The sequence below is a fragment of the Corynebacterium pseudopelargi genome, from assembly GCF_003814005.1.
Lineage (GTDB): Bacteria > Actinomycetota > Actinomycetes > Mycobacteriales > Mycobacteriaceae > Corynebacterium > Corynebacterium pseudopelargi.
The window spans coordinates 1,544,281-1,656,312 of the sequence record NZ_CP033898.1 but is presented as its reverse complement, the minus strand read 5'-3'; the positions used below and the strand labels follow the sequence as shown (position 1 = coordinate 1,656,312).

The following is a 112,032-nucleotide window of genomic DNA, read 5'->3' as shown; positions in this document are numbered from 1 at the left end:
TGGAATCAGGATTTAGCAGCAACGGTGGCGCAGTATGAGCCGCAGCTTGTGGTTTCCGCTGGGTTTATGAAGATCCTCGGCTCGGCCTTCCTAGCTCAATTTGGGGGCAAGACCATCAATACGCACCCCGCGCTCCTGCCCGCCTTTCCCGGTGCCCACGCCGTGCGCGATGCCCTTCGCTATGGAGTGAAAATTACTGGCACCACCGTGCACTTTGTGGATGCCGGTGTTGATACCGGCCCCATCGTTGCCCAGGAGGCTGTGCGGGTAATTCCGGGGGCAACCGAAGCTGAAGTTCATGAGGTGATTAAGCAGGCGGAGCGTACACTCATTGTGTCCGTGCTCAACGCCTGTCGGGTGGATCAAGAAACGAAAGAGGTTAGCTTCGACCTATGAGCGAAGACCGCAAAGCCATCAAACGCGCACTGATCAGCGTCTACGACAAAACCGGGTTGGAGCACCTCGCTCGCGCCCTCAACGATGCCGGTGTAGAGATCGTCTCCACCGGTTCCACCGCCGCCAAGATTGCAGATCTCGGCATTGCGGTCACCCCCGTGGAAGAACTCACCGGCTTCCCCGAATGCCTCGAAGGGCGTGTGAAAACACTCCACCCGAAGGTTCACGCAGGCATCTTGGCCGATACCCGCAAAGAAGATCACTTAAGCCAGCTTGAACAGCTCGGCGTTGATGCCTTCCAACTGGTGGTAGTTAACCTCTATCCCTTCACCCAAACCGTGGCCTCGGGCGCAGACTTCGATGCCTGCGTGGAACAAATCGATATCGGCGGGCCTTCCATGGTGCGTGCGGCGGCCAAGAACCACCCATCCGTTGCCGTGGTGGTCAACCCGGATCACTATCAGGAAGTAGTCGAGGCCATCGGCCGCGGCGGTTTCACCCGCGCAGAGCGCACCGAATTGGCTTGCGAAGCATTCCGCCACACCGCCAGCTATGACGTGGCTGTAGCAAGCTGGATGGGCGAGCAGCTTTCCGACGAACTCTTCCCCGCATGGCAAGGCCACACCTATGAGCGAGCCAATGTGCTTCGCTATGGCGAAAACCCCCACCAGAGTGCGGCACTGTATATCGACCCTGCAGAACATGGTGGATTGGCTCAGGCCGAGCAGTTGCACGGCAAGGAAATGAGCTTTAATAACTACACCGATGCCGATGCCGCTTGGCGTGCCGCCTGGGACCACGAGCAGCCTTGCGTGGCCATTATTAAGCACGCAAACCCCTGCGGTATCGCGGTATCGGAAACCTCCATCGCCGCAGCGCACCGCAATGCGCATGCCTGCGACCCGGTATCAGCCTTCGGTGGTGTGATCGCCTGTAACCGCGAAGTAAGCGTGGAGATGGCCAAGCAGGTAGCCGAAATCTTTACCGAAGTAATCATCGCGCCCGGCTATGAAGACGGTGCAGTAGAGGTGCTTGCTCAAAAGAAGAACATTCGCATCCTCGTGGCACCCAAGCCTGAACGCGATGTGCTCGAGCAGCGCCAGATCTCAGGCGGGCTGCTGGTGCAACAACGCGACCTTGTCAATGCCGAAGGCGATGACCCAGCCAACTGGACCTTGGCCGCAGGCGATCCGGCAGACGAGGCCTTGCTTGCAGAGCTCGTCTTTGCCTGGCGCAGCGTGCGTGCAGTGAAGTCGAATGCCATCTTGCTTACCAAAGACGGCGCCACCGTTGGTGTGGGCATGGGCCAGGTCAACCGCGTGGACGCAGCCAAATTGGCCGTAGAACGCGCCAATACCCTAGGTCAGGGTGCCAAGCGTGCCGAAGGTGCCGTGGCCGCCTCTGATGCTTTCTTCCCCTTTGCCGATGGCTTCGAGGTACTCGCCCAAGCCGGTGTGCGTGCTGTCGTGCAGCCTGGCGGATCCATCCGCGATGCCGAGGTGATCGAGGCTGCCAATAACGCAGGCGTGACCATGTACCTCACCGGTGCACGCCACTTCGCTCACTAAAGGCTAAAATCAGCAATCCTGCTCGTGCCCCAGGCAATCGCCTGGGGCACTAGGCTTATGGCCATGAGCTTCGCAATTCCTGGACCTGCACTCCTGTTTGCCCCCGCAAATCGCGCAGAGGTGATACCAAAAGCTGCTGCTCAGGCAGACATGGTGATCCTCGATTTAGAAGACGGTGCAGGCAACCTTGATCGGCAACAGGCCTATCAAAATATCCGCGAGGCGGGACTCGACCCCGCCACCACCATCGTGCGCACCGTAGGCCCAAGCGATGAGCACTTTGAAGAAGACATCGAATTTGTGCGCAGCACCGAATACCGCACCGTTATGCTGCCGAAGGTCTATGAGCAAATTCCTGAAGGCCTGGATGAATTCCACGTCATCGCCATGATCGAAACCCCGCTGGCGGTTGTACACCTTCAAGACATTGCAACGCACCCCAATGTTGTTGGCTTGTTCTGGGGTGCAGAAGATCTCACCACCATGCTTGGTGGCACCCACTCACGCTATCTTGACGACGAACCCCACCGCCTGGCGTATCGAGACACCATGCGCACCACCCGCGCACTGATGCATATTCATGCCGCTGCCGCAGGCAAGATCAGCATCGATGCGGTGCACGCAGATTTCCACGACGAGGCAGGCCAATTTGAAGAGGCCGTGGATGCAGCCCGCAGCGGTTTCGCTGCAACTGCCTGCATCCACCCAAAGCAGATTGCGGTGGTGCGCCGCGCCTATGCGCCTGAGCCGCAGCAAGTGCAGTGGGCTCAAAGGGTAGTAGAGAAGGCCTCGCAGTATCCGGGTGCTTTTAAGCTCGACGGGGAAATGGTGGATGCACCACTGATTGCCCAGGCCGAGCGCGTACTCGAGCGGGCAAACCTGAATAGCTAATTAGCTTTCCTTGGCTACCTCGGCAAGCAGGGCAAGGGTGCGTTGTTCGCGCTGCTCGGGCAAGGGGGCGCCGAGGACTGCAAGCGCGGCGTCGGCAAGCATAATGGCAAGCGCCGGCAGGTGGTCTTGGCTTAGTTCCTCGGGAATCACGCCATCATTTGCGCGCATTTCAATCACGCTCAAGGCGATGTGGAAGGGAAGATCCACCCGAGGATCATCCTCGCCAACGATCGCTGCAGCCAAGTCGCGGAAGACTCCCGCCAAGGCCGCACGCTGCTCGTGATAAGCGGCGAACTCCTCAGAGGAGGCCACCGGCAGTTGATACAGCCTGCCAATATTCCACCTGGTAGAAAGCAGCAGACGGCTCTCGGCGGCCGTGAGCGCCCACAAACGCAAGGTGGGTTCAGCATCCACATCGTGCAGGCTTGCTGCCAAACGAGTCGAAGGCTCCACCGTGGAATTGAGCAGAGTTAAAAAGATTTCCGTCTTAGAAGGAAAGTGGTAGTACAGCGATGCCTGGCGGATACCCACCGAATCGGCGATCTGGTGGGTAGAGGTGGTGGCAAAACCGCGGGTAGTGAACAGTTCCGCGGAGGCGTCTAAGATCTCCTCGCGAGCAGTATTACCGCGACGGCGCGGGCTATGCTTGCGCGGGCGTCCGACGGCTCCTGCCATGGTGTCACCACTTTCATCTCACAACGACCAAGCTGGAACATGCCAGCTTATGAATCCAACACTTGCCTTAGGGTGAAGCGAGATAATCAGGCTTTACCACTTTGGCTTAGAAAATATCAGTCTATTCTACGCTAGCGCCGGAACCGGGCACATCAACGCCATGATTGCGTTGCTGCACCGCGCGCATCACATCGGCAACAAGGCGGGCACTCGCACCAAACACACTGCGCTGAATGGCCGTCAGGCTAGCCGGTGTGGTGTGGGCTGCCTGCACGCGCTGGCGCCAACGCTGCAATTCCAGATCCTGGGCGGCGTCGAAAGCCTGCAGCAACGAGGTCACTTCCGTCTCGCTTAAGATCTGAGCGTGCTGGGCATACTGCAAGCGATCTGGGGTGGCAGCGCTTGGGCATTCGGCAGCGACACCAGCCCAACGCGCAAGCCCCACGATGGGAGCAAGGAGCTGATCGCGTACAGAAACCACAGCGGCCGTACTTGGCAAACCTTGCTGGCTGTGCACCAAAGGCGGCTGCAGTGCTAGTGCTTGCTGCAATAGATCCTCGGTGGGGGAAAGATCGTTGACCCGACGAAGCGACCAGGTGCCGGCATCTGCATAGAAGGCCAAGGTTTGACCGGTGGCTGCCTCGATGCGTTCAAGCCATTGCTGCCTGCTAGCCGGAGCCGAGCGAAGCGAGGCCTGTGCAACATTGAGCCCAAGATCGCGCAACATTCCCGCCACCACATCGGTAGTATCTGCAACCTCGTCGTGGCCGCCGGTGGGGGAGAGTGCCAGCCAGGTGATGGTAGAGGAAGGCAGCGCATCGCCGCGCCCCACAGCCCCGGATAACACGAGCCTGAGCCCGCCGGTGGCTTCTAGTACGCCTTCGCTGTGCAAAGCATCGCTAATGAGGCGTGAATACCAGGCCACAAGTTCTTGGGGCTTGGCGGCGTGATCCACAGCATTGCGCATGAGGTCTTGGCTTTCTGCGATCACGCCGCGAACGGTAGCGAGATCATCGCAGTGCTGGGCCACCTCAGAGAGATCTTCGAGCGACTCATGCAACAAGGTGAGGCTCCTTTTATCAAGGTTGGGGTTTAGATGGCATGTGCCGGGTTGGCATGTACCGCGCCTTTAAAATGTAGCAGTTGGCACCAAAGGCCATGGCCGTAGATACGACAACGCGCCCGCCAGAGTGAAAACTCTGGGGGCGCTTCAGTGCTGTCGTTGCCCGCGTGTGCGGGCGTAAATTGCCCTAGCCGAAATTTAGCGGCTGGTGAACGGCAGGAGAGCCATTTCGCGGGCGTTCTTCACGGCGGTGGCAACCTGACGCTGCTGCTGCGGGGTCAGGCCGGTCACGCGACGGGAACGGATCTTGTGGCGATCGGAGATGAACAGACGCAAGGTTTCGATGTCCTTGTAGTCCACCTTCTCAACGCCTTTAGCCTTGAGCGGATTCTTCTTGGGGCGGCGGGACTGCTCCATCCGCGCCTTCTTCATGTTATTGCGCTTCATTTGAAAACTCCCTGATTACCAGCTGGACTTACGAACACCAGGCAGCTCACCGCGGTGAGCCATCTCGCGCATACGGACACGGGAAACACCGAACTTGCGCAGGTAGCCACGGGGGCGACCATCGCGGGAGTCGCGGTTGCGTACGCGTACCGGGGAGGCGTCGCGGGGCTGACGGTTCAGCTCGAACTGTGCGTCCAGGCGCTCTTCGTCGGTGGAATTCGGGTTCTTGATGATTGCCTTGAGCTCGTTACGGCGCTCCGCGTAGCGGGCGACGATTTCCTTGCGCTGCTCGTTCTTGGCGATCTTGGACTTCTTAGCCATAGATTATCGCTCCTCGCGGAATTCGACGTGCTTGCGGGCTACCGGATCGTACTTCTTCAGCGTGATGCGGTCGGGGTTATTGCGCTTGTTCTTACGGGTGACGTAGGTGTAACCGGTGCCAGCCGTAGACTTCAGCTTGATGATCGGACGAATGTCATTACGTGCCATCTTTTAGATCTTCTCCCCACGTGCTCGAAGCTTTGCCACAACGGACTCGATGCCGTCGCGGTCGATAATCTTCAGACCCTTGGTGGAAACATTCAGGGTGATGGTACGGCCCTCGGAGGGCAGGTAGAACTTACGACGCTGCACGTTGGGGTTCCAACGGCGAGACGTGCGTCGGTGCGAGTGCGAGACGGACTTGCCGAACGACGGCTTGCGTCCCGTGACCTGGCAAATAGCCGACATGGGTTTCTTTCTCCTAGCCGCCCACGTTCAATACCTGCAAAATTCCGCGCCATTTCACTGCGTTTAAGCAGGTCAATAGTGCGGAGAGGAAGTTGACGAGGGCGATATACGAACAATTTCGACAACAGCAAGAGACAACCATACTCCAAAGGCGCGTCAAGACCTAATCGCCTAAGAAACTGTGGCCACTGTGACGCATGGGCTTCCAAGCCGCCCAGTATGCAAGCTGTGCTGGCGGTGGGGTAGTGGAGAAGACCTTATATATAAGTATCCCCGCGCGGGCGTTGGATATGGCGGGCGTGGGGCGTCGATTAGCTAGAAGCGGCGGCGGGGTGTAAGATACGCAAAGTTGTCTCCGTGCTGATCGCGGAGCTTCGAGTAAGCGAACCCAACTCAGGCACGATCTGCGCATGTGGCGTAGAAGCGACCTGAAGTATCAATCCTGAGGGAATCGACATATGAAGAAAGACATCCACCCGGACTACCACCCGGTAGTCTTCCAGGATGCGGGCACCGGAACCAAGTTCCTCACCCGCTCCACCGCAACCAGCCAGCGCACCGTTGAATGGGAAGATGGCAATGAGTACCCGCTGATCGTCGTTGACGTGACCAGCGAATCTCACCCCTTCTGGACCGGTGCTCAGCGTGTTATGGACACCGCTGGCCGTGTTGAGAAGTTCCAGCGTCGTTTCGGTGGCATGGCCCGCCGCAAGAAGAAGGCTTAAGAGGAGGGAAATACCATGGCAGTACCGAAGCGTCGCATGTCGCGTGCTAACACGCGCTCCCGTCGTTCCCAGTGGAAGGCCGACAACGTCGCCCTCCAGGAAGTCAAGATTGACGGCCAGACCGTGCGCATTCCGCGCCGTTTGGTCAAGGCCGCTCAGCTTGGTCTTGTAGAGGTTGAGCAGTTCTAAGCTCCCCTAGAAAACAACCGCCACCTGCTTGAAGGTGGCGGTTTTTCTTTTGCAGGTATCCGACTGCCTGGTGGTGCTGCTGGGTGGGTAGCTCCAGGGTGGGTTGCTCCGGTTGCGGGTTGTTTTGCGGGGTGGTGTTGCCCCAGCGCGGTGTGGGTTGCAGCGCGGGCGGTGTTCCAAGCAAGCTCACAGGAACTGGCAATGAATTGCTAAGTGTGATTCCAGTACCGGGGCAGTCTGTGGTTGCATAGTATCCACCATGACTGATCCCAATGAGCCCACCCGCGGGTCTAATAACGAGCCAATGAACCATCCCACCAGCGATCCTTTTGCGCAGCGTTCCACGGAGGAAACCTCCAAGCTAGAGCGAGTGCAAAGCCCTTATGGTCAGCACAACCAACACTCCCACGCAGCCCAGCAGGCACAGCCGCAGCACGCCCAGCAGGCCCAGCCGCAGCACACCCAACCGGCCCAGCCGCAGGCCTCCCAGCACGGCGATGCGGCATCGGGCTGGCGCCAAGCAGAACACCCCACGCAGCACTACGCTGCCGGAAATGCTCAGGGTCACAAGGACGCCGGCACGTATCCTTCTGCCAATGGTCAAGGCGAGCATGGCGCTGATAACGGGCAGCAGTGGGCCGCTACGCCTGTGGCGGTGCAGCCGCGTGAACGCAAGCGTGTGTCTTTAGCTACGGCGATTGCCATGACGCTGGTTGGTGCGATTGCGGCCGGTTCGGTCACTGGTGTGTATGCCTATCGCTCGCAGCAGCCCGAGACTGCTTCTTCGGCTATCGAGGCCTTCAATCAGCCGGTGAGCGATACCACCGGTGAGCCGCCCGCGGAGGGTTCGGTGGAAGCGGTAGCTGCGAAGGTGTTGCCTTCGGTGGTGTCTATCCAGGTGGTAGGCCGCAGTGGTGGTGATGAGGGCTCGGGTTCGATTATTTCCTCTGATGGTTACATCTTGACCAATAATCACGTGGTTTCTGCTGCCGCCAATGGCGCGGCTCGCATGGCGGTGGTGTTAAACGATGGGCGCCAGTTTGAGGCTGATTTTGTGGCAGGCGATCCCAATACTGACGTTGCAGTGATTAAGCTGCGCGGCGCTGAGGGCTTGCCCACCATTAGCTTTGGCGATTCTTCCCAGTTGGCCGTCGGTCAGCAGGTGGTGGCCATTGGTTCACCTTTGGGTCTTTCCGCCACGGTGACTACCGGCATCGTTTCTGCCGTGAATCGTCCGGTTCGTGCTTCTGGTGCTACCACTGGGCAGTCTTCTTTGATTGATGCAATCCAAACCGATGCTGCCATTAACCCCGGTAACTCTGGTGGCCCTTTGGTGGATATGCAGGGCAATTTGATTGGTATGAACTCCATGATTGCCTCGTTGAGCAATACTCAGGAAACGACCGCTGGTTCTATTGGTTTGGGCTTTGCTATTCCTTCTAATTTCGCCCGCCGCGTGGCACAGCAGCTCATTGATAATGGTGAAGCTACCCAGCCCATGATTGGTGTGGAGGTTGCCGCTAATGCGAATGTCCGTGGTGCCTTGGTGGCCGAGGTGCAGCCTGATGGACCTGGCGATCGTGCAGGTATCAAGCGCGGTGATGTGATTATTCGCGTTGGTGATCGTTCCATTGATAGCGCCGATGCTTTGGTGGCTGCGGTGCGTTCGAATGATTTTGGCCAGACGGTCAAGGTGCAGTTGGTGGATCAAGATGGTTCGAATCCGCGAGAGGTAGAGGTCACGCTCACGAACGAGTAGGTTTAAGTGCAACATACGTCTTCATCCCTTAATGCCAGGGTGTTTGCGCCTCAAGTGCTGGCCCCTAGGCTCAACGCGGAAGGGCCTATTCCTTGTGAATGCTTCTGAGATCTTCCCCAATAGCCAACGCGATGTAGATTCGCGCTTCGATATCGAAGAGCCCTCCGAGGAATTCTTCAAAGCCCAGGAGCAGGAGCTTTTCGACGCCCCACGCTGCGCATTAATCGTGTTAGTCACCGATCACACCATGCGCTCAGGTGTAGATACCGATCGTTTGACTGCGGAGTTGCTCAGCGAGGCCGACTTCAAGGTCGATGGAGTTGTAGAGGTAACCAAGCGCCGTTCGGAAATCCGCAAAGCCATTGAAACGGGCGTGGCCGGTGGTGTGGACTTGGTGCTCACCGTCGGCGGCACCGGCGTTGGGCCTCGCGATCACACCCCGGAAGTCACTCGCGATCTGCTTGATAAGAACGTCCCCGGCATCGCCCAGGCCTTACGCGCTTCTGGCCTGGCCTGCGGGGCAGTGGATGCCTGCACATCTCGTGGCATCGCTGGTGTGTCTGGATCCACGGTGATTGTGAATCTTGCTGCATCGCGTGCTGCTATTCGTGATGGCATGGCCACGTTGCCGCCCCTGGTGCACCACCTGATCGATCAATTGCGACGCGCCTCCATGGATGTCTAGTGCCTAGAAAACAACGCAGAAGAACCACCCGCACCTGCCCTGAGGCTTATGATCGCAACGCCGATGAGGTGCAGTTCCCAAGCAGCGCCGATGCCCAAAGGGTGGTTGAACTCGATGCCGAGGCACCGGAGTTGAGCGAATCGCAATTCTGGAAAGAACAAATGCCACCGCATTATGGTGGCGAAAGCTAAAAAACACCCCCGCTCATAGGCTGTGAGCGGGGGTGTAGTGCCCTGCTAGTGAGACTCAGGGGCATCGCTATTGCGCGGGGCAAGGCCTTGCTCTTTGCGCAGCAGATCGCGGATTTCCGTCAGCAGTTCTGCTTCGATTGAAACAGGTGCGTCATCTTCGCTTTGTTCATCTACGCCACGGCGAAGCAGCTGCAATTGGCTGAGTTTGTTCATCGGCACGATCAGCACGAAGTACACCACTGCTGCCACGATGAGGAAGTTAATAAAGGCAGTCAGCACCGCACCGAAGTCCATGAAGGTGGCCTCATTGCCCTGGCGGATATAGAAGCCCAGGCCAGAAACATCGGCGCCGCCGAGTGAGGCGATCATGGGGTTGATCAGGTGATCGGAAAACGAGGTCACGATCGCGGTGAAGGCAGAACCAATCACCACGGCCACGGCCAGTTCTACAACATTGCCGCGCAAAATAAAGTCTCTAAAGCCCTTGAGCATGGGGTACTCCAATTCTTTTTTAAGGTTCAAGCTAGTGCAGGCGCCATCCATTATGGTTTGGCACAATCCAGCTAAGAGTAGTTGGCATGGCAACTATTGGGCGAATCTGTCAGCGCTACGGTGCGGGCAGCAGTGGCACTATTGCGAGCGCGCACCAGTAATCACCACGGCCAAAGGCTGCGAAAGCGAAGCCGCGGCCACCGCCTGAGCAGACTGGGCATCTAAACGCAATAACACCCCTTGAAGCTCACGTTGCGAGCCCACATTGCCGCCTTTATCCTTTTGGCCTGCGAAAATAACCTGCGCACCTTCTGCAATGATCTGCGCCGGGGCATCATCAGTACCGGCGCTGAGCACCGTGACGGTATCCCCGGGCACCAACATGGTGGCCGCGGTGGCGTCGACAAGCGTTAAAGGCACAATGTGAGCCTGCTGGCCGTCATGGTGTGGAGAGATTTCGCCCACAGCGGCGCTGGTGAGCTCCGGATCAAGCACATCACCTGCCGCCGCAAGACTTCCCGCGCGGCGATCAAGCAGGGCGATCCTGCCCACCACATCCGATGCTTGGAGGCCTTGAGCCAAGTGCTGGGCAACGCCGATCTGCTCAATATCGCCTTCTTGGAGCACCTCGCCTGCGGCAACGTCGCGGGTATATCGCAGGGCCGTTGCCTGATCGGAAGCGCGTGAACTCAACGCAATGCTGATCGCTGCGAGCAATAAACAGATGGCCAATATGCGACGAATCAGCAGCGTGCGGGCAAAACCGGGGTGTTTGAGGCGAGTAAGAAAACTATTCACACCATACTTAGACGAAAAACTCGCGCTGCGGTTCCCTCAGGGTAGGAAAATTCGGCATTCGTTCGGCCAAAGTTTATCCGGGGTAATGGTCCAATCGCAGCCGGCGTCATGGGCCTCGGTGGCAATATCCTGCGGGTATTCGTGTTGGAAAAGCAACAATGCCGTGGCAGTGGTGATCCCTTCTAGGGCGCGATCATAGAAACCGGCTCCCTTGCCAAGGCGGATGCCTTTGGCAGAGGCGGCAAGGGCTGGAACAAAAATCAGATCCAGCTCCTCCAAGATCGAGCTGGGGTAATAGGGGGCAGGTGGCTCGGGGATGTTGTAGCGCCCAGGACGCAGGGTGGCAGGAGATGCATACTGGCCCCACTGCAGCACCCCTTTGGGCAAACAGCACGGCAACCAAAGCTCTGCGCAACGCTGGTGTAGAAACTCCACAAGTTCCGGTCCACCCGGTTCTAAGGCACCTGGGACATAGGCTGCCACGCGCTGGGCTTGGGTGGAGTGTAAAAGCTGCTCCACATAGGCGAGGATGGCGCGATTGGCTGTGTCGCGATCGGCAGGCGACATGGCCTTGCGGCGAGCGGAAAAATCGGCACGTTGTTGGGATTTTTGGGCTGCTGGATTCGCGCTATCTGGCTGCATAACCATTCATGCTAATGGCGCGTGAAGCCAAGCCGGTAGCGTGAGTAAAGGTGGGGGAGAAGGGGGCAGAAGATCGTGTGTTGATGTGGTGAAAATAATGCGCACTAGCTACAGTGGCGCAGCCCTAAATCACCCCCATCGCGTTGTACACTTCCCCCTATGACCACACCCAGCGAACACAATAGGTGCGCGGTAAAAACCGTCGTGGTGCCAGCAGCAGGCATGGGAACCCGATTCCTGCCCGCCACGAAAACCGTGCCAAAAGAGTTGCTCCCGGTAGTAGATACGCCGGGAATCGAGCTGATCGCTGAAGAGGCCGCGCAATTAGGGGCCAGCCGCCTTGCAGTCATTACTGCACCCAATAAACAAGAGGTACTTGAGCACTTCAAGCGTTTCCCGCATCTGGAAAAAACGCTGGAATCACGCGGCAAAGATGAACAGCTTGCCAAGGTTCGACGAGCCGCAGAACTGATCCAAGCCGTGGCCGTCGAACAGCCTGAACCCCTGGGGCTTGGCCACGCCGTGGGCCTGGCGGAGTCGGTCTTAGACGAAGAAGAAGACGTCGTGGCCGTCATGCTTCCCGACGACCTGGTGTTGCCCACCGGCGCGGTAGAAAAGATGCTTGAGGTCCGCAACGAGCTCGGCGGCAGCGTGCTGTGCGCCTTCGATGTTGATGAAGACGAAGTAGTCAACTACGGCGTATTTGAAATCGAAGAAGTGGAATACGATGGCCCGCACACCGTCAAGCGCGTGCGCGGCATGGTGGAAAAGCCCAGTAAAGAAGCAGCACCTTCCACCTTCGTTGCCACCGGACGATACCTACTAGATCGCGCCATCTTTGATGCCTTGCGCCGCATCACCCCAGGTGCCGGCGGAGAACTGCAATTAACCGATGCCATCGATCTGCTGATCCAAGAAGGCCACCCCGTGCACATCGTGGTGCACGAAGGAAAGCGCCATGATCTGGGCAATCCCGGCGGCTATATCCCGGCAGTGGTGGACTTTGGCCTCGCACACCCCGTCTATGGCCCGCATTTGCGCCAGGTGCTACGCGAGATCCTCGACGAGCACGGCGTGTAGGCTGCTACAACATCTGTGATGCCCACCCCGTGTGCAAGGGCGACTGCATTACAGTAAAAAGGGCAGTTGAATAAGGGTGGATAGGCAGCATGACTGCGCCTTTGATCTGGTGCAGATGTGCAGGTGCTGTGCACCGATCCCCGGAAGGAGTACTCAGTGCGCTCAGTTGAGCAGCAACTCGCCATCGTGGAAGAAGCAGCGGTGGTTCCTGAGCCTGTCCGCATTGCTATTGCGGAATCACTCGGGCTGATGTGCGCCGAGGAAGTGCAGGCCACTCGCCCCTTGCCGGGCTTTGATCAGGCAGTGATCGATGGCTACGCCATCCGTGCCGTGGATGTTGGTGGCGAACGCGGCCTTGGCCGCGGATCGGGGCCAGTCCCCATGGAGGCCTCCTTGCCCGTGGTAGGTGAGGTAGCGGCGGGTTCTCAAAAACCGCTGCGCCTGCAACCCAAACAAGCGGTGCGCGTGCACACCGGCGCCCCAATTCCGGCCTTGGCTGATGCGGTGTTGCCACTGGAATGGTCTGATCGAGGCAAAAAGCGCGTGAGCGCTACCAGGCCGGTGCGTTCGGGGGAATTCGTGCGCAAAGCCGGCGACGATATCACCCCAGGTGATGTAGCCATCAGCAGCGGTGCGATCATTGGCCCGGCACACATTGGACTGCTTGCAGCAGTAGGCCGCTCGAAGGTGCTGGTGTATCCGCGCCCGCGGCTTTCCATCATCTCTATTGGCCATGAGCTGGTAGATATTGACCGCGACCCCGGCCTAGGCCAGGTCTTTGATGTGAATTCTTATGCCCTTGCCGCCGCCGGGCGTGATGCGGGGGCTGATGTGCACCGCGTTGGCATTGCCGCCGGCGAGCCGCGCAGGATTCGCGAAATCATTGAGGCTCAAGCCGTGCGCAGTGAGATCATCGTGATTTCTGGTGCAGTTGGCGGCTCAGGGTCGGAGCATGTGCGCGAAGTGCTCCAGCAAATCGGCGAGATTGATACCACCCGAGTAGCCATGCACCCCGGCTCTGTGCAGGGTTTTGGCATGATCGCAGAAGACACCCCGGTGTTCCTGCTGCCTAGCAACCCGGTGAGCTCATTGGTGATCTTTGAAACCTTCGTGCGCCCGATGATCAGGCTCAGCCTAGGCAAGCGAAATCCGAAGCGGCGCACCGTGAGGGCCAGGGCGCTGAATCACGTTGGATCTAAAGCCGGCCGCCGAGGTTTTGTGCGAGCCCGGTTGATGCGCGATGCAGAAACCCAAGATTACCTGGTAGAAGGCTTAGGTGCAGCCAATGGTGCGCCTGCGCACTTGCTTGCCGGTATGTCTGAGGCCAATGCGATGATTCAGATTCCTGAGGAAGTCACAGAGATCCGCCCCGGCGATATCGTGGAAGTCATCTTCCTATCCCAAGGTCGCTAGCAGCATGCAGCGCCTTTTGAGCTGGCTTGAGCCCGCGGCGCAGCCTGGCACAGGGCCACGGCACCCGCGCCACCCTGGGTGGAAGGAATTTACCCCAACGCTTCGTGTGGGAACCTCGTCCCGATTCCATCGCGTGTGCCTGCATCCCCTGGAATTTCGCCACGCCCAACAGTGGCGTGAGCAAAGAATGCGCAACCAAGCAGTGCTTGAAGCTGTAGAGCCCACCATCCACGGCACCTGGGAACAAGCGCATTCCATGCAGGGTTGGAAGCAGTATTTTTATCCGCTGAATCAGTCGGCGTTTCAAGGCCGCGCCGTGCCCTTTGCCATCGTGGTCGATGGGCAGTTTGCAGGCCAGATCACCTTGGATGAACTTCGGGGGATGCCCTGGCAAGACTGCATGGTGGGCTATTGGGTCGATGCGCCTTTATGGGGCAAAGGCATTGCTACTGCTGCGTGTGCCTTGGCGGTAGATCATGCTTTTCGACGCATCGGTGTGCACCGAGTACAGGCCACCTACATGCCAGATAACCCCGCCTCGGGTGCGGTGTTGGAAGCCGTTGGCTTTGAACAAGAAGGCCTCATGCGCGGCAATATGCATATCAATGGCCGCTGGCAGGATCACTTCCTTGTGGGCTTAAACCGCGATCGCTATACCTCGACTGCCGTGGAGCGGCTCAAGCGCGCTGGCCGCGTGTTTTAGGTTTTCTTCCTTCGCGGCGTGCCTCCCAGAGCCGCATGATATGGCGGGTTACATTAAAACTTCGAGAAAACTCGCCCGCAGTCTGTGGGTCGTAGATTCGGAAAGGCAAGTGGCTCGTGTCTGGAACCATCGCAATCATCCTCATCGCCTCGGTGTGGCTCTTCGTGCTCGCTCCGTGGTTGCTGCGTGGCCATCGCCCCATTTCTAAAGCCGGCGGCGCTTTCGAGGAAACCCGCGTGGTGCACCAAGGTGGGGAAGAAGACCTCCCACAGCAGCGTCGCCCCCGCGTGCGCAAAGAGGATATTCACGTCCACGATGAGCACGACGATTATGAGGTCGTGCTCGCCGAAGACACCGAAGATGTGCTCGAAGATGCCCCAGGTGCAACCCTGGGCGATCTGCTGCGCGATGCAAAAGATAAGTTCAAAAAGAAGCGCGGCGCAGACGAAGCAGCAGAGCCCATCCCTGCAGTGGTTGAAGGCGAAGTAGTACACGAGCTGCCTGCCGGCTACCAGAGCGAAGAAGCTGAGCAAGAGCCCGAGGCTCAGCCGGTAGCCGATGAGTACGACTTTGAAGATGAAGCACCCGAGTACTCCTACGGCGATGCCTATGAAGGCCCGGCCGATTGGATGCACCCCGATGCAGAAGATCCCGAGCCCGTTGCCGAAGCAGAGCGCGTTGAAGATCTAGAAGATGAAGACGCAGAACTGGATCAAACCGATCTGGAATTCGCTGCACGCCGAATCGGCCGCGGTGGCTGGGACCCTGAGGCTGCGCGAGCCTATCGCCAACAGCGCCTGCGCCGACGCCAGCAGTGCGTGGCAGGCTTTAGCGCCGCAGCACTGATCACCTTTATTGCCGCGATCTTTGCCGGCGGTTGGGTCTGGGCACTGTGTGCGCTTGCCGTTGCACTGCTAGCAACCTATCTGGTGGCCCTGCGCCGTCAGGTGCTGGCAGAAGAAGCCCTGCGCCGTCGCAGGATCCGCCAATTGCGCCGCGCGCGCATGGGTGTGAGGAATGCCAATGATGGCGCCCTCGGTGTGCCGGATCGTCTGCGCCACCCCGGTGCAGTGGTGTTAGAGATTGATGATGACAGCCCCGACTTCGACCATCTCGATACCGTTGAGGTTGAAACGGTCGAGGTTGATGATCTGCACGCCCGCCGGGCGGGCTAAGGATTGCCCATGGATCGTCCGGCGATACGCGACGCGGCGCTTTTGATCCTTCGTCTGGTCTTAGGCGTGGTGTTTGTTGCCCACGGCTACCAAAAATTCTTTATCCAAGGGATCACCGAAGTCACCGGCCAATTTAGCGCCCTAGGTATTCCTCAACCAAAGCTCAGCGCGGTGCTTGCCGCTAGCAGCGAACTCATCGGTGGCTCCTTGCTTATCGTCGGCCTGCTTACCACCTTCGTGGCAGGCGCACTCGCCCTGCTAATGGTGGCCGCGTTGTACTTTGTGCACTTTAGTTCGGGGTTCTTTCTCGAAGACGGTGGAGTGGAATACCCACTCGTACTGATCGCAGCCTTGCTGATTGTTGTGATCTTTGGCAGTGGTCGCGCCAGCGTAGATGGGGTACTCAGCCGTGCTGAGCTGTGAACAAGTCAAGGCGGCGCTTTCTGCACGCCTTGATGGGGAAGACCCCGGCATTAGCGAAGACGTCCTCGATGCCCACGTCGATGCCTGCGAGCAATGCCGCGCCTTCTATGAACAAGCTGCCGTGCTCAACCGCCAGCTCGCATTCCACCAAGCCCAGCCCCAAGCCCCAGACCTTTCCGCGGCGATTCTCGACGGGGTGGAATCCACCTTCCAACAAGAAGCAGCCCGGCGTGCAGCCGGATCGGCACTGGCACGAGTGGCCATGGTGCTGGTGGCCTGTGCCTGGATTATTTGGGCAGTGGTGGTCCTTTTGCGCCCAAGTTCCAATCTGATCGCTGCAGACCCTTATGAGCAGCAGCTTGTAATCGAGGCAGTCTCACTGCGCTGCGCTTTGGCCTTTGGGCTGGTGTTTACCGCTTGGCAGCCGAGGTTTATCCCAGGGCTGCTGCCCGTGGTGGGTGGATTGTGGATGTTTACCTTTGGCATGTCCATGCGCGATCTGCTCACCGGTGCCATTGGCGGCAGCATGGTCATGCAGCTTGTGCTGCTGTTTGCCAGCTTGCTCAGCATGGCTGTGGCGTGGCTGAGCGAAAAAGGATGGGTGTTGATCAAAGAAACCTTGGCATCGTTAAGCGCCACCCCGCGTTCAGAGCGCTAGTACCAGCTCGGTATCCAAATAAGCTGATCAAACCAACTACTAGGAATAATAAACCCGTACAAGATGGGTAAGAAGTAGAAGAACATCGCTACCACCAGTGCCAGGTAGCACAACACGATGCGCCTGCCATTGCTGAGGCGATTCCACCATGACGGCGCGAAGCGATAGCGCTTGGCTCTTCCAAGCCAACCTTGATGTGGTTGGGCTAATTCATCGCAGCAGATGGCCAGCATGCAGATACTAAAGGGCACCAGCGCGGTGGCATAAAAGAAGTACATCTGGCGGTCGTAATTTAGCAGCCACGGCAGGAAGCCGGCAAGAAAGGCAACCAGCGGAATGCCGTAGCTATAGCGCTTGCGAATCAGCACCGAGTAGCAAGCCCAGATCACGATCGGGATCGTCATCCACCAGATCGCCGGGGTGCCGAATAAGAAGAGCATCTGCTGGCAGGTCGTACCGGCGCAGCGTTGATCGGTGGAAGAAAAATACAGCAGTGGTCGAGCTGCTACCAGCCAATCGAGAGGCTTGGACTCCCAGGGGTGGTGGTGGCCTTCAGAGTTGGTCAAGGTGGAGTGAAATTGCAGCACCGAGACGTGATAGTGCACAAAGCCGGCGATGGCCTCTGGTAGCCAGTGCAGGGGGCTTTCCTCGGCAATGGTGCCATCGCTGAGCGCGTGGCGATAGACCGAAGTTTCGCTGCTAAACCATGCACGCCAACTGGCCAGATACAGTGCTACCGGCACGATCACCAGCGAGGCAAAAGCAGGGAAGGCATCGAGGCCAAGGGCTCCCAGGATTGGGCGTTTGGCTCCTACGCGGTGGCGTCGAAAAGCATCGAGGCCTACGGCCAACACGCCAAAAAAGGCCATGTAATACAGCCCCGACCACTTTACGCTCACAGCCAGCCCAAGGCTGATGCCGCAGGCAAAGCGCCACCAACGAAAACCAATCCGATAGCCGTACTGCGACATCGGCCGATGCGTGCTCCAGGCATGAGCAAAGGCACGATTTTGCTGTTGGTGATCGAGAACTAGGAAGTAGGCGGCAGCAACGATGCACGCCACCTGCACAATATCGAGCATGCCAAAGCGCGAAGTAACCAATAACACGCCATCGAATACAGCCAGCAGGCCTGCAACGGTAGCGGCGAAGGTGGAATGGGTCAGGCGCCTACACAGCGCCATAATCAGCAGCACTACGGCCACGCCGATGAGCGCATTCATTACTCGCCAACCCAGCGGGGTGTAGCCGAAGATCGCCTCGCCAATGGCCGTTACTTGTTTTGCCAGCGGGGGATGGACCACCAGGCCAAAACCGGGATTGAGCTCAATGCCGCCAATGAGCAGGTTTTGGGTTGATTCATAAATGTCATAGGCCTGGGGCACATAGTGCTTTTCATCAAAAATCGGGGTGCCGTGGTCGGTGATGGCTCCGAGCTTGATAAAGCGAGTAATTAGCGCCAGAACAGCAATGATGGCGGTGCTGACCGTATCGCCGCGAGTCCAGCGATAGGGGGACGTGGCAAGCAAGGCGGCGTTTCCAGCAAAGGCGCCACGATAGGAGGGTGCCTGAGGCCTGCGAGCGCGCCTTCGTTGCTTGATTGCCATGGGTAGCAGTCTACGACACGACCCCCGAGCGAAGCCTTGGCCTGTTTTGGCGGGCCAAAGGTGGGGTTTCTTCTTGGCCGGAGGGTGGGGATTTTGGCGGCTTGGATCGGCCCGGAGGAGAGGAAAAATGCCCCGTATTCTGCAATTGTTATAGTTTTGTTACGTTCCTGCGGTGCTTTTATGGATCGTACTGCGCTTATACATCGCCAGAAAATGTGCTTTTGCATGAAAGAAACTGGCAATTTTAGGCAGAACCTTGGAGTTCAATTTGAATTAACAAGCTATATACGGATCATGGAAACCATGAACGAATCTGCCGAAAATAACCCTGCGCAGGGTGAAATGAATGAGACAGGAGGCGGCGTCCCTCACGCCGAGACCTCCGCCTCTGGTGCAGCTTCATCCACTCCCAACGAGCAGCTAGAGCAGCAGCGCGAAGGCTCATCTGCCACCGCACAATTGGCTGCGTTGCTCAGCGAGGCGGATGAAGTAGACCAGACTGTGAGCACCTACAAAGAAGAAGATCGCTCCTATAAGGGCGAGGGCGCAGCCAAAGTGAACTGGCACGTCACCGCACCTGCAGTGATCGTCTCGCTCATCGTGGTGATCTGGGGCATTTTCGGCCGAGATAGCTTCTCTAGCTTCTCTTCTACAGCCTTGGCCTTTGTAGTGGATAACTTCGGTTGGGCATTCGTGCTGTTTAGCACGGTATTCCTCGTATTCGGCTTCGGTGTGGCCTTGAGTAAATTCGGCCGCATCAAACTTGGCCGCAACGACGAAGCACCAGAGTTTTCCACCGTCTCTTGGATTGCCATGATGTTCGCAGCCGGTATGGGCATCGGTCTGATGTTCTACGGCGTTGCCGAACCGCTCACCGATTACCTCAATGGCGTACCAGGCCACGAACCCCGCGATGTTTCCCAAGCAATGTCCACCACCTTGCTGCACTGGACACTGCACCCATGGGCAATCTACGGCATCTTCGGTCTGGCCATTGCCTACTCCACCTTCCGCCTTGGGCGCCGTCAGCTTCTGAGCTCGGCGTTTATCCCGCTGATTGGCGAGCGTCGCGCAAAGGGCGCACTGGGTAACTTCATCGACTTCGTTGCCATCGTGGCCACCATCTTCGGTACCGCCTGCTCCTTGGGCATTGGTGCCACACAGATCTCCGCTGGCCTCGATGCCTCCGGCCTGATCGATAACCCCGGCACCAAGACCATCATCTTGATTGTCTCCGTGCTCACCCTGGCATACCTGATCTCTGCGATGTCCGGTGTTGGCAAGGGCATCCAGTACGTCTCGAATATGAACATGGTGCTGGCAGCACTGATCGCCATCTTCGTGTTCGTGGTCGGCCCCACCGTGACCATCCTGAACTTCATCCCAGGATCCATCGGCGCATACCTCTCCAACTTCTTTGAGATGATCGGCCGCACCGCCGAGTCCTCCGATGGCACCGCCGGCGAATGGCTCAGCAGCTGGACCATCTTCTACTGGGCATGGTGGATCTCCTGGAGCCCCTTCGTGGGCATGTTCCTGGCACGCATCTCCCGTGGCCGAACCATCCGTGAGTTCCTCTTCGGCGTCATGCTCGTGCCCTCTGGTGTGTCCGTGGTGTGGTTCGCCATCTTCGGTGGCACCGCTATTCACCTCGAGCAGATCGGCGAGTCGATCTTCGGTGACGGCAATGCCGAATACCAGCTCTTCGACTTGCTCCAGCACTTCCCGGGCGGCCACGTCATCGCCATGATCGCCGTGATCTTGCTGGCCACCTTCTTCATCACCTCCGCGGACTCCGCTTCCACGGTGATGGGCTCGATGAGCCAGTCCGGCCAGGTTGATGCCAACCGCTACGTCTCTGCAATCTGGGGCCTTCTGGTTGGTCTGATCGGCATGACCATGCTGCTGACCGGCGGCAGCGATGTGCTGGGCAACCTCCAAAACCTCACCATCATCGCGGCCAGCCCCTTCCTCGTGGTGATCATCGCCTTGATGTTTGCCATCTTGAAGGATCTGCGCAACGACGAGATCTACCTGGACTACCGCGAGCAGCAGCGCTTTGCTGCCCGCCTGGCACGCGAACGCCGTATTCACGTCGATCGCGAAAAGCGCGCCCAGGCGCGCCAACGCCGCAGCAACATGCGTGAGCAGCGCAAAGCCGCTCATGCTGAGCGCAAGGCCAATAAGAAGTAACATAAGCTTCGAGTTTTTCTTCCACGACCCGGACATCGACACACGCTGTGATGGCTCGGGTCGCGGTTGTGAGCACGACGCTGAGAAACTCTTCGTTTTCCCGCACGCTGCCTAGGCGAAGTACCTCCGGCACTGCTGCCAAAGCAGCGCGCAAAGCTAATAGCAATTTCATTGATTTCCCAGCTTTTGCTGGCACCCCGACGGCGATGTCACCCATGCCGTTCGGAAGACCTTCACCTTGAGAAAGGATGAGCTAACCCATGCTCAAAAGAACGCTAAGCACCGCGATGGCTTTCGTAGGCATCGTGATCGGTGCTGGTTTCGCTACCGGCCAGGAGGTGTTGCAGTACTTCGTCTCCCACGGCTCAATGGGCATCTGGGGCGCACTAGTCTCCGGATTGGTCATGGTGGCCGCCGGCACGGCCGCGTTGCAGCTCGGCAGCTACTTCCTGGCCAATGACCACTCGGTGGTGCTGCGCCGCATCGCCCACCCAGTGGTGGCCCGCATCCTCGATATTGGTGTGCTTATCACGCTGTTTTGTACCGGCTTTGTCATGTTCGCCGGTGCAGGTTCCAACATGGAACAGCAATTCGGTTGGCCAGTTTGGGCCGGCTCCTTCATGATGCTGGTGCTGGTGCTCCTGGCAGGCCTGCTGAATGTAGACAAGGTAACCAACGTGATCGGCTCGATCACCCCGTTGATCATCATCTTCGTGGCAGTAGCCGTGGTCTACGCGATCATCAACAGCAACGGCGATACCGCGGTACTCAACGCGGCCGCTAGCGAAATCAACTCCGCAACCCCCAACTGGTTGGTTTCTGCCCTGAACTACGTTGGCCTGGCTCTGATGATGGGCTGCTCGATGTCCATCATCATTGGCGGCAATAACTTCAACCCCCGCGCCGCCGGCCTCGGCGGCATGCTGGGCGGTCTGATCTACGGCATCATGATGATCATCTCCACCTGGGGCCTGTACTCCGTGGTGGATAGCGTTGGCCAAGATGACGTTCCGATGCTCACCATCGTGAACATGATCCACCCAACCTTGGGTCTAATCATGTCCATCGTGATCATCGGCATGATCTTCAACACCGCGATCTCGATGTTCTACGCCTTTGGTAAGCGCGCTACCTCCAGCCGCGCCAAGTTGTTCTACCCCGTGTTCGCAGCAAGCTGCGTGGTGGGCTGGGGCTGCTCCTTCCTCGGCTTTAGAACCCTGGTTGGTTTGGTCTATCCGATCCTCGGCTACATGGGCATCTTCTTGGCTGCCGTGGTGGGCATTGCCTGGATGCGCAGCCTGGCCAAGATCCGCGAGGAGCGTAACCGCCGCGAGAAGATCCACGAGCTGGTACGCCGCAAGCTGGATCCGAACCTGCGCTTTAGCTCCAAGCAGGCACGCCAACTGCAGCGCTACACCGAAGAATCGGTGCTTGAAACCGAACAAATTGCAGAGTCGGTGCGTGAAGAGGTCAAACACGACATTGCCTCCGATCATGACCAAGAAACTGCAGAAGAAGCCGTGCCAGACGAAGGCGAGCTGAGCTTGCCCGAGCACGCAGGCCACCACCACCTTGGTGAGGATGCAAAAGAAAAGAAGGACAAAGACGCTTAAGTAGTCCTTGTCCACATCAGCGAAAGGGCATCGCCACATGGCGGTGCCCTTTTTGCATGCGGTCTGCACGCCTCGGGCCTAGGAACCCCTGGGCTTCGGCGCGGTGTGAACCCCTGGGCCTTTGCAGGCCGGGTGAACCCCTTTGGCATTGGCGCGGGGTGAAAACGCATTCTTCTGGCCGTGGGTGCTCTTGGTCTTTTGGGTATGCCACACTAAAAGGCATGCAACAAGAAGGTCATCTACCCACAGGTGTGGTGTTGGCAGCAACGCCGCTTGGCAACCACCTAGACGCAAGCGATCGCCTGCGCTTCGCCTTAGAACACGCCGCGGTGATTGCTTCAGAAGACACCCGCCGCACCAGAGCGCTGGCCCAGGCTCTTGGGGTAGAGATCCGGGGCAAGATTATTAGCAACTTCGATCACAACGAAGCCGAGCGCGTCCAGCAACTCCTCGACGCTGCAAAAACGCAGACGGTGCTGGTAGTCACCGATGCCGGCATGCCCATTGTTTCTGACCCCGGCCTGCCGTTAGTTGCCGCAGCCCACGATGCAGGCATCCCTGTTTCTTGTATCCCGGGGCCTTCGGCGGTCACCACGGCCCTTGCGCTGTCAGGTTTGGGCGTGGGCAAGTTCATCTTCGATGGTTTTGCCCCAAGAAAGCAGGGGCAGCGTCGTTCCTGGTTGGAGTCTTTGCAAAGCGAATCCCGTGCGGTGTGCTTTTTTGAGTCCCCTCACCGTCTTGCAGAAACACTCGCGACTGCAAGGGAAGTGCTAGGCCCTGAGCGTCGCGCGGCGGTGGCCAGGGAATTGACTAAGACGTATGAGGAAGTCCGCCGGGGCACGCTTGACGAGCTCGCCACTTGGGCCGAATCTGGGGTCCGCGGTGAGATCACCGTGGTGATCGAGGGTTCGAGCCACACCCAGGGCAATCCGGAGCTTTTGGTAGATGAGGTCGCCCGCCTGGTCGATGCAGGCATGCGCTTAAAGGCCGCGGCAGCAGAGGTGGCCAAGGTGCATAAGGTGAGCAAGAAGCAGCTTTACGACGCCTACCTTGCCCATCAGCAACCAGAATAATTGCCAACCCCCGAATCGCATTTGGGGTGCACAGTAAATTAAGCTCAGAACTTATGAATTCTCCTGTGCTCGTCGCTGTTGCATGGCCTTATGCCAATGGACCTCGCCACATCGGACACGTGGCCGGCTTTGGTGTTCCCTCCGATGTATTCGCTCGCTACCAGCGAATGCGTGGGGCAGATGTGCTGATGATCTCCGGCACCGATGAGCACGGCACCCCGCTTTTGGTGCAGGCTGATAAAGAAGGCGTGACCGTCCGGGAGCTCGCCGATCGCTACAACCGCCAGATCGTGGAGGATCTGGCAGGTCTGGGCTTAAGCTATGACCTATTCACCCGCACCACCACCCGCAACCACTACGCGGTGGTTCAAGAGCTCTTCCGCGGTTTGTATGAAAACGGCTACATGCTCAAAGAGACCACCCAGGGTGCTATCTCGCCTTCTACCGGGCGCACCTTGCCCGACCGTTATATCGAGGGCACCTGCCCGATCTGTGGGGCAGATGGAGCACGCGGCGATCAATGCGATACCTGCGGCAACCAGCTCGATCCGGCTGATCTGATTAACCCCGTTTCTAAGATCAACGGCGAGACCCCGGAGTTTGTAGAAACGGAGCACTTCCTGCTCGATCTGCCTTCCTTGGCAGAAGCGCTTGGGGCATGGCTGCGCGGGCGTGAGCAGTGGCGTCCGAATGTATTGAAGTTCTCTTTGAATCTTCTTGATGATCTGCGCCCACGCGCGATGACCCGCGATATCGACTGGGGTGTGCCCATTCCGATCGATGGGTGGCAAGACAATAACGCCAAGAAGCTCTACGTTTGGTTCGATGCGGTGGTTGGCTACCTTTCTGCCTCCATTGAGTGGGCGTACCGCGAAGGACGCCCCGAGGCATGGCGTGAGTGGTGGACCAACCCTGAGGCCGTGAGCTACTACTTCATGGGTAAAGACAACATCACCTTCCACTCGCAGATCTGGCCTGCAGAGCTGCTTGGTTATCAAGGCAAAGGTGCACACGGCGGCAACGAACATGAGCTTGGCGCCCTGCAGCTTCCCACAGAGGTGGTTTCTTCTGAGTACCTCACCATGAGTGGCTCGAAATTCTCCTCCTCTAAGGGCGTGGTGATCTACGTTAAGGACTTCTTAAAAGAGTTCGGTCCTGATCCTTTGCGTTATTTCATTGCGGTGGCTGGCCCTGAAAATACCGACACCGATTTCACCTGGGATGAGTTTGTCCGCCGCAACAACAATGAGCTGGCCAATGGTTGGGGCAACCTGGTCAACCGCACGGTGAGCATGGCGTATAAGAACTTCGGTGCAGTACCAGAGCCTGGCCAGTTGCGGGAAGAAGATGAGGCGCTGCTCGATTTGGCCTCCCAGGCTTTTGAGGTGGTAGGCGATGCCCTATCTAAGAACCGCTTTAAGGCCGGTATTACCCACGCGATGCATGTGGTGGGCGAAACCAATGCCTATATCGCAGCTCAAGAACCTTGGAAGCTGGCAAAGGACCCGGAGCAGCGCGAGCGTCTGGCCACCGTGCTGTGGACGGCCTTGCAGGCAGTAAGCGACTGCAACACCTTGCTTACCCCATACCTGCCGCATACCGCGCAGCGGGTACATGAGGCACTTGGCCGTGAGGGCGTGTGGTCTGGGATGCCGGAGATTCAAGAAGTATCCGATGATATGGATGTCCACCCCGTTGGTGCCGGCTTACCGGAGGCAGGGGCGAGCTATCCCATTATCACCGGCGACTATGAATCAGCCCAGGCTCGTTGGCAGCGCATCCCGGTCCAGGCAGGCGCCCCCTTGCAAAAGCCCAAGCCGCTGATTGCCAAGCTTGATCCCGAATTGGCAGAAACTGGCCCCGAGTGGGCTCCAGTGGTGAGCTAGCGCGATGGGGAAGAAGAAGCCACGTCCAGCGCCAGTACCCGCTGATCATCCGGGCGGGATGGTGGATGCGCACACGCATTTATCCAGTGCGAAAGATAGCGTGGAGCGCCTTGTCCAGCGCGCCAAATTGGCTGGTGTAGAGCGTATTTGCACCGTTGGCGACGGGGTAGAAGAGGCAGCCCAGGCACTCTCGATTGCCCAAACGCAACCCGATGTGGTGGCCGCCTGCGCTATTCACCCCACCAAGGCGCAGCAGCTTGATCAGCAAGCACGCGCCCGCTTAGAGGCCATGGCTGCCGATCCTGCTTGTGTGGCGATTGGCGAAACGGGTCTGGATACCTACTGGATCCAGCACGATCCAGAACGTACGGCTGATCTTGCAACGCAGATCTCCGCGCTGGAGTGGCACATTGATCTAGCCATCAAGCACAACAAGGCGCTGATGATTCACAACCGAGAGGCAGATCAGCCCTTGCTTGATGTGCTGGCTGCATCGCCCAAGCCAGTCCAGACGATCCTGCATTGTTTTTCCTCTCCGGTAGATGTGGCAGAAGAGGCCTTGGCGCGCGGCTATGTGCTGAGCTTTGCAGGTAATGCCACGTTTAAGCGCAATGATTTTTTGCGTGAGGCAGCAAGGATCGCGCCAGTAGAGCAGATTCTTGTAGAAACGGATGCGCCATATATGACGCCCGAGCCTTATCGCGGTTCGCCCAATGAGCCTTCGTTGATCGGGCATACCTACTTGGCACTTGCTGCGGCGCGTGGGGAAGATCCAGCCGAGTTCGCTGCGGCGGTGTCGAAGAACTTTGCTCGCGTCTACGGCCTATAGGCCCCGCTTTTACTGATACTGCTGAGGGGTATGCGCCTTGATGGTGTTGTTGTGACTCATGTGGGTTTACCTGGGAGAATGTTTCCTACCGAAACTCCTGTGAATTTTGCGTGGGTGGTTGGCTTTAGCGCTTCGTTACCGTATTGTTACTTGCGTTCTCAACTCCTACACCCGGCGGGAAGCTAAGAATCTTGGGTACCAACCAGAAATCACGTTTGAACAACAACACTCGATCCATGCCAATGCGCCTTGTTACAGGTGGCGTGGTTGCCTCGCTGGCAGTTGGTGGCGTGGCCATTGCGCAGCAGAAAAAGGACGTTGTTGTTGATCTCAACGGCGAAGAGCTCAACATGGTCACCTTGCGTGGCGATGTCCAAGGCGTGCTCGACCAAGCCAAGGTTGAACTCGGTGATGAAGACCTCGTAGCCCCCGGCTTGGATCAGCCAATTGGTGATGGCGACGTGGTGAAGGTTCGCACCATGAAGCAGGTTGCCGTGGTGGTTGATGGGCAAGAACGCTCCATTAACACCACCGCCGCCACCGTTGGCGAGATGCTCGAGCAGATGGGCACCGTGGGTGCACCGCTCGAAGCACTGGAAGTATCCGAATCTGCAGATGCCAAGCTTTCGAGCGATGGCGAAACAGTCGATGTTGTTACCCCAAAGCTGGTCAAGCTCAACGACGGCGCCAAGACCACCTATGTGCGTATTGCTGCAGCCACCGTTGGTGATGTGCTCTCGCAGCGCGGCATCAAGCTTGGCAAGAATGATCGCCTTTCTCCTTCCAAAGACACCAAGGTCACTGAAGATACCGAGATCACCATTGATCGGGTAGATATTCAGCGCCACACCGTCGAAGAATCCTTCAATGTGCAGCCCGTGATCGTTGAAGATCCAGACAGCTTTGAAGGCGAGGAGCGCGAGGTAGAAGCTGCCGTGCCAGGTAAGCGCAAGGTCACCTACAAGGTGGTGAGCGTGAATGGCAAAGAGCAGGAAAAGACCCCAGAAAAGCAAGAAGAGCTCGTTCCTGCACGCCCTGCCACGATCGCTCGCGGCACCAAGCAGCAGGCCTCGGCGCCTGCTGTGGCCAATGGTGGCGTGTGGGATCAGATCGCCCAATGTGAATCCGGCGGCAACTGGGCCATCGATACCGGCAACGGCTACTCCGGTGGCCTGCAATTTGCCGATTCCACATGGGCAGCACACGGCGGCACCGAGTACGCTCCGCGAGCATCGCAGGCCACCCGTGAACAGCAGATCGCCGTGGCAGAGCGCGTCCAGGCCTCCCAGGGCTGGGGTGCTTGGCCAGCTTGTACCGCACAACTTGGTATTCGCTAGCCAGGTTGTGGGATAAACCGGGAGCAGTATTTCCCGCACTGCTCATCCGGCGGTAGATTTGATCTTCATGGATCCCTCCCACGCACATCTGTTAGGCCCGGCCGAGATTCGTGAGCTGGCGTCACGCATCCACGTCACGCCTACTAAGAAGCTCGGCCAGAACTTCGTGCACGACCCCAATACCGTGCGCATGATTCTTGCTGCCGCAGAACTTCGCCCAGAAGATCATGTGGTGGAGGTAGGTCCTGGACTCGGTTCGCTTACCCTCGGGCTGCTCGAAACCGTCCAGCAAGTTACTGCCGTAGAGATTGATCCGCGCCTGGCAGAACTCCTGCCCGATACCGTGGCAAAGCGTGCGCCTGGTTTGCAGGAGCGCCTGAGCTTGATCCACAAAGACGCGCTCACGATCCGCGCCGAAGATATCCAGGCACCAACAGCACTGGTAGCTAACTTGCCCTATAACGTCTCCGTGCCAGTTCTGCTGCACATGCTCAAGCTTTTCCCCAGCATCCGCCGGGTATTGGTGATGGTGCAATCGGAGGTTGCTGATCGCCTCGCGGCCGAACCCGGCAGCAAGATTTACGGCGTGCCAAGTGTGAAGGCCGGTTTCTATGGCGAGGTACGCCGCGCCGGGTCGATTGGCAAAAACGTGTTTTGGCCCGCACCGAAAATTGAATCAGGGCTCGTGCGCATCGATTGCTTTGATCAGCCCGATGCTCCCTGGCCACGCGATGCCCAGCTTAGAAGCACACTTTTTTCGCTCGTCGATGCCGCTTTTGCCCAAAGGCGCAAAACCCTTCGCTCGGCACTCAAAGGGCACTTTGGCTCCGCTGCCCTGGCAGAAGAAGCCCTGCGCAGCGCAGGGATCGACCCTGCAGCCAGGGGTGAAACACTGGCAACGGCCGACTATGTGCGGCTTGCCCAGGAGGTAAGCGATGAGCAATAGCATCCGCGCTCGAGCGCATGCCAAAGTCAATCTGCACCTGGGAGTAGGCCCGCTGAGAAACGACGGCTATCACGACCTTGTGAGCGTCTTTCAGTCCCTTTCGCTTTCGAGCATCGTAGAGATCACTCCCGCCGGCACCCCTTCTGCATCTTTGGTGGCAGGGCTTCGCGCCGATGCGCCGGGCGTGCCTGAAGATGCCTCCAATTTGGCCTGGAAGGCAGCAGAAGCCCTGGCACAGCGCTCAGGTGAAACCCTCGAGCCGATCACCATTGCACTGCACAAGGGTATTCCCGTTGCAGGTGGCATGGCAGGTGGTTCTGCCGATGCCGCAGCCACGCTCAAAGCACTCAATGCCACTTTGCAGCGTCCGCTAAGCCAAAACGTGCTGCTTGACATTGCAGCAGAACTTGGTTCCGATGTGCCCTTTACGCTCCTAGGAGAAACAAGGGTTGGCACCGGTAGGGGAGAAGCGCTCGCGCCGTTGCTCTCGCGGGGCGAATATCACTGGGCTTTGGCCTTTGCCAAGCAGGGGCTTTCAACACCGGAGGTCTTTGCCAAGCTCGACACCATGGATCGCGAACCCCACTTGAGCTATGAAGCCGTGGCGCAGGCGCTGCTCAAAGCAGACGCCAACGCCCTTGCTGCCGCGCTGCATAATGATCTCCAAGCTGCGGCGCTTTCGCTTCGCCCCGAGCTGCGCAAGGTCATTGCCATGGGTGAGCGCGCCGGGGCGCTTCGAGGCATCGTCTCTGGTTCTGGGCCTACCTGCGCATTCTTGTGTGCCGATGCTGATGCTGCCCAAGAGGTTGCCGCCGAACTCGGCGTGTATTATCGCACCGCTACCGCCACAGGCCCCGCACCAGGGGCAACCGTACTTGAAGGGTCTACATGGTCAATCTGATCAACTTAGAAAACGTATCGAAGTCTTTTGGGCTAAAAACGCTTTTAGATCATGTAAGCCTCGGTGTGCAATCAGGCGACCGCATTGGCGTAGTGGGCTTAAATGGTGGCGGCAAAACCACCCTGCTGGAGGTGCTCGCCGGCATTGAGCCCCCAGATAGTGGCAGGGTGAGCCACAATTCTTCTTTGCGCATGGCGGTGGTAACCCAACGCGCAGAACTCAACCCCGAGCACACGGTGGGTGAAGTGGTGCTAGCTCCCCTTGGGCTTGCCACCTATGAGTGGGCTTCGAATGCCAAGGTCCGCGAGGTGCTCAGCGGCATCGGGGTGGATGCACTTGGCCTTGATACCAAGGTGGGAGCGCTTTCTGGTGGTGAGCGCCGCAGGGTCAATCTTGCCGCGGCTTTGGTGCAAGAACTGGACTTGGTCATCCTCGACGAGCCCACAAACCACCTGGATGTCGAAGGCGTGGAGTGGCTCGCCCAGCACCTCCTCCAGCGCAATATCGCCGTGGTGGTGGTCACGCACGATCGTTGGTTCTTAGATACCGTGGCCACGCTGACCTGGGAGGTCCACGACGGTGCGGTGGATATTTATGAAGGCGGCTATAACGATTGGACCTTCGCGCGTGCTGAGCGAGCCCGCCAGGCCGATGCGGCAGAACAGCGCCGCCAAAATCTAGCCAGAAAAGAACTCGCCTGGTTACGCCGTGGTGCACCGGCGCGTACCTCCAAGCCGCGCTATCGCATCGAAGCCGCCGAGGCATTGATCAAGGATGTCCCCGCACCACGCAATAGCGTGGAACTGATGGCCTTTGCCAAGCAGCGCCAAGGCAAGGTGGTGGTTGAATTAGAAGACGCCACCATCACCACCCCAGATGGAAGGGTGCTGGTAGAAGACCTCACCTGGAGGCTTGCGCCGGGGGAAAGAATTGGTCTGGTTGGTGTCAATGGTTCGGGTAAAACCACACTCCTGCGTGCGCTCGCCGGTGCCCACCCCCTAGCCAAGGGGAAAAGGATTGAGGGCAAAACGGTGCGCCTTGGCTGGCTGCGCCAGGAGCTCGATGATCTAGATCCGAACCAGCGCCTTCTCGATGCCGTAGAAGATGTGGCTCGCTATGTCCAGCTTGGTAAAAAAGAGCTCAGCGCTAGCCAATTGGCCGAGCGCCTTGGTTTTTCCGCCAAGCGCCAGCGCACCCCGGTTGGGGATCTTTCCGGTGGTGAGCGGCGTCGTTTGCAGTTGACTCGCGTGCTGATGAGCGAGCCCAATCTTTTGCTTCTCGACGAACCAACGAACGACCTCGATATCGACACCCTCCAGGAATTGGAATCGCTGCTTGATTCCTGGGCGGGCACCTTGGTGGTGATCTCACACGATCGCTATCTGATTGAGCGCATCGCCGATTCCACCTGGGCGCTATTTGGCGATGGCAAGCTCAGCAATCTGCCCGGTGGAATTGAGTCGTATTTGCAACGTCGAAAAGCTCTTGCCCAAACCCCCTCCAAACAGCCTAGCGAGGCTAGCGCCAGCGAACCTGAAAGCCAGGCGCCTGCCATATCCAATAAGCAATACCGTGAGCTGAACAAAAAACTCAGCGCCGCGATGCGCAAAGTGGAGCGTTTAGAAGCAGAAATCGACGCCGTGGAGGCGAAGATGGCAGCGCTTGCACAAGACGTATCAGCCCTCGATACCGAGCAGCTTGCAGCATTGGCTGAACAAAAACAGGCGCTAGAGGCCGAAAGGGAAGAGCACACGATGATCTGGCTGGAGGCAGCAGAAGCACTGGAGCAGGCGTGAGCGAATCCACCACGCCAACGCCTAAGGCAAAACAGGCAGGGAAGTCAGGCCAACACCCGGCGCGAAGAGCCAGCAACCGCGCACAGGTATTTTGGGATCGCCTGCACCCCGATACCGTGGGGCTGCTCGTTGGCACCATGTTCTTCGCCCTTGCGCTTACACCTTCACTTTTGCCGCGCGATGCGCTCTACCAGGGTGTGGTGTGTGGGCTTTGTGCCGCAACCGGCTACCTCATCGGCGTGTTTGCCCGCTGGAATTGGAATGCCTGGATCCAAGAATTTCTCCTGCCGGTGTGGAAGAAGCGCCGGCTACGTCTTGGTAGTACCTGGCGGCGTCGCATCGAGGGTGCGCTGTTGATTGCTGCGCTGGCGTGGCTTGCTGGCATGGTGCTGTTTTCGGTGCGGTGGCAACGCCAAGTAGCCCAGTACACCGATGCCCGTGAGCTTTCTACTGCAGAATACTTCCTGGTGTTTCCCATCGGCATTGGCTTGTGGCTGCTGCTTGGCCTGGTTGGCAGGGGCATCAACATCGCCACCGATTTCCTTATCGAGCACGGCCCGAAGCGCCTGGATGTTGGTGTGCGCACGGTGAGTGCTTGGATCGGTGTGGGCATTGTGGGGCTGGTGATTTTTAACCAGGTGGTGCCCGGCACGATCGTGAGCATGGGTGAGGCGGTATTTGCTCCCCGTAATAGCCAGATCCGAGAAGATCTTGTGCAGCCGAATAATCCGGAACGCTCCGGCAGCCCGGATTCGATCAATGATTGGGAAGGCCTTGGCGCCTTCGGCACCCGCTTTGTAGGCCTTGGCCTGCACAAGGAGGAGCTTTCGGCTCTCAGCGGGCGGCCCTCGAAGGAGCCGATTCGTGTGTATTCGGGTTTGGAGCACGGCCAAGATGATGCTGAGCGTGCCCAGCGGGTAGTAGAGGAACTCAAAAGAACCCACGCTGAGGACCGGAAGGTGGTGATGGTTGCCACCACCACGGGCACTGGCTGGGTAAATCCCACCGCCGCTCAGGCACTGGAATTGCTTTACGACGGCGACACTGCCATCGCCGCGGCACAGTATTCATACCTGCCATCTGGCGTGCAATTTATTGCCAATACCGACGTGGTACGCGAGGCTGGCCAAACGCTGATCTCTGCGGTGCAGGAGTGGTGGAATGAACTGGATCCAGAATCCCGACCAAAACTGCTCATCTACGGTGAATCCCTCGGCGTGGTTGCTGGCGAAGGTGCTTTCTCCGGGCTGCAAGGCCTCGCCCAAGCAGCCGACGGGGTGTTATGGGTAGGTCCGCCACATTCGAGTACTTTGTGGCGCAATTTTGTCAGCCGCCGCGATCCTGGCACCTATGAGGCCGATCCCGAATATGCCGCGGGCATGGTGGTACGTTTTGCAGGCACCAGGCAAGAGGTACAAGAAAACCTAGGTCCGCAGCCTTTATGGCAATCCACCCGTGTGCTGTATTTCCAGCACGCTACCGATCCTGTGGTGTGGTGGTCGCCTTCAACGCTGTTGAAGGAACCCGACTGGCTCAAAGAGCCAGCGCAATTCGATCGCTCCCCGGCGATGCGCTGGTATCCCTTTATTACCTTCTTCCAATTAAGCCTCGATCTTCCGGTGGCTGCCAATGTGCCCAATGGGCATGGCCACAATTACGGCACCGCGGTGATGGATGGGCTCGCGGCGATTTCCAACGAGGATCGTTTTGATCGTGACTTTGTGGAGCAGCAGCGCCCCTTGCTTGAACAAGCCATGCAAGACCAAGGCCCGGAAAAAGAAATTGGTGTGGATAACACCAAGAATTAAATACGAATGTCATTTCCTCGGGAACTTTCCTTTAAGGCATAACGACTACTTCTCCGAACGCGTTCTTCACCCTCATCCCTTCTCGGCGTGAGCTACACCAAGGCATCGATAGCGAGCTTGTGCTTTTGGCTATTGCCGCGTGGCCCACGCCGAGCCGAATTTGTTGGAGAACTTCCCACCATGACTCTCTCGCTCAACAACGAGCCGTGTGAGCAGCGAAAAAACACCAATCTGCGTGCCATTGTGCTCAGAATGCACACCGTGGCCGGCATCCTTATTGCACCACTGATCTTCGTGGCTGCTGTGAGCGGGCTGGGCTACGCACTATGCCCAACGATCGAGCAATGGGTCTACCACGATCAGATCAACACCACGGTGCCGCAGCAGGCACAGCGCCTTGATGTGCAGCAACAAGTCCAGGCCGCGGTGGCCGCCGCTGAAGATGGCAGCCTTGCCGGATTGCAATCAGATCAAGCGCAATTAGCTGGGGTGCAGTTATATGAAGAGCCAGACAAAAACACCCGCGTTCTTTTTTCCGACCCGAACTTAAAAGAAGGTGTGTACCACGCGGTGTTTGTAGATCCCTACACCGCAGAGATCAAAGGGCAATTAGAGCAATACGGTAAATCCTCGGCCCTACCACTTACCCAGTGGATGTCCTTTGGGCACAAAGACCTCTGGTTGGGAACCCCTGGGCGGATCTACTCAGAACTCGCGGCGAGCTGGCTCGGCTTCTTTGCCTTCAGCGGCGTGGCGCTGTGGTGGCAGCTCCAGGCAAAAGGAAGCTCAAGGCTTCAAGGCATGTTCAGGTGGCCAAAAGCCAAAAGGTCGGGCACCAGGCTGCAGTATCTGCGCCAGCACGGCGTGGTGGGCACGGCCTTAGTGGCAGGTTTGCTCTTTCTTTGCGTAACCGGGCTTACCTGGTCGCTGGTGGCAGGGGCCAATATTGCCAAGGTGCGCAATGAATTTGGCTGGGCTCCGCCGCGCACCGACGCCTCGATGGCACAGAGCATCACGATTGATGATCCTGTGGCAGATATCGACACCGTTGCCAGCACTGCCACTGAGAACTTGAGACTCCCGCTCAGGCTCATGCTGCCAGCACAAGCAGGGCAGGGGTGGGTGGCCACCGAATCGCGCCAGCCCTATCGCATGAGCACTGATGCTTTAAGCATCGATAGCGAGGGCGAGGTGCTTTCCTGGAATCGCTTCGATTCTTGGCCTTTAGAGGCCAAGGCCACGGTGTGGCTGATCCAGTTGCACATGGGCACGCTATTCGGCCTGCCAAACCAATTGGCACTTGTAGCCTTGGCGCTCGGCATCATCTTCCTTGTTGTTCGCGGCTATCAAATCTGGGCGCGGCGAGGCTTTGGCAATGCTCCTCGGGTGCGTTCGCTTCGCCCCCTGGCCAGTAAGCAAGGTGCGGCCTTCTTGCTGGCACTGGGCATCTATAGCCTTGTTGCGCCGCTATTTGGCATTTCTCTAGTGGTGCTTTTTGCCTTGGATTGGGGGTTATCAAAGGTGGGAGAAGCTATAAAACTTGAAGAGGAAAACTAAAAATCTGGGTATCCTCGGTGGTGTCAGCTCGCGCTCCGAGTTCGTCTTGAGGGCGGGAGGAAGATCGTGAGTAGAAAAGAGCACTCGAGATGGCCGGAGTATTCAAAAAGACAGCCGGGACAGTCGCCGGAGCCTTCGGGGCTATTGCTGCCTGGGATCTAAGCCAGCGTAAACACGCCATTAAGCGAAATTTCCCCATCATTGGTAACGCCCGCTACCTGCTGGAGTCGATTCGCCCAGAAATCCAGCAGTACTTCGTGGAGTCGAATACCGATGGCCGCCCCTTCGATCGTGTGACGCGCTCGATGATCTACGAGCGCGCCAAGGGCATCCACTCCGTTACCGCCTTTGGTACGGAACTCGATATCCAAGCCCTTGGATATGATCACCTGCTGCACACCGTCTCTCCGGTGCCGGTGATGAAAGAAGCACCGAAAATCCATATCGGTGGCCCTGATTGCACCCAGCCCTTTGATACTTCCTTGCTCAATATCTCCTCGATGAGCTTCGGTGCGCTTTCTTCACGCGCCGTGCTCGCCATGAATAAGGGCGCAGCCAAAGGCGGCTTTATTCAAGAAACCGGTGAGGGTGGGCTGACAAAGTACCACCTGGAATACGGTGCACCTTTGATCTGGGAACTCGGCTCAGGCTTTTTCGGTGCCCGCACCAAAGATGGCCGCTTTGACCCAGAGCAGTTTCAAAAGAAGGCCGCCAATGAAAACGTCAAAGGCATCTTGATCAAGCTTTCCCAGGGTGCCAAGCCTGGCATGGGTGGGCAGTTGCCAGGAGAAAAGGTCACCGAGGAAATCGCAGAGGCTCGTGGCGTTGAGCCCGGAAAGACTGTTATTTCACCGGCAGCCAACCCTGAATTCTCCACTCCGCGCGAGCTCATGGAATTTATTGCCAAGGTGCGAGATCTCGCCGGCGGCAAGCCAGTGGGCTTCAAGCTGTGCGTGGGTTCGCGCGTGGAATTTCTTGCCATGTGCAAGGCAATGCTGGAAACGGGCATTACCCCGGACTTCATCCACGTCGATGGATCAGAAGGCGGCACCGGTGCTGCACCCGGAGAATACGCCGATCACATGGGCACACCACTTTCTGAAGGCCTGATCGTGGTGCAAAACGCCCTGGTTGGCTGCGGTTTGCGCGATAAGATCGCCATCGGTGCTGCCGGCAAGGTGGCCGCTGGTAATGACATTATTAAGCGCCTGGCACTTGGTGCCGATTATTGCAATGCTGCTCGCCCCATGATGATGGCCGTGGGTTGTATCCAGGCGCAGAAGTGCCAGACCAATCGTTGCCCCACCGGTGTGGCTACCCAAAACAAGTGGCTCGCGCACGGTATCGATATCGACGATAAGGGCGAGCGCGTCTACCAGTACCAAAAGGCAACGGTGGAATCTGCCATGCACCTTCTGGCCAGCATGGGTCTGGACGATTTCGATGCCCTTGGCCCACGCCATGTTGTGCGACGCGTTGATGAATACCACCTGGTTACCTACGCCGATATTGCCGAGTGGCTCGAGCCCAATGCGCTGCTTGAGGGCACAGCCTCGGACTCCTGGGCGAAGGATTTTGAAACGGCCAACGCTGATCGTTTCCAGGAGCCTGCCGCAGCCCATATCCGCTCAGGCGCATCGCGCAAGGCCGCGAAGGAATTTAGTGCTCAGGTGCGTGAGAGTAAGAATCAAAACGACGGCGAGTAAGAAGTAAGCGGCCCACAAGGGCAAAGGCCAGGATCATGAGCAGGGCCACAATGCGATAGATTGTGGCCACCTGTTCGCTAATGCCTGCATGCCACACATAGGCGCTTACGGCGGCACCTGGTCGTTGCATCAATCCTGCAGAACCTAATGCCAGCAGCCCAAGGCTGATCCATTGCTGGCCCACAGCACCGATGGCCTCGCAACGAGCCAGCACCAAGCGACGTTCGCTGCGGGGAATGGTCTGATCCTCTCTGAGCCCTTTGAGCACTGTTAGGCGAAGCATCTGCGCGCCTAAAGAGGTGAGCAATACCCCAGGCAGCATCCACCAACCGGGCATACCAAGGGCAAGCAGGAAAAGCCCTACAAAGGTGATGGAAGTTCGCACTCGCACAGCCGGACTGCGTGCAAGCCGTGGTGCCAGCACCATGCCAAGGATGTAGCAGCTAATGGCGGCGATAAAAAGACGGGCATTGTTCATGGCAATGCACGCCAGTGCCGGATAAAACCAGGCAAAGTTGCGAATCCCAGCAGCCATGATCGCCTGGCGCAGTGCTAGGGGCATGCTTCTGGGTTTGAGCTTTCTTTCAAGCACAACGAGCAGCAACAAGGCTAAAAGCGAGCCGATGAGCACCCACACCATCGATGTTTGGCGGCTGAAGCGAACGCCTAAGGCAAACAGCACCATGGCTGCCGTGCTCAAGGCATATAGCGCGCTGCTATCTCGGTGCTGCCAATCAATACCTGGTGTGAGTTCAATACGTGCCACTGCCAGCAGAGCACAGCCCATCACGGCGGCCAATAACGCCCATGCGATAGCAGGGTGGGTGGCACGAAGGAGCAATAACACCACTGCCAGGGCGAGCAATATCAGATAGTGCCACTGTTGCTGTGGGGCAGACTCCTCGCTGATCGTGGCCATCAGCGGGCTAAACAGCCCTAACGCGGCGCCGATGATGATCGCGCATAGATCCCAGCTCAGCCCTGCTGAAGGTTGGGCAATAGTGGCAATCACCATGCCGAGCGTGCCCAAAAGCCCTAGGCATAAAGCAATCCTGGCCCCGGCCACAGGGTTGTGGATGAGTTGGAAGGCTCGTTGGGCAAAAGGGGCGGTGTAACTGGCGGTGCCGAATAACACCAGCGGCAAGAGGTAGTGCACGCTGCCTGGGTGGGCAAAGGCATAGGGGGCAAAGATCAGGCCCGGCAGAATAAAAGCGCCATTGCCAAGCGCCCGGGCAATCAGCATCAGGAGCTGGGGGCGCGCAGGTGCAACTTCGGTGCTCATATTCTGGCATTATTCCAGGATCTGCCTGGTTCTTTGTGTTCATTGTGGGCAAGTCGCGCACTTCTGATCTAGCATGGCGGGCATGATTTTGATCAACGCACGCCATACCGTTAAACCCGAGTACGTCGATAGCTTTATGGAGAAGGTGGCTGAGTTCACCGAGGCCACCCGCGCAGAAGAGGGCAACCTCTTTTTCGTTTGGCACCAATCTGTTGAACAGCCAAATGTGTTCATGCTCGTGGAGGCATTCAAAGACGATGCCGCCGAGGCTCACGTGAATTCGGATCACTTTAAAAAGATGCAAGAAGAGATGCCCCAGTATCTCGTAGAAACCCCCGATGTGATCAACACCTTGATCGAGGGCAAGACCGAGTGGGACAAGCTCAATGAGTTCGCAGTGAAGTAACTGCCATACCTAGCAGCAGACCCTCGCCCCCGCATTGGGGTGGGGGTCTGCTGTTGCTTCGCATTCTTTTTATCGCCTTGAGGGATGCCCGCAATGTATCGCTGTGGTGCGCGGTACATTGGGTATATGGCAAAAAAGGATTCCAAGAAGTCGAATAGCACGACGGAAGATCAGCACGTCAAACCCAAAAAGCTGAATAAGAAGGCCTATGAGAAAGAGCTCAAGCGCCTCCAGGCCGAATTGGTTGATATGCAGCAATGGGTGGTAGAAACTGGCGCCCGCGTGGTGATCATCATGGAAGGCCGCGATGCTGCCGGTAAGGGATCTGCCATTAAGCGCATCACCCAGTACCTCAACCCTCGTACCTGCCGCATTGAGGCCTTGCCTGCGCCGAACTCCCGCGAACAGGGGCAGTGGTATTTCCAGCGCTATGTGGAAAAGCTGCCTACTGCCGGTGAGATCGTGATCTTCGACCGCTCCTGGTACAACCGCGCTGGTGTTGAGCGCGTGATGGGCTTTTGCACCTCCAAGGAATATCGCCGCTTCTTGCACCAGGCGCCGATCTTTGAGCGCCTCTTGGTAGAAGACGGCATCATGTTGCGCAAGTACTGGTTCTCTGTGTCCGATGAGGAGCAGATTGCCCGCTTCGAGTCGCGCAGGAATGATCCGCTGCGTCGCTGGAAGCTCTCGCCGATGGATCTGCAGTCGATTACTCGCTGGGAGGATTACTCGCGAGCAAAAGACGAGATGTTCGTGCACACCGATATTCCCACTGCGCCCTGGTACACCGTGGAAAGTGAAGATAAGAAGCGTTCGAGGATCAATGTGATTTCTCATCTGCTTTCCACCATTCCTTATGAGAAGATCGACCGTCCTCTTCCGGAAATTCCTGAGCGCCCCGAGGGCAATAACTATGAGCGCCCGCCGCGTGAGGATTTCCGCTACGTTCCCGATGTGGCGGCAAAGCTCGAACGCGAAGATTAATCGTGATCTGCTGCACAAATCTGCGTGTTGTGCGACACTATTGGCATGAGTGAAGCACTAGTCCTAAGCAATATTCGCAACAACACCGGCCATCTCCAGCTCAATCGCCCCAAGGCATTGAACTCCTTGAACCAAGCGATGGTCGATATCGTCAGCGATGCACTGCAGCAGTGGGAACACGATGATGCCGTGCAGCAGGTACTGATCACCTCCACCTCCCAAAAGGGTTTTTGTGCTGGAGGTGATGTGCGCGCCATCCATGATCTGGATGCGGCAGGCAAGTACGAACAAGGCGATGAGTATTTCGCCCACGAGTACCGGATGAATAACCACCTGGCTACGTACTCCAAGCCGATTATTTCTCTAATCGATGGCGTGTGCATGGGTGGCGGCATTGGCATTAGTGCCCACGGCTCGCACCGCGTGGTAAGCGAGCGCGCCTTTGCCTCGATGCCGGAGATGCTCATCGGTTTTGTGCCAGATGTTGGCAGCACGAAGATGTTAAGCTCCATGATCGGCCAAAAGGGCTATGCATCTGCTGCTTTGGCAAAGTTCTTGTGCATCACCGCGTGGAGGATGAGCCCCGCCGATATGTTCTGGGCTGGTTTTGCCACCCACTTCGTGCCTTCGGCTGAGCTCGAAGCTTTTAGCGATATGCTCCAGGCCGAGGGCATTGATGCAGCTCTTGAGCAATACGCAAGCCAACCGGAGCAGGAATCCGAGCTCGCCCGGTACGAGGATTCCATCCAGGCGGTCTTTGATCAGCCGCATTGGAGCGATATTGAGGCCGCGCTGCAGCAGCACGAGGATGAAGCCTTCGTGCGGATGGTGCGCAAGCACCTTCAAGGCACCTGCCCCACGTCGGTGGTAGCGGCCATTGAGCTCATCGATGCATCGGCGCGCGCGAAGGATGTGCGCGAGGCTCTAGACAATGAGCTGATCATGGGCAATGCGCTGCGCCGCACCCCGAACTTCCAGGAAGGCGTTCGTGCGGTGTTGATTGATAAAACCAAAGACGCCCACTTTGTGCCCGATAGCTATGAGCAGGTCGATGCCGCTGAGTATCGGGCGCTGCTAGGCTCCTAGCTTTTCGACGACCCCACGAAGCACCTCCACCACGCCCTCATCGGCATTGCTGGGCGCCAGGGCATCGGCAATCGCTTTGATCTGGGGGTGCGCATTCTCCATGGCAAAGGCCATGCCTGCGCTTTGGAGCAATTCGGTGTCGTTGAGGTAATCGCCAAAAGCGATGGTGTCTTCCATGGCTACCCCCAGCGCTTGGGCCAAGGCCTCAAGCGCTTTTCCTTTATTGGCAGCAGGGTTCATGATGTCTACCCAGTGGGCACCAGAGACCACCACGTTCAGTTCTGGGGCTGCGGCTTCAAGGGCAGGGGCTGCGATGCTTTCAGCATCCCCGAAGCTGTACACGGCGAGCTTGACCACCTGATCATCTACATAGGCATGAAGATCATCAACGATATCCATCCTGGCGTAGTAGGGCTGGCACTGCGCCAAGAATGGCTCATCGCGGCGGGTGACGAAGGCACCGTCAGCTCGGCATAGCACCAAGCCCCAGTCGATGTGATCTGCCTGCGACTCCACGGCCTCGATCACCGCGTGGGCCTGGGAGGCTTCGATGGTGCACAAGGAGACGATCTCGCCTTCGTGGTAGACCACGGTGCCATTTTCTGCGATCACGCTCATGGGAAAACCAGCGGGTTCGAACTGCTCAAGCAGGGTATATAACTGCCTGCCGCTCGCCGGGGCAAACACCGCGCCTAAAGAGTGCAGTTGTTTGAGCACAGGCCAAAAACCCTGGGGGATTTGGCGCTGGTTGTTTAGCAGCGTGCCGTCCATGTCGCTGGCGATCACCAAAGAAGTCATAGCACCAGCTTGAACCACGGCAGGCCGTGGCAGCAACTTTGTTTTGCTAGGCGCCCATCTTAAAGGCGTCGTGTACTGCGACGATGCGATCTGCCTCAAAGGAAATCAGCACGCGGCCATCCTCGCATTCCAGCTCGGCGGTGTGCTGATCGGTGGCAAGCAGGCGCGCGCCACGCTTGGAGGCATAAAACTCCAAGGACCTTCTGGCATCTAGGGCATCGGGGATCGGTGCTTGCAAGGTGGCCATCGCTGCTGCCTTGCTCAGTGGAGGCAGCGGTGATGCGGGTTGGTTGAAAAACAATAGCCCCATGGTGTCGGCGTCGAGCTGGCAAAATGCATGCGTCCAGCTATTGAGCACCGGCTTTGCTGCATTTTCCAAAAAGAGCTGCTCTGCCTCGTGCACATCCCAGCTCGGCTTGAGCAAGGCCGAGAGGTGTTGATCGATGGCAAATTGCTGCAGCGCTTTTCCGGGTGCGTGGTCGAAACTCCAGCGGAACTTCCCGGCGCGGATGGTGGCAATGAGCATGGCGTTGCCATAGGGCGTTTCCCCACGGGCTGCGTTGTATTCCACGACGGCAGGAAGGCCTTGGCCTTCGTAGAACAATTGGTGCTCGGTGGAGTAGTAGAAGGCGTCGGAGAGGACGTCGACAAGCTGCATGCTCGAAGCGATCTGGCCGGTGCCAAGATCAACCTGTACCCGCTGCTGCTCATCTTCTACAACGATGGCGCCGTCTCGTTGCTCAAAGCCTAAGGAATGCTCGGCGGCAAAGGCCATCATCGCCCGCGGCAGATCCCGGGGGTTTTCCACGGCACCGAGGCCTAGCGTTAATGCGGTATCCAAGGGCAGCTCGGGCAGCGCATCGCTGATGATCACCAGATCAAAGGAGCCATCTTCTAAGGGCACGAAATACCCTGGCCCATTGCCATTGAGGGTGCGCGCGGCGCGAAGGAGTGCATCGCTGCCTTCTTGAGTTCCGCGAAGCTCTGGAATATCAAAGGCATACTCCTGGCGCCATTGCCACTGCTTGCCATGGATATGGGCTGCGCTCACGCCGAAGAGCACGGTTTGGGATCGCTCCGAGCGAAACTTCACCTGGTAGCCGCCTGGCACGGGGTTGAAACTGATATCGAGCAGGGGATCGCAGGCCTGTGCTAGGGCATAGCTGCTCGCGGCTTGGGCGATTGATCCATCCACCAAAATCTCATCCAACGAGGTAGGCGCAGGCAGTTCCACTGAAGGCTCCTTTTTTATCAACAGTTAAGGCAACACCATGCCCAATGCATGCGCGTTCTAGCGTAGTCGTGGCAACAATGCGTGGGTATGCACTATTGTTTCGACGGTGCCATACACCCTTGCTCATCCCATCGCAGTCGCAGCCTTGAAGCGGCCTTGCTTGCAACAAAGCAAGCTACGGCTGGTGACCTCGGCGATGGTCATAGGTGCACTGGTGCCAGACGCGGTGATGTTTATTAATCCCTTCTACCGCATGCCCTGGAATTATGGCGATGCCCACAGCTTTCTCGGGGTCTGGTTGATCAATATCCCCCTTGGCATGGTGTTGTGGCTGTGCTGGGAATTCGTCATAGCCCCCGGTTATCGCACCTGCGCGCCGAAGTGGTTGGCGCTGCGCTTACCTGATCATAGGCCCACCACACTGAAGAAAGTGGCCTGGGCTATCCCCTCGGTACTGGTGGGTATTTGCACCCACTTGCTTTGGGATTCTTTTACCCATGCAGGCTATCCACTCACCAGCCCCGGCGGGCCGCTCGATCACACCATTGGCAAGCTCTCGCTGTTTCGCGTGCTGCAGCATGGATCCTCGGTGCTTGGGCTGGGCGGTGTGCTGCTGTGGATACTCCTGCTGCTGCGTTATCCGAAGCGCCGCAGCGCCTCGTCCCACTGGCGCCTCTGGCCCTGGCTGCTGCCTGTGATCACAGGCGTGATGGCACCGGTGTATCTAATCATGCAGCAAAATTTTGCACACCCGAAAGTGTTAAAACTCGCCCTGCTTAATATCGTCACCGGGTCGGTCAGTGGGGTGCTGGTGTGCGCTTTCTTCTGTGCACTGCTGCTCCTTGGCATCAAAGGTGCTCGCCGGGTGCTGCGTCGCTGATAGGCTTGTATGCAGTGCCAAAGCGATCGGGAATGTCGGTGAAAATCCGACAGCGGACCCCGCCACTGTAACTACAACAACACACCGGTTTTGCAGTCACTGTCCCTTAATAGCCCTCTGGGCGTTAAAAAAAGGGGTGGGAAGGCTGTGAGAACACAAAGCAATCAAGGTGCGTAGAAGCCAGGAGACCGGCTTTGGTGCTAGTAACTTTTATTCGTTCGCGCCTGCGGGGATTCGGGTGCACAAGCAAAAGGAAGCGTCACGCTTTATGCATATCGCAGAAGGCTTTTTGCCTGTGAGCCATTGTGTGGCCTGGGGTGCAGCTTCGGCACCCTTTGTGCTCTATGGCGCTAAGGCAGTAAAAACCCAACTCAAAGAACAACCCGGCACCGGCATGTTGCTTGGTGCCGCAGGTGCATTCACCTTCGTGCTCAGCGCACTCAAAATGCCCTCCTTTACCGGTTCCTCCTCGCACCCCACCGGCACAGGCCTTGGTGCGGTGCTCTTTAAACCGCCGGTCATGGCCTTGCTTGGATCCATTGTCTTGTTATTCCAAGCCCTCCTTCTAGCCCACGGCGGTATCACCACCTTGGGGGCGAATATCTTCTCTATGGCCATCGTGGGACCGTGGATCGGCTACGGTGCCTGGAAGCTATGCCGTGGCTGGGGAGTTTCGGCAGAAGTAGGCGTATTCTTCGCAGCGCTGTTTGCTGATCTTTCCACCTACGTTGTCACCGCCACCCAGCTTGCTGCAGCTCACCACGATGCTGGCTTTTTCAACGCCTGGATCACCTTCTTAAGCCTCTACGCCCCAACGCAATTGCCCATCGCCGGTGCAGAGGCCATTGTCACGGTGCTGATCTTCCGTGCACTGAGCACCATTGCCCGAAACGACATGCTGCGTTTGGGTGTGCTGGACAATGATCAAGCAAGCAAGAACAATGCAACGCCCCAGGAGGTGGCATAAATGAAAAAGATCCCAACCTGGGCCTTGCTCATTCTGGCGTTTATGCTGGTCTCTGCCCCCATGCTGATTAATACCGGCGCCGATGTTGAAGAACCCTTCGCCGGCACGGACTCCACCGCCGAGACCCTGGTGGAAGAAACCAACCCCGGCTACGAAGCCTGGTTTAGCCCCCTGGTAGGCGAGCTGCCTGGTGAAGTGGAATCAGGCCTTTTTGCCTTCCAAGCCGCCATGGGTGCTGGCCTGCTGGGCTATGTATTTGGCTCGTATCGCGAACGCAGTCGTCGCGAAGCTAAGCTGCGCCACCCTGGTAGTAGCAACTCGAGCCAAAGCGCCTAGGTGAATCCGCTCGAACGCGCCGCCGCTTCAAGCCCATGGGCTACACGCCACGTTGGTGAAAAGGCGGCGCTGCTGCTTGGCCTGGTTTTGGTGTGCGTGATCCTCACACCCGGCTGGGTATCGATCCTCATCGCAGCCACCCTGGTGTGGGTGATCTGGGTGGCCAAGGTTCCGCTGAAGATCCTCGGCGGACTCATGGCACCGCCGCTGGTGTTCATTTTTGTCAGCGTGATCCCCATGATCGTGGCTATCTCACCCCAGGGACTGATTTGGGTGCCAGATGGGCCGCACACGGCAGCGATGCTGATCATCCGATCGGCCCTCGCAACGTGTGCCACCATCGTGTTTTCTTTAACCACACCCATGCCGGAGATTTTTCAGTGGCTGCGCCAGATCAAAGTACCTGCCTATTTGGTGCATGTGATCGCCTTGACCTACACCATGACCGCCACGTTGTTAATGACTGCCAAAACGATGTGGGACGCCCAGGCCATGCGACTTGGCCACAGTAATAGGCGGCGCTGGATGCGCTCGCTCGGTGCCCAAGCAGCCAGCCTTTTTGTGCACGCCTTTGAAAGGGGCAGGCGCCTTGAAGCCGGGCTGGAACTTCGCGCCGACCCAAGTGCCATGGACGTATTGGTAGAAACCAGGCCGCTAAATAGGGTGTTTTTGGCCCTGAGCTTTATCTGGCTTGCGCTGTTATGCGTCCTCGGAGTGATTGGAGCAAGATGAACCCAATGCTAAGTGCTTCATCGGTGTCGTTTCACCGTGAGCAACGCCAAATCCTTCAAGAGGTAAGCCTCGAGATCCACCCAGGGGAGCGCGTGGGGCTGCTTGGTGCCAATGGCGTGGGCAAATCAACGCTCATGCGCATCCTCGCAGGGGCGTGGAAGCCGAGTGCCGGCACGGTGCTTGTCGACGCCTCCGAGGTCACTTACGACCGTAAAGGAAGGGATCGAGTCCGTAGCCGAGTACAAATGGTGCTCCAAGAACCCGACGATCAAATCTTTGCCACCTCGGTGGCAGCAGACGTCTCCTATGGCCCGATCAACCTCGGCTTATCCGAAGCCGTGGTGCGCGAGCGTGTGGATGAAGCGCTCGAGGCCACCGGGATTAGCCATTTGCGTGAGCAGGTCCCGCATCAGCTTTCTTTTGGCCAGCGCAAACGCGTGGCCTTGGCTGGTGCCTTGGCCATGCACCCAGGGGTGTTGCTCTTAGATGAGCCCACCGCTGGCCTTGATCCTTCCGGCACCCGCCAGCTTCTTGAGGTGCTTGAACGTCGATCGGCCTCTGGCACAGCACTGCTATTTTCAACCCACGACGTCAATGTTGCAGCTCTGTTGGCACAAAGGTTGATTGTGCTGGTCAAAGGCAAGGCCTATCAGGGGGATATCAGCATGCTCAAAGATGAAGCCTTTGTGCAGGCTGCCGGTTTGGAGTTGCCCTGGGCGCCGCTGGTTAGCGATGTACTAGGCCGCAACATCGAAACACCCCGGGATCTTTTGCACTAGCAGGCGATCCCGGGGTGTAACTCCGGCTGATTTATAGCTCAGAGGAAGGAATACGTGCAGGCAGCACCGTTGGGCGGGCGCCTGCTACTTCCTCGACAATGCGAATAACCTGGTTGGAGTAGCCAAACTCATTGTCGTACCAGACATAGAGCACCAGGTGCTTGCCCTCGGCAATGGTGGCCAGGCCATCAACGATGCCGGCGTGGGTGGTGCCAATGAAATCGGAGGACACCACCTCGGGGGAGTGGATGTAGGTGATCTGCTGGCGCAGATCAGAATGCAGCGCCACGCGATCCATCAGGGCATTGACCTCGTCGCGAGTAACCTCCTGCTCAAGGCTGAGGTTGAGCACCGCCATGGATACATCCGGGGTGGGAACGCGGATGGCATTGCCGGTGAGCTTGCCGTGCAGCTCCGGAAGCGCCTTCGATACAGCCTTGGCCGCACCCGTTTCGGTGAGCACCATATTCAGTCCTGCTGCGCGACCACGACGCTCGCCCTTGTGGAAGTTATCAATGAGGTTTTGGTCATTGGTAAAGGAGTGCACCGTCTCCACATGGCCATGCTCGATGCCGTAGTGATCATTGATCACCTTCAGGGTGGGCGTGATGCCATTGGTGGTACAGGAAGCAGCGGTGATGATCTGATCTTCATCAGTGATATCGCCGTGGTTGATGCCGTAGACGATATTCTTCAGATCACCCTTGCCAGGGGCCGTGAGCACCACGCGCTTGACACCCTTGGATTCAAGGTGCTGGGAAAGTCCCTCGCGGTCACGCCAGCGGCCAGTGTTATCCACCACCACCGCATCGTTAATGCCATAGGCGGTGTAATCCACGGTGGCGGGATCATTGGAGTAGATCACCTGGATCTTGGTGCCATTGGCCCAGATCACGTCGTTTTCTTCATCAACGGTGATGGTGCCATTAAAGGCGCCGTGCACCGAGTCGCGGCGCAGCAGCGAGGCGCGCTTGACCAGGTCCTTCTCGCCATTCTTTCGCACCACAACGGCACGCAAACGCACGCCACCGTAGGCAGCTTCGCGCTGGATGAGGATGCGAGCGAGCAAACGGCCAATGCGGCCGAAGCCATAGAGCACCACATCGGTGGATTCCATCTGCTGCTCCGTGCCAATGACATCGCTGAGCTCTTCTTTGAGGAACTCCAGCAGATCTCCGCCACGCTCACGGTGAGCCACAGTCAAACGGCCGAGATCGATGGAGGCTGTTCCCAAATCCAGGGTGCTCAGTGCCTCAAGCACCGGGAGGGTGTCGGCGGGGGAGAGCTCCTCTTCTGTTGCAAGGCGTGAATAGCGATGCGCCTTGATTACATCGATGTCGGTGACGTCGATAAGCAAGCGGCCGAACACCGAAACCACCACATTGTTCTTGCGGTGGAGTTGGTGGATCAGTGGAAGCATGCGGCCTGCGGATTCGATCTTGTCGTTCCAGTCCTGTGCCATGTGTGAAGCGCCTGTCCTTTACAGCGATCTATTACTTGCGGGAGGGGTAGCCCGCTGATACCCCCATCTATCGTAGTTCGCTCGCCCCACGCGGGGGCAGAATTCAAGAATTGGGGGCAAGTCCAGATACCCCCAAAAGACGCACCAAGACAAGCGGGTAGTCTGTCTCTATTGTTCCCCCGGCGGAAAGTGAAGGTACGCCTGCATGTTTCAAGCAGTGAGCTACGCATTGCTCGACTCGATTAATGTGCTGCTCATCGGCGTAATCGTCGCAATCGGCGTGGTGCTTCCACCCGGCGGAAAATACCGCCGCATCGTAGCCTTGCTCGTCGGCGGTGATTGGCTAGGGGTATTCCTAAGCTCCATCCCGGTGCTGCTGCTGTTTGATTCCATTGGAGAACCCATCAGGCGCGCCATTGAATCCCCATGGTTTGGTGTGGTGCTGATTGTGGTGGGTGCGCTCAGCGCGGTGCTGACCTGGCGCGGCGGCGGCGATTCGAGCCAGGTCGTGGCCAAAGTGATGCGCTGGTTGCGCGAACCAAGCGCGAATACGCTGCTTACCGGCATGGTCCTTGGTGCGGTGCAGTCGCTGACCTCTGCGCCCTTTTATATCGGCTTGGGCTTTTTAAGCGTTGGCGGATTCTCGGCCTTGATCCGATACACCGCCCTAGTGCTCTACGCATCGCTTGCGCTGAGCCTGCCGTTTATTGCAGCCATTGTGGTGGGCATGGTGCGCAGGCGCCCGCGCAGCTTGGCTGGCAGGGGCTTTGCCTGGGCACGCGAGCACAGCGAGCAAATGGCCGCCGGTGCCGGCTACTTTGTTGCAGTGGTCTTAATCTTGATCGGTATCAGCCACATCTAGCTACCGAGGCGAAGAAAGCGCGCTTGAGGCTTGTTGGCGCTGAACCTTCAGCCAGGTAAAAAATCCCCAGAGCACGAAGGCTGCGTAGAACACATACAGTGCCGCCGAAGGGTAGTAGCCGGCGCTGAGCAATAAGGGCACGCCCACGATATCCACAGCGATCCAGATCAACCAGAACTCCGTCCAGCCTTTGGCCATGCCAAAGGTAGCCAGCATTGAGCCAACAAAGATCCACGCATCAGCCCACGGCCCCCAGGAACCTAAGGCCTGGAACACGCCTGCGAACACCACCGTGGCAATGATGGCAAATACGACCATGCCAAGGCGTTGCTGTTTGCTTGCCCAGTGCGGTTGCACGGCCGCAGGTTCGCTCACGATAGAGCGCGATGGATCCACGTCCTGGCATTCGCGCAAGCCCTTACGCTTGGCCGCAGACCACTGCCACCAGCCATAGAGGCTCACGCACAAAAACATCACCTGGCGGCCTGCCTGGCCGTAGAGGTCGAGGTTTTGTGGGGTGTGAAATACCCCGCCTAAAAAGACGGTAAATAGCAACAAGTTGCCAATGATGCCCACAGGCCACGCCCACACCACGCGCTTCATGCCGCCATAGGCGCTGGCCAAGCCGAAGAGGTTGCCAATGATCTCGCGCCACAAAATTGGCACCCCGCCAATGATCAGCGTGGATTCTAATAGCGAGTTCAACACGCCCATTTAGTCGGCCACCAAAGGATAGAGCTCGAAGGAGGGGTGTTCTTTTTCGATGAACTGCAGGCGCCATTTATCGCTAAACAGCGCAATGAGTTCGCCATCGGTACGAGTGAAGATCTCTACGCCGCGCTGCTTGGCCAGTTCCGGGGCAGTCTCGGCGGTGGTGCGACGGGCAACGGAATAGGGAATCGGATCCGCGGTGGTTTCCACGTTGTATTCGTTTTCCATGCGCGCCTGCATCACCTCGAACTGCATGGGGCCTACGGCCGCCATCACCGGTGCGGCATCGCCGCGGGCATCGTTGCGCAGAATCTGCACCACGCCTTCGCTGGCAAGCTGATCCAAGGCCTTGCGGAACTGCTTGTACTTGCCCAAGCTTTTCGCCCTGAGGGTGCGGAAGTGCTCCGGTGCGAACTGCGGCATGGGCGGGAATTGCACCTTGCGCCCGGCATAGATCGTATCGCCCGGTGCAAGGGAACCGGCGTTGACCAAACCAACAATATCGCCGGGGAAGGCGGTTTCTACCGTGGAGCGGGTGCGGCCAAATACCGTAAGCGCGTATTTGGTGGAAAAGCTCCTATTGGATTGGGCGTGGGTCACTTGCATGCCGCGGTCGAATTCACCAGAGACCACGCGCATGAATGCCAGCGAGTCGCGGTGGTTTTTATCCATGCCGGCCTGCACCTTGAACACCACACCAGAAAAGGGATCGGTGACCTCACGTTCGGCATCGATAGCCGAGGTGGCTTCTTCAACCACGCGCGGATCAGAGGCGCGGCCTGCCGGTGCCGGGGCAAGCTGGCAGAGGGTATCGAGGATCTGGTGCACACCAAAGTTCAGCATGGCTGAAGCAAAGATCAGCGGGGAGGTCACGCACTGCAAGAACAAGTCTTGATCATGCACTGCGCCATCGGCTACCAGCAGCTCGGCTTCTTCGGCCGCGGCCTCCCAGGCCTCGCCTTCTTTTTCTGCAGCGGCTTGGGCATCAAAGTGTTCTTCGGGTGCGATGGTGGAGCCACCTGCGGTGCGTAGGAAGTGGATATATTCCTCTACCTCGCCATCAACGTCGAGGCGGGTCAGGCCTCGGAAATCTCCCGCCTCGCCAACCGGCCAGTACAAGGGGGTGGGCTGCAGCCCAATTTCTTCCACGATTTCGTCGACAAGCTCTAAGGGCGTGCGGCCTGGGCGGTCCCACTTATTTACCACCGTGATGATGGGCAAACCACGCGCCTTGCACACCTTAAACAGCTTGAGGGTTTGAGGCTCAAGGCCTTTGGCTGCATCGATGAGCATCACGGCAGCATCCACGGCGGTGAGCACGCGGTAGGTATCCTCGGAGAAATCCGCGTGACCTGGGGTATCAACGAGGTTGATCATATAGGGCTCGCCCTCGTGGCCCTCGGGGGCATACTCAAATTGCAACGCGGAGGAGGCAATGGAGATGCCGCGATCTTTTTCCATCTCCATCCAGTCGGAGACGGTTGCCTTACGCCCCGCCTTGCCGTGCACCGCGCCGGCCTCGGCAATGACGTGGGCATGCAGCGCGAGTGCCTCGGTGAGCGTGGACTTACCAGCGTCCGGGTGTGCGATCACGGCGAAGGTACGGCGCCTGGATGCTTCCTGGGCGGTAGTGGCAGAAGAACTCATAGCTTACAACGATACTGCCAGTGTCCAATTGAGCTTTAAGCAGGCCACTCAATCCCAAGCAGCGTGGAGCAAATATCGAAATGCGCGGCCGCATTCTTCTTGCGCGCAAAGGGATGCACCTTGCCCTTTTTGCGCCGCGAGTTGTAGTACTGGCCGGATTTCCAGGTGATTCCCGGTGTGCCGTCGATAAAGTACGCCAAGTTGCTACCGCCATCGGCAGCGCTGATCCCTACCGCCTTTACCAGCGGCGACTTATAAAACTTCTGCATCCAGGAATCGGCATCGCGGGCAAAGCTCGTGGCCACCACACCGGGGTGGAAGCTACAGGTAGCAATCCTTGGGTGATAGCGACGATGCAGCTCTTGGGTCAACAACACATTGGCCAGCTTCGCATTGCCATAGGCGCGGTGCTGATCAAAGCGCTTGAGGCCTTGAATATCCTCCAAGGAGGGGCGGGCATAAAGATTGGCCATGCTTGCTGTGGCAATCACGCGCGCCTGGCGCTGCATGAGCGTATCGAGCAATTCATGCACCAATAGCATGGGCGCTAGGTGATTGACCTGAAAGCTCAGCTCATAGCCATCATCGGTAATTTTTGGCCCATCAAATAGGCCGCCGGCGTTATTGGCCAGCACATCAATGGGCTGATCGCGAAGCTTGTGTGCAAGCTCGCGTACCTGCTCAAGCTGGGAAAAATCCGCCACCAGCGCTTGTGCCCCAAGCTCATTGGCAAGGGCGTTGGTTTTGGCCTCGTCCCGGCCAACGAGGATGAGGTTATCTTCGCTTTTCTCGTGTAGCAGGCGTGCGGCCTCGCGGCCAATGCCGGAGCTTGCCCCGGTAATCACAATGGTGCGCATGGTGTTTATTTCCCGTGGAATGTTTGTTGAGCCTGGGCCAAGCCATCGGCTACCACCGCGCGGGCGGCCTGCGCGGCGCGCTCGATGCTGGTGTGGGTGGTGTCATCCGAGGGCAGTGCGCCAAGCACATAGTCGGAAACGGTGGTGCCTTCTTCTGGCCTGCCAATACCAATGCGAACCCGGATGTACTCGCGGGTGCCCAGGTGCTGGGAGATAGACAAAAGACCCTTGTGGCCGTTTTCATTACCGCCCTGCTTGATGCGCACGGTGCCGCGGGGCAGGTCGAGCTCATCATGCAGCGCAATCACATGATCCAGCGGCACGTGTAGGTGCTGGACTAGTGGGCTAACGGCCTCGCCGGAGACATTCATGTAGGTGGTGGAGCGAACCAGCGCTACCTTTTGGCCTGCGATCTCTACGATGGCAAAGTCCGCCGGTGCGCCGCCGGGGTAGGAGCGAAGCGTCTCGCCGTCGAGGAGCTGCTCCAAGGCCAAAGCACCGATATTATGGCGCGTGTTTGCATATTTGGCGCCGGGGTTTCCCAGGCCAACGATTAACCAATCGGCCTCGAGCTGTGCTGTTTTGCTATGAGAAGCACCGAAGAGTTCACGAATCTTAGAAATAATGCCCATGAGTTGTATCCTAGCGAGCTTTTTATGAATTAGGGCATGCTAAGTTAGACATTGTGGGGAAAAAGAAGAACGTTTATAAAAGCCTCTACGGCAAAAAGCACAAGCCCAAGTACAAGGGCTCAAAAGCGCTCAAGCCCGACAAGCTTGACAAGGTGCGCCGGGCCTTAGAAGAAGGCCGCTCCAAAGCGAAGTGCTGCAAATCGAAGCCTCGCTGCACCCGCTGCCCCGTCGTGCTGCATCGGCTGAGAAAAGTTGATGCCATTTCGCTTGACGACGCAGCGCTCGCCGCCGCAGTGCTTGAGGCACGCTGGCGCAAATAGCTAGGAAGATAGCAGGGATTCGACGGCATCGGCGGCGTCGGCAAGCACAATCGGCACACTTGCTTGCTCTGCCTTAGAAAAAGGCTTCAGCACAAAACTGGACACCTCCATTCGCCCCGGAGGCCTACCAATACCGATGCCCACCTTGTGGTATTCCTTGGTGCCAAGCTGCTGCGAAATGGAACGCAAGCCCTTATGGCCATGATCCCCACCGCCGCTACGGGCAGCAATTTCGCCGAAGCCGAGCTCAATATCATCAAATAACACGATGAGCTGGCTGTAATCGAGCTTATAAAACTGCAGCAGGGTCTTTACGGGCTGGCCAGAAAGATTCATCATGCTGCGCGGGCGGGCCAATATGGTCGGCTGATTGCCAATGCGCCCCTGAGCCATAGCGCAATTGCTGCGCTTGTGCGTGCTCCAGCTCAAGCCGTAGCGTTGGGCGAGTTCTCCAAGTGCCGCCGCCCCAATATTGTGGCGGGTTCCTTCATACTTCGGGCCAGGATTACCAAGGCCGATCACCAAATGCATGGCACCATCTTAATCGGGGCCTAGATACGGCAAACGCCCCGGCCACACGATATTGCGGCGCGGGGCGAGAAACCGGAAAAAGCGGCTTTAGACAGCGTCTTCCTCGGTAGCCTCGACATCGGAAGCGTCGGTCTCGTCGATTTCCTCGGCGGCCTGCTCCTCGGCGTCCTCGGGCTCCTCGGCAACCTCTTCGTGGCCCACAGCACCGATCACGGTCTCGGGGTCGGCGATCAAGGTGGTGTTGGCAGGCATCTGCAGATCGGAAGCCAGGATCTTGGTGTCGATCTCGGCGCCTTCCACGGAGTGGACGATCTCTTCGGGGATGGAGAGCACGTCGGCCTCAACGAGCACAACGTCGGCATCCTGAACAAGCTGTGCACCCTGAGCAACTTCGCCCTCGAGTACCACAGGAACCTCAACCTCAACCTTTTCGCCACGCTTAATGGCGAGCAGGTCAACGTGGTCGGCATCCAGGGAGATCACGTTCTGATCAACGTGCTTGACCATGGCCAGGTGGGAATCGCCTTCGAGGTCGAGCTCGAACACGGCGTTGGTGCCGTTGTTACGGATCAAAGCGTGCAGCTCGAGGATGTCCACGGCGAAGTGAACGGGCTCATCCAGAGCGCCACCGTAGATCACGCCGGGAACGAAGCCTGCACGACGCAGACGACGAGCAGCGCCCTTGCCAAATTCATCGCGCTGTTTTGCTGCAATGGTGGGGTAATCAGCCATTGTTGTCTCTCCTAGAAAAATGTTGTGGTATTTGCTCTCGGCCGAGACGAAAAACGCCTGCGGCCAACTCTCGTCGAGTCACCGCAGGCAAAAAGTATTAAGCCAGCACCTTAGTGCGATGCATCGCGTCGATAACGGCCAGCAACATGCCAGCCCTCGCCGAGACCTGGATCAGAGTAGCACATCAATATCGGGATGCTCCAAGTCGATGATGAGCAAACGATCAACATCTACCAGCAGTCTTCTTCCATCAATATTGAGCACCATGTGCGAGGCGGTGATTTCTACCGCCTCGATCTGCTGCGGGTCATAATCCTGGCGCAAGGCGCACAGGCGACGAAAGCGGCGAACGTACTGGGCAAATTCCCGTGCGCGCTCATAATCAAAAGCGTTCACGCTATCGGGGCTGCGGTAGGAATTTTCATCGCCGCCTTTGGTGCGCATCATTTCTTGGCCGGCGTGGATAAAGACGATACCTCTGGCAAAAAACTGCAAGGTTGTAGCGAGCATGCAGCGTCGAGCAAGCGAAGTGCTTCGATCTTCAGCCCCCACTGCCGGCACGGTGGCATTGAACTTGTCAAACATCGTGGCGTTATCGTGCGCCTCGTTGTAGATCACCGATTGCTTTAAACCGCGGCCAGATAATTCCTCAAATAGCTGGCGCATGAGTGGCTCGCTTCTCGCACCCGATAACACCCCGCTGGAGTGGGCATCTAGGGCAGAGCCCTTGACGGCATCGCGGAAGCGATCGTTGAAGTGGAAGATCCGCGGCATGAGGTGGGCATTGTGCTGATTGGCTCCCAGCACGCCCTTCGGGTGGTTGCCCATATCCCATCCCTCGCCTAACACGAGGATGCTCGCATCGATGCTATCTAGGGCATCACGCACCGCATTCATCGTGTCTACGTCGTGGATTCCCATCAGATCGAAGCGGAAACCGTCGATGCCATATTCCTCGGCCCAATACATCACCGAATCCACGATGAGTTTGCGCATCATTGGCTGCTCGGAGGCCGTTTCATTGCCCACTCCGGTGCCATTTAAAAGGTGGCCATCGCGGTAGCGGAAATAGTAGCCGGGGGCGGTGTGGTGCAGGCTTGATTCATCCACCTTGTACACGTGGTTGTACACCACATCCATGATCACCCTCAGCCCTGCATCGTGGAGGGCGGTGATCATGGTTTTCAGCTCGGTGATCCTGCTTTGTGGGTCAAAGGGATCGGTGGCATAGGAGCCTTCTGGGACGTTGTACTGCACTGGGTCGTATCCCCAGTTGTACTGGGCATCAAAGCCTAAATCGCCGCTTTCATCCACGGAGCCGAAATCGAAGATGGGAAGCAACTGCACATGGGTGATGCCCAGTGATCGCAGATAATCCAAGCCGGTGATCTGCCCTTTGGCGGTGGTGCTACCGCGTTCGCTTAAGCCTAAGAATTTGCCCTTGTGCTGAATGCCGTTATCTGCCCCAATGGTCAGGTCGCGGATATGAGCCTCATAAATCACCGGATTGCCCTCAAAGGCGGGCATGCGGGGTACGGGGGCGCTGCGATGCACCACAGAGGCTTCGGCATTGACCAAGGAGGCGGTGGCATAAGGATCGATGCTGGGTTGGTCGTCGATAAGCCATAGATACACGGCATTATCGAGCTCGCCTTCGAAGGTGAGCTCAAAACAGCCAGGGTAGGCCGAGGGCGAAGCGGGATAGCGGCCAGGGGCTAGGGATTCGGCGCTGATCAGCTCAAGTTGCACTGATTGTGCTTGAGGAGCAAACACGCGGAAGGTGGTGGACCCTTGCGCCAAGATGGCGCCGAGGTGATAGCCATAGAGGCCAGGCCAGGAGGGTTGAGCGGGCACAAAAATTCCTTGGGCAAAAAGCAGGTGCAGATATGGCACATCCCGGGGCGCGTTATCGGGGCGCTCCGGGATGGGCAGAGAAAACGGTGAAGGTTTAGGCAGAGCCCTCGAAGAGGGTGGTTACCGAACCGTTTTCGAAGATCTCATGGATGGTCTTTGCAAGCAGTGGAGCAATAGACAGCACCGTGAGGTTTTCCCAGCCCTCGGTGTTTTGGGGCAGGGTATCGGTGGTGATTACTTCCTTGGCGCCGCACTGTGAGAGGCGCTCGCGGGCGGGATCGGAAAAGACGCCGTGGGTGCAGGCAATGATCACGTCTTCTGCGCCGGCATCGCGCAGCACGCCCACGGCACCGGCGATGGTGCCACCGGTATCGATCATGTCATCCAAGAGCACGGCAGTTTTACCTGCTACATCGCCAACCACGCGGTTTGCTACGACCTCATTGGCGGTATCGACGCTGCGGGTCTTGTGCACGAAGGCCATGGGGGCATCGCCGAGGGTATTGGCCCACTTCTCTGCCACCTTCACGCGGCCGGCATCGGGGGATACCACCACGATGTTGTCCAGGGAGTAGTTCGACTGGATGTAGTCGGTGAGGATCGGCATGGCGTGCATGTGATCCACCGGACCGTCGAAGAAGCCCTGGATCTGGTCGGTGTGCAGATCCACGCTGACGATGCGGTCGGCACCGGCGGTGCGCAAAAGATCGGCCACCAGGCGGGCGGAAATCGGCTCGCGACCGCGGTGCTTCTTATCCTGACGGGCATAGGGATAGAAGGGCAAAATAGCGGTAATGCGCTTGGCGGATCCACGCTTGAGGGCGTCGATCATGATGAGCTGTTCCATCAGCCACTTGTTCAGCGGCTGTCGGTGCGATTGCAACACGAATGCATCGCAGCCACGGACCGACTCTTCGAAGCGGACGAAGATCTCGCCGTTAGCGAAGTCGCGGGCGGTGGTGGGGGTGATTTCCGTGCCCAGTTCCTTGGCCACGGCCTCGGCAAGCTCGGGGTGAGCTCGGCCGGAGAACAGCATCATGTTCTTCTCGTTAGTGGACGCGTTCTGGCATGTCATGGGGTTTTAACCTTCCTCGGTGTGGTGGCCAGATGCCTTTTGTGCTGCCTCGGCGGCTTCAGCGGCCTTGGTGCCGGGGCGCTTGCGTGCGACCCAACCTTCGATATTGCGCTGCTTGCCTCCAGAGACAACGAGCGCTCCTGGGGGAACGTCTTCTTTGATCACTGTACCTGCTCCCGAATACGCGCCATCGCCCACGTTCACCGGTGCGATGAACATGGTGTCTGAACCGGTGCGTACATGGGAACCGATGGTGGTGTGGTGCTTGTTCACGCCGTCGTAATTGACAAACACGCTTGAGGCACCAATATTGGATTCCTCGCCCACGGTTGCATCGCCAATATAGGTCAGGTGCGGAACCTTAGAGCCGCGGCCAATCACGGCGTTTTTCGCCTCCACGAAGCCACCCAGTTTGCCCTCGGCTCCGAGCTTGGTGCCTGGGCGCAGATAGGTAAATGGGCCAACTTGGGCGCGCTCGCCAATTTCGGAATCCACAGCGTGGGTGCGAATCACCGAGGCTGCTTGGCCTACCTGCACGTTTTCGAGGGTGCTATCGGGGCCGATCACGGCATCGTCAGCGATGGTGGTGTTGCCGAGTAATTGCGTGCCTGGGTAGATGGTGACGTCTTGGCCAAGGCTGACCTCCACATCGATCCAGGTGCTTGCTGGATCCACCACCGTGGCACCGCCACGCATGGCGGCCTCAACGGTGCGGCGATTCAGTTCGCGGCCTGCGGCAGCAAGCTGTACGCGATCATTGACACCGGCGAGCTCCCCGGCATCTTCTGCCTGGTAGGCGCGCACATGATGGCCCTGTTCACGGGCAATGCCAAGCACATCGGTGAGGTAGAGCTCGCCTTGAGCGTTATCGGCGCGCAATTCCTGCAAGGCGCTGCGAAGGATGGCGGCGTCAAAAGCGAAGACGCCGGAGTTGACTTCTTTGATTTGCAGCGTGGCTTCATCGCCATCTTTTTGTTCCACGATGGCGGTGACGGCACCGTCGTCAGATCGCACGATGCGGCCATAGCCGGTGGGATCTTCCAATTCCATGGTTAGCACCGTTACGGCGGTGGGTGCGGCATTGTGGGCTGCGGCCAGGCGCGCGAGCGTTTCGGCACGCAGGAGTGGTACATCGGCGTTGCTGACCACCACGGTGCCCTCAAAGCCTTCGAGTGCGGTCATGGCGCATTGCACGGCGTGGCCGGTGCCGTTTTGCTCTTCTTGCACCACCGTTTCAATGCTGGTGTGTGCTGCGGTGCTTGCAAGTTCTTCTGCCACGGCCAAAACTGCTGGCTCTACTTGTTCGCGGCGGTGTCCGATTACGGTGACGATGCGCTCGGGTTGCATACCTGCGGCTGCATGCAGGCAATGCGCAAGCATGGAGCGGCCACCGATGCGGTGCAGCGTCTTTTGTGTTTTGGACTTCATGCGGGTGCCGGCGCCAGCGGCAAGCACCACCACTGCCAAGGGGGAAGTGTGTTCAGTCACGGGTGTTGGGAGTTTCCTTGCGTTTGGGGGTATTCGCGTTCATGAGCTTACTTGTTTGCTGCGCGCTCGTTTGCAGCTACATCTCGGATACACCTCAGCGTGCGAATCGCCCACCCTGCATTGGGGGAGTATCGCCTTGTCAGCCCGTGTTCTGCGCAAGCATTGCGTTGAGGGCTTGGTGCCTGGCTCGATTCCACGCAGATGGAAGTGGGTGATTGTTTTTAGCTGGCTGGGAGGGGGCTAACGCTGGGGTGCTGCGGCGTGGTTGAATGAATAAAAACACATACCTTCGGATGATTTGTTTGGAAAAAAGATGGCTATTCGGGCAAGTAGACGACAATTCCTCGGCGCAACCTCGGTAGGCGCACTCGCGGTGCTGGCCGCCTGTGGGCAAGAATCACAGGACGCACAACAACGCACAGCCCCAAAGATCGAGCCCGATGCCCGGCGCAGCTTGCCCATTCCTCCGCTGGCCAGATTCGATGCCCAGGGTGATCGCCTGAGCACGCTGCTTGTGGCCCAAACCGGCACCTCGGAGATTTTGCCTGGGGTATCCACGCCTACCTGGGGGTTTAACGGTGCTCATCTTGGGCCCACGATCAAGATGAGCCGCGGCGATAAGGTGGATCTGCGGGTGCGCAGCGCGCTTCCCGAGCGCACCTCGGTGCACTGGCACGGTGCTTTGGTGCCGGCCAAGGCCGATGGCGGGCCGCATTCTCCCATCGATCCGGGCGAGGAGTGGACGGCGAGTTTTGAGGTGGATCAGCCTGCCGCCACCATTTGGTATCACCCGCACCCTCATGGCAAAACCGGTGTGCAGGCCTATCGCGGCCTCGCCGGCATGATGATCATCGACGATGAGCACAGCAATAGCCTGGGACTTCCTAGCGAATATGGCGTTGACGATATTCCCGTGGTGTTAATGGACGCCAATATCAATGCCGATGGCAGCTTGGATGAACAAGAGGACCCAGATTTGGGCTTGCTTGGCAATATCATCCACGTCAATGGCATTGCCGATCCGGTATTTGAGGCCTCTACCCAGCGGCTTCGCCTTCGCATTCTTGATGGCTCAACCATGAGGTTTCACCGCCTGGCCTTTGAAGATGGCAGACGCTTCCAGCACATCGCCACCGACACCGGGCTTTTCGACGCCCCCCGCGAGGTCGATTCCATCATGCTGGGGCCGGGAGAACGCGCAGAAATTGTGGTGGAGCTGCAAAGCGGCGAGGAAGTGATGCTGCGATCTGTGGGCTTCGAAGATAACTTGGGCGTGCCAAAAGATGAGTTCGCACCCGATTTCCACCTTGAAGAATCCCACGATCTGCTCTTGCTGCGCGCAGAGAAGAAGCTCAAGGGCGCAAAGGATATTGCTTCGAGCTTTATTGCCCGCCCGGCGCCGAGCACCGATGGGTTGATCGAGCGCCACTTCGAGCTCAATGGCTTTGAAATCAATGGCCAAAGCATGGATATGGACCGCGTGGATCTTGTTATTGCCCATGATCAGCCCGAGATTTGGCATGTAAGCAATGGCAATAATGACTGGATTCACAATTTCCATATCCACAACAGCGCGTTCAAGGTCCTCGATGTGGACGGCACCGATGCCGAGTTCGATACCGAGGGCTGGAAAGATACGGTGACCTTGCCACCGAAGGCAAAGGTGAAACTCTTAGTCGAGTTCGGCAACCACAGCGATAATCATTACCCCTACATGTATCACTGCCACATGCTGTATCACGAGGATCAGGGGTTGATGGGGCAGTTTATGAAGATCCGCCCAGGGCAGAAGGCGGAATTGGATACCGCCTATACCAAAGAAAAAGCGGCCGGCTCAACAGAGCACGACCACTAGAAGCTTCCCTGCCAGGACTCGAACCTAGAATGACGGTACCAAAAACCGTAGTGTTGCCAATTACACCACAGGGAAACGTCGAAAAGCTTTGGGGCTTAGCGACGGGACATAAGCATACAACAATCATCAATGCTTATGAAACACCCAGGACACGATACGCTTAGAGGCCATGAGTAAGCAGCGAATGTCGGGCCGCGAACGCAGGGAACAACTCATCAGCATCGGGCGAGGTTTATTTGCCGAGCGCGGATTTGAGGGCGCCAGCGTAGAAGAGGTCGCGGCACGCGCCGGGGTATCGAAACCCGTGGTGTATCAGCATTTTGGCGGCAAAGAAGGCCTCTATGCCGTCGTCGTTGACAGGGAAATGCAATACCTCGAGCAGGTCATTACCGAATCCTTGGCGCAAGGGCGCTCCAGGGCACGCATCGAACAAGCCGTGCTGGCGCTTTTAAGCTATGTGGAACACGACACCGATGGTTTTCAGATCCTCGTGCGAGACATGGTGCCGGCAGAAGGCGAATCGCGCCCGCGCAGCTACTCCACCTTGTTAAACGACGCAGTCAATCAAGTCTCGTATATCCTGGCCAAGGCCTTTGAACGCTCCGGGCTCGACCCCGACAACGCCGTGCTTTACGGCCAAGCGCTCGTGGGCATGGTGTCCATGACGGCCCAGTGGTGGCTCGATGCGCAGGAATACTCCAAGGAGCAAGTCGCAGCGCACATCGTCAACCTCTGCTGGAATGGCCTTGCCGGAATGGAAGCGAATCCACAGCTTGGGGCTCAAAAAAATAGCGAAGCGCCCAGCACGCTTGGCCAAGCCGCTATGGCAACGCCTGCCGAAGCCGGCGATGCAACAAGCGCTCCTGCCCAAGCAGGTACCCTGAAGCGGTCCACCTAGTGGCCACCATCTAGTGCCACCGCACCCACCTTGTACGAAGCATCCTTGATGTGAGGAGATCACCAGTGGCTCAGCAGCCAGCAATGCTTGCAGGCCTACTTAAAGTAGCCGCCACCGACCCGAAACTTAAAGGCATGCTCGCCCATGTAGGCGAGCCCACCTTGCACATCACCGCGCTCGAACAGGTCCGGCCCTGGGCGGTAGCAGCGCTGGCTCACCGCGCCCCGGTGCTGGTGGTCACCCCAACCGGACGCGATGCAGAAGACCTCACCGCCGAACTCAAAGCCATGCTCGGCGAACGCGTGGCATGGTTTCCAGCCTGGGAAACACTGCCGCATGAGCGCCTTAGCCCCGCAGCAGACGTGATTGGCCAAAGAGCCAAGGTGCTTTCGCACCTGGATGAATTATCGGTGATCGTTACCGCAGCGCGCGGCTTTTGCCAGCCGCTTTTAGCCGAAAACCCAGGGCGTAGCCCGCTGGTGATCAAAGCAGAACAAGAATATGACTTTGATGCGCTGCGCCATGAACTCGTCCACCGCGCCTACTCCCATGTAGACCTGGTAGCAAAGCGAGGCGAATTTGCCACACGCGGCGGCATCTTAGACATTTTCCCCACCACCGCTGAGCAGCCGGTGCGCATCGAATTCTGGGGCGATGAGGTCAGCGAAATCCGCGAGTTCTCCGTGGCTGATCAGCGAGCCTTCCAGGGCATGACTCTGGAGGCGGTAGAGATCTTCCCGGCCAGAGAGCTGCTGATTAACCAAGAAATTGCCGCCCGCGCCGAGGCCCTTGCCCTTGAACACCAGGGCAACCCCACCTTGCAGGAGCTGCTGAGCACCATTGCCGAAGGCCAACCCGCCGCAGGGATGGAAGCGCTGATTCCCGCCTTGGTGGGTACACCCATGGTGAGCCTGCCAGAACTCATGCCCGCACATACCCATGTGGTGGTGATGGATCCGGAACGTATTCGCCGGCGCATTGAAGATCTCAAAGCCACCGACGCCGAATTCCTCGCCGCAGGTTGGGAGGCTGCCGCTATGGGGGCAGATGGCCCGGTGGCAGCCCAAGGCCTTGACCTGGAGGCCAGCTCCTATCGCAGCTATGAGGCCCTAGAAGTAGCAGCCCGCAATGCAGATCTGCCGTGGTGGACCTTCGCGCCTCCGGGGATGTTCGGGGCCGATGAACAAGCCACCTTGCCACTGGAATTTGAGCCAGGGCCTACCCCGCGAGGCGATCTAGCCAAGATCGAAGAAATGATGGCGCTGCTGCTTGCCCACACCCAGGCAGGCGGGCGCGCAGCCTTTATTGCTCCTGCCCAAGGTGCGATCAAGCGAATGCAGCAGCGCTTTGCAGAGCAGGGCATTCCAAGCAAGGTGGCAACACCTGGTTGGCAACCTTCTGCCGGTGAGGTGACCTTGTATCAGGCACTCAGCCATGCCGGGTTGATCTTTCCTAAGGTGCGAAAGGTAGCCGGGGCAGAGGCGCTGCCTTTGGTGGTGATTACCGAAACGGACTTAACAGGCAATCGCGTTGGTGATATTGCCGGGGCAAAGCGCAGGCCAGCCAAGCGCCGTAATCGTGTGGACCCTTTGGCCTTAAAGGCCGGCGACTATGTGGTGCATGAAACCCATGGCATTGGTCGATTTGTCACCATGACCGAGCGCACCATTAGCACTGGTGATGAAACCAGCCGGCGTGAATACATCGTGCTGGAATATGCCCCCTCCAAGCGTGGCCAACCGGCAGATCAACTCTTTGTACCAATGGATGCCCTAGACATGCTGAGCAAGTATGTTGGCGGCGAAAAGCCCACGCTTTCGAAGATGGGTGGCTCCGATTGGAAGAACACCAAGAAGAAAGCACGCGCGGCTGTCCGCGAAATCGCCGGCGAATTAGTCGAGCTCTACGCCAAGCGCCAGGCGGCCCCCGGGCATGCCTTTGCACCCGATAGCCCCTGGCAGCGCGAATTGGAAGATAACTTCCCCTTCGTAGAAACCGAAGATCAGATGCTGGCGATCGACGCGGTAAAAGAGGATATGGAGAAATCCTCGCCCATGGACCGCGTGGTGGTAGGCGATGTGGGCTACGGCAAAACAGAGGTGGCGGTGCGCGCAGCCTTTAAGGCGGTGCAAGACGGCAAACAGGTTGCTGTTTTGGTGCCAACCACCTTGCTTGCGCAGCAGCACTTGAGCACCTTCGAAGAACGCATGGCCGGTTTCCCGGTGACCATCCGCGGCTTGAGTCGTTTTTCTTCTCAAGCAGATGCCAAGGCCACGCTCAAGGGCTTAAGCGATGGCACCATCGACATCGTCATCGGCACGCACCGGCTGCTTCAAACCGGCGTGCAGTGGAAAAACCTCGGCCTGGTCGTGGTGGATGAGGAACAGCGCTTCGGTGTGGAACACAAAGAGCACATCAAGGCCTTGCGCAGCCACGTCGACGTGCTCACCATGTCGGCCACCCCGATCCCGCGCACCCTGGAAATGTCGATGGCTGGGATCCGAGAGATGTCTACGATCCTCACCCCGCCGCAGGATCGCCACCCCATCTTGACCTATGTGGGCACCTATGAAGAAAAGCAGGTGGCGGCAGCCATTCGCCGCGAATTGCTTCGAGATGGCCAGGTGTTTTTCGTACACAACAAGGTGGCCACCATTGAAAAGAAGGCCAAAGAGCTTCGCGATCTCGTCCCAGAGGCCCGCATCGTGGTAGCCCACGGGCAGATGGGAGAGGAGCAACTCGAACAAACGGTGCAGGGCTTTTGGAACCGCGAATACGACGTGCTGGTGTGCACCACCATCGTTGAAACGGGTTTGGATATTGCCAACGCCAACACCTTGATCGTAGAAAACGCTCACCACATGGGTCTATCGCAGCTCCACCAATTGCGTGGCCGCGTGGGTCGATCCCGCGAACGTGGCTATGCCTACTTTTTGTACCCAAAGGGCCAAACCTTAAGCGAAACCTCCTATGATCGCCTCGCCACCATCGCCCAAAATAATGACCTCGGCGCTGGCATGGCCGTGGCCATGAAGGACCTCGAGATGCGCGGCGCCGGCAATGTCTTAGGTGCCGAGCAATCCGGCCACATCGCCGGGGTGGGCTTCGACTTATATGTGCGCCTGGTGGGCGAAGCAGTAGAGGCATTCCGCGCCATGGCCGACGGCAAGGTGGTTGATGCCAGCGAACAAGGCCCGAAGGAAATCCGCATCGATCTACCCGTCGATGCCCACATTCCCGAGGACTATATTGCCGCCGAGCGCCTGCGCCTGGAGGTGTATAGGAAACTGGCCGCGGCTGCCACAGACGCCGATATTCAGGCCGTGATCGAGGAGATGGAAGATCGCTACGGCCAAGTACCTGAGCCTGTGTCGCGCCTTTTGGCCGTTGCACGTCTACGCCTGCTGGCCCGCAGTGCTGGCATTAGCGATATTGGCATGCAAGGCACCAGGATCAAGGTGCACCCGGTTGAGTTAAAAGACTCCCAGCAGGTGCGCCTGAAGCGTTTGGCACCATCGGCGACCTATCGCGCGGCCGCGAAAGCCATCCAGCTCAGCATGCCCAAGGAGGGGCCAAATATTAACGATAAGCAGCTTCGCGACGTCGCCCTGCTGCAGTGGGTAGCCGATTTCATCGCCGCGATGTTCGAAGTTGATCGGGTTAGCGTCAGTGGCGCAACCCTTGAGCCCTCGCTCGTGGTGGCGGGGACACCGGCTGCCAATGCCCCCGCTGCGCCAAGGCGCAGGAGGGTTGTAAGCAGTGATGATTTCGACGAGGAGGAGCGTCGAGAAGCAAGAAGGAAGAAGTTCCGACTGCGCTAGCGCTAGGCCGTTTGCTCAAACAATGTGCGCCCCCACCAGTCGTTTTCATCTTTCAGGCCCGGGGGCAGCGCAAAGATCGAGGAGGATTCATAGCGCACGTACTCGTTGAGCTTGTCCTTTTTAGCCAGCTTGGACTGGATGGGAATGAAGGTCTTCTCGGGCGAAGCCACAATCGCAATGAAGAACAAGCCCGCATCCAAGTGGCCAAAGCCATCGGAGCCATCGGTGAAGTTATAGGCACGCCGCAGCATGTGGTGCCCGGAATTTTCCACCGGCGAAGCCAAACGAGAGTGCGCATCTAAAGGCACCAGCGGATTGCCCTGCTCATCGCTGGCATCCAGGGGCAATGCATCGAATTCATCCTCGGCACCAAGCGGTGCACCCGTGCGCTTTTCGCGCCCAAAGGTGGCTTCCTGCTCGCGCAAGACCTGCCGATCCCAATTCTCAATCAGCATCCTGATTCGGCGGGCAATCAAATAGGTGCCACCATCGAACCAACTATTGGTGTTGTTGACCCAAATATATTGATCCAACACATCTTGATCCTCGGCCTTGACGTTATTGGTGCCGTCTTTAAAGCCGAAGAGGTTGCGTGGGGTCTGCTGGCCTTTGGTGGTAGCAGAGGCGTGGCCAAAACCGAGCTGCGACCAGCGCACCTCCACCACACCAGTGCCAACGCGGGCTAAGTTGCGCACCGCATGCACCGCCACCTGGGGATCATCCGCGCAGGCCTGGATGCAGAGATCGCCACGGGAGATCTCAGCGCGAGTCATATCGCCTGCGAAGTGGGGCAGATCTTTGAGTTCTTTTGGCTTGGCAGAGGCCAAACCGAAGCGTTGATCAAAAAGCGAGGGGCCAAAACCGACGGTGATGGTGAGGTTGGATGCGGGAAGATCATAGGCTTCGCCGGAATCTCCAGGCACGGAGGCCTGTCCTACTTCTTCCATCGCGCCGGGTTCTGCCAATTCCCCCTTGCTCATGCGCCTGGCCATTTCGGTCCAGGTTTGGAGTAAATCGGCGAGGTCTTCGCGGCTATCACTGATCACGTCGAAGGCTGCAAAGTGCAGTCTGTCTTGCTGTTTGGTGGTGATGCCAGCCTGGTGGGCACCATGGAAATCCACCACGTGATCTTTGGATTGCTTCTCTTCGGTGCTGCACGCGCTCGTGCCGATGGCGGCTGCGCCTGCAACGGCTCCCGCGAGTGCTGAAGCCCCGGTGATAAAACCTCGCCGACTTACTCGCTGGCTCACTTCTCCACGGCCTCCTGTGCTTGAGCAACCTTGGCGGTCAAGGCGTCAAGGGCGCTGGAGAGTTCTTTACGCTTTGCATCGTCGACCTTGTCGTAGCTGACAAAGCCGTCGCCTTCGCGGAGCTGACCAAGCAGGCTTTGCACCTTGCCAAATTCGGCCTGGATCTCACCGATGAGCTCGGGCTTGGTTTCGGAGAGGATCGGGGAAAGCGAATCGATGGCTGCCTTGGAGCCTTCGACGTTGGCCTGGAAATCGTAGAGGTCGGTGTGGGAGAAGACGTTTTCTTCACCGGTGATCTTGGAGGTGGAGACTTCGTCGAGAAGCTCCTGTGCACCGGCGGCGATGTCCTCGGCGCTGAGGGTGTAATCGCTGGCGTCGACCTTCTTGGCCAGTTCCTCGATATCCTTGGAGAGCTGCTGGGCGTCCTTCTTGGTGCTATCGGTGATCTTGTTTTCTACCCAGAGATCCTTCTCGATCTTGTGGAAGCCGCTCCAAGAATCGCCATCTTCAAGGTCGGCCTCACGCAGGTCAATGCGGGCGTCGAGGTCACCGAAGGATTCGGCAACAGGCTCGATGCGCTCATAAGGCTCGCGGGCAACGGGGTAGAGGCGCTTGGCTTCATCCACATTGCCGGCTTCGATAGCGGCGATGAATTCCTTGCCCACACCCTGCAGGCTGGCAACTTGGCCGCGAACGTACTCGGTGTACTTGGTTACGGCTGCTTTATGAGCTTCGGAATCTTCATCGGCTGCGTCCTTATCCGAGGTGTCATTTTGTGCCTCGGAAGACTGAACGGTGGTATCGGAAGAGGATGCCTTGGTGGTGTCGGCTTCCTCACCATTGCCGGAGCAGGCTGCCAGGGTTGCAGTAAGTGCGAGGGCAGCGGCGCTGAGTGCTGGACGGGATAGACGCATGAGGTTCCTCCTTGAGGGGAGCGACTTGAGATAGCTGTGTACAAAATAGGCAAGTAGCTAAGGCTCTACTAACCCTTAATGCTTAGCTTAGGTTTGCCTATAAGCATTTGGCGAATAGGGGGTAGGTGCGTTTGCCCACAAGCTCTATCATGGAACGCATGACCGTTTTGCTCCTAGACGCCCGATGGCCAACGCTGATTCCTTTTCAATTTGTGCCCAAACTCAAAGGCGAGGTTGTCTACACCGATGAGGTGCCCGTGACCGTGCGTTGGGATTTCGGCGATTGCGTCGCCCCAGGGGATAGCACCCTCCTGGTGAGCACCGACGAGCACGCAGCAGCCGTGCAGGAAGCCCGCGCCAAAGGCGAGGAGATCCTCGAAGTTCCCAGCCGCAACGAGGCGATGGGCCAAGCCATTCGAACGATGCAACGCGCCTTGCATCTCGGGGAGTGGGAGCAGCTTCAAACCCATGCCACGCTGGTGCCCTATCTAGAAGAAGAAACCGCAGAGCTCAAAGAGGTGATTGAGCAAGGCGGCAGTGATGAACAGCTTTGCAATGAGCTTGCCGACGTCCTCCTGCAGGTGCTCTTCCACGCCGAGATCGCCGATCGACGCGGCGCATTTGACCTCAACGACGTTGCCGCGGCCTTCGTAGCAAAACTGCAAAAGCGCGCACCGTATCTTTTCGATGGCACCACTGAAGTAGTCAGCGCCGATGAGCAGGTTCGTCTCTGGGAGGAAGGCAAACTGCGGTAGGATAGCTCGCCATGGCGAAATCAGCGCGAGGAGCAGCAGGGTGTGCAGTCGTGGTACTGCTTGCGATTGTGATGGTCATTGCGCTGGTGGGCTGGGCTCTCACGGTGATCGATGATTCGAATTCTTTGCGCCAATGGCACAAAGTGCCAGAAGATGTTCCCCCAGCCGATGCCGCAGCGGTGCCCGAAATCGACGTCAATACCCCCGGGCGCACCAGCGATAAGCTGCAATTTTGGGCAGAGCCGCTGGCAGAAAAAACGGGTATCCCCGAGGCCGCACTGCGTGCCTATGGCAACGCTGAATTAATTGCCAGGCAGTCCTACCCAGAATGTCACCTCAACTGGGGCACGCTTGCTGGCATCGGCTTTGTCGAAACCCGCCACGGCAGCTACTCCGGCCAGCTTTTTGGCAGCCGCCACATTGACGAACAAGGCTATGTGCTGCCCCCGATCGTTGGCGTTGCCCTGGATGGTTCGCCTGGGTTTGCCAAGGTAGAAGATACCGATGAAGGCAAATTAGACGGCGATACCGAATTTGATCGCGCTGTAGGTCCAATGCAGTTCATCCCCGAATCCTGGAGCGTGTACGGGCGCGACGCCAATGGCGATGGGGTAGCAGACCCAAACCAGATCGATGATGCAGCCGCCTCGGCCGCGAACCTGCTTTGCACCAAGGGTGGCGACCTGGACACACCCGAGGGCTGGGCCGCTGCGATCCGTGCCTATAACCAATCTGAGGAGTATCTGCGCAATGTTAGAAACGCCGCAGCCTCCTATGCCTTGGAGCAGCGCGCTTAAAGCCCCGCACTTAAAGCCCCACGCCTAACCCCCGCACAGAGTTTTTCCGGGTGTGTCCGAATTTTGCGCCTGGCTGCGTTAAGTGTGCAAAAACTCACGAAAATCGGGCGGTATTGTTTCCGAATTGTTGGCATAATTGGCTAGGAACACGGAATTCGGGCAAGCGAGTTGTTTGAACCCACATTCTTGTGCCGGTACATACCAAGGTCCTTGGAGCTTATTCACCGGGGCATGAAGCCCGAAGCCCGCGTAAACTGAGCGCTAGAGCGCGCCCTGTGTTCCAGGGCGGGCGAATCTAGAATCCACAACGGCTATAGGAGACCAACAGTGGCTGACATTATGCACGTATTTGCACGCGAGATTCTCGACTCCCGTGGCAACCCCACCGTAGAAGCAGAAGTATTCCTCGACGACGGCGCACACGGCGTTGCCGGCGTTCCCTCCGGTGCCTCCACCGGTGTGCACGAGGCTCACGAGCTGCGCGATGGTGGCGACCGCTACCTGGGCAAGGGTGTGCTGAAGGCAGTAGAGAACGTTAACGAGGAAATCGCTGACGCTATCGCAGGTGCCGAGGCTGATGATCAGCGCCTGATCGATATGGCCATGATCGAGCTCGACGGCACCGAGAACAAGTCTCGCCTGGGTGCCAACGCCATCTTGGGTGTGTCCATGGCCGTGGCCAAGGCTGCTGCTGAGTCTGCTGGCCTGCCCCTGTACCGCTACATCGGCGGCCCCAACGCTCACCTGCTGCCCGTGCCCATGATGAACATCGTCAACGGTGGCGCTCACGCCGACTCCGGCGTGGATGTTCAGGAGTTCATGATTGCACCTATCGGTGCTGAAAGCTTCGCCGACGCCCTGCGCATGGGTGCCGAGGTCTACCACGCCCTGAAGTCCGTGATTAAGGCCAAGGGCCTTTCCACCGGTCTTGGCGATGAAGGCGGCTTCGCTCCTTCCGTCGACTCCACCAAGGCTGCACTCGACCTGATCGTTGAGGCTATTGAGAAGGCCGGCTTCAAGCCTGGCGAGGATATCGCTTTGGCACTCGACGTTGCTTCCTCCGAGTTCTACAAGGACGGCAAGTACCACTTCGAAGGTGGCGAGCACACCGCCGAAGAAATGTCCAAGGTCTACGAGCAGCTTATCGACGAATACCCCATCGTCTCCATCGAGGATCCGCTGCAGGAAGACGACTGGGAGGGCTACACCTCCTTGACCGCCGCCATCGGCGACAAGGTCCAGCTCGTTGGCGACGACTTCTTCGTAACCAACCCTGCCCGCCTGCAAGAAGGCATTGACAAGAAGGCCGCCAACGCCCTGCTGGTGAAGGTGAACCAGATCGGCACCCTGACCGAGACCTTCGATGCCGTTGATCTTGCTCACCGCAATGGCTACCGCACCATGATGTCGCACCGCTCCGGTGAAACCGAAGACACCACCATTGCTGATCTCGCAGTGGCGCTTGGCTGCGGCCAGATCAAGACCGGTGCTCCTGCACGCTCAGAGCGCGTTGCTAAGTACAACCAGCTCCTGCGTATCGAGCAAGAGCTTGGCGATGCAGCAGTCTATGCAGGCCGCTCCGCCTTCCCGCGCTTCAAGGCCTAAGGAACACCTAGAGCCTTCAAGGCTAAATATGAGGGGCGTCACCGGCGACGGTGACGCCCCTTTGTTATTGCTGTGGCTAGAATGAATATCCTTATGAGGATCAAGAGCAAACGCGCCGTGCCGGTGGCCAATCGCAGCGAACCGGAAAAGCGTCGCCTTCGGCTGCAAGCACCATTTTCTCTAAGCGGTCTTCGTGCCCTGGTGCTTTTAGGCGTATTAGTGTTTGTCTCTTTTATGATCTACACCCCCTTAAATACCTATCTGCAGCAAAAGGCAGAGATGAAGCGGGTAGAGGCCTCGATTGCCTCTAAAGAGCAAGAAAAAGAACAGCTCATCGAAGAAATCGACCGCTACCAAGACGAGGCCTATATTCGCGAGCAAGCCAAATTACGCCTTGGTTTGGTCGAGCAGGGAGAAACAGCCTTCCGTTTGGTAGACCCAGCGTTGGAAGATGCCACGAGCGCAAACGCCAACGATGATGCCGAACTTGATCGGGAAAAGCCTTGGTATAAGGTGCTGTGGAAATCACTGGCTACTGCGCCGGTAGAAGAAGCTCCCGAGGAAGACCCAGAGATGCATCTGCCCATCGCTCCTGCCCCTGAGGAAGCAACACCTTAACTTCGCCTCATCGGCACCTCCAACGCGGTGTATTCGTGAAAGCTATGCCGCGCGTGTGAGAATGTTCGACATGAGTGTTTCCGCTAGTGATCTTCAAGCAGTAGAACAGCAACTGGGTCGCACGCCGCGTGGCGTGCTTGAGATTGCCTATCGTTGCCCCGATGGGGCACCTGGTGTAGTAAAAACTGCACCGCGCCTTGAAGATGGCACCCCGTTTCCAACCCTGTTTTACCTCACCGATCCGCGTCTTACCGCCGAGGCTTCGCGTTTAGAGGTAGCACAGGTGATGAAGTGGATGACCAAGCGCCTGGCTGAAGATGAGGAGTTGGCAGAAGACTACCGCCAAGCCCATGAGGCCTACTTGGCTGAGCGCAATGCCATTGAAGATCTCGGCACCGATTTCAGCGGCGGTGGTATGCCCGAGCGTGTGAAGTGCTTGCACGTGCTCATGGCCTACGCCCTGGCTAAAGGCCCAGGGCACGTGCGTCTGGGCACCGAGGCGGTAGCGATGGCTGCAGAACATGCGGATCTTCGCGGCACGGCTATTGCTCAGGATTGGCCAACGTGCGCCGATCTTGGCATTGATCTTGAAGGTTTTGATTTCAGCCACGCAGAAGCACCGAAGGCTTAAGAGATATTAAAGGAGAACATGGATGACGCGCGTCGCGGCCATTGATTGCGGAACCAACTCGATTCGTTTGCTGGTTTCGGAGCTTCGCGAGGGCTCCATTGCCGACGTCACCCGCGAGATGAAGGTGGTGCGCCTTGGAGAAGGCGTGGATGCCACCGGTGCTTTCGCCCCTGAGGCTTTAGAGCGCGTGAGAAACGCGCTCGAAGAATACGTCGAGACGATGGAAGATCTTGGCGTGACCAAGCTCAGGATGGTGGCTACCTCTGCCAGCAGGGATGTGAGCAACCGCGATGAGTTCTTCCGCATGACTGGTTCTTTACTGGGAAGAATCCGCCCGGGCTACAGGGCCGAAGTTATTAGCGGTGAGGAAGAAGCCGCGCTTTCTTTCCGTGGAGCGGTGGCAGATCTCGACCAGCAAGACGGCCCATTTTGCGTGATGGATCTTGGCGGCGGTTCTACTGAATTTGTGGTGGGGGATGCCGATGGCAGCATTTTCGGTTCCCATTCCACCCGCATGGGCTGTGTGCGCCTGAGCGAGCGGATTATGAGGAGTGATCCTCCAACCGCTACGGAAGTAGAAATTGCCGAGGACTATGTGGCCGAGCGGATCAAAGAGGTAGAAACCATCGTGCCTATTGATCAAGCCCACACCTTTGTTGGCTGTGCAGGTACTTTTACTACCTTGGCTGCCTTGGCGTTGGGGCTTGAAGAATATGACCCCAAGGCCATTCACAATGCAGTGCTGCGCACCGAGTCTTTGCACACGATTACTCGCCAATTAATTGCCGAAAGCTCAGCCGAGCGTTTGGTGCATCCTGTCATGCATCCCGGTCGCGCCGATGTCATTGCCGGTGGATCGGTGGTGGTAGAGGGCATTATTGAAATGATTCACCGCAATACCGCTGCAAATACCATTGTGATTTCAGAAAAAGACATCCTGGATGGCATCGTGGCGCAATTGTTTGAGCAAGGCTCGAAAGCCTAGCCTTCCTGGTGTTTCGAACAACGGCCCCTTCGTGGGTTAGACTATTCAACGCGCTGAAATACGCGCTTGCCCCCATAGCCCAATTGGCAGAGGCAGTCGACTTAAAATCGATCAAGTGTGGGTTCGAGTCCCACTGGGGGCACCATGTTATTCAGGTGCTTGGGGTGGCACCGTGATGGATTCTTATCCAAATCTTCAGGTTGCTAACAGCTTTTAGAAAGTCCCTGGTCAGCTTGTCGCTTTAGATTCGAGAGAAAGAAACGCAATCTCGAGTAAAAGGACATCTTCCATGAGTGCTGCTGCTGTCTATCACCTTCTGCCGGCAGATCCCTATAAGGCCGGAGCTTGGACCTATCTTCCAGAACGCCGCCATATTCACCAGCAAACCACCAACTTTGGTACCGCTGAAGCCAAGCGTGCGCCCGAATCGGTAGCTCCGCGTCACCGCTAGGGGTGCGGTGGGTGAATGAATTAGGCCCACTTCCTGTTCTTATCTTCATTCCTCCACCGGCTTAGGGTATCCTTGCCTTTGTAATATTTGTGGAAAGGTCAGGGACATGCTGAACGTGCCAATGCACCCCAGTACTACAACGCAACTGCTGTGGTGCGTCGAAGGAAGTGCAACACTTATCACCCATGATCGCCTCGTACCCTTGAGTGCCGGCGATCTGCTCATTGCCCCACAAGGCAGCTATGTGCAAGGCACTGCCACGGTGCTGCCCATGGCATGCCCCATCGATGCCGTGCAGCCACGCCGCCTGCGCCTAGGCGTGCAGTGGAATTCCTTTATGGTCTACGAGTTCTCACGGCAAAGGATTGGCGGCAGGGGACTCAGCCCCGAGCTTTCCAACCTCGTGCGAGCCACCACCTACCAGCCGATCATGCCTACCTCCACCGAGGCGCGCACCGTGGCCAGGCAACTACGCCGCCACCCGGCATCACAAAAATCTCTGCTGCGCTTTGCAGAACAAGTTGGAGTAAGTTCGCGGACCTTGCAACGCCAGTTCTTAAAAGAAACCGGCTTGATCTTTAGCGAATGGCGCGCCGCCCAGCGTGTGCACGCCGCCATCGCGCTGCTGGAACAGCGCCTGCCGGTAGCCCAGGTATCCAAGCGAGTGGGCTTCCAGGCAGCGTCCTCGCTCAACCGCGCATTCCAGCGCCACACAGGCTTTACCCCTGCTGCCTTCGCAGTACATGCGGGTGTGGGCAAGAAGCAGGCACCTGCCCCAACGGTGCCGCAATCCACCATGTTTGCTCGTGCCCGCACCGACGTGGTGATGTGGATTTATGCAGGCACAGCCACGGTAACCACGCCCGGTTATTGCCGCTTTGTTGCCCAGGGCGACACAGTGACCATTCCCGCCGGTACCGATACCCGCTTGGATGTTGCTGCAGGTTCGGTGGCCTTGGCACTGTCACTTGAGCAGGCAGAAGGGCCAATCACGCTTGAGCAGATTGCCCGCAACGCCTGGGAGGCGCCGATGGAGGCCCTTAGCGAGGCAGAGCTTGCGGCCGCGCGCCAAAGCCTGCAACCGCAGCTTGGCTAAGAACAAAAAAGTGGCGCGTTCGGGAACACCGTGCCATGCTTGGGCGTTGTTAGGTATGTACGTTATTAACAAATCTTGAGGCACGTCCTTAAAGAAAGGATTGTTCTTTCCATGCGCAGTAGCAACCCCGTGTTGACCTCGCTCACGAACTCGCAGCGCGGCCAGCAGGCCGCCTATGCGCCAGGCATGCAGCAAAACCCCTACCAGGGTTTCCAGGAGTCTCAGGTAGCAGACCGCCCCATGACCGTCGATGATGTGGTGACCAAAACCGCCATCACCCTCGGCGTGATCGTGGTTGGCGCCGTGCTCAACTTCGGCTTGCTGCTCACCAGCCCGGGTCTGGCTTATATCCTCACCTTCGTGGGTATGTTTGGCGGTTTGATCACGGTGTTCGTGGCAAGCTTTGGCAAGAAATTCGGCTCCAAGACTGTCACCCTTGTCTACGCAGCCTTCGAAGGCCTCTTCGTTGGTGGCCTCTCCGGTCTTTTCACCGGCGTAACCGTTGGCGGCTCCAACGCCGCAATGATGATTGGCCAGGCCGTGCTGGGTACCGTGGGTGTCTTCGCCGGCATGCTGTGGGTATATAAGACCGGTGCCGTAAAGGTCACCCCGAAGTTCCAGCGTGTGCTCACTGGCGCCATCGTCGGCGTGCTGGTGCTCTCCCTGGGCAGCCTCCTGCTTGGTCTGTTCACCGGCACCAACCCGCTGTATAACGGCGGCCCCATCGCCATCGTCTTCTCCTTAGTCTGCATCGGCCTTGCTGCACTGAGCTTCCTCAGCGACTTCGATCTGGCCGATCGCCTCATCCGCGAGGGTGCCCCCTCCAACTACGCCTGGGGTGTAGCCCTTGGTCTGGCAGTGACCCTGGTGTGGCTGTACACCGAGATCCTTCGCCTGATCAGCTACTTCAACCGCAGCTAGTTGCTCAAGCAGCACTCAACGTTAAAAACCGCCACCTCGTATCTGAGGTGGCGGTTTTTTTTCTAGCTAGTAGGTTGTAGCGCTGCTAAATACAATGCCTTCGGGGGTTTCCACGGGATCGCTGAGCATCACCGTCACCTTCGAACGTTGGGGCTTATCGCAAGTACGATCCCCGCAATCCTCGTTGACAAAAGTGCCAGAACCAACGGCCTGCTCACCGGCCCAGGTTTTCCACTTTATTTTTTCCACAAAGCTTGCTTCATGGATGCAATCGAGCATCACGGTAGAAGGCTTTAATTCTGGATCAGCAATGCAGTTTTTCCAGCCAGGTAGCGCCTTGGCCGGATAGGGGGCAGTAGTAGAACGCTTCGGACGCGCAGCAGAAGACGATGCAGCAGAAGATTTGGCGGCGGAGGGTTTGGCGGCTGAGGAGCGAGAAGCTGTACTCGAGCGGGCCTTGCTGGATGCGGTGCTAGCAGTAGTGGTTGCCCGTTGCGTACTAGATTGTGCCGGCTTGCTTGTGGCTTTGCTCGATGCAGTAGCCTGCGTGCTTGGTGCAGTAGCCTGCGTGCTTGGTGCTGAGGTTTCGCTGGTGCCGCAGGCGCTTAAGGTGCAGCTCAGCGCAAAGGCCGCTCCCAGTGCGGAAGCGGCCTGCAAGAACGTCGAACTCATAGGGTCACGATCAAAGAAAGCGAATTATGCCTTGCGGGGAGTCGCAGCCTTGGTGGAGTCATAAGGAGCTGCAGATTCCACGGTGACCTTGATGGTGCGGCCATTAGGTGCGGTGTATTCGCGGGTTTCGCCTTCCTTGGCGCCGATGATGGCTGCGCCCAAGGGGGACTGCTCGGAGTAGGTTTCGAGGTCCTTGTTATCGCTGGCAGCAGCGCGCGTACCGATGAGGAAGGTCTCCTTATCGGAGGGGTCTTCGTTGTAGTAGACGTGTACAACGGAGCCGACGTAGGCAACGCCATCGACGATGCCGGCGCGCTCGGTGGTGGAGTTGGCAAGGATCTCCGAGATCTGCTTGATGCGGGCCTCTTCCTGGTCCTGCATCTCGCGGGCGGCGTCGTAGCCGGCGTTTTCTTTGAGGTCGCCTTCTTCACGGCGCTCGTTGATCTCCGCTGCCACCACGGGGCGGTGGGCGATCAGGGCGTTGAGCTCTTCTTCGAGCTTGGCCTTGGTCTCGGGAGTGATGTATTGCTTCTGGTTCTCAGCCACGGTGACTTCCTTGCTAATGGTTCATTGGTGTTATTCGACGGTGCGCACGCCAGCGCTGCAATGGCGAAGCCCCGTCGTAGCGGGGCTTGTTGGCGTAATTACTGCAAGATACTAGCACCTTGGCTAGCTTGCAGGGGAATCTGGGGCGCTCAGGTAGAAGGGGAGTTCAGTCGCACAGCCATAAACATCCGCCGATGCGCCCGGGCCGCTGGTGGTAATCACCGTTTCATAGCGCCCAGATCGGCTACCACCAGCGGGGATCACCACTTCGCGGCGGCCTACCTCGGCCATGTCATAATTCAAGGCCTTGACAATGCAATAGGAATCGGTGGAGGTATCGTCACGGGTGACGTCGAAGCTCAGCTTGAATTCATTATCGCTGAGCTGGGTTACCTCGGCCGTCTTGCCGGTAATGGTCACGGCTTGTTGCTGCTTTACTAGCCTGAACGCGGCGATTGCCACGGCGAAGACCATGACCAGGATCAAAATGGCAAGCAACTTGCCGCTGAGCGTGGATTGCTGGCTTGAATTAGCGCCTGCGGCATAGCGTTTGCGAGCCATAAGATAGTGCACTCCTTGCAACTTTTGCTTGAGTCAATTCGACCATGGGACTAGACCATAATAGCCAACCGTACTCACGCTAGGATGGTTGCACACTGATTAGCAATAGCACGCATCCGTTAAGCCTTGAAAAGGTGAGGAGAGTTACGCCATGAAACCACTTCGTTTGTTGGCCATCCACGCACACCCCGATGATGAATCGAGCAAAGGTGCAGCCACCATGGCAAAGTATGCCGCCATGGGCCACGAGGTGATGGTGCTTACCTGCACCGGTGGTGAGCGCGGAGATATCCTCAACCCGGCGATGAACAAGCCTGGGGTCGCGGAAAATATGAGCGCTATTCGACGCGAAGAAATGGCCCAGGCAATCAAAGCCATCGGCGCTTCGCATGCTTGGCTTGGGTATGTCGATTCGGGTTTGCCCGAAGGTGATCCGCTCCCGCCTTTGCCTGAAGGTAGTTTTGCTCTGGCAGATACCGATGAGGTGGTGGCGAAGGTGGTGGCAGTTATCCGCCAGTTCCGCCCGCATGTGATCATCACCTATGACGAAAATGGTGGCTATCCCCACCCAGATCACCTCAAGGTCCACGAGGTGTCGATGTTGGCCTGGGAGCGAGCAGGGCTTGGTCAATACCGCCCGGAGTTGGGCCAGCCTTGGCAGCCACTGAAGCTTTATTACACCCACGGCTTTATCCGCCAGCGCATGGAGATGTTCCACAATCTGCTGATCGAGCAAGGCAAACCGAGCCCCTATAGCGACATTCTTGAGCGCTGGAAGGCCAATAAGGCCGATGTGATGGCCCGAGTCACCACACAAGTGCATTGCGCAGACTTTTTCGAGCAACGCGATAATGCCCTTCGGGCACATGCCACCCAAATTGATCCCGCAGGAACATTTTTTGCCACCCCGGTGGAGGTGCAGCAGCGCCTGTGGCCCACAGAAGAATTCGAGCTGGCAGCCACGCGTGTGAGCACCTCGATCCCGGAAGATGATCTCTTCGCTGGTATTGATGAGCAAGGCTAAATACCTGCGCTGATAACCTCACAGCCAGCACGAACCTGGAAGTAGGCGGTGGGGTACTAGAATGAGCGTGACGAGCAACAAGCATTATCCAAGGAGCTTAGAAAAGGCATGACCACTGATCTTTTGATTTTGGCGCAGCAAGGCCCTGGACCTGCTGGATCTGAGTTTGGCAAGGCATCGCCGGTGGGCTGGCTGGTGCTCGTGGCACTGTTGGTGCTGGTGCTTTACCTTGGCTATGCCTTCCATCGTCGCTATTCGCGCATGAATCGACGCCGCATGTTCGCTGAGGCCCACGGCCTTGATGTATTCGATGAGCAGGCAGTAGATAAGGCGATGGAAGAAGCGGGGGTGCTTGATCGCCGGAAGAAGCACTGGCTGTGATGCAGGCACTCGAATTGGCTAGCAAGGCTCAGCAGCGAGTGCGCAGGCTTGCCGATGCCGTGCTGTACCCGGTGTATGAGCGCCGTTTGCGCCGAGAAATCGCAGGTGTAGCTCAGCCCAAGCATGTTGCGGTGATGTGCGATGGCAACCGTCGCTGGGCTCGTGAGGCAGGTTTTGCCGATATCAGCCACGGGCATCGCGTGGGGGCTCGCAAGATTGGTGAGCTGGTTCGTTGGTGCCAAAACACCGATGTGGAATTGGTGACTGTCTACCTGCTTTCCACCGAGAACCTAGGCCGGAAAAGCGATGAGCTGGAGCTGCTGTTTAATATCATCGGCGATGTTGTCGATGAACTCGCAGATGAAGCCACCAATTGTCGCGTGCGCCTCGTCGGCCACCTCGACCTGCTGCCCGAGCGAGTAGCGCAGCGGTTGCGCAGCGCTGAGGAATTAACTGCCGAGCACACCGGCGTGGCAGTCAATGTGGCTGTAGGTTATGGCGGACGCCAAGAAATTGTCGACGCCGTGCGTGAGCTCATCGCCGACGCCGCTCGCTCGGGAGTACCTGCCAATCAGATCGCTGAGGCAGTGAGTGTGGACTCGATTTCCAAACACCTCTACACCTCAGGTCAGCCGGACCCAGATTTGGTCATCCGCACCTCAGGGGAGCAACGCCTCTCGGGGTTTTTGCTCTGGCAGGCGGCGTATTCGGAAATCTGGTTTACCGATACCTACTGGCCGGCGTTTCGCCGCCTCGACTTCCTTCGAGCCCTGCGTGAATACTCCAAGCGCAGTCGGCGCTTTGGCAAATAATCATGCATATTCGATATTCCTCTACCTACGGCTCCACCAAGGCCTATGCCCAGCAACTCGCTGAGCGTTTAGGCACCGAGGCCCTAGACTGCACCCACCCCATCGAAGGCGATGGGCCGGTCATCGTGCTTGGACCTGTGCACGGGCCGAAAATGCCCGCGCTGCAATATGTAGAGCGCCATCACTTGCACAAGCGCACACTCGCGGTGGTGGCCGTTGGTATGACTGATCCTGCAATCGCTGCTGAAAAAGATCAGATGCGCCACCACCTGCCAGAACATGTGGCTCGCTTTTATGTGCCAGGCAGGCTGTTCTATTCAGAATTAAGCCACAAACACCTCAACATCATGCGTTCGGTGGTGGCGCTGCTGAAGGCCAAACCACTGAAAAGCCCTGCCGAAAAAGCACTGATTGCAGGGTTTGGCAAAGATATCGACCACACCGATAAAGCGGCTCTTGAACCGATCGTGCGGTGGGCAACCAACGCTTAGAGTTTGCGCATCCTGATCCGCTGAATCGCGTGATCGGAACCTTTAGAAAGCACCAGGGATGCCCGCACTCGGGTGGGCTGGATGTTTTCTACCAGGTTGGGCAAATTGATCGTCTGCCAGATCCTGCGGGCTTCTGCCTCAGCACTAGCATCATCAAAGTCGGCATAGTGCGAAAAGTGCGCGCCGGGTTCACGGAAGGCTGAACCGCGAAGCGTTAAGAAGCGCTCGATGTACCAGCGCTCAATATCCTCGGTGTGGGCATCGACGTAGATGGAGAAATCAAAGAGATCACTCACGGTGAGCGTGGGCCCAGTTTGTAGCACGTTGAGGCCTTCGACGATCAAAATATCGGGGCGATCCACATGGACGAATTCTCCGGGCACAATGTTGTATGCGGTGTGCGAATACACCGGGGCAGTGACATTCGGCTTGCCGGATTTCACGTCGGTGACAAAGCGCAGCAGCGCCCTTCTGTCATAGCTTTCGGGATAGCCTTTCCTATTCAGCCTGCCCTTGGCCTTTAACTGCTCGGTTGGGTATAAGAAGCCATCGGTGGTGACAAGATCGACGCGCGGGTGTGTTTCCCAGCGCTGCAACAGCACTTGCAGCAGGCGAGCAGTGGTGGATTTACCCACCGCCACTGAACCTGCGATGCCAATGACGAAGGGGACGTGGGGTGCTGGGGCGCCCACGAAGGTTTCCACGGATCGGTTGAGGGACTGGCGGGCGTCGACAAGCAAATGGATCAGACGACTTAAAGGCAAATAGACCTCGGTGACTTCCTCCAAATCGACGTTTTCGCCGATACCGCGAAGCTCCACCACTTCTTCCTCGGTGAGCACCTGCGGCATGGATTTACGCAACGCTCGCCAGGAGCTGCGGTCGAAATCCAAGTAGGGGCTTGCGTCTTTGAGGCGGGCCATGACTCTATTGTGCCCCGCGGCCATGCCTGCTTCCGAATCGCCTCCGAACATCCAGGGGCAATGTACGGGGGAGTGCAGCCTCACCTGTGCGTTAGACTGACCTGGACGTGCTTGGGTGTGCGTCTGGAGAATAACCCCCACTATGAAAGGTGATGTGGCCGAGCCATGGCACAAGACATCCACAATATGGCGCTCAGCGAGCTTGACCCAGAGGTGGCACAGGCCATCCACGATGAGCTCGGACGCCAACGCGGCACCTTGGAAATGATTGCCTCGGAAAACTTCGTGCCGCGAGCGGTGCTGCAAGCCCAGGGTTCGGTGTTCACCAACAAATACGCCGAAGGCTACCCCGGACGCCGCTACTACGGCGGCTGCGAATACGCCGACGTGGTAGAAGACCTCGCCCGCAACCGCGCCAAGGAACTCTTCGGCGCAGAATTTGCCAACGTACAACCCCACGCCGGCGCCCAGGCCAATGCTGCCGTGCTGATGGCACTGGCCAAGCCAGGTGAGAAAATCATGGGTCTTTCCCTGGCCCACGGTGGCCACCTCACTCACGGCATGCACCTGAACTTCTCCGGCAAGCTCTACGAGGTAGCCGCCTACGAGGTAGACCCCGAGACCTTCCGAGTCGACATGGATAAGGTGCGCGAGCAAGCCCTGCGCGAAAAGCCACAGGTGCTCATCGCCGGCTGGTCTGCATACCCCCGCCAGCAAGACTTCGCCGCATTCCGCAGCATCGCTGATGAAGTAGGCGCAAAGCTTTGGGTAGATATGGCCCACTTCGCAGGCCTCGTGGCAGCCGGATTGCACCCCTCTCCAGTACCGCACGCAGATGTTGTCTCCACCACCGTGCACAAGACCTTGGGCGGGCCTCGCTCCGGCATGATCCTGGCTAAGCAGGATTACGCCAAGAAGCTCAACTCCGCGGTATTCCCCGGCCAGCAGGGTGGCCCGCTCATGCACGCAGTGGCTGCAAAGGCCGTGGCCATGAAGGTTGCTGCCAGCGAGGAATTCAAGGAGCGCCAGGAACGCACCCTCGAAGGAGCCCGCATCATCGCCGAGCGCCTTACCGCACAAGACTGCAAGGACGCCGGCGTCGATGTACTGACCGGCGGCACCGATGTGCACCTGGTCTTGGTTGATCTGCGCAACTCTCAAATGAACGGCCAAGAAGCAGAAGACTTGCTGCACGAGGTGGGCATCACCGTCAACCGTAATGCCGTGCCATTTGATCCCCGCCCGCCGATGGTTACCTCCGGTTTGCGCATCGGCACCCCGGCGCTTGCCACCCGCGGCTTCGATGCCGCCGCCTTTGAAGAGGTAGCCGAAATTTTGGCAGAAGCACTCAAGCAGGGCAGCGCTGCCGATGTGACCGCGCTGCGCCAGCGTGTGGATGCCCTTGCTCAGCAGTACCCGCTGTATGAAGACCTCGAGCAATGGGGTTTGCTCTAAAACCTGAGTAAGCGCGCATAAGAAAACGCCCCGAGCCCTTCGCTTTTATCCTGCAAGGGTTCGGGACGTTGCGCTATGTATTCGGCGGCGTTGCGCTGTGTGTTCGCAGTGTTGCGCTGTGCCTAGCTTTGCTGTGTGCCTAGCTTTTAGGCGCGGTGCCAGCCACCTTCGGCTGATGCGTGCTTGGGGTTTTGCTCGGCTTGGGAATCGTGGCTTTCTTCCAGGCCTAATTCGCCTTGCTGCTCGGTGCCAAGCTCGCCGTCTTGCTCTGCTTTACGTGCGGCTTCTCGTTCGGCTTCGATGGTGCGGGTAGTCTCGCGCAGCTTTTCATTCTTGATGGCAGATACCAGCAGCAGTGCGGTAATCACCAGCGGCATCAGGATGATAAACACCGGCATGAGGGCATCGTGATAGGAGTTGATAAATGCCTCGTGCACCGCGCCGGGTAGTTGCTGCACGATCTCGGGGGTAACGCTATTGGCGTCGAGTCCTTGCTCAGACATGGCTTGTGCTTGTTCAGGTGGCAGTTGTGCCACGGCACCTGGGAGGCGTTCTTCAAGCAGGGGCTTGAGGTTGCCAACGAAGATGCCACCAACCAGGGCTGAGCCGATGGAGGAACCAATTTGGCGGAAGAAGTTATTTACCGCGGTAGCAGAGCCAACTACTTCCATGGGCAAGGTGTTTTGTACCACCAGCACGAGCACCTGCATGCTCAGGCCAAGGCCGGTGCCGACGGTAAACAGGCAGGCGCCGATGTACCACAGCGAGGAATCCACCTTGATGGCGTGGAACATGAATAGTGAGATAAACACGATGATCATGCCGATGATGGGGAAGTGGCGGTAGGTGCCGGTCTTGGTAATGCGCATACCTGACCAGATGGAAAAGCCCATCATGCCCACCATCATCGGGATCATCATGTAGCCGGCTTCGGTGGCGGAAATGCCTGCCACCATCTGCAGGTAGGTGGGAAGGTAGGCCAGGATGCCGAACATGGTGATGCCGAGCACGAGGCCTGCGGCGGTGGTGACTGCGAAGTTGCGGTTTGCAAAGAAGTCCAGCGGGATCAGGGGGTTCTTTGCGCGCTTTTCGACGATCACCAATGCGATTGCGCTGAGGATGCTCGTGACGATCAAGCCGATGATCAATGGATCAGACCACTCATAGGTGGACCCGCCCCAGGTGGTGAACAGGATCAGGGAGACGGTGGCGGTGATCATCAAGACGGTGCCCAGGTAATCCCACTGCAGTGGCTTCTTTTCGCCCTTAGGAATTTGCAGGCGCCACAAGGCAATCAGGATGGCAATAACGCCAAGCGGCAGGTTCATCCAGAATGCCCAGCGCCAGCCGATTCCCTCGGTAAACCAGCCACCGAGCAGTGGGCCAAGCACTGCGGACAAACCGAAGATGCCACCCATGACACCCATGAAGCGACCACGTTCGCGGGCTGGAACTACGTCGGCGATGATGGCCTGCGAGAGGATCATCAAGCCACCGGCGCCCACGCCTTGGACGGCGCGACCGGCAATCAGCAGGGTCATGGTGTGGGCGAAGCCGCCGATAATTGAGCCCAAAAGGAAGATGGTGAGGGCGCCGATAAATAGCGGCTTTCTACCGACGATATCGCCGAGCTTGCCGTAGATGGGCAGCATGATGGTTTCGCCCACCATATATGCGGTAATCACCCACATCATGTGGTCGACGCCGCCGAGTTCACCAACGATGGTGGGAAGGGCGGTAGAGAAGATCATTTGGTCCAGGCTGGCAAGCAGCATGGATACCATCAGTGCTGATAAGACCCACCAGGCGCGTTTGCGCTGTTCTGGGGTCATGGAGGATTCGCGCTTTTGGGGCTTTTCCTTCGTTGTGGTGATGCTCATGGTCTGAGTTCCTTTTGTTGGTGCTTTTGGCGTTTTGTAAAAAACGAAAGAATTTCTTGTTCTATGTCTGCAACAGGTCGATGGTGGCCTTGAGCATGGTGGCGCTCGTGGCACGAAGGTGCGCCGGTGTGAGATTGCCGGTGTGCTTGCCTGAGTGCATGGCAGACATCACGGCCGAAAACACCACGCCGGTGAGTGCATAGGCTTCGTCTTCTAGCGATTCCTGTGTTTTTCTGGCTTGGGGATAGCGCTCGTAATAGCGAATGACTGCGGCGCTTACTGCTTCTCTTGCATCGTGGAAGCGAGAAATTTGATGGCGAATAAACGCTGGTTCTTCCTCGCAGATGGCTTTTCTTCTTGCCTCAGTCTCAGCGCTAAACAGGGCGTCGCGCGTGGGATCCAGGATCAAAGAAACGAGCAAGCTTAGGGTTGCTGCGGGCAAGTTTGGGTGTTCTTGCTGGCAGAACTGCTCTACTTCTTCCTGGCTGAGTTCGCGGTGTCCGCTGCCAAGCACGGCTTCTTCTTTGGAGTTGAAGTAATTAAAAAATGTTCGGCGTGAAATGCCAACTGGTTTGCAAATATCGTCCACGGTGACATCTTGAAAGCCGCGTTCGAGCACCAAGGCTGTTGCGGTGTCTTCGATCGCGCGGTGCGTGCGGATGCGCTTGGCTTCACGGTGTGAAGGTGCAGGATCCGTGCACTCCATTGTGGCGTTCATGTGGATTTCTGTGGACATGTCTGTGATTCTATGCCCGAAATTGCACTGGGTGCAAAGTTGCACGGTGTGAATTTGCATGCCCGCCCTGGGTGCTGTGTCGCGCAGCACTATTGCGAAGTTGGCAACTCAGGAGATACAGTTGCCATTAAGGAAACTCTGAGCGTGATGGGCAGCAGCGATAGCCCCCAACCCGCTTTATTAAGGCCACACGAGGTCAATCGCTGATGCTTATCAGGAAAGAAGAGCAGCATGAATGATTACAGTTTTGCCAAGGATCTTGAGCGCCGCCAGCGAAGCCGTGGTGCACAATCGGCAAAAAGTTGGGTGCTCATCGGTGTATTTGTAGCGCTGATCTTTCTAATGTCGGTGCGTTCCTGGCCGCTGTGGACGCAGTTGTTGCTCATTGCCTTAGGGCTCGTGCTGGCCTTTATTGATTACCGGTCTACTGGAGTGCGCGCTGCAACCAGGCAGCCAGTAGATAGCCCCCACATTGCAATGTCGGGCAAAGCGGTAGCGGTGATGGTTCTGTGGTTCTTATTGTCCGCGGTGATGTTTAATCTGGGGGGAGACAACCTGGCGCAGCACAGCTTCTTAATCCAATGCATCGTGGCTTTAGGCTTCGGTGTTCTAAGTTCGCTGATGTTCCGGTTTATCTTCCGTGATAAAGCATCAAGAATGTGAAAGAAAACGTAGCTCATGGCTCAGCTTGATCCACTGATCCACCCGATTCAGCGCCTCGCTATTTGTGCCACGCTCTATGGCGCAGGTGCTGTGGAGGGTTTGAATGAGATGCGCTTTTCTAAGCTCGCAGAAGCTACAGCGCTTTCTCCCAGCGCCTTATCCAAACACCTTCGAGCTTTAGAAGAAGCCGGATACTTGTCCAAATTCCGCGAAATCGGCTCGACTCGCGCTGATGACGTGCTGTGGTTACAGCTCAGTCACGCAGGCCGCGATGCCTACAAAGAGCACATGGCTGCCCTTGAAGGCTTAGAAAAAGAACAGCACCCGCAGAACCAATCGGTGCGGGTGCAGCAAAAACGAGGCTAAAAGCTTGGGCGCTACTCAGCGTCGTTGGATTGTTCTTCACGCTGCTCGGCCAAGGCAGTGCGAGCCTTGCGCAGCCACTCTGGCTGGTTTTCCAGCAGTGCCTTAATCTCGGCGGTCGTAAGCGGCTTATCCATATCGTTGCGCTTTAAGGCCGCGATAGTAATGCCCAGTTTCTGCGCCACCACCGGACGCGGGTGCGGGCCGTTACGGCGAAGCTCCTGGAGCCACTCTGGGGGCGTATGTTGCAGCTCATTGAATTCATCGTGAGTCAGTGCAGACTGCTGGAATTCTTCAGGAGCCGCAGGCAGGTAGATGCCGAGCTTTTTTGCGGCGGTTTGGGGCTTCATTGCCTTGCCGGACGGAGTACGCGCAGATGCTTCATTCACGCTAACAACGCTAGCATTAGTTCATGCTTCGACTGAGCTTCGTTACTGGCACCGAACCCGATAAGTGGTTCCAAAGATTCAATGAGCGCACCTACCACGGTGGGGTGACGCCTTCTGGTAGCGACGATCCCGTCGAAGAGCTCTTCAGCGGCAACGCCGATCTCGCCCTGGTGCGCTTGCCGGATGCCCGCGTCGAGCAAGCTCAAGACGATCTCCATATCGTGCGCCTCTACGAAGAAGCTCCAGGCGTGGCCTTGCCCGTAGACCACACCATGACCTTGCTGGATGCCTTAAGCCCTGAGGAGCTTGAGGGAGAAAAGGTGATGGCCAGCTATCAAGGGCCAAGCCATGTCCAAGAAATCCGCGACGGACTACAAGTAGTAGCAGCCAACGTTGGCATTGTCTTTGCCCCGAGGCCGTTGCTGAAGGTGCTGTGCGGCAAAAAGGTTGAGCACCGCGGCTATAGCGGCCAGGCGCACCCAGAAACCACCATCGCCTTAGTGTGGTTCAAAGATCGCGATGCTGAGGATATTCAAGATTTCGTAGGCATTGCCAAGGGGCGGCGAGCGAATTCTTCGCGCCAGATCAAGACCAAAAAGTCTGCGACATCCAAGGCCATACGCAAGCGTGAAGTGACCCAAAAACCCAAGGCAGGCAGGCGTCTCAATAAGAAGAAGCAACGCAGGCGGGGTGGAAAGCGATAGGGGTTATGGAGTGGTTTTTCGGAAAAACTCCAAGGTCACGATTAAATTACAATTCACATGCTTTTAGGCTTATGGCTTGATTCGATGCAGTGCCATAGCTCATTATCGTATGTGGTAATCAAATAACCCCTGAAAGGATGCCTGAACTTATGAAGATGAAGCGCACTCTCGCTATCGCCACCACCGTTGCCCTCGGTTTCGGTGCTGTTGCTTGCTCCGACGCAGAGGAGGCCGCAAAGGACGCTGGCGCTGCTGTGTCTGAGGCTGCTACCGACGCAACCGACAAGGTTTCCGAGGTTGCTACCGACGCTACCGACAAGGCTTCTGAGGTTGCTACCGACGCTACCGACAAGGCTTCTGAGGTTGCTACCGACGCCACCGACAAGGCTTCCGATGTTGCTTCCGACGCTAAGGACGCTGTTGAGGGCGACAAGGAGCTCGTAGACGTTGACACCGCTGCTGGCGAGTCCGTGAAGGTTCCCTCCGGCCTGAAGGACGCCATCGAAGATGGCAAGGACTCCATGGGTGAGCTCCAGAACGTGAGCGAAGGCCCCGACCACACCTACCTGGCAACCCTCGAAGAGGGCAACATGCTGGTGTGGAACGGCGAGAAGGCTGTTCCGGTAGTTGGCAAGATCGGTGAGACCTGGTTGAACGACGGCGGCCTGGAGTCCCAGGTTGGCGCACCGGTTTCCGCTGAGGAGACCACCGACAAGGGGTGGACCCAGGAGTTCAAGCACGGCACCATCAACTGGACCGCTGACGACGCTGGCGTTTTCAGCCCTGAGATCGTCACCAAGTAATTCGATTCGGCGGAGTTTGCAAACATCGCCTGGGTGATAAAGAATCAACCCCATGCCAGATAAGGACTTCGTCATTCGTCCGCTGCGCCGGGCCGACTTTGGCCAGGTGCAGCAAATTTATTTGCTCGGGCTGGAAACCGGAAACGCCTCGTACGAAGTGGAGGCGCCGAGCTGGGAGCGCTTTTCTAAAGCCAAAATCCCCGAAACACTCTTTGTGGCTGTCGAAGCAGACAACGACGAAAAAGTGATTGGGTGGGTTGCCGCAGCTCCCATTTCCACCCGAAGCGTATTCCACGGAGTGGTGGAAGATTCCATTTATATCCACCCCGATGCCCGCGGCCGCGGTGTTGCCGGCGCATTGGTGGATAAGTTGATCGAAGTGTGTATCAGCTTGAATAAATGGTCCATTCACTCGTGGATCTTCCCGGAAAATGTTGGTTCCGCCAAGCTGCACGAATCCCGAGGATTTGAAAAGGTGGGCACCTTACGCCACCTAGCCAAAATGACCTACGGGGAATTCAAAGGCCAGTGGCGTGATACCGATATTTGGGAAAAGCTTCTGCCAAAGCCCGAGATCGACGATGAAACAGCAGCCGCGCTAGACAAAGACTAGCTCTTCTTACACCCAAATAGCCTTCCAGGGAATACCTGGGAGGCTATTGCTTATGCTCCGAGCATCTCTTGGGTGAGCTCGTATTCCCACATATCGCCCTCATGGACCAACCTTGCACCAATGGCTTGGGCAACAGCTTTGGATGCCGCATTGTCTTTCATGGTGCTGATCTCGATGGTGTGGGCACCATGGTGCAGCGCATAGTCCGCCACCTCCCGGGCGGCCATGCGCATTAGCCCTTTACCTCGTGCCCAAGGAGCGAGGTTATAACCCATGGAATAACGCCCAGGTGCTTCTTTGCGCAGCTCAACATTGCCGCTATAGCGCCCTTCATGCATGATGGCCCAACGCAAGGCGGGGGTGCGAAGAAAGGCTTTGGCCATCGCTAGGGTGTACTCAGCGGGGATAGTGGTAAATCTTTGGGTTTGAGCATCGAGGCAACTACGCAGCAGCTCCTCGCTGATCTGCTCGATATCCGGGTGCTTGGCCAGCGCCTCCCAGGGCAAGAGCGTGGCATGAGGGATGCGCAAGGCAGTGATCTGCATAAGAGTTCAACTCCAAGAGGAAAAATCCCCCGCGCACAAAGCGCAGGGGATAGCGGCGGTAAAGAACTTAACCGCCTGAGCGCCTGCTGGTGTTGCAGGGCCTTGGGTGCGATTTACTTATCGCGGTCGGTATTTGCCATGGCAAGCACGTCGAGGCGCTTGTCCAGCTCTTCTTCGGTGAGCTTCTCGCCATCGACAAAGCCCATGTCGATCACGGTCTGGCGGATGGTCTTGCCTTCCTTCAGCGCGGTCTTTGCCACCTTGGCTGCATTTTCGTAGCCAATAGCGGAGTTCAGCGGGGTCACGATGGAAGGGGAAGACTCGGCGAGGGTCTTCATGCGCTCCTCGTTGGGCTCGATGCCGTCGACAAGGCGCTCTGCAAACACGCGTGCGGTGTTGGCCAGGAGTCGGGAGGACTCGAGCACGTTGCGGGCCATCATCGGAATGAAGACGTTGAGCTCGAATGCGCCCTGCGAGCCACCGAAGACTACGGCTGCGTCGTTGCCGATCACCTGGGCTGCAACCTGGGTTGCGGTTTCGCACAGCACGGGGTTGACCTTGCCGGGCATGATCGAGGAGCCGGGCTGCAGGTCAGGCAGGTGGATTTCTGCAAGGCCGGTCAGCGGGCCGGAACCCATCCAGCGGATGTCGTTGGCGATCTTGTTCAGCGAGACTGCAATGGTGCGCATGGCGCCGGAGAATTCCACGAGGCCATCGCGGTTAGCCTGAGCCTCGAAGTGGTTTTCGCACTCGCGCAGCTCCTCAACACCGGTGAGTTCCTTAAGCTCGGCGGTGACCTTCTCGCCAAAGTCGGCGGGGGTGTTCAAGCCGGTGCCAACAGCGGTACCGCCGATGGGCAGCTCACCCAGGCGAGGCAGGGTGGCCTCAACGCGCTCGATGCCGGCTTCGATCTGGCGGGCATAACCGGAGAACTCCTGGCCGAGGGTCACAGGCACTGCATCCATGAGGTGGGTGCGGCCGGACTTTACTACCTTCTCCCATTCCTTTGCCTTCTTGGCAAGGGACTCGTGGAGCACCTTCAGGCCAGGAATCAGATCCTTGACTGCGGCCTCGGTGGCTGCCACGTGGGTGGCGGTGGGGAAGGTGTCGTTGGAAGACTGGCCCATATTGACGTGGTCATTGGGGTGGACCTCGACGCCGTTTTGGCCGGCGATCGAAGCGATGACCTCGTTGGTGTTCATGTTGGAGGAAGTACCAGAGCCGGTCTGGAACACATCGATGGGGAACTGATCGTCGTGCTTGCCCTCAGCGATTTCCTTAGCCGCGGCGATAATAGCGTCGGCCTGCTCTGCGTCGAGGAGCCCGCGATCCTTATTCACCTGTGCGCAGGCGGCCTTGAGCAGGCCCATTGCGCGGATCTGAGCGGATTCCAGGCCACGGCCGGAGATGGGGAAGTTCTCCACGGCACGCTGGGTCTGTGCACGCCACAGAGCGTCTACAGGCACCTTTACTTCGCCCATGGTGTCGTGTTCGATGCGGTATTGCTGCTCAGCCATAAAAGATGTCACCTTTGCGGGTTGTTGATCAATAGTCATGTGTGGTGCCTTCGCGGCGTTGTAGGCCGCGGGGTGTGAAGCACCGCTATATTCCAGTATGCCCAAAACTGGGCGTAGTGTGCTGGCGATCAAGCAAGATCCCATTATGTGAAATAGGACATAGCTGATCGCCAGGAGTTTCTGCTGCGGATGCGCAGGAGGCAGCGCAAGAGGTAGCGCAGCGGCAAGCACTGCGCTTGTGCTGCTTAGGCGTCCTTGCGCGAGTAATCCACCACGGAGTATTCCTGCAGCTTGGGCAGCAGGTGGGTGGATTCGATAAAGCGAATGGTGCCGGACTTCGAGCGCATCACCAGCGAACGGGTGGTGGCACCATTGGCGCGATAAGAAACGCCGCGAAGCATATCGCCATTGGTAACGCCGGTAGCAACGAAGAAGCAGTTATCGCTTGAAACCAGGTCATGGGTGCCAAGCACGCGCCCGAGCTCGTGGCCGGCGTTGCGGGCCTTGGCGGCTTCTTCATCGCTGGTGGGGTGCAGCACGCCTTGGATCTCGCCATTCATGCACTTCATGGCGCAGGCGGCGATGATGCCCTCGGGGGTGCCGCCAATGCCCATCATCATGTCGACGGAGTTCGAGGCCTGGGCTGCGGCCACGGCACCTGCAACATCGCCGTCGCGGATCAGGCGCACCTTGGCACCTGCTTGGCGGATTTCTTTAATCAGCTCATCGTGGCGGGGACGATCGAGCACCACCACGGTGGTATCGCCCACGGGAATGCCCTTGGCCTTGGCCACGGCCTTGATGTTGTGCTCGACAGGTGCTTCGATATCGATCTTGCCCGCAGCCTCGGGGCCTACGGCGATCTTTTTCATGTAGAACACAGCCGAGGGGTCATACATGGAGCCGCGTTCTGCAGCAGCCAGCACGGAAATAGCGTTGGGCCTACCTTCAGCCATCAAGGTGGTGCCATCGACCGGATCCACGGCAATGTCAACCTCGGCGCCTTGGCCGGTGCCAACCTGCTCGCCGTTGAACAGCATTGGGGCTTCGTCTTTTTCGCCCTCACCGATGACGACCACGCCATTCATTTCCACGGAGTTGATGAGCTTGCGCATGGCATCGACGGCGGCACCATCGCCCTCATTTTTCATACCGCGGCCAACCCATCGACCGGACGCCAACGCGGCTGCCTCGGTGACACGGACGAGCTCCAGAGCTAGGTTACGGTCTGGGATTTCCGGGTGGAGATTCATGAAAACGCTGCCTCCTCGACATGCGGTGCACAATTGGCGTGTAGTTACCCCCTATATTGTTCCACCTTCGGGTGCCCCCATGGGCGAAGTTTCCACCCATTCGGGGGTTGAAACCAAAACTTCAACCCCAAAGCTTTTCGACGCCCCACGATCCCACCAGCGGCTGTGCTGTTTTAGCCCTGGCGTGGAATACTTTGGGGCGTGGCTGAAGAAAAACCGAAGTTGTATCAAGGCGGGCGCGACATGCTCCTCTCGCTGGGAGCCATCATCATTGTGATGGTTCTCTCGGTGGGCTTTACCGGCATGTGCAGCTTTAATAAGGACTCTGCCGAGCACGGCCCGGTGCGAGAAGTAGACCCCACTACCTTCATTGAGATCGAAGCCGGGGCTATGAACTTCCCGCTGCACATGCCAGCAATGCCCGAGGATTGGGTGGCTAATTCTGCGCGAAGGACCGCCATTGCGGGCGAGCCTGCCCCCGCAATTGGTTGGGTGGTGCGCAAAGATTCCTATGTGCAGCTCATCCAAACCGGGGTAGAAGCAGAAGAAGCTGTTAAGGGTTTTGATGAGCACCCTCGTGAACAAGACGGAACCCACCAGGTTGGCGATATCACGGTGACCAGCTACAGCTCCGATGAGCGAGGGGTGCGCCCAGTGATGGTGGCAGACCTTGGCACCAGCCGATTGTTGGTATCTGGTGCTGCACCCGAAGAAGACTTCGATGCAGTCATCGCTGCTACCGCCAAAGCACCGGTAGTTGGCAGCAACTAATCTGCTTCAGGCGCTCGAGCTGCTTGCTCGAGCGCTTTTTCTACGCGCTGAGCCGCCCCGGCTAGGTGTTCTTCGCAGCGACGCGCCAAAGCCTCGCCGCGTTCCCAATACTTCAACGATTCATCAAGACCCATCGAACCCTGCTCAAGGATCTGCACTACCTCTTGGAGCTCATTTCGGGCTTGCTCGTAGGAGAGCCCCTCTACGGGGTCAAAAGCGTTCTCGCCTGAACCGCGGCCAATAACATCGTCACTCATGGAGTCTTCTTTCCTTCTTCGTCTTTTTCGCCTAGGAGCTTAATTGGCCGGTGCCTGCTGCATGGCGGCAGCCACAATCGAACCATCAGCAACACGAATGCGTAATTGGCTACCCGGTGGTGCCATGGCATAGCTGCTTACTACTTCAGGTTCGGAACCATCGCGAGGCACAACCTGCACAATGGCGTAACCACGCTGCAAGGTGGCCGCAGGTCCAAGCACCTGGAGCTGGCCACGCAACGCGCCGATGAGCTGTTGCTCATGGCTTAATAGATAGCGGATCTCTCTGCGCATCGCAGCAGTTGCTTGGTCAATGTCTTGGCGGCGTTGATCGATAGCTCGCAAGGGTTGTGCAAGCACCGGGCGAGTACGCAACGCCTCAATGCTGCGTTGTTCGCGCTGCACCCAGCCGCGCAAGGCCGCCGCGGCACGGGCGCGTAAATCCGATACCAACGCGCGCTCGGCCACCACATCGGGCACGACCCGTTTTGCCGCATCGGTGGGAGTAGCAGCGCGAAGATCGGCCACATCATCCAAGATGGGACGATCCCGGTCGTGGCCGATGGCCGAGACCACCGGGGTGCTGGCATCGGCAACGGCGCGAATGAGCGCTTCATCCGAAAACGGCAAGAGCGTTTCCATGGCACCGCCGCCGCGGGCAATGATGATCACATCCACGCTTGGGTCTGCATCGAGTTCTTGGAGCGCGGAAATGATCGCCGGTACGGCACCGGCTCCTTGAACTAAGGTATTGCGCACACTAAAACGAACCTCCGGCCAACGTTCCTTGGCTATGGAGAGCACATCGCGCTCGCCATCAGAGCCGCGGGAGGTAATCAGGCCGATATTGCGCGGTAAGAAGGGCAAGGGGTGCTTGCGTGCGGCGTCGAAAAGCCCCTGGCTGCGAAGGTTGGCGCGAAGCTGCTCGATTTGAGCCAGAAGCTCACCAATGCCCACCGGCTGGATTTTGCTCACCCAAAGCTGGAAATCACCATTTTTGGCATAGAAGGATGGTTTGGCCCAGACTCGCACGCGGTCGCCGTCTTGCGGCAGGGTGGGTAATTGTTGCAACAGTTGGGGGCGAAAGGTGATGCGCACCGAATCTTCCCGCGAAGGATCGCGGAGCGTGGCATAGGCAAAAGCCCAATTGGGAGAAGACTTGAGCTGCAATAACTGGCCCTCCACCCAAATGGTGCCCAGCTTTTCAATCCAGCCCTTGACCGCCTGGTTGAGCTGATGCACCGACATCATCTTTGCTTCAGTTTCTGCCACCGTCGATCCTTTCTCGCGGAAGCCAGCTTAGAACACTTATGCTGTACACCATGACCTCACCCGAGACGAATGAACACAAGCGAGTCCTTGTCGCAGCACCCCGCGGCTACTGCGCAGGAGTAGATCGAGCCGTAGAAACGGTAGAACGCGCCCTAGAAAAGTACGGCTCGCCAGTGTATGTGCGCAAAGAAATCGTGCACAACCGTTATGTGGTGGATACCCTCGCCGAGCGTGGCGCCATCTTTGTAGACGAAACCAATGAGGTGCCCGAAGGTTCTCACCTCGTTTTCTCCGCCCACGGCGTGAGCCCGGCCGTTCATGAATCGGCCGCAAAGCTAGACCTAAAAACACTCGACGCCACCTGCCCGCTGGTAACCAAGGTGCACAATGAGGTGAAGCGCTTCGCCCGCGATGGCTACCACATCTTGCTTGTTGGCCACGAAGGCCACGAGGAAGTAGAAGGCACCGCCGGTGAAGCCCCAGAGGTAACCCACCTCGTTGATGGGGTCGAAGGCGTAGAAGCCCTGCCAGAGTGGCTCCAAGAAGAAAAACTCGTGTGGCTTTCTCAAACCACGCTCTCGGTGGATGAGACGATGGAGATTGTAAAGAAGCTGCACGAGCGCTTCGCTCACCTCCAAGATCCGCCCAGCGACGATATTTGCTACGCCACCCAAAACCGCCAGGTAGCGGTGAAGGCCATTGCCGCTGAATCTGATCTGGTGATCGTGGTGGGCTCGCAGAACTCCTCCAACTCAAAGCGCTTGGTAGAAGTGGCACTGCAGGCCGGGGCGCGATCGTCCTATCTGGTGGACTATGCCTCGCAGATCGACGAATCCTGGCTAGAAGGCGTAAACACCGTAGGCGTGACCTCCGGTGCCTCAGTGCCAGAAATCCTGGTCCGAGACGTATTGGAATGGCTCGCAGAGCGCGGCTATGAAAACCCCAAGGAAGTAACCACCGCAGCCGAGAAGATCACCTTCGCTTTGCCCAGGGATCTTCGCGCACCGCGCACCAGCAACGCATAGCCTGCCTACTACGCGCACATCACAACACCGCCATAGCCACCTGGGTGCCAGTTAAAGGCCCTCTACGGTAGAGCTGAGGCGGTGTTGGTGTATCTGCACCCCTGAAAAAGCCGCAGTGCCCGGCTTCGCGTTTAGGGGGTTAAGGCTTCTTAGCGTTCGTCCTCATAGCCGCGAGGGCGAGGCCGCGGTTGGCGAGGCATCGGGCGTTCGTCTTGCTTGCGCGGATAGGGGCGCTGCTGTTGGCGAGGCTCCGGGCGAGGCCGCCGTGGTGGCTGCTGCTCTAAACGCTGGCCTTGATCGCGTCGCGGGTAGGAGGTGGACTCAAAATCGCGCTGACGCCGCGGTGCGGGACGCTCGCCTCGATCTTCCGGACGCACGCGATCTGCCGGACGACGCTCGCCACGGCGATACTCCTGTGCAAACCGACCCTGCTGGCGCTCGGCCCAGCGTTGATCCGATCGAAAATCCGGGCGCTGCTCAGATCCCTGACCGGGGCGCTGATCGCCACGTTGATTCCCACGCTGCTCCCAGCGCTGATTGGGGCGCTGCACATAGCGGGGATCCCGAGGCTGCTCACCCTGGCGGAGGTGTTCACCCTGGCGGGGGCGTTCACCCTGGCGGGGCTGTTCGGCGCGGCTGGTACGAGCGAAACGATCTTCAAAGCGTTCCTGATGCCGCAACTCAGGGTTGGGGCGCTGGGAGTAATTGCGTGAAGCACGCTCGCGGCGATTGCCTGACTCATACACCGGGCGCCGTGGGCCGTGTTCTACTTCGTGCTGGAAGCGTTCGCCACGCTGCTCGCGGAGCACGCGAGGATCTTCCTCGGGGCGGATCCGCATCGCACCTGGATCCGGGTAGCCGGCGCGCGGGGTTTGGGGGCGTCGCTGCTGATCGTGTTGCGGCTGGTGGTGCGTTTGTGCGCGCTGCGGTTGCTTGTGGGTCTCTGCTGGCTGCTGTGCTTGTTTTTCGCCACCGTGGGGCCGAGGGCGTCGCTTTTGCATAAGCTCTTCCACGGTAACTTGGGAGGCTTTGCTCTGGTTGCGTGCGCGGCTGGTGGCACGGCGGTTTCTTCGATCTGCCTCGCGTTCGCGTTTGCGCTGCTCGCTGAGCTCTTTGCCTGCCTTTTTCTCCACTGCGCTGCCAAGCACCTTGATGCGGATCACGGCGATCACGCCGGCGGCAAGGGTGACAAAAAACAGGATGGGGAAGTACTGGGCCAGAGGGTAGATCGCGGTGATGATCTGCGTTTTGCTTACCGGCGCACCATCGGCTGCACTGTCGCGCACAATAAACCAGGCGCTTGCGATCAATGAGATCGCAAACAAGATGGGAATGCTTGTAACGAAGATGAATAGCCCGCGGCGTTCACACACGCTTGCGCCAATGAGGCTGGCTAGGACAAATGCCAAGAAAAAGGGCCAGCCGATGCCGCCGAGCCAGACGCAGACGAGCGCGCCAGTGAGCAACGCGGCACACAGAATCGACACCGAGGTCAGCAGCGGCAGGGCCCATGAGGGCTGCTTTTGCTTTCCCGGGCGATTGTGGCGGATCTCTGGCATTTGCGGCACGGGCAGTTATGTTACCTAGTGATAGGGGTAAAACCTAAGAGCCTTGCTGGCCCGTGTCGCTTGATTTTTGTGTTTCTTTGCTTGAGTTTTGCTTGCTAAATACTTGTTCGAATAGGGCTTTGGCGCCGCTTTGGCGCTTGTTGGCCTCTGCTTGTTTTTCAGCTTTTCGACGTTCCCCGTCAAGCTCACTATCGCGCGCACCCTTGGAGCCGTCGTCGGTGGCAAAGGTGATGTCTTTGATGGTGGTTTCGCCTGAGCGCAGCGCGATCATGTCTTGGAGGTAGCGCAGCACCACCGCGATGGTGGCTGCAAAGGGCACGGCCAAGAATGCGCCGATGATGCCGAAGAGGCCACCGCCTACCGTCACCGAGATCAACACGATCACGGGGTGGAGGTTCATGGCCTTGGATTGCAGCAGCGGGGAAAGCACATTGCCTTCCAATTGCTGCACGGCGAGGACGATGAGCAAGGTGATAATGGCCTTGTTCAGCCCCAGCGTTACCAAAGCCACGAGCACGGCAATAAAGCCGGAAACGAAGGCACCGACGATGGGCACGAAGCCGCCGATGAAGGTCAGTACAGCCAGGGCAAGGGCCATGGGTACGCCGAGGATGAACAGGCCGCCGCCGATGAAGACTGCGTCGATAAGCGAAACAAGTGCCTGGGCGCGAATGAAGCCGCCGAGGGTGTTCCAGGCGCGGGTGAGCAATTCGGTGAGGTGCCAGCCGGCGCGACGTCCGGTGACAGAGCGCAGCCAGGGAAGGAAGCGGTCGCCGTCTTTGAGGAAGAAGAAGGTGAGCACAAACACAATGGCCAAGGTGGCAACCACCGAGGTGGCCATGCTGATGCCGGAGAAGACTTCGCTGGCAATCGCACCACTTTGTTCCTGGAACCACTCGGCAATGCGGTTGACCTGATTGCTCAGCTCGTCTGGATCCAGATTAAAAGGCGGGCCTTGGAGCCAAAGCTGAACCTGCTGGATACCCTCGAAGGCCTGGAAGTAGAGGGTTTGGGATTGGTTGGCAAAATTCGGGGCCATCAGCCAGATCAGCGCGCCGAACACACCAAAGCTGCTGAGCAGCGAAATGGCCGCGGCAAGCGCTGCAGGTACGCCCTTGTTGCGCAGCCAATATGTTGGTGGCCACAACACGGTGCAGACGATGATGGCCAAGATGATGGGCAACACCCCACCCCAGAGGGGCTTCATTACATGCCAGCCGGCGTAGAAGGTGACGGCAATAACGAGGATGCGCACGCACCACAGAGCCAAGACGCGAACGCCATCGCCAATGACCTCTGAGCGATCCACACTCGGTGCTTGTTCCAACTCCTGCAGCGTGGGCTGTTCGGTGGAGTTTTCGGTGTTGCCAGAATTGTTTTGCACGCATACATCCTGCACTAGTCGCGCTACTTGTGCACCTTTGACACCGCCAACGGGACAAAGAGGGCAAAAGAAAACCCCACCGCGGCTTTTCTTTTTGCTGCGGTGGGGTTGGGTGCCTGGTTAATCTTCTTGGCGGATTTCTTGAGCGATGAGCACCTCGTCGGTGGCGAACTCGTGCTCGCCGAGGATGCCTGAGGTTTCATCGGGGTGGCGATTCAAGGTGAGCAGGGATACGGCCAGGCCGCCCCAGATCACCACCATGAAAAGCACCATCATGATGATTGCTGCAGAGGACATGCTTAGCGCTCCTTTCTGCTGTACTGCTCGATGGCAAAGCCTGCGACGCGGCGCCGTGATGGATCGTATTGCGAGGGCCGCTCAGGGGTGAGGGTGTGATCGGGGTCCACGCCGAAATCAGAACCGGGAGGGCCATCGACGGGGAGGTTTTCGGGCCAACTGACCAGGCTCATGATCAGTGAGAACAACACGATGATTGCGATGGTGCCCCATCCGAACCATCCCACCTGGGCTGGTGCGTAGCCGCCGTAGGGTTCGTCGAAAAGCTTGAGCAATTCTTGGAAGAGGGTAAAGCCCAGCACCAGTGAGGTGATGTTGACTACGCAGATGCGCCACCACACGCCCACGTGGAAGGACGACACCATGTTGAGGTGGAGTGAGAATTCGTCGATGCGGCGCAGCACCCAGTCCAAGACCACGATGGCGACCAGGGCGATGAATACGATGCCGACGTTGTTGGTGAACTTATCCACGATGTCGAGGTGCATCAGCCCGGAGGTGGTGGAGAAGGTCAGCAGTGAGATGGCTGCCATGATCACGCCCAAGCCGATGGCGGTGGTCTTACGCGGCAGGTTCAGCTTGTCTTTGATGGCAGAGACCACGACCTCGAACAGCGAGAACAAGGAGGTGAAACCGGCGATGGTAAGCGAGCCGAAGAACAGCACACCAAAGATTGCACCCATGGGCATCTGGTTGATGATCGCGGGGAAGGCCACGAAGGCCAGGCCGATGCCGGAGGTTGCCACCTCGTCTACACCCACGCCCTGTTGGGTGGCCATAAAGCCAAGGGCCGCGAACACGCCGATGCCTGCGAGCACCTCGAAGGAGGAGTTAGCAAAGGCGGTAACCAAGCCGGTGCCAGAGAGGTTGGTGCGCGGCTTGAGGTAGGAGGCGTAAGTGAGCATGATGCCGAAGCACACCGAAAGTGAGAAGAAGATCTGGCCGTATGCCGAAATCCACACCGTTGGGTTCTTCAGTGCCTCCCAGTTGGGAGTGAAGAAGGCATCCAGGCCTGCGGCTGCACCTTCTAGGAAGACTGAGCGGATTACCACGATGAGGAAGAGCACGGTCAGCAGTGGCATGAAGAGCTTGGATACTCGGCCAATGCCGGCGTCTACGCCCATGGCCAGCACGATCACTGCGGCGATCCAGACGATGGCCAAGGTAAGCGAGATGGCGGGGACGAAGTCGAAGGAGAAGTTGGCGCTGTTATCTGCCTTTAAGAAGCTTTCGCCAAAGTAGGTCGCTGGATCATCGCCCCAAGCCAGGTTGAAGGACTTGACGGTATACAGCGCTGCCCAGGCGATGATGGCTGCGTAGTAGACGGTGATGAAAAAGCTCACGCCTACCTGGAACCAGCCCACGGGTTCTGCCCAGCGTTTGATGCGGCGATACACCAGTGGTGCGGAGCCGCGGTAGCGGTGGCCTAGTGCGTAGTCTAAAAACAGCAGGGGGATACCTGCGGTAAGAAGCGCAATCAGGTAGGGGATAAGGAACGCGCCGCCGCCGTTGTCGTAGGCGACGTAGGGGAAACGCCAAATGTTGCCCAGGCCGACGGCGGAGCCGATGGCGGCCAGGATGAACACCCAGCGGGATGAAAATGTTTCACGCTGCTGGTTTTGAGACATGGATGCTACCTTTCGCAACAAAGGTGAGGGAGAAGCCGTGTTCCAAGCTGCGTTGGCCTTGAGGGGTGGTGGGCCTTGCGCTTGTGCCACAAACAGCAGTGTGATGACCGCTTAATGGTATGGAGTGTATCACTATGTGAGATTGTGGGGGAAATAATTCGAGCACTCCACAGCAGGTAGTGCTGTGTTGGCTGCGCCGCAGGCTGATAGGATACCCAACCGTGAGTCTTACACTTGGAATCGTCGGCCTGCCCAACGTGGGCAAATCCACCCTCTTTAATGCACTAACCCGCAACGATGTGCTCGCGGCAAACTACCCCTTTGCCACCATCGAGCCCAATGTGGGCCTGGTTGAGCTTCCCGATGCTCGCCTGGATCGCCTCGCAGAGATCTTCGGCTCCGAGCGCATCCTGCCTGCCACCGTGTCCTTCGTGGACATCGCCGGCATTGTTAAGGGCGCATCCGAGGGCGAAGGCATGGGCAATGCCTTCCTTGCCAATATCCGCGAAGCCGACGCCATCTGCCAGGTGGTGCGCGCCTTTGCCGACGACAACGTGATCCACGTTGATGGCCAAGTAGACCCCCGCTCCGATATCTCCGTGATCAATACCGAGCTGATCCTGGCTGATCTGCAAACTGTGGAAAAGGCCTTGCCTCGCCTGGAAAAGGACGCGCGTAAGAATAAGGACCTCGCTGCCACCGTGGAAGAGGTCAAGAAGGCACAGGCCGTGCTTGAAGACGATCGCACCTTGTTCTCTGCCGCCAAAGCCGGCGAGATCGATCTTGCCCTGCTGCGCGAGCTGCACCTGATGACGGCCAAGCCCTTCCTCTACGTATTTAACTCCGATGAAGAGGTGCTTAGCGACGACGCACGTAAGCAAGAACTACGCGAGCTCGTAGCACCGGCTGATTGCGTGTTCTTGGACGCCAAGACTGAAACTGAGCTGCTCGAGCTTGATGAAGACGAAAAGATGGAGCTGCTCGAAAGCGTGGGCCAAGACGAGCCGGGCCTGCACTCTTTGGCCAAGGCTGGCTTTGCCACGCTCGGTCTGCAGACCTACCTCACCGCAGGGCCGAAGGAATCCCGCGCCTGGACCATTCATAAGGGCGATACCGCACCGAAGGCCGCCGGCGTGATTCACACCGATTTTGAGAAGGGCTTTATTAAAGCCGAGGTCGTGTCCTTCGAGGACTTGGATGCTGCAGGCTCCATGGCCGAAGCTAAGGCCAAGGGCAAGGTCCGCCAAGAAGGTAAGGACTATGTCATGGCCGATGGTGACGTGGTGGAGTTTAGGTTCAACGTCTAACCACTCGTTGTTTCATGCTGAAGCCCGCTTCCCGGTGCAGGAGGCGGGCTTTGGCATTGCAAAGCGCCTGCTTGTGGCTGAGGTGGATGTTCTTAAGGGTCGCGGCAGGCAGATAGCGGAAGTTAGTAGCACATTGGCTACTTTCTTTTAGGTCGGTAGCCTCGGGGCTCCGTGGGCGTCGAAAAGCTCGATGCCCTTCGATGAGGAGAAAGAATGTCTGACTTAAACAACAAAACTATTGCCGTTATCGCCACCGATGGATTTGAAGATTCTGAGCTTACTTCGCCGCTGGAGGCTGTAAAGGAAGCCGGTGCGAGCGTGAAGGTAGTAACGCCTAACGCCGAGGCAATTGAGGGTAAGAATGGCACCAAGGTGGATGCTGATCTCAGCACCGCCGAGGCCGCTACTCAGGAATTCGACGGCATTATCCTGCCCGGTGGCACCGGCAACTCGGATCATATCCGCATGGATGAGCACGCCGTTGCGCTAGTAAAGCAGCACGTTGAGGCAGGCAAGCCGCTCGGCGCCATTTGCCACGCAGCGTGGATTCTTACTGATGCCGATGTGCTCAAGGGCCGCACCATTACCTCGTATCCTTCCCTGCAAACCGACCTGCGCAATGCTGGTGCTAGCTGGGTTGATGAGGAAGTAGTAGAAGATCGCGGTCTGGTCAGCTCTCGCACCCCAGACGACCTGCCTGCCTTTAACGCGAAGCTGGTGGAGGTCTTCGCTTAAAGTTTCTCGCTTGGCTTTAACTTAAAAATTCCATCCAGGAATCCCACTCACGCTTGGTCTGCTCTACACCGCAGTTCCAAGCGTGTTCTAATTTCTCCCGGTTGCGCTCGGTGTTTTCAATGCTCAATTGCTCGGGATAAAACACCATCGCCTGGCCTTGTGCTTCGAGCTGGTCAATCTTTTTGGCCTCTGCGTTATAGCGCGCAGGCCGCTTAATCATCGCCTCTGCCACCACGGGGCGTTTGCGAAGCAGCTTGCGCACCACGGCCGGTTTGGAAAGCTCGGGGCGGATATAGCCACGCGGTTTAGAGCGCAGCACTAAGAACTTTTCAAAGCCTGCATCAATGGCTGCCTGAATAAGCAGCCCGCCCGATTCGCCTAGGGCGCCATCGACGTACTCCACGCCGTCGATCTCAGGTACGGGCATCAGCCCTGGCAGGGTAGAAGAGGCTCGGGCTTTACGCATGAGATCATAAAGATCAGCAAAATCCTCGCGGCCCCAATAGACGTTTTCGCCGGTATCGGCGCGCGTAGCGGCAATGCACATTGGCGTTGGATCTTGGCAGAAGGTTTCCCAATCAAAGGGGATATCGCCACCTGGGGCACCGGCAGTTTCGTAGATGTACTCGACGTTGAAGTAGCCCTTGCCGCGCAGCATGGACTTCACCCCACCAGATTTGGGATCACTTGCCAGCTCTACAAAAGAAAGTCGTGAGCGCTGCCGGTCGTGGGATAAGAAATTTACGGTGTGGCTTGCCCCGGCGCTCACACCTCCGACCCAGCCGAAGTGAATGTCATGGGCTAAGAGCTGGTCAATGCACCCTGCGGTATAGGCATTGCGCATTCCGCCGCCCTCGATGACTAACGCTACGTCCTTAGCGTGCATGGCTTCTCCCACTGTTTTTAGATCACCGCCACCGCACACCTTGTTGGGTGCTTGGTTCAGGCGATGTGTTTATCGTTTTTTGCGGAAGTGTAAATGTTAGCACGCCGGGGCTGCAGCAAGGCTTTGCGCCAAAAAACCTCCGGCACACCCCTGGCCCAAGGGCTAAATAACCAAGCGCTACTAGTGGCGTTTGAAGGGCAAGAGGTGCACTACTCCAAGCACGATAAAGCCAACCACCAGGCCGAAAACCAGTGAGCATAACGTTTCTACGCACCACTGAACAAAGCCGCCAAGGTGCTCAACGCCTGCCTCGAAGTGGTGGACCAACTCATAAGGTGCATGCCAGCCCAAGGTGTCGCTACCAGTGATTAAGATGTGGCCGCCAACCCACAACATGGCAAACATGCCGATGATGGAGATGGTGTTGAGGATCTTCGGCATGGCCTTGACTAACACGCTGCCAAAACGCTTGGCTGCATCGCTTTGTTTTTGCTGGAAGCGCAGGCCAATATCGTCAATCTTTACCAGCAGGCCCACGGCACCATACACCAGTGCCGTAATGGCGACGGCCACCGTGAGGAGCACGCCAAGTTCCATCCAGAAGCTTTGATCGGCTACCTCGTTTAAAGAGATCACCATGATCTCTGCAGACAGGATCAGATCTGTCATGATCGCGCCGCGCACCAGGGCATCTTCATCTTTTGCAGCACTTTCTTCTTCCTTTTCGTGCTGCGCGCCGCTGAACATCTCAAAGACCTTCTCGGCCCCCTCGAAGCACAAATAGGTGCCGCCGATCATCAGCAGCGGGGTAAGTGCCCACGGCGCTAGGGCATTGAGCGCCAAGATGATGGGCAGGATAATAATGATCTTGTTAAACAGTGAGCCTTTGGTAATGCGCCAAATGATGGGCAGCTCGCGTGCTGGAGAAACGCCTTCGACAAAGCGCGGTGTAACGGCAGCATCGTCTACCACTACGCCGGCAGCTTTTGCGGAGGTTTTCGCGGCTGCGGCGGCCACGTCATCGACGTTTGAGGCGGCTGTCCTGGCGATCAGGGCAACGTCGTCAAGCAAAGCAGCAAGGCCACCGGCCATAGATTCAATCCTTAATGAAAATACATTTCTGGTACGTTGTTCGGTATCTATTTCTGGCACCGATATTGATAGAAAGGTTACTGCACTCTTGCCTGATTCAGTGCTTCAAGCATTCGCACTTACCTTGTTCGCAGGCCTTTCCACCGGGCTCGGCGCAGCCATTGCCGTAGCCCGCAAGAAACCCACCGAACGGTTCCTCGCGTTTACCCTCGGCTTTTCCGCCGGCGTGATGCTGTATGTGTCTTTTATCGAGATCCTCCCCGAGGGATTTGAAAAACTCCAAGAAGCCATGGGTAAACGCCCAGGTGCATGGGCTGCCGTGGCGGCGTTTTTCGGCGGCATCGTGCTCATCGGCATCATCGACAGGCTCGTACCAGAGCCGGTCAATCCCCATGAGCCGGGCAATCTCGAATCCAAACGCCGCAGCAAAATGATGCAAATGGGCGTGCTCACCGCCCTTGCGATTGCCATTCACAACTTCCCAGAAGGCTTCGCCACCTTCCTCGCAGGCCTTGAAGATCTCCAAGTTGCCCTGCCCGTAGCCGTGGCGATTGCCATCCACAACATTCCAGAAGGCATCGCCGTGGCCGTGCCCATCCGTGAGGCCACCGGCTCCAAAGCCAAAGGCTTTTGGCTCGGCTTAGCTTCAGGGCTTGCAGAACCACTCGGGGCAGTGGTGGGCTATTTGCTGCTATTGCCGCTTATCGGACCTGCCACCTTAGGCGTAGCTTTTGCAGCGATTGCCGGCATCATGGTGTTTATCTCCCTTGACGAGCTCCTACCTACCGCCGTATCCACCGGCAAACACCACGCCGCCATTTATGGGCTCATCCTCGGCATGGCCGTGATGGCCATCAGCCTGTTGCTCTTTATCTAATACGCAGCACCTAATACCTCCAGCACCTACCACCTCCAAGCCAGCACCGCGCGGTGCGGTGGCGATCACCGGGGCTTCACAGCTCAAGTGCCCCTTATATGCAGCCTGAAGTCCACCGCATGGGCGCTTGGGGGTGATGCTGTAGTATCTCGGGGCGAACACCACAACATTCACGGGAGCCCGGCGCCTGTTTTGCCTAAGCAAAGCAACGGCTGGGCTGAGATCCACCGCAGTATGGGAATACACACGGCTCCCTCGGCGCGGTGCGAACCGTCCAACCTGATCCGGGTAATGCCGGCGGAGGAAGACACTATGGCGAAATTAGCTCAAAACTGGCGCGTCATCGACATCGTCACAGCAAGCGTGCTGGGCATTGCAACAGGCCTGATCTTTTGGGTATGGAACGGTATCGGCTATGCCTGGTACGCGGCGGCCAATGCACTAACCCCAGGCTTTGGCGGTATTGCCGCTGGCATTTGGTTGCTCGGTGGCGTACTCGGCGGCTTGATCATCCGCAAACCCTTCGCGGCGATCTATGTGGAGCTGCTCGCCGCTATCGTTTCTGCGGTGCTGGGTAATCAGTGGGGCATTGAAACGGTCTACTCCGGCCTAGCCCAAGGTATTGGTGCGGAGCTGATCTTCCTATTCTTTGCCTATAAGCGCTTCGGTTTGCCCGTTGCTGCACTAGCTGGCGTAGGCGCTGGCGTGGGTGCCTTCGTGCTGGAGTTCTTCCTTTCAGCCAACTACGCCAAATCTGTGCTGTTTAACGTCAGCTACCTGATCAGCCTTTCTATCTCCGGTGCCATCTTGGCCGGTGTGGTGGGCTACTACCTGGTCAAGGCGCTGGCTGCTACCGGTGTGTTGGACCGCTTTGGCGCCGGGCGTGAAGCAAGGAAATTGGTATAGCAATAGCCAACATCAGGCAGCTCACCAGTGCTGAAGGATGTGTCAGCTCGATCGTCATCACCGCAGCAAACAGTGGTGCGCGCTGGGTGGTGGCCAAACTGCTCGCCGCACCCACCAACGCTAGGGTGAGGGGATCAGCTCCGCAGAGCGTGCCCAGTACACCACCTGCTGTACCACCTACCGCAAGCGATGGAGTAAGCACGCCGCCGGCGGCACCAGCACGAAGGCATAGCCAAGTAAGCAGCAGCTTTGCTGCCACCAGCGCTGCGCCATGTTGCCACTGCAAGGGGGAATGGAAGGTGAAATCTAGCAGCAATTGCCCATTGCCCGGAACCTCCGGCAACCCTTGGGCAACAAGCAGCACCGCAGCAATTGCCACCGGCACGCTCAGGATCAGCCAAGGGCCTTGCACTCTCGCGCTAACTTGCCGGACGGCTCCTTGGCGAAACACCCACCCCAGCCCCATGCCAAGTGCGATCACCGGGGCAATAAGCAAGATGGTGCGTTGATCGATTTGAGGCTCAGGAATGGAATAAAAGGCCCCGCCACCCAGCAAGGGCCAGGCCGTCAGCGTGGCGATGCCACAGCAAGCAATGGCAAAAACACACAAACGCTTCGTGCGGCGAATGGGCATGACTTCCAAGGTGTACAGCACACCCGCCAGCGGAATGTTATATACCGCGGCCAAGCCAGCACCGGCGGCCGCGGCCGCCAGGGTTTCACGTTGTGTTGGCGGCATCCACAGTTTGCGGGCAACCAGGGCCGCTACTTGTCGGGGTGCTTGCTCACGGCCCAGCGATGCACCGGCGCCTACGGCGATGGTTTGCGCCAGGGCGTCGAAAAGCTGCGAGGCACTGGAATCTTTGCGGCGACGCACCTGCCACCACAGCACACCTGCGCCAATGCCAAGCACGAGGCTCAGCCACACACTCAGGTGAGCTTCAACCACGTGGATGCCCCACGACATCGCTGCGCCGACAAGACCTGCGGATACTCCCGCGAGTATCACGCACAGCGCAACCCTCAGGCGATCTTTCATACGCATCAGCATGGCACATCTGCTCAGGCCGAAAGGAACAACCTCACCTCATGAGCCCCCACATTTCCCTGCGGGACTACGCCTACCGCCACGCCAGCAGGCGGCGCTTTGCCCTAGAAAACATCAGCTTTGATATTGAGGCCGGAGAAAAAGTGCTGCTGCTTGGCGCATCTGGTTCCGGCAAATCAACGCTGCTGCACTCGATCGCGGGGCTGTTAGGTGAAGACGAGGGCGAACACAGCGGGCACATCAACGTCCAGGGCATCTGCGGCATGGTGCTGCAAGACCCAGATGCGCAGGTGATCTCCCAACGAGTAGGCGATGACGTGGCCTTTGGCTGCGAAAATCTACAAATTCCGCGCGAGGAAATCTGGCGCCGCGTACCCCGAGCACTCGAACAAGTAGGCCTTGACTTGCCGCTTGATCACCCCACACACGCCCTTTCCGGTGGCCAAAAACAACGCCTTGCCCTTGCAGGAGTGCTGGCCATGGGCGCCGATATTGTGCTGTTGGATGAGCCCACCGCCAACCTCGACCCCCAAGGTGTAGAAGAAGTCGTTGCAGCGGCAAGCCGGCTTGATACCACGCTGATTGTGGTCGAGCACCGCGTTGCCACCTGGGTTGAGCATGTAGATCGCATCATCGTGATCGGCCAAACAGGGGTGCTTGCCGACGGCACACCTGAGGCCGTGCTCGAACAACAAGGCGCCCGCCTTGCAGCCGAAGGCGTGTGGGTGCCGGGCGTAGATCCAGATCTGCCCGATGCCAAACCCGAATGTGCCAGCAACGCCCCTGCGCTTGAAGGGATTGATCTACGTTATGGCTGGGACCATGCCCTTGGGCATCAGCGCCTGATCCAATTACCGCGGGGCTGTTCCACGGTGATTACCGGGGCCAATGGCACAGGGAAAACCACACTCATGCTCACCTTGGCCGGATTGCTTGATCCCCACGGCGGGCAGGTGCGAGCCTCCAAGGAACTCTTTGGCACCTCCACGCTTGATCCAAGGAAATGGAAATCTCAAGCCCTAGCGCAGCGCATCGGCTACGTATTCCAAGATCCCGAGCACCAGTTTGTGGCTAAGACGGTGCGTGAGGAAATGCTGGTGGGCTTGCGTGCCAGGGGAGAGGTCAGCGCTGCCGATGAGCGCCGCGCCGATGAGGTGCTAGAAACCCTCGGCCTCGATGCCTTAGCCGAGGCCAATCCTTTTACGCTTTCCGGTGGGCAAAAGCGCAGGCTTTCGGTGGCTACCGTGTTGATTCACTCGCCGAAGATCATGCTGCTCGACGAGCCGACCTTTGGCCAAGACCGAAAAACCTTCCTTGCCTTAGTGGAGCTGCTCAGCCAGCAGCGCGACCAGGGTTTAAGCGTGTGCTCTATTACCCACGATGCGCTATTCCGCCGCGCGCTCGGAGATCAGGAGATTCAGCTATGACGCAGCAAACACCTGATGCCAACCAAAACCTCACACCCAGCGGCCAAGAACACCGCGAGGTTGCCCCCAACGCGAAGGTGCGGGTTACCTTTAACCCCGTCGCGCGCATTCTCGGCCTGATGCTCTTAGCCACCCCGCTGCTGGTGAGCGTGGATGTGGTGTCTTCTGCGGTGGCAGTGGCCGGCACCATCGCGATGGCGTTGATCATCGGACCAGGGCTGAAGCGCATGCTCAAACGCAGCCTCCCGCTGTGTATCGCCGCACCTTTAGCCGGGACTTCCATGCTGCTCTATGGCGCGCCCGAGGGAAAAGAGTATGTCTCTTTCGGCTTTGCCCACATCACCGATAACTCCATCTCCTTGGCCTTGGCGGTGATGGTGCGCGTGTTTGCGCTCGGGCTTCCAGCGATTGTGCTGCTAAGCAATATCAATGCCACCGAATTAGGCGATGGCCTCGCACAAATCCTGAAATTGCCTGAACGCTTCGTGATCGGCGCGGTGGCCGCCGGGCGCATGTTGGGCTTAGCGCGTAGGGATTGGGCTTCGATGCGCAGGGCGCGCCGGGCTAGGGGGCTTGGAGAAGAAAACGTGGTGCGCAAGGCCTTTTCGCTCACCTTCGGCCTGTTGGTGCTCACACTTAGGCGCGGTGCCAAGCTATCGACTGCCATGGAGGCCCGCGGTTTTGGCGCCCATCCCAATCGCACTTGGGCACGCCCTTCAACCTTGCATCTTCCAGACGTTGTGCTCATGGCCTCCTGCTTGTGCCTGTCTAGTGCTTCTTTGGCCATCGCGGCTTGGTCGGGCTACCTGCGGTTATTTGGCGCATGATTGTGCTTATCGACGGCCCCTCTGGCGCCGGAAAAACGACCTTTGCCAAAGGCCTTGCCTCTTTGCTTGCTTGGCCTTTGGTGAGCATGGACGATGTGTACCCAGGCTGGGATGGACTGGCTGCTGGCAGTGCTATTGCGGCAGAACAGATCATCGGCCACGGCCGCTATCGCTGCTGGGATTGGCACAACAACACCCAAGGCCCGTGGCGCTATGTACAAGGCGAGCACCTCATCATCGAAGGGGTAGGAGCGTTGACTCCTGCCACCCTTGCTGCTGCCCGCGCAAAAGGGGAGGTGCTGAGTGTGGTCTTTGATGGTCCTGAGCAGTGGCGCAAGGCTCGCGCCATAGCGCGCGATCCTGAATATTTACCTTTCTGGCAGCGTTGGGCCAAACAGGAACAATTTCATTTTTCTGTCATGCCTACCCCCGATGTGCGTTGGTGGATGGGCGCTCCGGTTTCCGAAAACGTCTGAATTTTTTGTTCCGATTCTCCCTCTTACCCCCGAGCCTGCTGCTAGAGTGAACCGCATAGTCCAGGCTTTGCTGCAGCTTCTGTAGTACAGCAACCGTTGGAATACGCACAGGGAGAAGCTGATGCATCTGAAAAAGACAGTAGCGATTGCTACCTCAGCCACCGTTGTCTTAGGCCTGGCGGCCTGCTCCTCGGACGGAGCCTCTGAAGGCGAAAACTACGTCACCGCGAATGGTTCTGAGCCTCAGAATTCTTTGATCCCGGCCGACACGAACGAAACCGGCGGCGGCAGGATTGTCGAGCTGCTCTACTCCGGTTTGGTGCACTACGACATTGACGGCAAGCCACACAACGATCAAGCCGAGTCCATCGACTTGGAGGGCGAGAAGACCTACAAGATCAAGCTCAAAGAAGGTCTTGAGTTCTCCGACGGCAGCCCGATCACTGCCCAGGACTACGTCGATACCTGGAACGCTGCTGTGGCAAACAGCATGATGAATGAATTCTTCTTCGAGCCCATCAAGGGCTACGGCGAAGGCGTAAAAGAACTCGAAGGCCTCAAGGTGGTCGACGACCGCACCTTCACCGTCGAGCTTGAGCAACCCGAATCGGATTTCCCCACCCGCCTCGGCTACACCGCGTTCTTTGTCATGCCTTCGAAGCAGCTTGAAGATCTGGACAGTGCCGGTGAAAACCCGGTGGGTTCTGGCCCGTACGTGCTCAAGGAATGGAACCACCAGGAATCTGCAACCCTGGTGCCCAATGAGAAGTACCAAGGCGAAAACGAAGCCAAGAATGATGGCGTGAAGTTCATCTTCTACAGCTCCCAAGACGCAGCCTACGCAGACCTACTCGCCGGCAACTTGGATGTGCTGGATGCCGTTCCGGATTCCGCATTCTCCACCTTTGAAGATGAGTTGGGCGATCGTGCAGTAAACCAGCCTGCAGCGGTATTCCAGTCCATCACCATCCCCGAGAAGCTCGAGCACTTCAGCGGCGAGGAAGGCAAGCTGCGCAGGCAGGCTATCTCCCACGCCATTGACCGTGATGAGGTAACCAAGACCATCTTCGAGGGCACTCGTACCCCTGCCAAGGACTTCACCTCTCCGGTGATCGATGGCTACAAGGATGATCTGGAAAACTCCGATGTGCTGAAGTTCGATCCCGAAAAGGCCAAGGAGCTGTGGAAGAAGGCAGATGCCATTTCCAAGTTCACCGGCGAATTCACCATTGCCTATAACTCCGATGGCGGACACCAGGCATGGGCAGATGCTGTGAGCAACCAGCTTCGCAACAACCTCGGCATCGAGGCCTCGGGTAACCCCTACCCAGACTTCAAGTCCCTGCGCGATGACGTGAAGAAGCGCACCATCAAGGGTGCTTTCCGCTCCGGTTGGCAGGCAGACTACCCGGCAATTGGAAACTTCCTGGTTCCCCTCTACGTCACCAACGCTTCTTCCAACGATGGTGATTACTCCAACCCAGAGTTCGACGCCAAGGTGAAGAAGGCTGCGAACAAGAAGGATGTTGAAGAAGGTATTAAGGAATACCAGTCGGCAGAAGAGATCCTCTTCCGTGACCTTCCTGCTGTGCCGCTGTGGTACTCCAACGTCACCGGTGGTTCCTCCGACAAGGTCAGCAACGTGACCTTTAGCTGGAACTCGCTGCCTGAGTACGCTGCGGTCGAAAAGAAGTAATGCACTTGCCCTAGGCCTTGCGGCTCACGGTATGTCCCCCGGTCGCCACACCCCGGCGGCCGGGGCTTTGCATATCGGCGAAAGTTTACACTTTCGAGTAACACCCACCCGAACATTCTTAAAAGGAACACCACCATGTTGCGCTACGTTGGGCGCCGAATCTTACAGATGATCCCTGTATTTTTTGGTGCCACCCTGCTGCTGTACGCCATGGTCTTTCTCATGCCCGGCGACCCGATCGAGGCCCTTGGTGGCGATCGTGGCTTAACAGAGGCAGCCAGAGCAAGACTCACGGCGGAATACAACCTGGACAAACCATTCATCGTCCAATACCTGCTGTACATCAAAGGCATTTTCACCCTCGACTTCGGCACCACCTTCTCAGGCCGGCCGGTAAGCGAAGTCATGGCCAATGCCTATCCTGTGACCATCAAATTGGCCGTGATGGCCTTGATCTTCGAGATGATCCTCGGCGTGGCCTTCGGCGTGTTCGCCGGTATGCGCCGCGGCGGCTTCTTCGATTCCACCGTCTTGGTGCTCTCCCTGCTCGTGATCGCTGTTCCCTCCTTCGTGATCGGCTTTTTGCTCCAGTTCTTCGTTGGCGTGAAATGGGGAATCCTCCCGGTGACCGTCGGCGCGAATGCTTCAGTGAAGTCACTGCTCATGCCAGCGGTGGTTCTTGGCGCGTTGTCGTGCGCCTACGTAATCCGACTGACCCGCCAATCGGTCTCCGATAATCTCCGCGCAGACTATGTGCGCACCGCACGCGCGAAGGGCTTAAGCGGGGGAGAGGTCACTCGCCGGCATGTGCTGCGTAACTCGCTGATCCCCGTGGTCACCTTCCTCGGCACCGACCTTGGTGCGCTCATGGGTGGCGCGATCGTTACCGAGGGCATCTTCGGCATCAACGGTGTTGGTGGCACCATCTATCAGGCGATCCTCAAAGGTGAGCCCACCACCGTGGTGTCGTTTACCACCGTGTTGGTCATCGTCTACATCGTGGCCAATCTGATCGTTGACCTTCTCTACGCCCTGCTCGACCCAAGGATCCGCTATGCCTAATTCATCCAAGAACACGCAGGATAACCGGGCTACCTATCAGCCACTACCCGGTCAAGAGCGCTTCGTGGCAGAGGTCGATGAAACTGGCCTCGGTGCCGTAGACGCAGTACGCGATGATTCAGCCCCTACCTCAGTGTGGGGAGAAGCGTGGAAATACCTACGCAAGCGTCCCATGTTCTGGGTCTCTGCGATTTTGATTGCCGCAGCCCTGCTGCTGGCTATCGTGCCCCAACTTTTTACCTCCACCGACCCGACCTTCTGCGAGCTTTCCAAATCCCTGGACAAGCCAAGTGCAGGGCATCCCTTCGGATTTGATCGACAGGGCTGCGATATTTATGCCCGCATGATCTACGGCGCGCGGGCGTCGGTAAGCGTAGGCGTGCTCACCACACTGCTCGTGGTTATCATCGGCACCACCATCGGCGCACTCGCCGGCTACTTCGGTGGCATCCTCGATGCGATTCTCTCGCGTATCACCGACATCTTCTTTGCCGTCCCACTGGTGCTCGCTGCCATCGTGGTGATGCAGGTATTCAAGGAATATCGCACCATCCTTACCGTGGTGGTGGTGTTGGCCTTCTTCGGCTGGACCTCGATTGCCCGTATTACCCGCGGCACCGTCATGGCCACCAAGAACGAAGAGTTCGTCACCGCAGCCAAGGCCGTTGGCGCAAGCAAGTGGTACATCCTGGGCAAGCACATCTTGCCCAATGCGGCTGCCCCCATCATCGTTTATGCAACGGTGGCACTCGGTACCTTCATCGTGGCCGAGGCAACCTTGTCCTTCCTTGGTATTGGCCTGCCGCCCACGATCGTGTCTTGGGGTGGCGACATTGCTAAGGCACAGGCCTCCCTGCGCACCCAACCAATGGTGTTGTTCTACCCAGCCATGGCCCTGGGCGCGACGGTGCTGAGCTTTATCATGATGGGCGACGTGGTACGCGACGCCCTTGA

General features: G+C 58.0%; 114 protein-coding genes, 2 tRNA genes and 1 riboswitch (2 of these 117 cut by a window edge). Of the genes, 71 read left to right on the top strand and 45 right to left on the bottom strand.

Annotation, left to right across the window (positions count from 1 at the left end):
• From purN to CPPEL_RS07740, 3 genes are all read left to right on the top strand, one after another.
• Positions 1-396, top strand: partial view of a phosphoribosylglycinamide formyltransferase gene (gene purN / locus CPPEL_RS07750; RefSeq protein WP_425453823.1) — the 3' portion only. The gene continues 183 nt to the left of window position 1, outside the view; the window shows 396 of its 579 coding nt (coding positions 184-579); its start codon lies off the left edge, out of view; the stop codon is at positions 394-396.
• On the top strand, positions 393-1,964 hold the full coding sequence (purH, locus tag CPPEL_RS07745) for a bifunctional phosphoribosylaminoimidazolecarboxamide formyltransferase/IMP cyclohydrolase (RefSeq protein ID WP_123960574.1): 1,572 nt from the start codon (positions 393-395) through the stop codon (positions 1,962-1,964). The genes purN and purH overlap by 4 nt, the downstream gene beginning before the upstream one ends.
• Positions 1,965-2,027: 63 nt before the next feature.
• Entirely contained in the window at positions 2,028-2,855 is an 828-nt protein-coding gene (locus CPPEL_RS07740) for an HpcH/HpaI aldolase/citrate lyase family protein (RefSeq protein WP_123960573.1), read from the top strand.
• On the opposite strand, the gene CPPEL_RS07735 is transcribed toward CPPEL_RS07740, so the two are convergent.
• From CPPEL_RS07735 to rpmB, 6 genes are all read right to left on the bottom strand, one after another.
• Positions 2,856-3,530: a TetR/AcrR family transcriptional regulator gene (locus CPPEL_RS07735; protein WP_123960572.1), complete on the bottom strand. Its 675-nt coding sequence runs from the start codon at positions 3,528-3,530 to the stop codon at positions 2,856-2,858. It lies immediately after the preceding gene.
• A 121-nt stretch (positions 3,531-3,651) separates the two neighbouring features.
• Positions 3,652-4,593, bottom strand: a complete 942-nt coding sequence (locus tag CPPEL_RS07730; RefSeq protein ID WP_123960571.1) for a putative nucleotidyltransferase substrate binding domain-containing protein — start codon at positions 4,591-4,593, stop codon at positions 3,652-3,654.
• A gap of 198 nt (positions 4,594-4,791) precedes the next feature.
• Complete coding sequence (gene rpsR, locus CPPEL_RS07725) at positions 4,792-5,040, bottom strand: 30S ribosomal protein S18 (protein WP_123933489.1); 249 nt, start codon at positions 5,038-5,040, stop codon at positions 4,792-4,794.
• Between the two features lie 15 nt (positions 5,041-5,055).
• A complete protein-coding gene (rpsN, locus tag CPPEL_RS07720; protein ID WP_123933490.1) occupies positions 5,056-5,361 on the bottom strand; it encodes a 30S ribosomal protein S14 in 306 nt (101 codons plus the stop codon).
• 3 nt (positions 5,362-5,364) lie between these two features.
• On the bottom strand, positions 5,365-5,529 hold the full coding sequence (gene rpmG, locus CPPEL_RS07715; protein WP_012359793.1) for a 50S ribosomal protein L33: 165 nt from the start codon (positions 5,527-5,529) through the stop codon (positions 5,365-5,367).
• A gap of 3 nt (positions 5,530-5,532) precedes the next feature.
• Positions 5,533-5,769 (bottom strand): 50S ribosomal protein L28, encoded by a 237-nt coding sequence (gene rpmB, locus CPPEL_RS07710; RefSeq protein ID WP_123960570.1) that lies wholly within the window; start codon positions 5,767-5,769, stop codon positions 5,533-5,535.
• 458 nt (positions 5,770-6,227) lie between these two features.
• Here rpmB and CPPEL_RS07705 point away from each other — a divergent pair, with 458 nt between their 5' ends.
• From CPPEL_RS07705 to CPPEL_RS07685, 5 genes are all read left to right on the top strand, one after another.
• The gene (locus tag CPPEL_RS07705) at positions 6,228-6,494 is read left to right on the top strand and encodes a type B 50S ribosomal protein L31 (protein WP_123960569.1); all 267 of its coding nucleotides are present in this window, start codon (positions 6,228-6,230) and stop codon (positions 6,492-6,494) included.
• A 15-nt stretch (positions 6,495-6,509) separates the two neighbouring features.
• Positions 6,510-6,683, top strand: coding sequence for a 50S ribosomal protein L32 (gene rpmF, locus CPPEL_RS07700; RefSeq protein WP_013911085.1), 174 nt, complete (start codon positions 6,510-6,512; stop codon positions 6,681-6,683).
• Between the two features lie 259 nt (positions 6,684-6,942).
• Positions 6,943-8,442 carry a S1C family serine protease gene (locus tag CPPEL_RS07695; protein ID WP_123960568.1) on the top strand — a complete coding sequence of 500 codons (1,500 nt, stop codon included), beginning with the start codon at positions 6,943-6,945 and terminating at the stop codon, positions 8,440-8,442.
• 94 nt (positions 8,443-8,536) lie between these two features.
• Positions 8,537-9,127 carry a MogA/MoaB family molybdenum cofactor biosynthesis protein gene (locus CPPEL_RS07690; RefSeq protein WP_245990420.1) on the top strand — a complete coding sequence of 197 codons (591 nt, stop codon included), beginning with the start codon at positions 8,537-8,539 and terminating at the stop codon, positions 9,125-9,127.
• Entirely contained in the window at positions 9,127-9,318 is a 192-nt protein-coding gene (locus CPPEL_RS07685; RefSeq protein ID WP_245990419.1) for a hypothetical protein, read from the top strand. The genes CPPEL_RS07690 and CPPEL_RS07685 overlap by 1 nt, the downstream gene beginning before the upstream one ends.
• Before the next feature lie 45 nt (positions 9,319-9,363).
• Here CPPEL_RS07685 and mscL read toward each other — a convergent pair whose 3' ends face one another.
• The 3 genes from mscL to CPPEL_RS07670 all read right to left on the bottom strand — a co-directional run bounded on the left by mscL (position 9,364) and on the right by CPPEL_RS07670 (position 11,250).
• Complete coding sequence (mscL, locus tag CPPEL_RS07680) at positions 9,364-9,810, bottom strand: large conductance mechanosensitive channel protein MscL (protein WP_123961285.1); 447 nt, start codon at positions 9,808-9,810, stop codon at positions 9,364-9,366.
• A gap of 138 nt (positions 9,811-9,948) precedes the next feature.
• Positions 9,949-10,608, bottom strand: coding sequence for a CpaB family protein (locus tag CPPEL_RS07675; RefSeq protein WP_123960565.1), 660 nt, complete (start codon positions 10,606-10,608; stop codon positions 9,949-9,951).
• Positions 10,609-10,644: 36 nt separating this feature from the next.
• A complete protein-coding gene (locus CPPEL_RS07670; protein WP_164470398.1) occupies positions 10,645-11,250 on the bottom strand; it encodes a 5-formyltetrahydrofolate cyclo-ligase in 606 nt (201 codons plus the stop codon).
• Positions 11,251-11,409: 159 nt separating this feature from the next.
• On the opposite strand from CPPEL_RS07670, the gene CPPEL_RS07665 reads away from it, so the two are divergent.
• The 6 genes from CPPEL_RS07665 (at position 11,410) to CPPEL_RS07640 (ending at position 16,702) form a co-directional block, all read left to right on the top strand.
• Positions 11,410-12,330: a UTP--glucose-1-phosphate uridylyltransferase gene (locus tag CPPEL_RS07665; protein ID WP_123960563.1), complete on the top strand. Its 921-nt coding sequence runs from the start codon at positions 11,410-11,412 to the stop codon at positions 12,328-12,330.
• Between the two features lie 156 nt (positions 12,331-12,486).
• On the top strand, positions 12,487-13,743 hold the full coding sequence (glp, locus tag CPPEL_RS07660; protein WP_123960562.1) for a molybdotransferase-like divisome protein Glp: 1,257 nt from the start codon (positions 12,487-12,489) through the stop codon (positions 13,741-13,743).
• Between the two features lie 4 nt (positions 13,744-13,747).
• Positions 13,748-14,446 carry a GNAT family N-acetyltransferase gene (locus CPPEL_RS07655; protein WP_123960561.1) on the top strand — a complete coding sequence of 233 codons (699 nt, stop codon included), beginning with the start codon at positions 13,748-13,750 and terminating at the stop codon, positions 14,444-14,446.
• Positions 14,447-14,562: 116 nt separating this feature from the next.
• The gene (gene sepX / locus CPPEL_RS07650; protein WP_123960560.1) at positions 14,563-15,621 is read left to right on the top strand and encodes a divisome protein SepX/GlpR; all 1,059 of its coding nucleotides are present in this window, start codon (positions 14,563-14,565) and stop codon (positions 15,619-15,621) included.
• Between the two features lie 9 nt (positions 15,622-15,630).
• Positions 15,631-16,044 carry a DoxX family protein gene (locus tag CPPEL_RS07645; protein ID WP_123960559.1) on the top strand — a complete coding sequence of 138 codons (414 nt, stop codon included), beginning with the start codon at positions 15,631-15,633 and terminating at the stop codon, positions 16,042-16,044.
• Positions 16,016-16,702 (top strand): zf-HC2 domain-containing protein, encoded by a 687-nt coding sequence (locus tag CPPEL_RS07640; protein ID WP_123960558.1) that lies wholly within the window; start codon positions 16,016-16,018, stop codon positions 16,700-16,702. Before CPPEL_RS07645 ends, CPPEL_RS07640 begins: the two co-directional genes overlap by 29 nt.
• Here CPPEL_RS07640 and CPPEL_RS07635 read toward each other — a convergent pair.
• Positions 16,699-18,309, bottom strand: coding sequence for a dolichyl-phosphate-mannose--protein mannosyltransferase (locus CPPEL_RS07635; RefSeq protein ID WP_123960557.1), 1,611 nt, complete (start codon positions 18,307-18,309; stop codon positions 16,699-16,701). The genes CPPEL_RS07640 and CPPEL_RS07635 overlap by 4 nt on opposite strands.
• Positions 18,310-18,651: 342 nt before the next feature.
• Between CPPEL_RS07635 and CPPEL_RS07630 the strand changes: the two genes are divergently transcribed.
• The 12 genes from CPPEL_RS07630 (at position 18,652) to CPPEL_RS07575 (ending at position 35,954) form a co-directional block, all read left to right on the top strand.
• The gene (locus tag CPPEL_RS07630; RefSeq protein WP_425453822.1) at positions 18,652-20,502 is read left to right on the top strand and encodes a BCCT family transporter; all 1,851 of its coding nucleotides are present in this window, start codon (positions 18,652-18,654) and stop codon (positions 20,500-20,502) included.
• Positions 20,503-20,762: 260 nt separating this feature from the next.
• Complete coding sequence (locus CPPEL_RS07625) at positions 20,763-22,115, top strand: YkvI family membrane protein (RefSeq protein ID WP_206608922.1); 1,353 nt, start codon at positions 20,763-20,765, stop codon at positions 22,113-22,115.
• A 221-nt stretch (positions 22,116-22,336) separates the two neighbouring features.
• Positions 22,337-23,188, top strand: a complete 852-nt coding sequence (gene rsmI, locus CPPEL_RS07620) for a 16S rRNA (cytidine(1402)-2'-O)-methyltransferase (protein WP_123960555.1) — start codon at positions 22,337-22,339, stop codon at positions 23,186-23,188.
• A 53-nt stretch (positions 23,189-23,241) separates the two neighbouring features.
• Entirely contained in the window at positions 23,242-25,074 is a 1,833-nt protein-coding gene (gene metG, locus CPPEL_RS07615) for a methionine--tRNA ligase (protein WP_123960554.1), read from the top strand.
• Between the two features lie 4 nt (positions 25,075-25,078).
• Positions 25,079-25,903, top strand: coding sequence for a TatD family hydrolase (locus tag CPPEL_RS07610; RefSeq protein WP_123960553.1), 825 nt, complete (start codon positions 25,079-25,081; stop codon positions 25,901-25,903).
• A gap of 191 nt (positions 25,904-26,094) precedes the next feature.
• Complete coding sequence (locus CPPEL_RS07605) at positions 26,095-27,240, top strand: resuscitation-promoting factor (RefSeq protein WP_123960552.1); 1,146 nt, start codon at positions 26,095-26,097, stop codon at positions 27,238-27,240.
• 67 nt (positions 27,241-27,307) lie between these two features.
• Positions 27,308-28,186 carry a 16S rRNA (adenine(1518)-N(6)/adenine(1519)-N(6))-dimethyltransferase RsmA gene (gene rsmA, locus CPPEL_RS07600; RefSeq protein WP_123960551.1) on the top strand — a complete coding sequence of 293 codons (879 nt, stop codon included), beginning with the start codon at positions 27,308-27,310 and terminating at the stop codon, positions 28,184-28,186.
• Positions 28,176-29,087, top strand: a complete 912-nt coding sequence (locus CPPEL_RS07595; protein ID WP_123960550.1) for a 4-(cytidine 5'-diphospho)-2-C-methyl-D-erythritol kinase — start codon at positions 28,176-28,178, stop codon at positions 29,085-29,087. Before rsmA ends, CPPEL_RS07595 begins: the two co-directional genes overlap by 11 nt.
• A complete protein-coding gene (locus CPPEL_RS07590) occupies positions 29,075-30,883 on the top strand; it encodes an ABC-F family ATP-binding cassette domain-containing protein (RefSeq protein ID WP_123960549.1) in 1,809 nt (602 codons plus the stop codon). Before CPPEL_RS07595 ends, CPPEL_RS07590 begins: the two co-directional genes overlap by 13 nt.
• Entirely contained in the window at positions 30,880-32,691 is a 1,812-nt protein-coding gene (locus tag CPPEL_RS07585; RefSeq protein WP_245990418.1) for an alpha/beta hydrolase, read from the top strand. Before CPPEL_RS07590 ends, CPPEL_RS07585 begins: the two co-directional genes overlap by 4 nt.
• Before the next feature lie 180 nt (positions 32,692-32,871).
• Entirely contained in the window at positions 32,872-34,248 is a 1,377-nt protein-coding gene (locus tag CPPEL_RS07580; protein WP_123960548.1) for a PepSY-associated TM helix domain-containing protein, read from the top strand.
• Between the two features lie 89 nt (positions 34,249-34,337).
• A complete protein-coding gene (locus tag CPPEL_RS07575) occupies positions 34,338-35,954 on the top strand; it encodes an FMN-binding glutamate synthase family protein (protein WP_123960547.1) in 1,617 nt (538 codons plus the stop codon).
• Here CPPEL_RS07575 and CPPEL_RS07570 read toward each other — a convergent pair.
• The gene (locus tag CPPEL_RS07570) at positions 35,908-37,236 is read right to left on the bottom strand and encodes a hypothetical protein (RefSeq protein WP_123960546.1); all 1,329 of its coding nucleotides are present in this window, start codon (positions 37,234-37,236) and stop codon (positions 35,908-35,910) included. The genes CPPEL_RS07575 and CPPEL_RS07570 overlap by 47 nt on opposite strands.
• A gap of 82 nt (positions 37,237-37,318) precedes the next feature.
• Between CPPEL_RS07570 and CPPEL_RS07565 the strand changes: the two genes are divergently transcribed.
• The 3 genes from CPPEL_RS07565 (at position 37,319) to CPPEL_RS07555 (ending at position 39,712) form a co-directional block, all read left to right on the top strand.
• The gene (locus tag CPPEL_RS07565; RefSeq protein WP_123960545.1) at positions 37,319-37,642 is read left to right on the top strand and encodes a putative quinol monooxygenase; all 324 of its coding nucleotides are present in this window, start codon (positions 37,319-37,321) and stop codon (positions 37,640-37,642) included.
• Between the two features lie 126 nt (positions 37,643-37,768).
• Positions 37,769-38,626: a polyphosphate kinase 2 gene (gene ppk2, locus CPPEL_RS07560; protein ID WP_123960544.1), complete on the top strand. Its 858-nt coding sequence runs from the start codon at positions 37,769-37,771 to the stop codon at positions 38,624-38,626.
• A gap of 45 nt (positions 38,627-38,671) precedes the next feature.
• A complete protein-coding gene (locus CPPEL_RS07555) occupies positions 38,672-39,712 on the top strand; it encodes an enoyl-CoA hydratase/isomerase family protein (RefSeq protein WP_123960543.1) in 1,041 nt (346 codons plus the stop codon).
• On the opposite strand, the gene CPPEL_RS07550 is transcribed toward CPPEL_RS07555, so the two are convergent.
• Together CPPEL_RS07550 and CPPEL_RS07545 are read right to left on the bottom strand one after the other, a co-directional pair.
• Positions 39,701-40,510, bottom strand: a complete 810-nt coding sequence (locus CPPEL_RS07550; protein WP_123960542.1) for an HAD family hydrolase — start codon at positions 40,508-40,510, stop codon at positions 39,701-39,703. The two genes, CPPEL_RS07555 and CPPEL_RS07550, sit on opposite strands and share 12 nt — an antisense overlap.
• Before the next feature lie 46 nt (positions 40,511-40,556).
• Complete coding sequence (locus CPPEL_RS07545; protein ID WP_123960541.1) at positions 40,557-41,744, bottom strand: DUF6882 domain-containing protein; 1,188 nt, start codon at positions 41,742-41,744, stop codon at positions 40,557-40,559.
• A 106-nt stretch (positions 41,745-41,850) separates the two neighbouring features.
• On the opposite strand from CPPEL_RS07545, the gene CPPEL_RS07540 reads away from it, so the two are divergent.
• The 5 genes from CPPEL_RS07540 to CPPEL_RS07520 all read left to right on the top strand — a co-directional run bounded on the left by CPPEL_RS07540 (position 41,851) and on the right by CPPEL_RS07520 (position 45,438).
• Positions 41,851-42,624 (top strand): DUF4184 family protein, encoded by a 774-nt coding sequence (locus CPPEL_RS07540; protein WP_164470397.1) that lies wholly within the window; start codon positions 41,851-41,853, stop codon positions 42,622-42,624.
• A gap of 3 nt (positions 42,625-42,627) precedes the next feature.
• A riboswitch (cobalamin riboswitch) is annotated at positions 42,628-42,835 on the top strand.
• A 57-nt stretch (positions 42,836-42,892) separates the two neighbouring features.
• Positions 42,893-43,591 carry an energy-coupling factor ABC transporter permease gene (locus CPPEL_RS07535; RefSeq protein WP_123960539.1) on the top strand — a complete coding sequence of 233 codons (699 nt, stop codon included), beginning with the start codon at positions 42,893-42,895 and terminating at the stop codon, positions 43,589-43,591.
• Positions 43,592-43,927, top strand: a complete 336-nt coding sequence (locus CPPEL_RS07530) for an energy-coupling factor ABC transporter substrate-binding protein (protein ID WP_123960538.1) — start codon at positions 43,592-43,594, stop codon at positions 43,925-43,927. It abuts the gene before it with no gap.
• On the top strand, positions 43,928-44,659 hold the full coding sequence (gene cbiQ / locus CPPEL_RS07525; RefSeq protein WP_123960537.1) for a cobalt ECF transporter T component CbiQ: 732 nt from the start codon (positions 43,928-43,930) through the stop codon (positions 44,657-44,659).
• The gene (locus CPPEL_RS07520; protein ID WP_245990416.1) at positions 44,656-45,438 is read left to right on the top strand and encodes an energy-coupling factor ABC transporter ATP-binding protein; all 783 of its coding nucleotides are present in this window, start codon (positions 44,656-44,658) and stop codon (positions 45,436-45,438) included. The genes cbiQ and CPPEL_RS07520 overlap by 4 nt, the downstream gene beginning before the upstream one ends.
• Positions 45,439-45,469: 31 nt before the next feature.
• Here the strand turns inward: CPPEL_RS07520 and CPPEL_RS07515 are convergent, their stop codons facing one another.
• Positions 45,470-46,900, bottom strand: coding sequence for a glyceraldehyde-3-phosphate dehydrogenase (locus tag CPPEL_RS07515; RefSeq protein WP_123960535.1), 1,431 nt, complete (start codon positions 46,898-46,900; stop codon positions 45,470-45,472).
• 205 nt (positions 46,901-47,105) lie between these two features.
• On the opposite strand from CPPEL_RS07515, the gene CPPEL_RS07510 reads away from it, so the two are divergent.
• Positions 47,106-47,762, top strand: a complete 657-nt coding sequence (locus CPPEL_RS07510; RefSeq protein ID WP_123960534.1) for a sulfite exporter TauE/SafE family protein — start codon at positions 47,106-47,108, stop codon at positions 47,760-47,762.
• On the opposite strand, the gene pnuC is transcribed toward CPPEL_RS07510, so the two are convergent.
• Genes pnuC through pth (CPPEL_RS07490) form a run of 4 tightly spaced genes read right to left on the bottom strand, consistent with a single transcriptional unit; the run spans position 47,763 to position 51,609 of the window.
• Positions 47,763-48,476 carry a nicotinamide riboside transporter PnuC gene (gene pnuC / locus CPPEL_RS07505; RefSeq protein ID WP_123960533.1) on the bottom strand — a complete coding sequence of 238 codons (714 nt, stop codon included), beginning with the start codon at positions 48,474-48,476 and terminating at the stop codon, positions 47,763-47,765.
• Positions 48,477-50,120, bottom strand: a complete 1,644-nt coding sequence (locus CPPEL_RS07500; protein WP_123960532.1) for a peptide chain release factor 3 — start codon at positions 50,118-50,120, stop codon at positions 48,477-48,479.
• 35 nt (positions 50,121-50,155) lie between these two features.
• Positions 50,156-50,977 carry an SDR family NAD(P)-dependent oxidoreductase gene (locus tag CPPEL_RS07495; protein ID WP_123960531.1) on the bottom strand — a complete coding sequence of 274 codons (822 nt, stop codon included), beginning with the start codon at positions 50,975-50,977 and terminating at the stop codon, positions 50,156-50,158.
• Between the two features lie 5 nt (positions 50,978-50,982).
• Positions 50,983-51,609 carry an aminoacyl-tRNA hydrolase gene (pth, locus tag CPPEL_RS07490; RefSeq protein WP_123960530.1) on the bottom strand — a complete coding sequence of 209 codons (627 nt, stop codon included), beginning with the start codon at positions 51,607-51,609 and terminating at the stop codon, positions 50,983-50,985.
• A gap of 53 nt (positions 51,610-51,662) precedes the next feature.
• On the opposite strand from pth (CPPEL_RS07490), the gene CPPEL_RS07485 reads away from it, so the two are divergent.
• Positions 51,663-51,929 carry a hypothetical protein gene (locus CPPEL_RS07485; protein ID WP_123960529.1) on the top strand — a complete coding sequence of 89 codons (267 nt, stop codon included), beginning with the start codon at positions 51,663-51,665 and terminating at the stop codon, positions 51,927-51,929.
• On the opposite strand, the gene pth (CPPEL_RS07480) is transcribed toward CPPEL_RS07485, so the two are convergent.
• The 5 genes from pth (CPPEL_RS07480) to glmU all read right to left on the bottom strand — a co-directional run bounded on the left by pth (CPPEL_RS07480) (position 51,930) and on the right by glmU (position 57,609).
• Positions 51,930-52,460, bottom strand: coding sequence for an aminoacyl-tRNA hydrolase (gene pth / locus CPPEL_RS07480; protein WP_123960528.1), 531 nt, complete (start codon positions 52,458-52,460; stop codon positions 51,930-51,932).
• A gap of 87 nt (positions 52,461-52,547) precedes the next feature.
• On the bottom strand, positions 52,548-53,192 hold the full coding sequence (locus CPPEL_RS07475) for a 50S ribosomal protein L25/general stress protein Ctc (RefSeq protein WP_123960527.1): 645 nt from the start codon (positions 53,190-53,192) through the stop codon (positions 52,548-52,550).
• Positions 53,193-53,363: 171 nt separating this feature from the next.
• A complete protein-coding gene (pulA, locus tag CPPEL_RS07470; RefSeq protein WP_164470396.1) occupies positions 53,364-55,046 on the bottom strand; it encodes a type I pullulanase in 1,683 nt (560 codons plus the stop codon).
• Between the two features lie 94 nt (positions 55,047-55,140).
• Positions 55,141-56,121, bottom strand: coding sequence for a ribose-phosphate diphosphokinase (locus tag CPPEL_RS07465; RefSeq protein WP_123960525.1), 981 nt, complete (start codon positions 56,119-56,121; stop codon positions 55,141-55,143).
• 6 nt (positions 56,122-56,127) lie between these two features.
• Positions 56,128-57,609 carry a bifunctional UDP-N-acetylglucosamine diphosphorylase/glucosamine-1-phosphate N-acetyltransferase GlmU gene (gene glmU, locus CPPEL_RS07460; protein ID WP_123960524.1) on the bottom strand — a complete coding sequence of 494 codons (1,482 nt, stop codon included), beginning with the start codon at positions 57,607-57,609 and terminating at the stop codon, positions 56,128-56,130.
• A 313-nt stretch (positions 57,610-57,922) separates the two neighbouring features.
• On the opposite strand from glmU, the gene CPPEL_RS07455 reads away from it, so the two are divergent.
• Entirely contained in the window at positions 57,923-59,464 is a 1,542-nt protein-coding gene (locus CPPEL_RS07455; protein ID WP_123960523.1) for a multicopper oxidase family protein, read from the top strand.
• Between the two features lie 3 nt (positions 59,465-59,467).
• Here the strand turns inward: CPPEL_RS07455 and CPPEL_RS07450 are convergent.
• Positions 59,468-59,539: transfer RNA gene (locus CPPEL_RS07450), tRNA-Gln, on the bottom strand.
• A 94-nt stretch (positions 59,540-59,633) separates the two neighbouring features.
• On the opposite strand from CPPEL_RS07450, the gene CPPEL_RS07445 reads away from it, so the two are divergent.
• Positions 59,634-60,362: a TetR/AcrR family transcriptional regulator gene (locus CPPEL_RS07445; RefSeq protein ID WP_123960522.1), complete on the top strand. Its 729-nt coding sequence runs from the start codon at positions 59,634-59,636 to the stop codon at positions 60,360-60,362.
• An 83-nt stretch (positions 60,363-60,445) separates the two neighbouring features.
• Entirely contained in the window at positions 60,446-64,183 is a 3,738-nt protein-coding gene (mfd, locus tag CPPEL_RS07440; RefSeq protein ID WP_123961283.1) for a transcription-repair coupling factor, read from the top strand.
• Between the two features lie 2 nt (positions 64,184-64,185).
• Here the strand turns inward: mfd and efeB are convergent, their stop codons facing one another.
• The gene (gene efeB / locus CPPEL_RS07435) at positions 64,186-65,433 is read right to left on the bottom strand and encodes an iron uptake transporter deferrochelatase/peroxidase subunit (protein WP_123960521.1); all 1,248 of its coding nucleotides are present in this window, start codon (positions 65,431-65,433) and stop codon (positions 64,186-64,188) included.
• The gene (gene efeO / locus CPPEL_RS07430) at positions 65,430-66,347 is read right to left on the bottom strand and encodes an iron uptake system protein EfeO (RefSeq protein WP_123960520.1); all 918 of its coding nucleotides are present in this window, start codon (positions 66,345-66,347) and stop codon (positions 65,430-65,432) included. The genes efeB and efeO overlap by 4 nt, the downstream gene beginning before the upstream one ends.
• A 158-nt stretch (positions 66,348-66,505) precedes the next feature.
• Between efeO and CPPEL_RS07425 the strand changes: the two genes are divergently transcribed.
• The 10 genes from CPPEL_RS07425 (at position 66,506) to CPPEL_RS07385 (ending at position 74,206) form a co-directional block, all read left to right on the top strand.
• Positions 66,506-67,102, top strand: a complete 597-nt coding sequence (locus CPPEL_RS07425) for a MazG nucleotide pyrophosphohydrolase domain-containing protein (RefSeq protein ID WP_123960519.1) — start codon at positions 66,506-66,508, stop codon at positions 67,100-67,102.
• A gap of 11 nt (positions 67,103-67,113) precedes the next feature.
• Positions 67,114-67,899 (top strand): lytic transglycosylase domain-containing protein, encoded by a 786-nt coding sequence (locus tag CPPEL_RS07420; RefSeq protein ID WP_123960518.1) that lies wholly within the window; start codon positions 67,114-67,116, stop codon positions 67,897-67,899.
• 327 nt (positions 67,900-68,226) lie between these two features.
• Positions 68,227-69,504: a phosphopyruvate hydratase gene (gene eno / locus CPPEL_RS07415; protein WP_123960517.1), complete on the top strand. Its 1,278-nt coding sequence runs from the start codon at positions 68,227-68,229 to the stop codon at positions 69,502-69,504.
• Between the two features lie 93 nt (positions 69,505-69,597).
• On the top strand, positions 69,598-70,122 hold the full coding sequence (locus tag CPPEL_RS07410) for a septum formation initiator family protein (RefSeq protein WP_164470395.1): 525 nt from the start codon (positions 69,598-69,600) through the stop codon (positions 70,120-70,122).
• A gap of 70 nt (positions 70,123-70,192) precedes the next feature.
• Complete coding sequence (locus CPPEL_RS07405; protein ID WP_123960515.1) at positions 70,193-70,753, top strand: DUF501 domain-containing protein; 561 nt, start codon at positions 70,193-70,195, stop codon at positions 70,751-70,753.
• 22 nt (positions 70,754-70,775) lie between these two features.
• Positions 70,776-71,738, top strand: a complete 963-nt coding sequence (locus tag CPPEL_RS07400; protein ID WP_123960514.1) for a Ppx/GppA phosphatase family protein — start codon at positions 70,776-70,778, stop codon at positions 71,736-71,738.
• A 68-nt stretch (positions 71,739-71,806) separates the two neighbouring features.
• A tRNA-Leu gene (locus tag CPPEL_RS07395) sits at positions 71,807-71,883 on the top strand.
• A 144-nt stretch (positions 71,884-72,027) separates the two neighbouring features.
• Positions 72,028-72,189 carry a hypothetical protein gene (locus tag CPPEL_RS11160; protein WP_164470394.1) on the top strand — a complete coding sequence of 54 codons (162 nt, stop codon included), beginning with the start codon at positions 72,028-72,030 and terminating at the stop codon, positions 72,187-72,189.
• 106 nt (positions 72,190-72,295) lie between these two features.
• Complete coding sequence (locus tag CPPEL_RS07390; RefSeq protein ID WP_123960513.1) at positions 72,296-73,285, top strand: helix-turn-helix domain-containing protein; 990 nt, start codon at positions 72,296-72,298, stop codon at positions 73,283-73,285.
• 111 nt (positions 73,286-73,396) lie between these two features.
• Positions 73,397-74,206, top strand: a complete 810-nt coding sequence (locus CPPEL_RS07385; protein WP_123960512.1) for a Bax inhibitor-1/YccA family protein — start codon at positions 73,397-73,399, stop codon at positions 74,204-74,206.
• A 66-nt stretch (positions 74,207-74,272) separates the two neighbouring features.
• On the opposite strand, the gene CPPEL_RS07380 is transcribed toward CPPEL_RS07385, so the two are convergent.
• The 3 genes from CPPEL_RS07380 to CPPEL_RS07370 form a co-directional block, all read right to left on the bottom strand.
• Positions 74,273-74,878, bottom strand: a complete 606-nt coding sequence (locus CPPEL_RS07380; RefSeq protein WP_123960511.1) for a hypothetical protein — start codon at positions 74,876-74,878, stop codon at positions 74,273-74,275.
• 24 nt (positions 74,879-74,902) lie between these two features.
• Positions 74,903-75,424 carry a transcription elongation factor GreA gene (gene greA, locus CPPEL_RS07375; RefSeq protein ID WP_123960510.1) on the bottom strand — a complete coding sequence of 174 codons (522 nt, stop codon included), beginning with the start codon at positions 75,422-75,424 and terminating at the stop codon, positions 74,903-74,905.
• A gap of 123 nt (positions 75,425-75,547) precedes the next feature.
• Complete coding sequence (locus CPPEL_RS07370; protein ID WP_123960509.1) at positions 75,548-75,985, bottom strand: DUF4307 domain-containing protein; 438 nt, start codon at positions 75,983-75,985, stop codon at positions 75,548-75,550.
• Between the two features lie 151 nt (positions 75,986-76,136).
• Here CPPEL_RS07370 and mca point away from each other — a divergent pair, with 151 nt between their 5' ends.
• From mca to CPPEL_RS07350, 4 genes are all read left to right on the top strand, one after another.
• Complete coding sequence (gene mca / locus CPPEL_RS07365) at positions 76,137-77,009, top strand: mycothiol conjugate amidase Mca (protein ID WP_123960508.1); 873 nt, start codon at positions 76,137-76,139, stop codon at positions 77,007-77,009.
• A gap of 108 nt (positions 77,010-77,117) precedes the next feature.
• On the top strand, positions 77,118-77,390 hold the full coding sequence (locus CPPEL_RS07360; RefSeq protein ID WP_123960507.1) for a hypothetical protein: 273 nt from the start codon (positions 77,118-77,120) through the stop codon (positions 77,388-77,390).
• Complete coding sequence (locus CPPEL_RS07355) at positions 77,390-78,202, top strand: isoprenyl transferase (protein ID WP_123961282.1); 813 nt, start codon at positions 77,390-77,392, stop codon at positions 78,200-78,202. The genes CPPEL_RS07360 and CPPEL_RS07355 overlap by 1 nt, the downstream gene beginning before the upstream one ends.
• Positions 78,203-78,204: 2 nt before the next feature.
• The gene (locus CPPEL_RS07350) at positions 78,205-78,693 is read left to right on the top strand and encodes a flavodoxin domain-containing protein (RefSeq protein WP_123960506.1); all 489 of its coding nucleotides are present in this window, start codon (positions 78,205-78,207) and stop codon (positions 78,691-78,693) included.
• Here the strand turns inward: CPPEL_RS07350 and coaA are convergent.
• Complete coding sequence (gene coaA, locus CPPEL_RS07345) at positions 78,690-79,616, bottom strand: type I pantothenate kinase (protein WP_123960505.1); 927 nt, start codon at positions 79,614-79,616, stop codon at positions 78,690-78,692. The two genes, CPPEL_RS07350 and coaA, sit on opposite strands and share 4 nt — an antisense overlap.
• A 165-nt stretch (positions 79,617-79,781) precedes the next feature.
• Between coaA and glyA the strand changes: the two genes are divergently transcribed.
• Complete coding sequence (glyA, locus tag CPPEL_RS07340; protein WP_123960504.1) at positions 79,782-81,071, top strand: serine hydroxymethyltransferase; 1,290 nt, start codon at positions 79,782-79,784, stop codon at positions 81,069-81,071.
• Positions 81,072-81,217: 146 nt separating this feature from the next.
• Here glyA and CPPEL_RS07335 read toward each other — a convergent pair whose 3' ends face one another.
• Positions 81,218-82,951 (bottom strand): MDR family MFS transporter, encoded by a 1,734-nt coding sequence (locus CPPEL_RS07335; protein ID WP_342767967.1) that lies wholly within the window; start codon positions 82,949-82,951, stop codon positions 81,218-81,220.
• A gap of 61 nt (positions 82,952-83,012) precedes the next feature.
• On the bottom strand, positions 83,013-83,687 hold the full coding sequence (locus CPPEL_RS07330; RefSeq protein WP_164470393.1) for a TetR family transcriptional regulator: 675 nt from the start codon (positions 83,685-83,687) through the stop codon (positions 83,013-83,015).
• A 231-nt stretch (positions 83,688-83,918) separates the two neighbouring features.
• On the opposite strand from CPPEL_RS07330, the gene CPPEL_RS07325 reads away from it, so the two are divergent.
• Both CPPEL_RS07325 and CPPEL_RS07320 read left to right on the top strand, forming a co-directional pair.
• Positions 83,919-84,350 carry a hypothetical protein gene (locus CPPEL_RS07325; protein WP_123960502.1) on the top strand — a complete coding sequence of 144 codons (432 nt, stop codon included), beginning with the start codon at positions 83,919-83,921 and terminating at the stop codon, positions 84,348-84,350.
• 15 nt (positions 84,351-84,365) lie between these two features.
• The gene (locus CPPEL_RS07320; RefSeq protein WP_123960501.1) at positions 84,366-84,716 is read left to right on the top strand and encodes a transcriptional regulator; all 351 of its coding nucleotides are present in this window, start codon (positions 84,366-84,368) and stop codon (positions 84,714-84,716) included.
• 11 nt (positions 84,717-84,727) lie between these two features.
• Here CPPEL_RS07320 and CPPEL_RS07315 read toward each other — a convergent pair whose 3' ends face one another.
• Positions 84,728-85,063, bottom strand: a complete 336-nt coding sequence (locus CPPEL_RS07315) for a DUF5997 family protein (protein WP_123961280.1) — start codon at positions 85,061-85,063, stop codon at positions 84,728-84,730.
• A 62-nt stretch (positions 85,064-85,125) separates the two neighbouring features.
• Here CPPEL_RS07315 and CPPEL_RS07310 point away from each other — a divergent pair, with 62 nt between their 5' ends.
• The 3 genes from CPPEL_RS07310 (at position 85,126) to CPPEL_RS07300 (ending at position 87,222) form a co-directional block, all read left to right on the top strand.
• Positions 85,126-85,806 (top strand): LysR family transcriptional regulator substrate-binding protein, encoded by a 681-nt coding sequence (locus CPPEL_RS07310; RefSeq protein WP_123960500.1) that lies wholly within the window; start codon positions 85,126-85,128, stop codon positions 85,804-85,806.
• 155 nt (positions 85,807-85,961) lie between these two features.
• On the top strand, positions 85,962-86,609 hold the full coding sequence (locus CPPEL_RS07305; protein ID WP_206608921.1) for an LGFP repeat-containing protein: 648 nt from the start codon (positions 85,962-85,964) through the stop codon (positions 86,607-86,609).
• A gap of 52 nt (positions 86,610-86,661) precedes the next feature.
• Positions 86,662-87,222, top strand: coding sequence for a GNAT family N-acetyltransferase (locus CPPEL_RS07300; protein ID WP_123960498.1), 561 nt, complete (start codon positions 86,662-86,664; stop codon positions 87,220-87,222).
• A 50-nt stretch (positions 87,223-87,272) separates the two neighbouring features.
• On the opposite strand, the gene CPPEL_RS07295 is transcribed toward CPPEL_RS07300, so the two are convergent.
• The 3 genes from CPPEL_RS07295 to glpX form a co-directional block, all read right to left on the bottom strand.
• Entirely contained in the window at positions 87,273-87,767 is a 495-nt protein-coding gene (locus CPPEL_RS07295; protein WP_123960497.1) for a GNAT family N-acetyltransferase, read from the bottom strand.
• A 113-nt stretch (positions 87,768-87,880) separates the two neighbouring features.
• Positions 87,881-89,284, bottom strand: a complete 1,404-nt coding sequence (locus CPPEL_RS07290) for a class II fumarate hydratase (RefSeq protein ID WP_123961279.1) — start codon at positions 89,282-89,284, stop codon at positions 87,881-87,883.
• A gap of 245 nt (positions 89,285-89,529) precedes the next feature.
• Entirely contained in the window at positions 89,530-90,537 is a 1,008-nt protein-coding gene (gene glpX, locus CPPEL_RS07285) for a class II fructose-bisphosphatase (RefSeq protein ID WP_123960496.1), read from the bottom strand.
• Between the two features lie 201 nt (positions 90,538-90,738).
• Here glpX and CPPEL_RS07280 point away from each other — a divergent pair, with 201 nt between their 5' ends.
• A complete protein-coding gene (locus CPPEL_RS07280; RefSeq protein WP_123960495.1) occupies positions 90,739-91,308 on the top strand; it encodes a DUF4245 domain-containing protein in 570 nt (189 codons plus the stop codon).
• Here the strand turns inward: CPPEL_RS07280 and CPPEL_RS07275 are convergent.
• A complete protein-coding gene (locus CPPEL_RS07275) occupies positions 91,305-91,565 on the bottom strand; it encodes an exodeoxyribonuclease VII small subunit (RefSeq protein WP_123960494.1) in 261 nt (86 codons plus the stop codon). The genes CPPEL_RS07280 and CPPEL_RS07275 overlap by 4 nt on opposite strands.
• A 39-nt stretch (positions 91,566-91,604) precedes the next feature.
• A complete protein-coding gene (gene xseA, locus CPPEL_RS07270; RefSeq protein WP_123961278.1) occupies positions 91,605-92,816 on the bottom strand; it encodes an exodeoxyribonuclease VII large subunit in 1,212 nt (403 codons plus the stop codon).
• 71 nt (positions 92,817-92,887) lie between these two features.
• Between xseA and CPPEL_RS07265 the strand changes: the two genes are divergently transcribed.
• Positions 92,888-93,862 (top strand): 4-hydroxy-3-methylbut-2-enyl diphosphate reductase, encoded by a 975-nt coding sequence (locus tag CPPEL_RS07265; protein WP_206608920.1) that lies wholly within the window; start codon positions 92,888-92,890, stop codon positions 93,860-93,862.
• 149 nt (positions 93,863-94,011) lie between these two features.
• Here the strand turns inward: CPPEL_RS07265 and CPPEL_RS07260 are convergent, their stop codons facing one another.
• The 4 genes from CPPEL_RS07260 to CPPEL_RS07245 all read right to left on the bottom strand — a co-directional run bounded on the left by CPPEL_RS07260 (position 94,012) and on the right by CPPEL_RS07245 (position 98,739).
• The gene (locus tag CPPEL_RS07260; RefSeq protein ID WP_342767991.1) at positions 94,012-95,421 is read right to left on the bottom strand and encodes a DUF6542 domain-containing protein; all 1,410 of its coding nucleotides are present in this window, start codon (positions 95,419-95,421) and stop codon (positions 94,012-94,014) included.
• A gap of 43 nt (positions 95,422-95,464) precedes the next feature.
• Positions 95,465-96,766, bottom strand: a complete 1,302-nt coding sequence (locus tag CPPEL_RS07255; protein ID WP_245990544.1) for an AI-2E family transporter — start codon at positions 96,764-96,766, stop codon at positions 95,465-95,467.
• Between the two features lie 168 nt (positions 96,767-96,934).
• On the bottom strand, positions 96,935-97,111 hold the full coding sequence (gene metS / locus CPPEL_RS07250; RefSeq protein ID WP_123960490.1) for a methionine/alanine import NSS transporter subunit MetS: 177 nt from the start codon (positions 97,109-97,111) through the stop codon (positions 96,935-96,937).
• Positions 97,112-97,113: 2 nt separating this feature from the next.
• Entirely contained in the window at positions 97,114-98,739 is a 1,626-nt protein-coding gene (locus tag CPPEL_RS07245) for a sodium-dependent transporter (protein WP_123960489.1), read from the bottom strand.
• Between the two features lie 221 nt (positions 98,740-98,960).
• Between CPPEL_RS07245 and ychF the strand changes: the two genes are divergently transcribed.
• Positions 98,961-100,046, top strand: coding sequence for a redox-regulated ATPase YchF (gene ychF / locus CPPEL_RS07240; protein WP_123960488.1), 1,086 nt, complete (start codon positions 98,961-98,963; stop codon positions 100,044-100,046).
• Between the two features lie 213 nt (positions 100,047-100,259).
• On the top strand, positions 100,260-100,781 hold the full coding sequence (locus tag CPPEL_RS07235; RefSeq protein ID WP_123960487.1) for a type 1 glutamine amidotransferase domain-containing protein: 522 nt from the start codon (positions 100,260-100,262) through the stop codon (positions 100,779-100,781).
• A 16-nt stretch (positions 100,782-100,797) separates the two neighbouring features.
• Here CPPEL_RS07235 and CPPEL_RS07230 read toward each other — a convergent pair whose 3' ends face one another.
• Both CPPEL_RS07230 and CPPEL_RS07225 read right to left on the bottom strand, forming a co-directional pair.
• On the bottom strand, positions 100,798-101,667 hold the full coding sequence (locus CPPEL_RS07230) for a patatin-like phospholipase family protein (RefSeq protein ID WP_123960486.1): 870 nt from the start codon (positions 101,665-101,667) through the stop codon (positions 100,798-100,800).
• Positions 101,668-101,847: 180 nt separating this feature from the next.
• Positions 101,848-102,759, bottom strand: coding sequence for a DUF808 domain-containing protein (locus CPPEL_RS07225; protein ID WP_123960485.1), 912 nt, complete (start codon positions 102,757-102,759; stop codon positions 101,848-101,850).
• 88 nt (positions 102,760-102,847) lie between these two features.
• Here CPPEL_RS07225 and zupT point away from each other — a divergent pair, with 88 nt between their 5' ends.
• Both zupT and CPPEL_RS07215 read left to right on the top strand, forming a co-directional pair.
• The gene (zupT, locus tag CPPEL_RS07220) at positions 102,848-103,636 is read left to right on the top strand and encodes a zinc transporter ZupT (RefSeq protein ID WP_245990415.1); all 789 of its coding nucleotides are present in this window, start codon (positions 102,848-102,850) and stop codon (positions 103,634-103,636) included.
• Positions 103,637-103,948: 312 nt separating this feature from the next.
• Positions 103,949-104,542: an ECF transporter S component gene (locus CPPEL_RS07215; RefSeq protein WP_123960484.1), complete on the top strand. Its 594-nt coding sequence runs from the start codon at positions 103,949-103,951 to the stop codon at positions 104,540-104,542.
• Here CPPEL_RS07215 and CPPEL_RS07210 read toward each other — a convergent pair.
• Complete coding sequence (locus CPPEL_RS07210; RefSeq protein WP_123960483.1) at positions 104,487-105,593, bottom strand: chloride channel protein; 1,107 nt, start codon at positions 105,591-105,593, stop codon at positions 104,487-104,489. The two genes, CPPEL_RS07215 and CPPEL_RS07210, sit on opposite strands and share 56 nt — an antisense overlap.
• 38 nt (positions 105,594-105,631) lie before the next feature.
• On the opposite strand from CPPEL_RS07210, the gene CPPEL_RS07205 reads away from it, so the two are divergent.
• From CPPEL_RS07205 to CPPEL_RS07180, 6 genes are all read left to right on the top strand, one after another.
• On the top strand, positions 105,632-107,017 hold the full coding sequence (locus tag CPPEL_RS07205) for an ABC transporter ATP-binding protein (protein WP_123960482.1): 1,386 nt from the start codon (positions 105,632-105,634) through the stop codon (positions 107,015-107,017).
• Positions 107,014-107,844 (top strand): energy-coupling factor transporter transmembrane component T family protein, encoded by an 831-nt coding sequence (locus CPPEL_RS07200; protein WP_123960481.1) that lies wholly within the window; start codon positions 107,014-107,016, stop codon positions 107,842-107,844. The genes CPPEL_RS07205 and CPPEL_RS07200 overlap by 4 nt, the downstream gene beginning before the upstream one ends.
• On the top strand, positions 107,841-108,320 hold the full coding sequence (locus CPPEL_RS07195; protein ID WP_123960480.1) for a nucleoside/nucleotide kinase family protein: 480 nt from the start codon (positions 107,841-107,843) through the stop codon (positions 108,318-108,320). The genes CPPEL_RS07200 and CPPEL_RS07195 overlap by 4 nt, the downstream gene beginning before the upstream one ends.
• A gap of 121 nt (positions 108,321-108,441) precedes the next feature.
• On the top strand, positions 108,442-110,016 hold the full coding sequence (locus tag CPPEL_RS07190; protein ID WP_123960479.1) for a peptide ABC transporter substrate-binding protein: 1,575 nt from the start codon (positions 108,442-108,444) through the stop codon (positions 110,014-110,016).
• A 135-nt stretch (positions 110,017-110,151) separates the two neighbouring features.
• On the top strand, positions 110,152-111,078 hold the full coding sequence (locus CPPEL_RS07185; protein WP_123960478.1) for an ABC transporter permease: 927 nt from the start codon (positions 110,152-110,154) through the stop codon (positions 111,076-111,078).
• A protein-coding gene (locus CPPEL_RS07180) for an ABC transporter permease (RefSeq protein WP_123960477.1) crosses the window boundary here: on the top strand, positions 111,071-112,032 show its 5' portion. It continues 22 nt past the right edge of the window; 962 of the gene's 984 nt are visible here — the first part of the coding sequence; its start codon is at positions 111,071-111,073; its stop codon lies beyond the right edge, outside the window. The genes CPPEL_RS07185 and CPPEL_RS07180 overlap by 8 nt, the downstream gene beginning before the upstream one ends.

Excerpts from the sequence above, each read along its gene's own strand:
- purH (WP_123960574.1), top strand. The coding sequence starts at position 393 with ATGAGCGAAGACCGCAAAGCCATCAAACGCGCACTGATCAGCGTCTAC.
- CPPEL_RS07740 (WP_123960573.1), top strand. The coding sequence starts at position 2,028 with ATGAGCTTCGCAATTCCTGGACCTGCACTCCTGTTTGCCCCCGCAAAT.
- CPPEL_RS07735 (WP_123960572.1), bottom strand. The coding sequence starts at position 3,530 with ATGGCAGGAGCCGTCGGACGCCCGCGCAAGCATAGCCCGCGCCGTCGC.
- rpsR (WP_123933489.1), bottom strand. The coding sequence starts at position 5,040 with ATGAAGCGCAATAACATGAAGAAGGCGCGGATGGAGCAGTCCCGCCGC.
- rpsN (WP_123933490.1), bottom strand. The coding sequence starts at position 5,361 with ATGGCTAAGAAGTCCAAGATCGCCAAGAACGAGCAGCGCAAGGAAATC.
- rpmG (WP_012359793.1), bottom strand. The coding sequence starts at position 5,529 with ATGGCACGTAATGACATTCGTCCGATCATCAAGCTGAAGTCTACGGCT.
- rpmB (WP_123960570.1), bottom strand. The coding sequence starts at position 5,769 with ATGTCGGCTATTTGCCAGGTCACGGGACGCAAGCCGTCGTTCGGCAAG.
- CPPEL_RS07705 (WP_123960569.1), top strand. The coding sequence starts at position 6,228 with ATGAAGAAAGACATCCACCCGGACTACCACCCGGTAGTCTTCCAGGAT.
- rpmF (WP_013911085.1), top strand. The coding sequence starts at position 6,510 with ATGGCAGTACCGAAGCGTCGCATGTCGCGTGCTAACACGCGCTCCCGT.
- CPPEL_RS07695 (WP_123960568.1), top strand. The coding sequence starts at position 6,943 with ATGACTGATCCCAATGAGCCCACCCGCGGGTCTAATAACGAGCCAATG.
- mscL (WP_123961285.1), bottom strand. The coding sequence starts at position 9,810 with ATGCTCAAGGGCTTTAGAGACTTTATTTTGCGCGGCAATGTTGTAGAA.
- CPPEL_RS07670 (WP_164470398.1), bottom strand. The coding sequence starts at position 11,250 with ATGCAGCCAGATAGCGCGAATCCAGCAGCCCAAAAATCCCAACAACGT.
- CPPEL_RS07665 (WP_123960563.1), top strand. The coding sequence starts at position 11,410 with ATGACCACACCCAGCGAACACAATAGGTGCGCGGTAAAAACCGTCGTG.
- CPPEL_RS07655 (WP_123960561.1), top strand. The coding sequence starts at position 13,748 with ATGCAGCGCCTTTTGAGCTGGCTTGAGCCCGCGGCGCAGCCTGGCACA.
- CPPEL_RS07645 (WP_123960559.1), top strand. The coding sequence starts at position 15,631 with ATGGATCGTCCGGCGATACGCGACGCGGCGCTTTTGATCCTTCGTCTG.
- CPPEL_RS07640 (WP_123960558.1), top strand. The coding sequence starts at position 16,016 with ATGGGGTACTCAGCCGTGCTGAGCTGTGAACAAGTCAAGGCGGCGCTT.
- CPPEL_RS07635 (WP_123960557.1), bottom strand. The coding sequence starts at position 18,309 with ATGGCAATCAAGCAACGAAGGCGCGCTCGCAGGCCTCAGGCACCCTCC.
- CPPEL_RS07630 (WP_425453822.1), top strand. The coding sequence starts at position 18,652 with ATGAATGAGACAGGAGGCGGCGTCCCTCACGCCGAGACCTCCGCCTCT.
- CPPEL_RS07625 (WP_206608922.1), top strand. The coding sequence starts at position 20,763 with ATGCTCAAAAGAACGCTAAGCACCGCGATGGCTTTCGTAGGCATCGTG.
- rsmI (WP_123960555.1), top strand. The coding sequence starts at position 22,337 with ATGCAACAAGAAGGTCATCTACCCACAGGTGTGGTGTTGGCAGCAACG.
- metG (WP_123960554.1), top strand. The coding sequence starts at position 23,242 with ATGAATTCTCCTGTGCTCGTCGCTGTTGCATGGCCTTATGCCAATGGA.
- CPPEL_RS07610 (WP_123960553.1), top strand. The coding sequence starts at position 25,079 with ATGGGGAAGAAGAAGCCACGTCCAGCGCCAGTACCCGCTGATCATCCG.
- rsmA (WP_123960551.1), top strand. The coding sequence starts at position 27,308 with ATGGATCCCTCCCACGCACATCTGTTAGGCCCGGCCGAGATTCGTGAG.
- CPPEL_RS07595 (WP_123960550.1), top strand. The coding sequence starts at position 28,176 with ATGAGCAATAGCATCCGCGCTCGAGCGCATGCCAAAGTCAATCTGCAC.
- CPPEL_RS07590 (WP_123960549.1), top strand. The coding sequence starts at position 29,075 with ATGGTCAATCTGATCAACTTAGAAAACGTATCGAAGTCTTTTGGGCTA.
- CPPEL_RS07580 (WP_123960548.1), top strand. The coding sequence starts at position 32,872 with ATGACTCTCTCGCTCAACAACGAGCCGTGTGAGCAGCGAAAAAACACC.
- CPPEL_RS07575 (WP_123960547.1), top strand. The coding sequence starts at position 34,338 with ATGGCCGGAGTATTCAAAAAGACAGCCGGGACAGTCGCCGGAGCCTTC.
- CPPEL_RS07570 (WP_123960546.1), bottom strand. The coding sequence starts at position 37,236 with ATGAGCACCGAAGTTGCACCTGCGCGCCCCCAGCTCCTGATGCTGATT.
- CPPEL_RS07565 (WP_123960545.1), top strand. The coding sequence starts at position 37,319 with ATGATTTTGATCAACGCACGCCATACCGTTAAACCCGAGTACGTCGAT.
- ppk2 (WP_123960544.1), top strand. The coding sequence starts at position 37,769 with ATGGCAAAAAAGGATTCCAAGAAGTCGAATAGCACGACGGAAGATCAG.
- CPPEL_RS07555 (WP_123960543.1), top strand. The coding sequence starts at position 38,672 with ATGAGTGAAGCACTAGTCCTAAGCAATATTCGCAACAACACCGGCCAT.
- CPPEL_RS07550 (WP_123960542.1), bottom strand. The coding sequence starts at position 40,510 with ATGACTTCTTTGGTGATCGCCAGCGACATGGACGGCACGCTGCTAAAC.
- CPPEL_RS07535 (WP_123960539.1), top strand. The coding sequence starts at position 42,893 with ATGCATATCGCAGAAGGCTTTTTGCCTGTGAGCCATTGTGTGGCCTGG.
- CPPEL_RS07530 (WP_123960538.1), top strand. The coding sequence starts at position 43,592 with ATGAAAAAGATCCCAACCTGGGCCTTGCTCATTCTGGCGTTTATGCTG.
- CPPEL_RS07520 (WP_245990416.1), top strand. The coding sequence starts at position 44,656 with ATGAACCCAATGCTAAGTGCTTCATCGGTGTCGTTTCACCGTGAGCAA.
- CPPEL_RS07515 (WP_123960535.1), bottom strand. The coding sequence starts at position 46,900 with ATGGCACAGGACTGGAACGACAAGATCGAATCCGCAGGCCGCATGCTT.
- CPPEL_RS07510 (WP_123960534.1), top strand. The coding sequence starts at position 47,106 with ATGTTTCAAGCAGTGAGCTACGCATTGCTCGACTCGATTAATGTGCTG.
- pnuC (WP_123960533.1), bottom strand. The coding sequence starts at position 48,476 with ATGGGCGTGTTGAACTCGCTATTAGAATCCACGCTGATCATTGGCGGG.
- CPPEL_RS07500 (WP_123960532.1), bottom strand. The coding sequence starts at position 50,120 with ATGAGTTCTTCTGCCACTACCGCCCAGGAAGCATCCAGGCGCCGTACC.
- CPPEL_RS07495 (WP_123960531.1), bottom strand. The coding sequence starts at position 50,977 with ATGCGCACCATTGTGATTACCGGGGCAAGCTCCGGCATTGGCCGCGAG.
- pth (WP_123960530.1), bottom strand. The coding sequence starts at position 51,609 with ATGGGCATTATTTCTAAGATTCGTGAACTCTTCGGTGCTTCTCATAGC.
- pth (WP_123960528.1), bottom strand. The coding sequence starts at position 52,460 with ATGCATTTGGTGATCGGCCTTGGTAATCCTGGCCCGAAGTATGAAGGA.
- CPPEL_RS07475 (WP_123960527.1), bottom strand. The coding sequence starts at position 53,192 with ATGGCTGATTACCCCACCATTGCAGCAAAACAGCGCGATGAATTTGGC.
- CPPEL_RS07465 (WP_123960525.1), bottom strand. The coding sequence starts at position 56,121 with ATGACATGCCAGAACGCGTCCACTAACGAGAAGAACATGATGCTGTTC.
- CPPEL_RS07455 (WP_123960523.1), top strand. The coding sequence starts at position 57,923 with ATGGCTATTCGGGCAAGTAGACGACAATTCCTCGGCGCAACCTCGGTA.
- CPPEL_RS07445 (WP_123960522.1), top strand. The coding sequence starts at position 59,634 with ATGAGTAAGCAGCGAATGTCGGGCCGCGAACGCAGGGAACAACTCATC.
- mfd (WP_123961283.1), top strand. The coding sequence starts at position 60,446 with ATGCTTGCAGGCCTACTTAAAGTAGCCGCCACCGACCCGAAACTTAAA.
- efeO (WP_123960520.1), bottom strand. The coding sequence starts at position 66,347 with ATGCGTCTATCCCGTCCAGCACTCAGCGCCGCTGCCCTCGCACTTACT.
- CPPEL_RS07425 (WP_123960519.1), top strand. The coding sequence starts at position 66,506 with ATGACCGTTTTGCTCCTAGACGCCCGATGGCCAACGCTGATTCCTTTT.
- CPPEL_RS07420 (WP_123960518.1), top strand. The coding sequence starts at position 67,114 with ATGGCGAAATCAGCGCGAGGAGCAGCAGGGTGTGCAGTCGTGGTACTG.
- CPPEL_RS07410 (WP_164470395.1), top strand. The coding sequence starts at position 69,598 with ATGAGGATCAAGAGCAAACGCGCCGTGCCGGTGGCCAATCGCAGCGAA.
- CPPEL_RS07405 (WP_123960515.1), top strand. The coding sequence starts at position 70,193 with ATGAGTGTTTCCGCTAGTGATCTTCAAGCAGTAGAACAGCAACTGGGT.
- CPPEL_RS07400 (WP_123960514.1), top strand. The coding sequence starts at position 70,776 with ATGACGCGCGTCGCGGCCATTGATTGCGGAACCAACTCGATTCGTTTG.
- CPPEL_RS11160 (WP_164470394.1), top strand. The coding sequence starts at position 72,028 with ATGAGTGCTGCTGCTGTCTATCACCTTCTGCCGGCAGATCCCTATAAG.
- CPPEL_RS07390 (WP_123960513.1), top strand. The coding sequence starts at position 72,296 with ATGCTGAACGTGCCAATGCACCCCAGTACTACAACGCAACTGCTGTGG.
- CPPEL_RS07385 (WP_123960512.1), top strand. The coding sequence starts at position 73,397 with ATGCGCAGTAGCAACCCCGTGTTGACCTCGCTCACGAACTCGCAGCGC.
- CPPEL_RS07380 (WP_123960511.1), bottom strand. The coding sequence starts at position 74,878 with ATGAGTTCGACGTTCTTGCAGGCCGCTTCCGCACTGGGAGCGGCCTTT.
- CPPEL_RS07370 (WP_123960509.1), bottom strand. The coding sequence starts at position 75,985 with ATGGCTCGCAAACGCTATGCCGCAGGCGCTAATTCAAGCCAGCAATCC.
- mca (WP_123960508.1), top strand. The coding sequence starts at position 76,137 with ATGAAACCACTTCGTTTGTTGGCCATCCACGCACACCCCGATGATGAA.
- CPPEL_RS07360 (WP_123960507.1), top strand. The coding sequence starts at position 77,118 with ATGACCACTGATCTTTTGATTTTGGCGCAGCAAGGCCCTGGACCTGCT.
- CPPEL_RS07355 (WP_123961282.1), top strand. The coding sequence starts at position 77,390 with ATGCAGGCACTCGAATTGGCTAGCAAGGCTCAGCAGCGAGTGCGCAGG.
- CPPEL_RS07350 (WP_123960506.1), top strand. The coding sequence starts at position 78,205 with ATGCATATTCGATATTCCTCTACCTACGGCTCCACCAAGGCCTATGCC.
- coaA (WP_123960505.1), bottom strand. The coding sequence starts at position 79,616 with ATGGCCCGCCTCAAAGACGCAAGCCCCTACTTGGATTTCGACCGCAGC.
- glyA (WP_123960504.1), top strand. The coding sequence starts at position 79,782 with ATGGCACAAGACATCCACAATATGGCGCTCAGCGAGCTTGACCCAGAG.
- CPPEL_RS07335 (WP_342767967.1), bottom strand. The coding sequence starts at position 82,951 with ATGAGCATCACCACAACGAAGGAAAAGCCCCAAAAGCGCGAATCCTCC.
- CPPEL_RS07330 (WP_164470393.1), bottom strand. The coding sequence starts at position 83,687 with ATGTCCACAGAAATCCACATGAACGCCACAATGGAGTGCACGGATCCT.
- CPPEL_RS07325 (WP_123960502.1), top strand. The coding sequence starts at position 83,919 with ATGAATGATTACAGTTTTGCCAAGGATCTTGAGCGCCGCCAGCGAAGC.
- CPPEL_RS07320 (WP_123960501.1), top strand. The coding sequence starts at position 84,366 with ATGGCTCAGCTTGATCCACTGATCCACCCGATTCAGCGCCTCGCTATT.
- CPPEL_RS07315 (WP_123961280.1), bottom strand. The coding sequence starts at position 85,063 with ATGAAGCCCCAAACCGCCGCAAAAAAGCTCGGCATCTACCTGCCTGCG.
- CPPEL_RS07310 (WP_123960500.1), top strand. The coding sequence starts at position 85,126 with ATGCTTCGACTGAGCTTCGTTACTGGCACCGAACCCGATAAGTGGTTC.
- CPPEL_RS07305 (WP_206608921.1), top strand. The coding sequence starts at position 85,962 with ATGAAGCGCACTCTCGCTATCGCCACCACCGTTGCCCTCGGTTTCGGT.
- CPPEL_RS07300 (WP_123960498.1), top strand. The coding sequence starts at position 86,662 with ATGCCAGATAAGGACTTCGTCATTCGTCCGCTGCGCCGGGCCGACTTT.
- CPPEL_RS07295 (WP_123960497.1), bottom strand. The coding sequence starts at position 87,767 with ATGCAGATCACTGCCTTGCGCATCCCTCATGCCACGCTCTTGCCCTGG.
- CPPEL_RS07290 (WP_123961279.1), bottom strand. The coding sequence starts at position 89,284 with ATGGCTGAGCAGCAATACCGCATCGAACACGACACCATGGGCGAAGTA.
- glpX (WP_123960496.1), bottom strand. The coding sequence starts at position 90,537 with ATGAATCTCCACCCGGAAATCCCAGACCGTAACCTAGCTCTGGAGCTC.
- CPPEL_RS07275 (WP_123960494.1), bottom strand. The coding sequence starts at position 91,565 with ATGAGTGACGATGTTATTGGCCGCGGTTCAGGCGAGAACGCTTTTGAC.
- xseA (WP_123961278.1), bottom strand. The coding sequence starts at position 92,816 with ATGATGTCGGTGCATCAGCTCAACCAGGCGGTCAAGGGCTGGATTGAA.
- CPPEL_RS07265 (WP_206608920.1), top strand. The coding sequence starts at position 92,888 with ATGACCTCACCCGAGACGAATGAACACAAGCGAGTCCTTGTCGCAGCA.
- CPPEL_RS07260 (WP_342767991.1), bottom strand. The coding sequence starts at position 95,421 with ATGCCAGAGATCCGCCACAATCGCCCGGGAAAGCAAAAGCAGCCCTCA.
- metS (WP_123960490.1), bottom strand. The coding sequence starts at position 97,111 with ATGTCCTCTGCAGCAATCATCATGATGGTGCTTTTCATGGTGGTGATC.
- CPPEL_RS07245 (WP_123960489.1), bottom strand. The coding sequence starts at position 98,739 with ATGTCTCAAAACCAGCAGCGTGAAACATTTTCATCCCGCTGGGTGTTC.
- CPPEL_RS07235 (WP_123960487.1), top strand. The coding sequence starts at position 100,260 with ATGTCTGACTTAAACAACAAAACTATTGCCGTTATCGCCACCGATGGA.
- CPPEL_RS07230 (WP_123960486.1), bottom strand. The coding sequence starts at position 101,667 with ATGCACGCTAAGGACGTAGCGTTAGTCATCGAGGGCGGCGGAATGCGC.
- CPPEL_RS07225 (WP_123960485.1), bottom strand. The coding sequence starts at position 102,759 with ATGGCCGGTGGCCTTGCTGCTTTGCTTGACGACGTTGCCCTGATCGCC.
- CPPEL_RS07215 (WP_123960484.1), top strand. The coding sequence starts at position 103,949 with ATGGCGAAATTAGCTCAAAACTGGCGCGTCATCGACATCGTCACAGCA.
- CPPEL_RS07210 (WP_123960483.1), bottom strand. The coding sequence starts at position 105,593 with ATGCTGATGCGTATGAAAGATCGCCTGAGGGTTGCGCTGTGCGTGATA.
- CPPEL_RS07205 (WP_123960482.1), top strand. The coding sequence starts at position 105,632 with ATGAGCCCCCACATTTCCCTGCGGGACTACGCCTACCGCCACGCCAGC.
- CPPEL_RS07200 (WP_123960481.1), top strand. The coding sequence starts at position 107,014 with ATGACGCAGCAAACACCTGATGCCAACCAAAACCTCACACCCAGCGGC.
- CPPEL_RS07195 (WP_123960480.1), top strand. The coding sequence starts at position 107,841 with ATGATTGTGCTTATCGACGGCCCCTCTGGCGCCGGAAAAACGACCTTT.
- CPPEL_RS07190 (WP_123960479.1), top strand. The coding sequence starts at position 108,442 with ATGCATCTGAAAAAGACAGTAGCGATTGCTACCTCAGCCACCGTTGTC.
- CPPEL_RS07185 (WP_123960478.1), top strand. The coding sequence starts at position 110,152 with ATGTTGCGCTACGTTGGGCGCCGAATCTTACAGATGATCCCTGTATTT.